We start from the raw sequence: 115026 nt of genomic DNA, 5'->3' as shown, positions 1-115026 counted from the left end.
GGCAGAAGCCAGCCTGACTGCGAGACTGACAAGTCGAGCAGAGTCGAAAGACGGCCATAGTGATCCGGTGGTCCCGAGTGGAAGGGCCATCGCTCAACGGATAAAAGGTACGCCGGGGATAACAGGCTGATACTGCCCAAGAGTCCATATCGACGGCAGTGTTTGGCACCTCGATGTCGGCTCATCTCATCCTGGGGCTGGAGCAGGTCCCAAGGGTACGGCTGTTCGCCGTTTAAAGAGGTACGTGAGCTGGGTTTAGAACGTCGTGAGACAGTTCGGTCCCTATCTGCCGTGGGTGTAGGATACTTGAGAGGAGTTGCCCCTAGTACGAGAGGACCGGGGTGAACGATCCACTGGTGTACCAGTTGTTCCGCCAGGAGCAGTGCTGGGTAGCTATGATCGGAAAGGATAACCGCTGAAGGCATCTAAGCGGGAAGCCCCCCTCAAAACAAGGTATCCCTGAGGACCGAGGTAGACCACCTCGTCGATAGGCCGGAGATGTAAGTGCAGCAATGCATTCAGTTGACCGGTACTAATTGTCCGATAGGCTTGATTTGATCCAGTAACAGCAAGGCTGACTGATCTGAAAGCATACACTTCATTGTGAAACTTGACTTGGTATATTGTGCTTCTTTCTCGGTTTGGTGGTCATAGCGCGAGCGAAACACCCGATCCCATCCCGAACTCGGCCGTTAAGCGCCGTCGCGCCGATGGTACTGCGTCTTAAGACGTGGGAGAGTAGGTCACCGCCAAACCTAGAAAGAAGCACAAAACGTATCTCTCAAATCGATGGCTTCACTCAAAAAAATGCGCGTGAAGCAAACAATTTGGCGCGGGATGGAGCAGCCCGGTAGCTCGTCAGGCTCATAACCTGAAGGTCGTAGGTTCAAATCCTACTCCCGCAACCAAAAATCAAAAATATAAGAACAAGAAATCAGCGCCCCTTGGGGCGATATACGCGTTTGCAGTATGGCGCGACAATCCCAAGCACAAAATCAATGAAAATCACGGCTCGGAAACAAACGCGTCGCCGGATCACGAGGAGGACGCCAACCGGATGATTAGCGTGGCGGGCGGGGCGCATCATCGGCCTGCGGGTGAGTGATCCCAACCGCGTGCTCAAACGGATGCCCGGGAGCGGAAAGCAGATACGAAACGTCTTCGATCACATCCGCAATCAGATGAAGCACAATCCCCGAACGATCCAAAAAATCCGGTGAAGGGCAGCACTAGCGAACTGGTGTTCACCGGCTAGCCCCAAAATAGGTGGTCCCCACCTGTCACCATGCGTTGTAAGCGAGATATTTGCCCGACATTTCAATCTTAACCCTATCGCCTTTTTCGTGCTGGACGCGGGTTACCTCCATGTTGAAATCGATTGCGGACATGATGCCGTCACCGAACTCTTCGTGGATGAGGGCTTTGATTGTCGGTCCATAGACGCCGACGATTTCATAAAGCCGATAAATGCACGGGTCGGTCGGCACGGTTTGGTCCCAGATTTTCGTGGGGCTCTCTTCCAAAACTGCTACGGCTTCTGCCGGAAGATCGAGCGTTGTGACTAGGGCTTGCGCCTTATCCGACGGCATCGCGTTCATGCCCATGCAGGCTGAATGTGTCCAGACGGGCGACATGTTGATCGCGGTGGCAATCGCTTCCCAACTTAGGCCTGATGTCTTCTTTGCGGCGATGATCAGCGCGGTTACATCTTCTTTGGTAAGGTAGTCTGGCGTCGAAAGGTCTTTCATCGTTCATTCTCCTGTTTAAAAAGTTAGGCTGATAATTGAACCGCTAGGATGAGACACAAAACGGCGAGGAAGAGAGAAACCCCCTGCCAAAATCGGACCGGGTCACGTTCTGCCAGCGGGACATGACGACTGGCATTCCACGTGCTTCCTGGGCGCTTTAGGTCACCGACCAGTTCGGACAATGCATCATAGCGCTGCAATGGATCAGGATTGACGGCCCGACGAAGTGCAACGTCCATCCAATCGGGTACGCCGCTTTCTTCGTCGCGGGCCGTTGCATATGTCAGCCGGGCCTGATCCCGACGGGATCGGATGCGGGCAACCTGAGCGCCATAGGGCAGTCGGCCTGTCAGCATCTCATAGGCGATAACCCCAAGGGCGTATTGATCCGATCGCCAACTGACCGGATCGCCCGACAGATACTCTGGGGCGGTGTACTGATAGGTTCCGGGCATGGCGCCAAGCGTGCCGGGCGCGGCTTCTTCGACCCCGGCGACTGAGGTAGAGCCGAGGTCGATGATCCTGACAGTGCCGTCGTTGTCGATGATCACATTTTCGGGCCGCAGGTCTTGGTGAATCATTTCTCGTCTGTGGAACGCACGTAGGCCGGTGGCGAGTTGCGCGATGATGTCACGCACTTGTTCCAGCTCAGGCTGGGGATGGTCCGTCATCCATTGCCTAAGGGTGCATCCCTCTACAAACTCAGTCACTACATAAAGGGCACTGCGTTGTTCGGGCACTTTTCCGGCCTTTAGGATATGCGCAGACGAAATCCGGCGGGCGATCCATTCTTCCAAAACGAACCGGCGCAGATAGTCCGCGTCTTGCGCCATTTCGGATGCGGGAATTTTTAGCGCCACCCGATTGCAATCTGGATCAACGGCAAGAAAGACGTGGCTGCGTGCGGTTGAGTGTAGCCCGCGGATGATGCGGAACCCGTCGATGATGTCCCCAGCCTTTGGGAGCGACGGGACCGGCAACTTTGCCCCATCAACGGCAAGCTCAACACCTGCGGCTGGAAGGGCGTCAATCCGGACGATCTGAACCGTTAGGTTGTCGTCGCTACCACGTTCTAATGCGTCGGTCGCTATTTCTTGCGCGGCGGCGTCAAGGTCGGGGGCGGCTAGGGCGGTGCGTACTGCGCGGGCGTCGGTGAAGTCGTGCACCCCGTCAGTGGTCAGCAAAAATACGTCGCCAACCGATAGTGGGACCTGACGATAGTCGACCTCTATCCGGGGTTCGGCCCCCAAGGCGCGGCCCAAATAATTTTCCTCGGACGAAAGTATCATGCGGTGATCATTGGTAAGCGGTTCAAGGCTGGACCCCGACAGGCGTTGCACGCGACTGTCGCCAACATGCAGGATGTGACCGTCGCGCCCTTTAAGGATCAACGCTGATAGGGTGCAAACCCGGCCCACGTTCATATCAGCAACGGCAGAGTTCTGTCCGTGCAGCCAAGCGTTGGTTGCGTCAATCACGCGGGTTGCTGCGGTCTTTACCGTCCAGGCGTCGGGTGTTGAGTAATAGTCGGTCAAAAGGCTTTTTACTGCTGTTTCCGAGGCTTCGGCGCTTACGGCGCTTGATGAAATCCCGTCCGCAATGGCAAGCGTAATGCCCTTAAGGGTCAGCGCGCGGCCCTCTGGGACCAGCGCGCCATGAAAATCTTGGTTTTCGGGTTTGCGACCAGCCGAAGAATATTGGCCGATCGAAACGCACGGGGCGTTTTGGATGGGCGCGTCTTTGGGCATGGTCGCTCCTCCCCGAGAAATGAAACTGGTGGCCCGATAAATGCTGGGCCACCAGAACAGTGTTTATTCAGCCGGCATGGTGGCGCTGTCGTCATTCCGGCCAACCGCTGCGTTCCGCTTTGGCGACTCTTTGAAGTGGGTGGCGTAGATCATACCGCCAACGAAGGTCAGACCGCCGACAAGGTTGCCCAGAACAACGGGGATCTCGTTATAGGCAAAGTAGTCGAACCAAGTGAATTCGCCGCCCAGCATGATGCCCGATGGGAACAGGAACATGTTCACGATCGAATGCTCGAAACCGAGGTAGAAGAAGACCAAGATCGGCATCCACATCGCCATGATCTTCCCCGAGGTAGAGCTGGACATCATCGCGCCAACCACACCGGTGGAAACCATCCAGTTACACATCACGGCGCGAATAAAGACTGTCAGCATCCCAGCGCTGCCAGCGGCCGCGTAACCCACTGTCCGGGATTCACCGATCTGTCCGATCCTTTGGCCAACCGCGTTGGGTTCCTCACTGAACCCCATGGTGAAAATAACCGCCATGAAGACGGCCGTCGTCATCGCACCAGCAAAGTTGCCGCAGAACACGAGGCCCCAGTTGCGAAAGACACCTTTCCAAGTACAGCCGGGACGTTTTGCAATGACGGCAAGCGGGGCAAGGGTGAACACCCCAGTCAGAAGGTCGAAACCCAAAAGGTAGAGCATGCAAAAGCCCACCGGGAACAGCAGAGAGGCGACAAGAAAGTTTCCGGTGTTAACCGCGATTGTCACCGCGAACGCAGCAGCAAGCGCCAAGATCGCGCCCGCCATATAAGAGCGGATCAACGTATCTTTGGTCGCCATAAATATCTTGGATTCGCCAGCATCGACCATCTTGGTCGCGAATTCTTTGGGCTGGATATACGACATGTTCGTATCCTTTGCAGAGAGTTTCTGGCCTGTAATCAGACGCCAGGTTGAAGGGAAAGGTCATGAGAATGGATGTGAAAAGAGGGTGAGCAGCCATCATTCGCGCCAAAAGCAAAGCTGTTTTTGCGCGATATAAGGCAGGTTAAATTGTGGGAAATCTGGTGTCGCTTGGGCATGGCCGCCTCCGGTTTCGTGATGAGTGCGAAACCGGTTTTCAGGTGTCGCCGCTACTTCAGTCAGGAAACACAAAGCTTGTTTGCAATCGCGTTTCCGCAGTCCGACAGCTGTCGGAATGAGGATGCAGCGCCATTGCTGCGCGCCCAATCTGGGCCCTTGACGAAAATTGCCACGCCGTTGCGGCTATCGGTGAAGTCAAACTCACCGTCCATAGTCAGATTGATGTTAGGAAGGGGCCGCCCAATCCAGCAAGAAACGCGGCACCTGGGTGGGGGCTGCCCGCAGGGTTTCAAGTGGCTAGTCCATAATAAAGGCTAGGGTGCATGGTTTTTGGGCGGCAAATGGATGTTTGCGCAGCCTGTGTTGCGCCAAACCTCTTTGTTGCGCGCGGTGCGCTAGGGGCGCGTAAAGGCCATGTTCATAGGTTCGCACGCGTAAACCCAAAGAACATGGAGGGATCACCAGATGCCAAACGACAGTTTCAAAGACTTCGCCACCAGCCTTTACAGCCCCGCAGAGCGTATCGAAGAAATCATTCCAGATGATTTGACCGATCTGGCGCATGTGACCCGCGCGCTTAACGTTTCGGTTGCCGGCACGGTGCGCGTGATCACCGCAGGCGGTGACGAAAGCGATGTGTTCATCGCCGCCGGGGTGCCGTTTCCCTTACGCGTGACACGCGTGCTTGCAACGGGTACGTCGGCAACCGGGATACGTGGACTTTACTGAATTGGTATGCCGCGAGCAGGAAAGGGGTTGGCCAACGTTCTTTCCTGCCACGACTTCCCATCGTGTAGGTCGAATTCTATCAAATAGGTCTTTTCGCGTTTGCCAAAACCGTTGTCGGTAATCAGGGTGATCGTGGCCTCGCCTTCATCATTTTCCCAAACGGCGATGCCTTCGGCGTTACCCAGCTTTCCTTCAAACAACGTGCGCTCGGTCATTTCTTCTGCATCCAAGGCAAAGCTTCGAATACGACTTGTGAAGCCTTTGGTGATGCTGAATTTGCGGTCCAAAATATAAAGCCGCCCATCCGGGCCCAGATCGGCACCGCTTATCGCGAAACCGTCTGAGGTTGGGAATTTGTAGGGGCCATCCCAGAAGATGTCGTCATAGGTATAGGCATCTGTTGTCTCGCCCTCGCCCGAACCTTCGACAAAGACGACAAGCCGACCGTCAGGTAAATAGCTGCCGGATTCGAATGACTCATTCCCGAACAGTTCTTTGAAGGCTTCCCAATGATGCAATGACCGCGCGCGCCTTCCTAGTTGGGTGTATTTTTTCACCCGGGTGTAGCTTTCGAATACGACGATAAGTTCGCCTTTTGGCGCGCGTGCCAATCCTTCGGCGTCGCGCTGGAACGGCGTGAACGGCTTGCCCGGGTCGTTCAGTGCGTGCGCCGTTGCTTCGCTGATACCGGTGATTTCCCGGCCACTACGTTCGATGACGCCTGTAAACAAAGTGCCGTGATCTGACAGCGCGGAAAGCGCGCGCCCGCCGTCTTCGACCAGAATTCCAGAAAAACCACCGAATTCATCGTGGTCGACGTGCCATTCAAAGAAGCGCGGCTTATCAACTGCATACCCACTTTCGGCGTATGCGGCGGGGGGGTGCCATGCCAAACCTGACAACAACGCAAGCGCCAGAACCGCACGCTTAACGTGCCTATGTAAACCTATCATCGCCAACCCCTCGCAGATGCGGATTTCCTACATTCCCTCATTTATAGCTTTTCAAAGCATCAAAGGGCAAAAGTTCTTGACCCTATTGCACAAAATCCCGATGGATTTGCCCATGTTCAGGTCCGCGTTGCTGCTGCTTTCGGGAAATGCCTTCAGTTCGTTGATGCTGTTGGTCCGCAATCTATTGGTCGCCCGCCTGATCAGCGTCGAAGACTATGGCATCGCTGCGACCTTCGCGTTGAGCATGGCAATCGTTGAAATGATTTCCCAGCTGGGCCTGCAACAACTGATCGTGCAGGCGAAGGATGGCGAAGACCCAAAATTACAGGCAGGGTTACAAGGCTTTCAGGCGTTGCGGGGGCTGTTGGCAGGTGGTTTCCTTCTGTTGATCGCATACCCGCTGGCCAATTTCCTTGGCGTGCCAGAGGTCGCTTGGGCCTATCAGTTGATGGCGTTGGTGCCGGTGTTGAATGGGTTTGTGCATTTCGATGTGTTTCGTCTGCAGCGGCAGATGATCTATTTGCCCCACATCCTGACAATCTCGGTGCCCGCGCTGGTATCTGTCGCGCTGGTCTGGCCACTGAATGGCATCTTCGGTGACTACCGCGTGATGTTGTATGCGGTTTTGGCGCAAGGTGTCCTGACGCTGGTAACGTCGCATCTGGTGGCCAAAACACGGTATCGGGCAACGCTTGACCGTTCGATTATGGCGCGTGGTCTGGGGTTTGGCTGGCCGCTGCTCATCAATGGCTTACTGCTTTTCGCCGTGTTCAATGGTGAAAAGCTGGTCATTGGGCGCGAACTGGGGATGGTGCCGTTGGCGATGTTCGCCATGGGCTTTACGCTTACCCTGACACCGACTTTGGTTCTGGCGCGCAGTCTGCAGTCTTTCTTTTTGCCACAGTTGTCGGCCGCGAACGATCCAGACCGTTTTGAGCGTATAGGCGCGGCAACAATACAGGCGAATATCCTAAACGGCCTTCTACAGATCGCGGCAATCATGTTGCTGGGCCCGCTTTTAGTTGAGTCGGTGCTTGGCGAAAAATACGCGCCGCTGGTGCCGCTGCTGTTGTGGCTTTCGATCCTTCAAGCCGTGCGGGTGTTCAAGTCCGGTCCGGCGGTCGTGGCATTGGCCAAGGCAAAGACGGACAACGCGATGTGGGCCAACCTGTGTCGCGTCGCCTCATTGCCGTTGTCATGGTATCTGGCGGCAAACGGCTATGATCTGATCAACATCATCTGGGTCGCAATCGGTGCAGAGCTGGTGGCAATGTGTGTGTCGCTGTTCTTGCTAGGGCGCCGCGTTGGTTACCCGTTGAGCAGGGTCTGGGGTTCCATCGCGGTGGCGCTGGGCTTCATGGTGGCGCTGGCGCTGCGTGATTGGTTCGCACAAGATGGCGCAGCCCCGATATGGACAAGCGCCGTTTGCATCGCGATGTTCGGCCTTAGTTTGGCGTCGATGACTGCGCTTAAGGGCTATGTTATGGCCCGGGTCGCACGCTGAGGCGGGAAAAGGAAATACAGATGGCTGCTCCTCTACTTATCCATGTTGGCTACCACAAAACCGCCACGACATGGATGCAGCAGTATCTGTTCCGGGCTGAAAACGGTTTCATTCCTGTGGCTGGCCACGCCGAGGTGCACGACTTTATCACCGACCCGCACGGCCTGCTTTTCGACCCCGAAAAGATGCGAAACGAAATCGCGGCAAAATCTGAAAACATCCCAAACGGTGCGGTGCGCGTCATCTCGTCCGAGATCCTATCGGGCAACCCGTTTTTCGGCGGTCATGAAAGCGATGTCTTCGCCGAGCGCCTTAAGCAAATCGCGCCAGACGCGAAAATCCTAGTGTCTATCCGTTCGCAGATGCGCATCCTGCCGTCGATTTACATGCAATATATATTGCGCGGCGGCACGATGCCTTTCGATCAGTTCTTCGCCGGCGAGCGGAGTTTTGGTTACCTTGCCTTTACGCCCGAACATTTTGAATATCACCGCTTGATCGCCCATCTTCAGGGATTGTTCGGCCGTGAAAATGTGTACGTCCTAACCCAAGAAAGCCTGACAGCAGATATGGAAGGTGCCGCGCGTGCACTTGCCGATGCTGTCGGCAACACTCAGTTTTCAGGGTTGTCAGAGGATGCCAAAACCGTCCGCGCGCCAAGTTACCCGGAATACGCCGTTCCGTTCCTTCGCCGGGCGAACCACTTCCAAAAAGGACCAATGCACCCGAACCCGGTCATCGGACTTGGGGCGGAAAACAGAACCCTTTATCGGGCTGTCGGTTTCGCGATGCGCCGTCCGCCGCTGTCTTCGATCCTTGGCGGAAGGCACCCGGTTAGCGACTATGTGCGCGAACAATTCGCGGGCAGGTACGACCAAAGCAATCAAAAGCTTGCTTCCCTTGTTTCCCACCCGCTTGATTTGTCCGGCTACGATGGTATCGCCTAGGCCGCTGGCGTGCCCACCATCCATGCATCGGCGTTTATCGTGTCTGCATCGCCAGAGATTTCCTTGACCGGAACCGTTGTCGGTGCGCTGCCGTCAGTGGTGGCCTCATACCAAATCTGCACGCGTTCAACATCCGCGATCAGCTGGTTTGAATCGCTGTTCTGATACAAAACCCGCGCCTTCCGCGAGGTGGTGAACAGGCCAGAGCCGGGCGTGAACGTAAACTCTGACACCTCTACCCCGTTCAGCCGCACCTTAAGCCAACCGTTCACCTGATCCGCAGCGATTTCGAAATCGACCCATTGATCGAATGGGAAAACCCCATCTGCGGTTGACTGTGCCTGCACCATCTTTGCGCCAGTGCTATCTTCAAGCGTCATCCGCACGGCACCAGAGCTAAGGATCTGTGCGTCGAATGTGGTTGAGGTAAAGGCAAACAAGTTGTCATTGCTGATGCTTGCCGCAGGAACGCGCACCCGCCCGGCGATGGTGATGGCTGTTGTGTTCGCCGGAATATTTGTTGGCGATTCAAAACGCGGCCCCGTCGCCGTAGTGGTGAAGAACGGTGTCGAGGCAGGCAGCGTATTTGCCAGAACCGCAGGATCGGGCAGGGCGCGAACCGGGATACCCTCCAAACCCGTCGCGCCGACGTCGACGATTGGCAGGTTTTCCCAAAGTGCAGCATAGAAATCGTCGGGGTGTGCCAACATCCCAGAGGCACCACCTTCGCCAAAGTTGATCACGTCGGCATAGGTGAACGTGCCGCTGTTCGGGTAAATCCGAACGCGCCCGGCAACAACCTCTGCCCTTTGCGCGGGGATGCCGTTGATCTGCCACCCGGCGATATCGGTCCAATGGGCAAAGCTATCGTCAAGCGCGGCTTCGCCACGTGCCAGCCGCGTTGTGGTGATCGGCCCAGAACTGGACCAAATTTCCACGTAAGCGCCGGAAGCTTCCCATTCGCAGTGGTCGAACTCAGGCACGTCCCAGCCGACCATTCCCGCCGATTGCATGATCGAATGTGCGAACAGCTTGGCGCGCTGCTGCAGGCCGTCGGTCGTGCCACCTGCGGGATGGGCCCAGTCTGTCCAACCCCCAAAACCGTCAGGCACACCGTTTTGATAGGTCAGCATCTCTACGCCATACGGCAGGAAGACTCCGCCGGCATTGGCATTCGTGATCATGGATCGCCAGCTTTCGCGCGATAGCTGCTTGTTCAGCAGGTTTGTTACCTCGGTCCCGCCGTTGGCGATATGCGTGGCGTCTTGCATCGTTTCGGGAATATCGAACCGGTGCGGACCAAGGGGCGCCCATCGGGTGTAGGCAGGGTCGTAAATCTCTAGGAACGTGTGGTCGTATTGGATAGAGCCTGAAAAACCATACGCATGCGCGGCCGGTGTTGTGAACGGCGCGCCATCCATCGTCAGGCCCGTAAACAGCGGAAACAGAGCCTCTTCGTAAAAGGCACCCAGTGATCCGGGGGCAGCAAACCACGACCATGTTGCCAGCCCGACCTGTTGACCATCCGCCGTGGCATAATCATGCAGCGCCTTGTCCGTAAACCAGTCGCGACCGGTGTCACTGTCATTGACCATTTGCATTGGGGAGGTGCCGCTGTGGGTTTGCGCGACAAGCGCGAACTTGTCGTCAGGGCGTTCAGACAACAGCGTATTGGCCAACGCAGCCACCGCAGCAGAAACCGGTGTGGCGTCGGTGACGTGTGTATGAACCAACCCGTCACTGCCAGCACGATCGAAGTACATGTACTGAACAGCATCTTCGTTCAACAGGGCGGGGGCCGTCGTCTGATCGTAATAGGTGCTATGGAATCGCTCGTCCTCGGACTGGCCCCAAAACGCAATGACATGTCCGACGCCAAAACGGTTTCCGCCAATCGCCGCGATTCCGGGAAGGGCTTTCAACCGTACATCGGGCCGATACCAAGACGCATTTCGCGGTGCAGAAAGCTCCCCCGACCAGTTTCCGAAGTCGTCGACTGTTGCAATATCAACCCAGTTGGTCGAACTGGCCCCAGAATCATCCGTCGAGTAGGCGCGCGCTTGCACCACGTGACCTGCCGTTCCTGTGCCAGAAAGCGGAATTTTCCCCGTGTTCAACCCGAGCGCGAAGCCACTATCAAACAGCGTGCGATCCCGGCTTAGCTCGGTCATTGCAAGTTCGGCCTCTGGCGGGGTTGAAACCTCGCTCGTCGAAGCAGCTGTAGCGATGGAAATTCCCATCATTATCATCATGGCCGTCACCTTCCTTGCGGGGCAACCGGCGGCCGTCTTGCACAACGTCCAAAGCAGGCTTCGACACGATCGTGCCGTCCTGATTCTTGGCTGTTCGTGGGGGCGCGGCGCGCGCGGTGTGAAAATCGAAACGATGCTTTTCACAAGGCGCACGAAGACAAAGAGCTGGATGCTATGGCCAGCAGTTGCCAGCCTGAAACACGATCTGATCACGGACGTAAACCTCATCAAAAGCCGCACAAGGATGAGGCCAGGATGAAAGGAAAACGCTAATCAATCGTTCTTGGGTCTAAGGTGTCGTTAACCAACGGGCGGCGCAGACTAGGTCTTTCCCTGCTCTGCCAACGCGCTTTCGGTTGCATCAGCATCGGTGAAGCGCCCAAAAGGCCCGACGTCGATGTTAGATTTCAGTATCCGCGCCGGATTTCCGGCCACGACGGACCTTGCAGGGACGGACTTGGTGACAATCGATCCCGCGCCAACAACGCAGTTGTCCCCAATTTCAACTCCGGGCAGAATCATGCTGCCCCCCCCGATGAAGCAATTTTCGCCGATTCGGGTGTGAAGATACAAACCACGGGTTCTGTCATGCGTCATAATGCGCGCATCAAACGCCACATAGCTGTTTTTGCCAACATGAACACCTTTTGGGAACGTACGGTCAAATTTGGCTGACAGTGAAAATTGTGCAGTGGGGTGTATGTCCATTCCCCACAGGTGGCGGTAAAACCACCTTTTGGACGTGACAAGAAAGTTACGCAGGCCAGACAGACGGTTAAGTCCGCGCTTTGTTGCCTTGACGTAGGTGCGAGCAGGGAGTTCGTTGTGCATGTAACAATCCGCAGGTCGTAACCATTCTGTTTTGTTCTAAGGTCTTATGCGGGACTGTGACGAAAAACGAAAGCTAGGAGAGGTCGAATGATAGCCTTCCGATTGAGAAACTTTGCGGCGGCGCTGTGCGTGCTGTTGTCTGCTTCCTATGGAATGGCCAATTGTTTGGACGATTCGAAAGATCAGACAATCGTTCGATCGGCTGAAGAATTACGCTCTGCTTTGCAATTCGCGCGGGGGGGTGAAACCTTCGCTTTGGCGCCGGGTGACTATGGTACGTTGCGTATTATGGGCTCTGCCCGCAAGGCGTCTGGCTGGAAAAGCACGGTAACTTTGTGTTCGTCCGATGCCGATGATCGCGCACGGTTTTCTGGCCTGTTTCTGCGCAAGGTCTCTGATCTGACCTTTGATGGAATTGAATTCAACTATCGCTTTGCGAAGGGCCAAGACCCGAACGCAACACGCCCCTACATGGTTCAAGAAGCCCGCCGCGTGGCGTTTCTGAACTCTCTATTTGTTGGGGATCGTGCCGCAGGAACCAACGGTTTCGAAGATGGGTTCCCTGCAGCACAGGCACTGTTTGTGCGCGATTCGTATAATGTGCGGATCGAAAACACGGAATTTCGTCTGTTCTATCGCGGTGTGATTCTGAACAACGTCGCCTCTGTCGTATTCCGGAACAACAATCTTCACTCCCTTCGGTCTGACGGGTTGAACTTGGTTTCCGTCGATAACGTGCTGATCGAGGATAACTACTTCCACGACTTTGAGCGGTCTGAGAAAATCGCAGACCACGCCGACATGATCCAGATGTGGTCGCGCGGCGCATCGCGTGCCAGCCAGAATATCGTCATTCGCGGCAATACCATGAATTCGGGTACGGGCCTTTTCAGCCAGTCCATCTTTTTGCGGAACGAGGTTGTCGACAAAGGCCAAGCTGGCCCCGAGATGTGGTACCGCGACATCACAATTGAAGACAACGTGATTATCAATGCCCAGTCCCACGGTATTTCAGTAGGCGAGACGATCGGCCTTGTGATTCGTAACAACAGTGTTCTGCGCACCAGACCATCGCGTGGTTCCGCCCGTATGGGTGCCGTCGCGATCCCGCGGATCAATGTTAAGCCTGAATCGCAGAATGTTGTGATCGAAAACAATGTCACCAGCGCGATCAAAGGCTTTGCAGGCCAAGATGGCTGGAAGGTAGAGGGCAACGTTCCGGTACAGGATGAATCACCGTTCGCGCCCGGTTACTACGCAGATATGTTCGTCGCGCCGCCATTCGACACTGTGCCGACACTCGCCCACTTTCAGAGCCTTCCCGGTGGCCCGCTTGATGTAGAAAAGGCAGGCGCAACACGGCTGGCGTTTGAAAATGAACCGGCCGAGGTAACGCCGCTTATTCGCGTGACGCGCGCCAGTGGCCGATATGGTTACAACTTCGACGCCAGCTTCAGCGCCGGCCCCGAGGGTTTCCTGACCCAACAAGAGGGCGTGACATTCCGCTGGAAGTTCGAAGGTGGGAAAGAGGCCGACGGCCCCGAAGCCAGCTATGCGTTTGAAGGTGGTGGAAAGAAGAAGGTCGAATTGTTCGTGACAATGCCCAGCGGCGAAAAGTATTCGACGAAGATGCTTCTTTCGCTGGACGAATAAGCGCACGACCAGCCCCCTTTAGGTCCGGCTTGGTAAATAGCCCGGTTCAATTGATCTGCTATTTCGAGGCATCGTATGACCAACCCCACCGTCGGCGTCATAATCGTCAGCTTCAATTCGGGCGACGTTGTTCTTGATTGCCTGGAAAGCCTTTTGGCGGCGCAAGACCCGGACCTTCGGATTGTCGTCGTCGACAATAATTCCCCCGATGATACGGTGCAGGTGATGCGCAACTGGGCCGATGGCACCACGCAATACACCGCACCAACAGACAGCCCATTCCCGCTTTCCCCGGCGCCCAAGCCCATCAACCTTGTCGAAGGCCGGCCTGACCTAGCGCCCGATCGTGCGGCGGATGTGGTGTTGCTGCACGCGGGTGAAAACGGCGGCTATGCGGGCGGTGTTAACGTGGGCCAAGCGTATTTGGCCGCTTTCCCCGAGATTGACCATTTCTGGATTCTGAACCCCGACAGCATGGTGCCGCCAGCATCGGTTGCGGCCTTGAAGGCGCAGCTTGCCAGCGGAGCGACCTACGGCATGCTAAGCGGGCGGGTGAACTATTTCCACCAGCCGGATATGATTCAGGTCGATGGCGGTAGCATCAATTTCCGCACCGGCGTGACAGACTGCATCAACCTTGGCCAACCCCACCCCAAGACACCGCTTCCTGCGCCGGGTGAACTTCATTTCGTGACCGGTGCCAACATGGTTGCCTCGCGTGCGTTCTGCGAAAAGGCAGGGCCAATGGCCGAAGATTACTTCCTTTACTATGAAGAGGTCGACTGGGCTTTGCGCCGGGGCGACCTGCCGCTTGTGTGCTGCGATGGCTTCTTGGTCTATCACCGCGCTGGAACGGCAATCGGGTCCCCAACCCTTTCGCGCATCGCATCGCCGTTTTCGCACTATTTCAAATACCGCAGCCGCATGCTGTTCCTTCGCCGATTCCGCCCGCTTTCCCTGCCCATCGCATATGCCTATGCATTGGCGAAGGCGTTACAGATAACGCTGAAAGGGTATTACGCAGAGGCGTGGGCTTTGATCCGGGCCATCAACGGGATGGGCCCGCCGAAAAGCGTGAAGGCAATACTAAAGCAATCCGCGCCGGAAAGTTGAGCAGGGGCAACAAGGGCCGTAAAAACAGCAATCAAACGCAACTTGTGCCAAATTACTGCCACAGGTTCAGGATTTACAAACCAGCGGGTGCATGTTTTCGGTTGCCGTGCCAGACCACGGCAGCATTAGCGCCCTGAAAATTGAGACAGTCGAGCAGGAACAACAATCACCTATGGCTACCTTTCGACCCTCCAACCGTTCGGCGCTGCTGGATTGTATTCGCGCCGGGGCCATCATCATGGTCCTCGTGTTTCACGTTGCCACCCGGTATGACACGGCAGAGCTTGATGCCGTTGCCAAATGGTTCATGAAATATGGCTTTCTGGGCGTCGATGTCTTCTATCCGCTCAGTGGCTTTTTGATTACGCGGTTTCTTGTCGAACGCTCTGGTCCCGGGCACATACGCACGTTCTTTTTGCGCAGGGTGTTCCGCATTATCCCGCTCTATTTCGTTGCTGTGACGGTCTATCTGATCGCGTCGAAAGTACTGGGGTATGAGGAAGAGCTGGCCGACAAAATTTGGATAAACTACCTGTTCCTGACGGGTTGGTTCATCTTTTTCGAAGGCGTTGACCAAATCCCGTTTCGCATCACGTGGTCTTTGTCGGTTGAAGAGTTTGCATATATCGCCTTCGGCCTGTTTGCTTGGTTCAGCAAGAAGCGTTTCAATGCGTTCCTGATCGCTTTGGCGGTTCTGCCCATTGGGCTTCGCATCTATCTGAACTTCCGCGGTTTTGATGACATCTATTACCTGCCGCTTGCGCGTTTGGACTCAATCGCGCTGGGCGGTTTGACGGCTGTGATGATCCGCAAGAAGCTTCCGGTTTTGCCGATCTTGATTGCAGCGTTGATCTTTGTCGTGCTTGTCGGGCAATCCGGTGAAATCCTGCGCAAGTCGCATTTCTTTACGCTGGTTACGCTGGCGACATGCATCTTCATTGCCCTGTTCGAAACCCGCTTTAAGGGGTTCAAAAGCCTGCCAACGGATATGTTGGGTAAGCTCGGCTTTTATTCTTACTTCATCTACCTCTTTCACTTCTTCAATCTATACGCGCTTACGATCTTGGCAGAGCGCTTGGTGCCGGGCGGCATACAATTCTGGGCAATGACATTGCTGTGCCTTGCCGTGACGCTGATCCAAGCCATCATATCGTTCCGCATTTTCGAAGGCCCACTTCTGGCCTATGGCCGCACGTTAGAGACACAGCGCCCGGCCGCAGTCGTTGAAAAGTGATGTTGGCGATCGGGGTTAGAACGGTATGGTTGCGCAAAGGGCGAAACTTAGGATGAGGCCGGTTTGACCTATCTGGACGCGCGTAAAGAAAAGGCCAAAGGCGAACGTGTTCGCCTTGCCTTGCTGGCAAAGCTGACACTGATCAGCCTGCTGACGCCTGCGTTCTTTTCGGTCGGATCACTTGTGTTTACCCCGTCCCGCGCGCTGTTTATCGTGGTTGTCCCGTTTTTGTTTATCAACCTACTGCGCGGCAAATATGGCCGGTTTCATCTGGTGGATGGGCTGATCATTTTCCACGTGTTCTGGCGGTCTTTGGCCATGGCGGTAAATAGCCCAAGTGTTGCTGTGCAATACGCCGGGTCAAACGCCATCATCCTGCTGGGGGGCTATCTTGTCGCCCGCGCCACCATTCGCACGCCGCGTGATTTCGAAGCCGCGATAAGGTTTCTGGGCTGGGCTGTTCTGCTTAGTTTTCCGCTGGCTCTGTACGAAACTAAGACCAGTGATTTCATCATCCCGCTGCTGATCGACAAAATTCCAAGCGTCTGGAGCGTGGTTGACGTTAACTATGACCCCCGCCTTGGCCTTGATCGCGTGCAGGTCGTGTTTTCCCACCCTATCCACTATGGGCTTTTCTGCTCGCTCAGCTTCTCACTGGTTTTCGTTGGGTTGCGGAACGTAACGGGGCTTTTCAAGCGGATCGTTTGGGCAGGCATCATCTTCATCTGCTGCTTCCTGTCTGTGTCCAGCGGGCCGGTGCTGTCGCTGGGGATTCAGATCGTCATCATCATTTGGGGAATGGCCACGCGGCCGGTTCCAAACCAATGGGGTATGACGATGGGCGTTGCGACCATCTTCTACATCTTCCTCGAGATGGCGACGAAGGGCTCTGGCATCTATGCGCTTGTGTCAAAACTAACCTTCGCGTCCCACACCACCCGCCTGCGCCTGACGCTGCTTGAATACGGGATGGCGCAAATTCACCGGACGCCGATCCTTGGGGTTGGTTATAACCGGTTCCCGCTGCCGACGTGGATGAGCGGCAGCTTGGACAACTACTGGCTGATGGTGGCGGTCATGTTTGGCACGCCTGCGTTCTTTTCCCTGTTCGCCGCGTTCCTTACGATTCTGATCGGCATCGGCCGCCGCCCGTTTAAGGCGGATGGGTATGTTGCGACCCTGCGGCTGGGCTGGTCGTTCACAATGGTCAGCTTGATGCTGACACTGGCCACAGTGGCCGTGTGGGGCGAAATGGCATCCATCATGTGCTTCGTTTTGGGAAGCGGCGTGTGGATGCTGTTCTACGATGAAAAGGACACTAACGAAGGGCTGGCACCAGAGCCTCAGAAACGCCCTACCAACGCGTATACCCGCTTTCCACCACGCGAGGTGCGCGCGCGTGACGTACGGCGCCCTGTGGGCCAATTGGCCGGGCGTACCGCACTGCGCCGTTAGGTGTCAGACCAGAAGAAGCTCGTTCAGGTATTCTTCTTCAACCTCGTCTATGAACACAAAGTTATCGACATTACCTTCGATGCTTTCACCCCACGCACTGCCGATGGTCAGACCCCAGTTCGACGCATCCGCCGTTGTTCCGGTTGTGCCATTCAGCAAGGTGATCTGGTCATCAATCTCTAATGACAGGATTTCCTGTTCGCTGTCATAGGCGATTGTTGCAGTGTGCCAGTCTTGGTCGTCAAAGTCGGTGGTTTCGCTGATCAGGTGATAGGTGCCTTCATCCGTCGTGAGTTCGACATGCATAAAGCCATTGTCGTCGATGTAGGTATCCATGACCTCGTGCAGGTGCATCACGCGGCCGCTTTCGCCCGCGGTATCAAGCTGGAAGTCGAACGACACTGTAAAACTGTCGCTGTCGTTCAGGGCGACCTCGCCCCGCTCAAACCCGATACTGTTTGTCCCGTTCAGGTGATAGGCCTGCCCGCTGGTCCCCGTCACATATTCAGCCTGCCCCGGCATATCGCGAAAGACCGTGGTGTTTTGTATTTCGTCGTGAACGGCACCTTCAAACGACATACGGTGATCAGCAGGGTCATTTGATGGCGCAAGCTGAAGCACATTCATCGTGGCATCGCCGTAGAATTCGAAATCAACGAATGTTCCGTCCAGACCGTCGCTCCATTTATTGCCGACGGTTAGGCCCCAATGGGTTTCATCGGATGTCGTGCCTGTGGCTTCTGTCTGGGCCTGCACCAGGCCATCAACCTCTATCTGAAGGTAGCCAAGCTGAGCGTCATAGATGATCGCGATGTCATGTTTGCCCGGCTCTTCGAAGACGGCTTGCGAACTGCGCAGCTCAAACTCGCCATCAGAGGTGGTTAGCGTGAACCGAATGTGCCCTTGCGGATCGACCTCTGCGACCATGGATTTCGGCATATAAAGGAAGACACCTTCGACACCTGCGGCCTGCGTTTCCAAGGTCAGTTCAATGCGAAAGTCATCGCGCCCGAATAAGAAGTCATTGTCACGCCCAACGGTGAAGGGATCGGTTGAATTGACCTCAATCACCAGCCCGTCTTGGCTTTCATAAAGAAGTTCGGCGTTCAGACCTGCCGGGGGTGCCGATTGTTGAACGCTTCCGGATGAAATTGTTGTGCTGGGCGTCGTGCCGCCGGTGGTCCAGCCTTCTACCGGTTCAGTGGACATGGTGAAGTTGTCGATGACAGCGTGCACGCTTTCAGCCCAAGGATCACCGATGTTCAGCCCGTGATACCCAGCCGACGCCGTGGTCCCACTTGCCGTCATGCTATCGACCACCTGATCATCAACGATCAGGTTCAGCACCTGTGTGTTCGAGTCGTATGAAATGGCGATTGTGTGCCATTGCGTGTCATCCAGCACGGCGGCCGGGGTAACCATTTCGAACGCACCTTCGTCGGTGAACAGCCGGAAGAAAAGCGACCCGTCATCGTTGAGGAACAGATCCATCGTGCCCGACATGCGGATCAATGCGCCGTCTTGGGCGACCGTATCCAGCTTCAGATCAAATTCGATCGCAAAGCTATCAAGTTCGAACAGTTGAAGGTTGTCGCGGTCGATGGTCAGCAAGCTGTCCCCATCAAGGTGAAAACCGGTTCCGTCCGTCCCGGTGGCCGTCAGCGCGGTGCCGTTTGGATCTTCAACAGTGATGATCGAGTCCCACTGAGAGGTGTCTTGCGCCGTGCCCCCGAAGTTCAGCTCAAAGATTTCGTTGCTGCGAACCTCAATCACGCGGGTCAGCGTTTCGGTTTGCCCGTCATTGGTGATGACCGTCAGGGTCACACTGTGTTCCCCGGCGGTTTCAAAGGTTGGTGTTATGCTGACGCCCGACATCGTGGTGCCGTCGTCAAAGGTCCAGATGAATTGCGCGGTAGAAGGGTCAATCGGGGTGCCATCGGTAAGGCTGTATTCAGCGGTCAGTTCCACTGTCTGGCGGTCGCTGCCAACCTCGCTGATGGATATCGACGCCTCCAACGGGGCGGTCGAGGCGCTGAACCAGCTGGCATCAGCGCCGTATTTGCCATTGGCGGGGCTGTCGTTGGTAATCCGAAGGTCACGCAGATCAAGGTCGCCTGCGCCGGACAAGTTCACCACATGGTTATGCACGAACATTGCCGATGTGTAGTCCGTGTAAGAGACCACAAAATTGTCGCCCACATATTCGGTTTCATCCACGGAAATGCGGCCAACAAAGTTATGGTGGATGTCGCTGTCCAAGGTATTGCGCAGACGGATTTCGGGCACGCGGCTTACCGGGGCGGACCCTGGGCTGGAAACCATCACGCTTAGTTCATTCCACAGCACCGTGTTTTCATAGATTTCCAGCCCCTGAGTGTCAGAAACCGAAATCCCATGCGCAGAGCTGTTGTGGACCACGTTGTTGTGAATGACGATGTTTTGGTAATAACCGCCAGTTTCGCCACTCTCTCCGAAGTTTTCATTGCGGATAAAGATCGACTGCGTGCCAGAGCCGTTGGCGGAATCCAGAATGTTGCCGCTGATTTCGATGTTGGCCGAAATCGTTTCAGCGCCGCCGCCCCAGATCTGGATCATGTCCGAGTGGTTCAGCGTCTGCACCGTGCCATAAAAGTCGTGCATATAGTTGTTAGAGATCACGGCGTTCTGGATGCCGCCCCCGCGCAAGCCATCACCTTGAATGCCAGAAAGCTCATTGCCAGAGAAGATCAGCCCATCAACCTCTGTCACGGTCACGCCAAAGTAATAGTCGGTTAGCGTGTTGTGCGAAAAGGTGATGTTTTCACTGTCTCGGATCAGCGCGCAGCTTTCGCCCTGTATCGCCGAGCCCGTGCCATCCAGATAGCCATCGGCGACGCTGGACATGTCGTTGTTCACGATTTCAATGTTGTTTGAGGCCGCTACATTGATGTCCCGCAGGTAATCGGCGCGTATTCCGTAAACTTCAGAGCTATCGATGCGCATCTCTGTCAGCGTCAAATACGATGACGCTTCGATGCTAACGGTGTGAAACGTTGGCGGGTTGGTGGCATCGACTGCTTTGATAAGGATCGGGGCATCTAAGCCACCCGCGTTTTCGGCCCACAACTCATAGGGGCCACCATCTCCATCGACCAAAATCGTGCCACCGCCCTGTGCGGTTAAGGCTTCGACGGCCGCGTTCAGCTCATCAGACGTGCTCACGATGATTGTTGCATCATCGTGTTGCGCGTAAGCCGTGTACAGTTGGCTCATTCACTCTTCCCAGGTTTCAACCTCTGATGGTGTGAGCCAAAGAGGAGTCAAATTACGGTTCCTGAATGTGAGCTGTCGTTCCTATTTCAAGACACTGACGTGAACTGGCTAAGCAGATCTGGAAACAACATGCCCATATTCGCTAGATCGTCCTTATTTTGCGCCTAGAATTCTGTTCTTCGTGTGGCGCTTATTGGGCCGACGCTTGTTCCCAAGATGGCAGAAGATTTTGAGTTAAATCCTTTGCTAACTGGCAGGGACACTACTGAGTGAGGGTTTTGAATACTACCAAAAGTTGAGTGACCTCGCGTTCCGGGCGTGGTCGATTCTCATCAACCTCTCATTGGCAAGGATGCGCCGAAGCCCTTTTTTAGAAGGCTCGTCCTGATTTTTTGAACGTTGTCCAAGAGTTGTGAGAGATTAGAATTTGAAGGCGCGCGCGCAGCTGCGCAGAACAAGCCGGTTGGTTCGGTTCGTTTGGCGTTAGCGGAAGTTTGCCGACCAGTAATGCGTGCCACAATTCAGCGGGCAACTTTTGCATTGAAGGTCGCATTTTAACTTTTGCGCCGAATCATTTCCCATCAATTTGGGCTGATTTGTTAATATTTCGGTGCGATTCGCCTAAGGGTTGAAGACAAAATTGCAACTCGCCGCTATTTCGTTTCCGTTTTGGTGCCAATTCCGCATTCCTGCCACAATTGGGGTCGACCTAGCCTTTATTCCTTAATTTTTCATGGACATAGCTAAAACACTAAGTAACAACGATCTAATAGACTTGGGTGGGGACCTAAGACTTGGCTTGCAATGTATTTTTTCGGGGGTGACCTGTGAAACTTGGTACTACTATCGCCGCTGCTGTTCTTGCGACTGTTCCATTCTTCGCGAATGCGGCAACTGTTGAAAACACTGGCGTTTCTAATTTGGCTAATGGCGGCAGCTATGTTCTGGAAGATGAGGCTGCTTGGTTCTGGCAGGCGACCTCGCTCGTCGGTTCTGGCACGACTGCTTACGACGCGTCGTTTGAGTTTACTTCGGCTGTTGGCAAGGCAACGACTGCGATCGCCGCGGTTGAGCTTTCCGGCAGCTTCGTAGGCCTGGAAGCAGACTGGACCGACGAAAATGGCGCCGTTCTGTATACTTACACATTCGTTGACAATGGCGTCGTCAGCGTAGGTTCGTCGGATGTTGTGATTGGCAATGGCCCATCGACGCTGAACATCAGCTGGGATGGCATCGAAGGCAGCGCAGCACAAATCAACGTTCAGCTTTCGGCAGTTCCACTGCCTGCTGGTCTTGTGCTGCTAGGCTCTGCACTTGGTGGTCTGGGTCTGTCCCGCCGCCGTCGCAAAGCAGCCTAAGCTTCGTTAAGATAAAATTCGGAAGGGGCGTCCAAACGGGCGCCCTTTTCTATTTCAGGGTTGGCTTTCAAGTGTTCGTTGCCCAACAACCCGCGCTGGTACGCCCACAGCAATGGAATAGGGCGGGATTTCACCCCGAACCAGCGCACCGGCGCCGATGATCGACCCGTCACCGATTTTCGCACCCGGCAGAACAATTGCGCGCGTGCCTAGCCACACATCATTGCCGATAAACACGTCGGCTTCGTCCATTGGCTGTTGTGTTACAGGGCTGCCGTCGTTGAACCGATAACCGGCTGCGGTGACCATCACCTCTGGCCCGAACAAGACATCATCGCCGATCACAATCCGCCCATGCGCTGGGCCAGCCCAAAGATGGCAACGCGCCCCAAGGCGCAGTCCGCGCCCGATCTCTATCCGCTCTGCGTTAGAAAATACGGCGTTGGGGCTGATCGCGGCATCAGGGCCGGGCGACAGTTTTCGCATCGGGACGACGTGCGAATAGTTGTAATAGTTGATCAGCTTCAGCGCATGCAGATACGCCCGCGGGTCCAAAACACCGCCAATAAGCCGCAATAGACGTTGGCCTTTTGACAGGCGCTTTTTGTGGGCCTTCTGATCGTCCATGGGCTGTTCCTATTCCTTAGCCACGTATGGCCTGCGCTAACATCCAACCTGCCCGCAGCAGGCGTAGCCGCGCAAGGGTCGCAATGGCGCGGTATCGCTCTTGCGGGGTGCTGAGGCTGCGATGGGTCAGTATCTTGGGTATATGGGCAATGATGCTGACCGGCATCGCCAAGGCCCGCGCGGCCCATTTGATGCGGCCAAGTTTCTGACCTTTGATCAGGCCGAAGGATTCATCGGTTAGCCGGCGCCACTTCTTCCTAAGACCAGCCCAGTCGGTACGCGTTGGATGGCTTACGGCAAGTGCATCGGCGTATGTTAATGCGTACCCCTTTGCCGTCGCGCGCTGGCACCAGTCGAAATCTTCGGACACGCCGACCACAAAGGGGCCCACGTCACTGAACACATCACGGGTCGTCAAAAGATTAGCGGTGACAGAGAAACCCTTTTCTTCGACATAGGCCTTTTGGGCGAATGCAAAGACCGTTTCAAAAGCTTGCGCACCTGTGCGCGGCCCCGACCCTTCGTCGAAGACATCCACACGACCGCCGATAACTGCGTTAGGTCGGACAACTTGTTTTGCTGTCGCAAGCCAGTCGGGGGCAGGGACGCAATCCGCATCTAGGAAGAACAGGTTTTGTGCCGTGCTTTCCTGAACACCACGGTTTCGTGCGGCGGCGGCGCCTTTTGTGGGTTCGGTCACAAAACGGACGGTCGGAAAACGCGCTGATAGCGTATCGATCGGCGGAGTTGATCCGTTGTCGACCACCAAAACCTCGACCGATGAAAGGCCGCCCTTAAGCAGCGCATCCAAGCACCGCTTTAGCCGGGTGTGGTCATTGAAATGTGGGATGATAACGGCGGATTGGGGGGCGGCGGCCGCAAGCGGTTTCATCATGTCGCCTGTCCCAAGGTCATTGATAGGCGTAGCCGTAGTTTTCATCCGGGAAGCGGCACTTGTTCAGCACGACGCCAAGAACATTGGTTTGGGCTGCAAGCTCTCGTTCACACATGTCGATCTGCGCGGCGGTGGTGTTTTCGGCTTCGGCGACGATCATCGCACAGTCCACATTGCGCAAGAAGGCTGCGGTGTCGTCATTTGCCATCAACGGCGGCATATCGAACAGCATGACGCCGGGGCGGTATGTCGCTTCGATTTGGTCGATTATCGTTTCGGTGGTGTGGCGCAGAAACAGCCCCGCCGGGTCGCCGTAGTGTTTGAAGTTAAAAGACACGGCGACGTTGTCGCCCAACCGGCGCGCCTGCTGAGCGAAATCAACGCGACCTTCCAGAATGTCAGGGACGCTGTGTGCGCCGGTCTGATCAAACACGTTCTTCAGGGACGGGCGGCGCATGTCCATGTCCATCAGGATGGTCCGCATGTCGACCTGCCGCCCAAGGCTGATGGCAAGGTTGGCAGCCGTCGTTGTTTTACCGCATCCCGCCGTGGGCGACGTGATGGCGATACGCCGCCAGTTATTTTCGTGCAGCACCTGCAAGACTTTGGTGCGCAGCATGTCATAGGGCATCGCGTCGGCACCGCCTTCAAGCGAGACAAGCCGGGCGCGTTTGCCTTTGGGGGGCTTAACTTCAAGCGGGCTAAGCGCGGCCCATGCATCTTGCGTCGGCAGGGATGCTGATTGAAACCCGCCTTGGGCCGCGCGCACACGTCGACCAGCGGTTCCCTCGCGCATTTCGCGGGCTTGTTTGATTGCTGCCTGTAGTCGTTCCATTGGGTTCCTCGCGGTGCGCGGTCAGAGGCCGACACGCTCCATCAAGCGGGTCAGAATTAGGTCAATTGGCAGATAGAAACTATGCACCAAATAGAGTGCCACAGGAATACCTGCCGCAAGCAACATCAGCGCGACCAAGATAAAAGAGCGGCGGCGCAGGCGTTCGCCCTTGGTGCGGATATAGGGGATCGTTGCCAGCGGTGTGATATTCAACGCCTTGCTTAGATCTGCAGGGCGGCGCACCGATTTGTTCAGCATCTCAAGCAGCAAGATCAAACCAAGCGCCACAGTTAGGCCGCCGAATGTACCACCTGCGGCAATCAGCGGGCGGTTCGGGCTGGTCGGCACGGTTGGCGCTGTCGCCTGTTCAATAATCGCAATCCGCTGACCCTTGGACAAAAGCTCGATCCGTTCGCCGGTGGCGGCTTTGGACAGGCGCTCAACAGCGGCGTTGTACTGAAGCTGGACGTTGTCATAGTCACGTTTCAACCCGTCCAGCACGATAGAGTTCGAAGGTGTGCGGCGAATGGAATCGTCCAGCTTTTCCAGCTCTCCTTCAAGCAACGTTGCTTGTTCTTCCAGCGCGGCCTTACGAGAGTCGATTTCGGCCAGCTGTAGGTCAAGCAGGGATACTTCGGCTTCGGCGGTGTTTCCAATGACGGTCTGGGCACGAACGACCTCTTCCATTTGGTTAACCCGCGCGCGCAGAACTTTTACGTTCGGGTTTTCCTCGGAATAGATGGCCAGCGCGGCAGCCAACTGATCACGCAGTTCGTTCAGTTGCTTTTGCTCTGGGGTAAGCTGCGTCTGCGACTCTGACTGTAATTGGCCAGTTGCTTCGAACACTTGGATCAAGCGGCGGCGCTGATCGTCCAAGGTGATAACATCGCGGCCGATTTGGGCGATGCGTTCCTGAACAAGGGTTTGCCGACTTAACCGATAATCAAGGCTGTCGGGCAGGGCGTCCGCATTTGCGTTTTGAAATTCAAGAATCCGGCTGCTTTGCAGATCAAGTTCTGAACCGAGGCGTTCCACCTCTTGTTCAAAGAAGTCGAGCGTGTCTTCGGCTTTGCTGGTGCGCAAGCGGACGTTTTCATCAAGCACGCGGGTCACATATTCATTCACCACCCCGGCGGAAATTTGCGGCGTGCGCCCATCAAATGCCAGTTCCAACAGAGTCGCCCGATCACGGCCGCTGGTCGATTTGATGTGGGTTTTGATCCGCATCTGCTCAACGATCTGATCTGGGTTCATCTGCCCCAGTTCTTCGAACACGTTAAGATCACGCGCGATTTCGATCAGCGTGGTGCGTGTCATCAGACGCTGTTGAATGATCTCAAGCTGCTCTGATGCGTTCACTTGCACGGTAGAGGAGGCAAGTTCATCAGGGATCTGCGCGGATTCGACCAGCAGCTTGGCGCGCGAGGTGTAAACCGTCGGCAGCATGATCGCGAGTGTCATCGCCACCGCTGAGATGCTAAGGAAAACGGCAAGGAACAGCGGCATACGGCGCCAAAATACCGTTAGGTAGTACTTAATGTCGGAATTCATTCGGCTGCCTTGTGAGAGTGCTCGCGCCCAGTTGTGAAGACTTCTTCGTTACGGGTCTCGATAAAGATCGAGTCATCGATGACCCCTAGCACGGTCTTTTCGCTTACGACCTTTTCCCCTGAAGAGGCCGCATAGACCATGGAAAAGTCGCACAGTTTGTTCACCAAGCGCGGGATGCCATCGGAATAGGAGTAAATCCGATCCAGCGCTTCTTCTGAAAACTCGGCACCAGTACCGCCTGCATGGACCAAGCGATGCTTAACATAGGCATCAAAGCTTTCGCGGGTCATCGCCGGGATGTGATAACTGGCCACGACGCGCTGGGCGAATTGGCGAAGCTCGGGCTTGGTGATCAGTTCCAGAAGTTCGGGTTGGCCGACAAGGATCAGCTGAAGCAGCTCATCTTTGTTCGCGTTGATGTTGGTCAGCATGCGCAACTCTTCCAACGCTTCGGTCGAAAGGTTTTGGGCTTCGTCGATCACCAGAACGCATCGACGACCAGAGGCATATTCGGTAAGAATGAAATCCTGCAGAGCCTGAAACAAGGAAACGTAGTCGAGCCCCTGCTCGGGCATTTCGCCGAATGCGTTCAGCGCCCACCGCAACAGTTCACCGCGCCCGCCATGCGCGTTAGAGACCAGGCCGATTGTGATGTCTTCATCTACAGACGCAAGCAGCGCCTGAACCAACGTCGTTTTGCCGACGCCAACTTCACCGGTTACGACAGAAATCGGAGCGTTCGTCAGAACAGCGTATTCCAGAACCGTGAAGGCACGTTTGTGAGGACCCGTCCAATAAATGAAGTCGGGATCAGGCAAGAGCGTAAATGGCCGCTCTTTCAGGTTATAAAATTCAGTGTACAACCCTTGACGGGACACAGTCTTTACTCACTCTAAATTGCATCCGGAAACGTATCGTCCGCATGTTGCCTCACAACCGGGCGATACCGTTCTAACTGCTCTGACCCTCTCAACAAGCCTTATCGTATATTCAGATTATTATACCGCCACGTGATGCATGTCTGTAGACCTGTGCAATTTGTTATCTTCAAGGAATTTGCGCGCAGATTCCGAGGCCATTGGTTTTATTAGCAAATATACAGTTACCTGATGATATGGGCTGAAAATCGCGCAAAAACAGAGCTGCTCGAAGGAATACACGCTTGACGTGTATTTTTTCGCGTTAACCATATTCCTGAGTGATTCGTTTTGAGTGTGCTAATATCGGCGTAAATGCGCTCGTTTGCATAATATTGTTCACATATTGCTGCCGATTTCACGGCTTTGCCACAAATTCCGAGCATTGATAAAAAAGTTTCACTAAATTGCCTCAATTGGTTGCCGCCTAAAGTGTATAGAAAACATAGACTTGAAGAAGACGTGTACTTTTGGACGTGGGCTTTAAAATTGAAAACGGTTTTACCAGATGGTAACCATTCAGTGTCGGGAGTGTTTTATCTCGATGTGCCCACGTCGCCCCGATGAACCGCGACGCAGAGCCACAGAAACTTATAGAGGGTGTCGGCATTTGCCCGATGTGCAAAGTTTATGACGATTAACTTTCCTAATAACGTGGAAGAGGCAGAGTTGCTGTCCAACTCTAAACCGGTCACCCTTCAGCACCGTGAGGGAAGTATTTATCGCGATGTTGTGAAGCCGTTGTTCGATGCTGGGTTTGTGTTGGCGACCGCGCTGTTTGTTGCTCCTGTGATCCTGATCATGGCGCTTCTTGTCTCTCTGGATGGCAATACGCCGTTCTATCATCAGAAACGCGTCGGAAAGAACGGCCGCATCTTCAAGATGTGGAAGTTGCGGACCATGGTTCCTGATGCTGATGAACTTCTTGAAAAATATCTCGCGTCCAACCCCGAAGCCCGGGCAGAATGGAACGCATCGCAAAAGCTGAAGAAAGACCCGCGCATCACGCGAATGGGCGCCATTCTTCGCAAGACCTCTTTGGATGAGCTTCCTCAGGTTTGGAATGTTCTGCGTGGCGAGATGTCGTTGGTTGGCCCACGCCCCATGATGTGTTCCCAGCAAGAGCTTTATCCAGGTTCGGCCTACTACAAGCTGCGCCCCGGTATCACGGGCAACTGGCAGGTGTCTGATCGCAACGATAGCGAGTTTAAAAGCCGCGCCGAATATGACGCCGTTTATGACCGCGATGTTTCGTTCCGTCTTGATCTGTGGATCATTGCGTGCACGGTTGCAGTTGTGATGCGCGGAACTGGCTATTAAGCGGTCATTTCACGATCAGAAATAATTGAAAGGCGCGCGATTTTTCTTTCGCGCGCTTTCTGTTAGATAGCCAGAACTACAACATTTAACCGGTGCACTTGGGATTACAGGATGATTTTTCGTAAGGCTCTTCAATCAGTTCTGATGGCGTCTGTCTTATTCACGCTGGCAGCGTGTGATTCTGCTGACGAACGCGCCGAGAAGCACTTTCAAAAGGGCATCTCGTATCTGGCATCAGGTGATACTGATCGCGCACTGATCGAATTTCGAAATGTGTTCAAGCTGAACGGAAGCCACCTTGAGGCGCGCCAAACCTACGCCAAGCTTTTGCGCGACTCGGGCGATTTCAACACCTCGTTCAGCCAGTACTTGCGATTGGTAGAGCAATATCCCGACGATGCGACCGCGCGCCTTGCCTTGTCCGAAATGGCGATGCAAAGCCAAAACTGGGAAGAGGCCGAACGCCATGGTTCCAAGCTGTTGGCGCTTACGCCCGATGATCCGAATGCCCAGGTGGTTGGCATTGCGCTGGCCTATCGGGCTGCGGTTGTCGAAGAAGACACCGAAGCCCGAAATGCGGCGTTCAACAACGCGCTTGCGCTTAAAAAGACGCTGCCGGAAAACCCATTCCTGCGCAGCCTTCTGATCGACGGCCTGCTGCGCCAAGGTGATGAAACCGGCGCATTGGCCGAGATTGACGAGGCGTTGGAGCTGACGCCCGACAACATGATCCTGTACCGCCAGCGACTGCAGATCTTGAACCGCCGTGGTGACGAAGACGCGGTCGAGGCACAGTTGCGCGATATGGTCGTGCGTTTCCCTCAGGATGAAAGTGCGAAGTCGCTTCTGATCCGTTTCTATATGGCACGCAAAGACCTGGACAGCGCCGAGGCGTTCCTGCGCAGCCAGATCACCGACAACGAAAAAGATGACGCCGCGCGCACGACATTCGTGCGTTTCTTGGTTCAGACCCGCGGTAACCCAGAAGGCCGTGCCGCCTTGGATGGCTTTATCGCCGAGGGCACCAATACGGATCTCTTCCGGTCGCTTCGTGCGTCGCTGGATTTCGATGACGGAAAGCGCGAAGAGGCGTTGGCCGAACTTGAAGACATCGTCGAAAAGGCAGAGCCCTCGGAACAAACGCGCGAAATTAAGGTGACCCTTGCCCGCCTGCTTGTTGCCATGGGCAACGACGTTGGCGCGCGTGCCTTGGTGGACAACGTTCTGGAAGAAGACCCCGGTATGGTCGAGGCGCTGAAAATGCGTGCCATCTGGTTGATCGATTCTGATCAGGCCGATGAAGCGATTACCGTGCTTAGGGCCGCGTTGGACAAAAACCCGAATGACGCTGCGGTTATGACCATCATGTCGTCGGCGCATTTGCGGAACGGTAACCGCGAGCTGGCAGGCGAGCTTTTGGCGCTGGCTGTTGATGCATCAAACAATGCGCCCGCTGAAAGCCTTCGGTATGCGCAGTTCTTGGTCGCGACAGACAAAGTGTTGCCTGCTGAGGGTGTCTTGTTGGATTCCTTGCGTCTGACGCCAACCAACCCGACGATCTTGGTAGAGCTTGGTAAAATCTATATCCGGCTAGAGGATTGGCCCCGCGCCGGGCAGGTCGAACGTTCGCTTCGCGCGCTGGGGCAGGAAGAAACCACTGCTGCGGCTGACCAGTTCAAGGTGGCCATTCTGAACGGGCAACAGCGCAACGAAGACGCATTGTCGTTCCTTGAAAATCTGGCGCGTCGCGAAGACGGCAATACCCTTAGCGCGCAAATTGCGATTGTGCGTGCACATGTCGCGCGTGACGACGTTGCCGCCGCGCGGGTTTATCTGGACACCCTGCTTGAGGAAGATGGCGATAACCGCATCTTGCGTTTCTTGGACGCGGCTGTTCACGGCCGTGCCGGAGAGTTGGAGGCCGCTGAGGTTGGTTACCGCGCGCTGCTGGAAGAGGATGACACAACTGAACGCGTTTGGTTGGAACTTGTCCGCACCCTGACACGGGCTGGCAAGCTGGACGCCGCAAAAGAAGCATTGGCGGAGGGGCTGGCCGTACTGCCCGCAGCGCGTGACTTGCTGTGGGCGAAGGCCACTCAGTTCGAGCGTGAGGGCGATTATGAAGCCGCAATCGGCATCTACGAACGTCTTTATGACGAAAACTCTTCGACCAGCGTGATCGCCAACAACTTGGCGAGCCTGCTGTCGACCGTTCGCGAAGACGAAGAAAGCCATCAACGCGCCTATGCTGTTGCGCGTCGTTTGCGCGGCAGTGATTTCCCGCCCTATCAGGATACCTATGGCTGGATCGCGTATCAGCGCGGCGACTATGACGATGCTTTGCGCCATATGGAGCCCGCGGCTGCCGCACTTAGCGAAGACCCGCTCGTACTTTATCATTTAGGCATGACCTATGCGGGGCTGAAGCGCTATGATGAAGCGGTTAAGACACTGCAAAAAGCGCTTGATGTGGCGGGGGATGACCCGCGCCCGGCCTTCGAAGATGCACGTGCCGAGATAGAGCGTTTGCGCAAGATTGAAGCTGACTAATTTGACGTGGTTGCAACCGAAAGTGTTGCTGCTACGTGACGAATGGCTTGGAAGACGCTGTAATTCCGGGCAAATATTGTGAAATCGCTTCTCCCAAACGGGTTTCCGTAGCATAGACGGAATCAAAAGTTTGGGCGCAGGGCTTAAACGTGTGGAGCCGTATGATGAAACGCATTGCACTTGTTCTTCTATCGCTGCTGTTCGCGACTGCTGCGGTGGCTCAGGGTAACTACGCTATCCGCGCGGGCGATACGCTGCGCGTTGAAGTGCTTGAAGACCCTAACCTTAACCGGAATGTTCTTGTGCTTCCGGATGGAAACATCAGCTTCCCATTTGCGGGCACACTGCGTGCTGGCGGGCAAACCGTTAACCAGGTACGCCGTTCTATCACGGCTGGTATCGCGGCAAACTTTGCTTCTGAGCCAAACGTTTATGTTTCCGTAATCAATATTCCAGTTCGCACATCGGCGGCGAAAGTCGAAGCTGCGGCACCGGTTATTGATGTGTATGTTATGGGCGAGGTGAATGGCCCCGGCCTGAAAGAAGTTGCGCCAGGAACGACGCTGCTTCAATTCCTTGCTCAAAGTGGTGGTTTTACAAAATTTGCAGCAACAAAACGTCTGCAACTTCGCCGTCGTGATCCGCAAACCGGACGCGAGGCTATCTATCAAATCAACTATAAGGCCCTGTCCAGAGGGGCGAGCATGGCGAACGACATAATCCTCGCAGAAGGGGATGTCATCATCGTGCCAGAGCGGAGGCTATTCGAGTAGTTGGATGTCGTGGCGGCATAGATTTCTTATTGGCGCTGGTGGGCTTGCCCTCAGCGCCACACCGATTCTTTGGGCAAGCGCTCAGACATCGGAAACCGGGTTCGAGGCCTTCCTTGACCTATCCCAAACACTGCGTGTCAGTGACAATTCCGAAAATGTAAGCTACCCTTCGGGAACTTCCACGTTCGCGCAAACCGATCTGACATTCGGGATCAGCAGCCAAACCCGCGCCGAAAAGTTTGATTTGCGCATCGGCGGTGCCGCGCAGTTCGGATATTTCGCTGATGACGGTGGCACCGGCACTGACTTCGAAAACCCCTTCGCCAGCCTGAGCTATGAGCGAGAGGCCAGTAATTCGCGGCTCTCTTTCAGTGCGAATGTGATCCAAAAAGACGCCAGCTCTGTCATTTTGGATTCGGATTTTGACAGTTCCGATCTGACCGTCGATTCCGGTAAGCGAAACTATATCTCCGCCAAAGCTGGGTTTGAGACAGGCATCGACGGCCCTCTGGGTTTTTCGGTTGATGCAGGGCTTCGCAAACGCACCTATTCGGATACGACAGATCCAAGCCTGACCGATAACAAACGCGAAACGATTGATGCGGCGATGCGTTTTCAGGTTTCGCCAGTGTTAGAGCTTAAGGCCCTTACGGGATACGACCTTTACACTGCGGAAGACGCGGCCGACACTGAACGCAAACGTGTCTATTTCGGCGCGGGTTTTGCGTATGACGCCACGCCTTCGCTTAGCTTTTCCGGCCGTTTGACCCAAGATATGATCGACCGGTCTGAAACGGTGAACGGTACGCGCACGACAAATTCCGTGGATGAGGCTTCGCTGCGTCTTGGTGCCCAGCAAGAGCTGGCAAATGGCAACCTAAGTGCCGATTTGACCAGCCGCGCGGAAAGCACCGGGCGGCGCAACACGTTTACCCTTGGTCGCGAAATGGAACTGCGCAGCGGCGCGCTGGGCTTTCATCTGGGCGTCACCGATAGCGAAGATACCGATGCGCGTGCCATTGCCGGCCTGTCGTACGAACAGGAACTGCCTGCTGGCCGCTTTATCGCGGACCTGACGCAGACGGCACTGACCGACACGAATGATTCCGAAATTCTGCGCACGCAGCTTTCGATGAATTATCAGCACGAAATCAATGCCAGTTCCAGTTTGGGCGCGCGGTTCACCTATGCTGATGTCAACTCTTTGACGGCCGGTACTGCCGACACGGAACGTGCCTCGCTTAGCGTGTCCTATAACTACGCGCTGACGCAGGATTGGAACATGCAGACCGGTTTTGAGCATTCCTATGCAAATGAATCGGGCAGCGACGCCACGCGCGCGAACACCGTGTTCCTTGGGCTAGAGCGGCGCTTTTCGCTTCGCAACTAAGTAAACGGGCACACCTGCCCCCTGTCTGCGGCCATATTCAGGTCGCGGACAGAATGCTGTGATCCACAGTGTGTTAGGCTGGAAAAACGCCTGAAATTGCGATAGCCAACACAGGCTCGTTTCGGGCAAATTGATCAACTTGGACTAGTTTTTAGGGTGACGCGTGCATTCAACTCAACAGCCGGATCTTCATGCCGACGGTGTTAGAGGCCTGAACCTTCAAGGGCTCTTTTGGTTCGGGCTGTTGCTGGCGGTATCTGTGCCGGTGTTTTGGATCGGCTTTGTATCCTTGGTCAAAGCATGGGGCACGGCAGAGTACAGCCACGGCCCGTTGATTCCACTGATCTCGCTCTATCTGTTCTTGCGTGAACTGCGCCGATCCCCGCCTTCCGACGCCCCGGTGACGGATCGATGGCCCGGCGTCCTTGTTATTGGGGTTGCGCTTGCGATTGCAGTGTTCGGCAACTTGGTCCGCATCCCTGATATCGTGACCTACGGCTTTATCCTGTGGGTTGGCGGCGTCGTTCTGACGGTCTTTGGATGGAAGCGCGGGATCACGCATTGGGCGCCGGTGTTGCATCTGGTCTTTATGCTGCCGCTGCCGCAGTTCCTGTATTGGCAATTATCGATATTCCTTCAGCAGATATCGTCGGTTCTGGGGGTCTGGTTCGTTTCGCTGGCAGGTGTTTCTGTCTATCTGGAAGGGAACATCATCGATCTGGGGGTCTACAAACTTCAGGTCGCAGAGGCTTGTTCGGGCCTGCGTTATCTTTTCCCGATCTTGTCCTTTTCGTACCTGTTCGCGATCCTTTATCGCGGCCCGATGTGGCACAAGGCTGTGCTGTTGTTGTCTGCCGCACCGCTGACGGTGTTCATGAATTCGTTCCGTATCGGGGTCATCGGCGTCTTGGTGAACAGCTATGGCATCGAACAGGCCGAAGGTTTTCTGCACTTCTTCGAGGGGTGGGTCATCTTCCTTGCCTGCGTCGGCATCCTGTTCTTGATGGCGATTGCGCTGCAACGCCTGACGCCAAACCCGCTTTCGCTGGCTGATGCGATTGATATGGATTTTCAGGGGCTGGGCGGCGTTGCGGCACGCATCCTCAGTATCCGCTCTTCGGCGGCAATGATCGGCGCGGCGGGTTTGACTGCTGCGGTGACGGCGATGTGGGTTTCCATCAGCCCGCCGGAGGCCCCACCGCTGGACCGTGATCCCTTTGCGTTGTTCCCAAATACGGTTGGTGACTGGTCGGGCACGCGCGCGCGCCTAGACGCGGATGTAGAGGCCGTTCTGGCCGCCGACGACTATTTCCACGCTAACTTTGCATCTGCGGGTGGCGATGGGTTCGTGAACTTCTTCGTGGCCTTTTACGACAAGCAGACAGAAGGGTCGGGCATTCATTCGCCCGAGGTTTGTCTGCCGGTCGGTGGCTGGGAAGTATACGCCATCGAACCATACAGCGTATCTGTGCCGGGCACCGTTTACGGTACTTTTGAAGTGAACCGCGCGGTCATCGAAAAAGGGGTGTCGCGCCAGTTGGTCTATTACTGGTTCGAACAGCGCGGAAAGCGCATGACAAGCGATTACCTTGCCAAGGCTTCGGTCCTTTACGACAGCTTGCGAAGTGGGCGTTCGGACGGCGCGTTGGTGCGTTTCGTCACACCGATCGCCCCCGGAGAGCCAGAGGAAAACGCCGACGCCCGCCTGCAAAGCTTTATGCAAGAAAGCCTTCAGCGCCTACCGCGGTTCGTTCCTGAATAGGCTGGCTGAACAGTGGGCCTAATGGATGACTTGAAAACGTGAAAAGGATCGTGACCGATATGCCGGAAAAAGGACAATCATCGGGGCTGTCCTTGCGGGTGCGCGGCGATGATATTCCGGCCGCGTTGTTGTTTCTGATCCTGATTTGCGTTGTCATCGAAGGGGTCCTAACAGCCGGAGATTTCAATGTCTTCGGCACCGCACGGTTGCGGCATCTGGCATATGAAATGGGCGGCTTCTGGCCGGGCCTGTTGCAGGACTGGAAGTCGAACTATCCCTCTCAACCGGTCCTGATGTTTTTCACATACGGGTTTCTTCACGGCGGTTTGCTGCACCTCGCAGTGAATATGTTTACGCTCTATTCGCTTGGCCGGGCTGTGATCGACCGGGTCGGGCAACTGCGGTTCTTGGTTTTGTATCTGGGCACGGTTCTTGGCGGTGCGTGGGGCTTTGGGATGCTGGCCGATACGTTGCAGCCGATGGTGGGCGCGTCAGGAGCGTTGTTCGGATTGGCGGGCGCGTTGATATCGTGGAACTACGTTGATCGGTTTATATTCCACCGTCGGCTGTGGCCGATTGTGCGGGTCGTTATTTACCTGATCTTGCTGAATATTGTGCTGTGGTACGTCATGGGTGGCCAACTGGCTTGGCAGACCCACTTGGGTGGCTTTGTTGCCGGGTGGGTTTTGGCAATGATCATCGATCCACGCGGGCGAAAGGCCGACGCTTAGCCTAAGATCCGATCCGCCCGGTCAAGACCCGCCGCACCATCCCAAGGAAGTTGCGCATGTTCTCTTTCAACGGGTTTTGCCGTGCTGCGGCGACCAAAGTCAGGCCTCGATAGTTCGGGATCGGTTTTAGGCACAGCTTAAGGCCAGCCAGCCGCGCGAAAAGAGCCCGCCGCCGCCCGCGTTGACCGGGTTGTATGGCGGCAAGCGTCGCAACATCGAATGGTTCACTTTCAATACTTCCGGCCGCTTCGGCGGCATTCAGTAACGCTTGCCCCGCATCGGTGCGCGCGACAATCAGGCTGGTGCCATCGCGTTCTTCGAAAACGGGGTACCCTGCTTCGTCACTTTCCCAGGCATCGGCAAAGACCAGATCGGCCAGCTTGCCCGTTCCGTCGGCGCAGACTTTACACCTGTGCTGCACATGGCGTGACAGCACCTTTCCCCAACTGTCGTGATAGGTCATCGACCGTTCTGTCCCGGCGCGATCCGTGGCTGTGGCGTGGCCGGGCCAGCCTTGCCCGCGAAACCGAAAGGCGGCTGTATCGTCCAGCGTGGTACCAAGTGCGCCCAGCACCTCTTCGACCCCTTTGAGGGACGGCACACCGGCGCAAAAGAACGACAGAAGATAGGGAACCGCAGCCTTCAGTTCGGCATCATCCTTCATCAAGCCGCGCATGGCGACGATGTCACAGGGTTTGCCGACAAAGGCGTAACGTTTTCCCGGAACAATGGTTTGATAAATCGCAGTCACCGGGTCCGACGGGGCATAGCGCGAACCGGCGGCGTTAAACACATCCTCGGGGGTTTGGCTAAGCACGGTGCAGTTGCCGATCGGCAGATCGGGCGCTGCTGCGGTTTGAACTACGCCGTCAACCTTGCCGCTTTCCAGCAGGTGAACCAGCACGGCCGAAAGCCCGCCACCGGATGAGGCCTGAAACCGCAACGCAGGATTCAGCGCGTTGCCCTGCCGCATCGCCACATACGGCCCCCAAAGCGTATCAGTCTTGCGGCCATCAACCGTGACTGTCTCTCCCAGTCCGGGGCAGGCCTGGCCGACCCGCGCCTCTTCTTGGGGGGAAAGATCGGCAGATTGATCAGGGCGCAAATAGCCGCTTTTCGCGATCCGCATCGACACTTTGCCCGGTGCAATCGCTGCACAGGCGCCGCAGCCGGCACACAAGTCTCCGCGCTGAACCTTTGACAGGTTGGCCGATGAAAAATCTGACATGTGTGTCTAACCACTCAAAACCGTTTCAGGGCGACTAAAGCGCGAACATCTGCCTTAATTCAAACGCTTTTTTCGGGTTTTCCCTGTTCGGCGGGGTTTGTGCCAAAAACTGTGTGCAATCCGCTTCCACGGCCGCAGAACAATATGCTAGGCCACATTTGCGTAATTTTGTCATTGGGAAAGCCCATGGTTAATATTTGCCTGATCCTCCACTCGACCAAGTCTGACAATTTGGGGGTTGGTGCATTAACCGTTTCCGATGTGGCTATCCTGCGAGAGGTCGCACAGAAAAACGGTCTGAAACCGCATTTCACGATCATTGATTGGAAAGACCCGCGCGAACCCTATGTCGTCGGCGACGATGTCGAGGTGGTGCCGCTTTCCGCTGCTGATCTGCTGAACCCCACCAAGTTCTTTCGCCTGATCCGCCGCGCCGACATGGTTGTGGATATCGGTGTCGGGGACAGCTTTGCCGACATTTACGGGAACAAACGCTTGATGCTGATGTTCCTGATGAAGTTTCAAACTCATCTTGCGCGCCGCCCTCTGGTGATCGCGCCGCAAACGATCGGGCCCTTCACAAAGGGGCGGTCAAAACTGATGGCGCGGGTAAACCTGAAGCTAAGCAAGCTGGTCTGCACCCGCGATAAGCTTTCCACCGCCTGCCTGTCAGAGATCGGATATACCGGCGACGCGATAGAGGCGTGCGACGTCGCGCTGAAGCTGCCGTTTACCCGCCAACCCAGTCACGGTGGAACGCCGCGCATTGGTCTGAACGTTTCGGGCCTGTTGATGAACGGCGGCTATTCGCAAAACAACATGTTCGGCCTGTCGGTGGATTATCCTCATCTGATCCGTGAAACGATCCGCCAGTTTCAGGCGCATCCTGACAATCCAGAAATCATTCTGGTGCCCCACGTGATTTCCGACAAGCAGCCCGTGGAAGACGACTATCGCGCAAGCGAAGGGTTGGTGGCCGAATTCCCGGGTGTGAAGATCGCGCCGAAATTTGCTGATCCGTCCGAAGCCAAAAGCCTTATCTCGGGTTTGGATTTCTTTGCTGGCGCGCGGATGCACAGCTGCATCGCCGCGTTTTCCAGCGGGGTCGCCGTTGTGCCCATGGCCTATAGCCGTAAATTCGAAGGTCTGTTCGGAAGCCTTGGATATTCGCACACCGTAGATTGCAAAGCAGATGACGAAGCGGCAATTTTGTCTACGTTGCTGAAAGGTTACGAAAACCGTGCGGAACTGGCCAAAGATGCCGAAGCTGCGCTGGCCGTGGGGTTGGAAAGATTGGCACTTTACGAAGCCGCGCTTGGCGAATTGATGCTAAAACTGCCTGTAAACACAGCATAAATTGGTTAAGGGGCTGAAACGCAAAGAAATGAACTGTTCCAGCCTAAATTCCGCTGCTTTCCTATTTCACAATCACCACAGCTTCGTGACATTCTGTCCTTGGCGACACCAACCGAAGACACCAATCACTGCTAGTCAGAGAACAGTCGAACGATCGGGCTCCGAAACTTGTTTTCGGGGTTTTTAGGGTAACGAGGAATGACGCAGAAACGAATTCTGGCGATAGCTTCGGGCGGCGGGCATTGGCAGCAGCTGATGTTGATGCGCGAAGCGTTTGAACATCAGGATGTCTTGTATCTGACCACGCTTTCCGGATTGCCCGAACAATACGATGCCACCCCTGCAAAGCTTGTGCCCGACTGCAACCGGAATCAAAAAATCGCTACGATCAAATGCGCGTTCATCATGTTGTGGCGCGTGCTTGTTTTTCGCCCGCAGATGGTCATCTCGACTGGGGCGTTGCCCGGGGTCTTGGCGCTTGCCTTTGGGAAAATGGTTGGTGCGAAAACGGTCTGGGTCGACTCTGTCGCAAATGCCGAAGAAATGTCGATGTCTGGGATGCTGGCTCGCCGTTTCGCGGATTTGTGGATGTCCCAGTGGGAAGACGTGGCAAAAGATGCAGGCGCTGAATTCGCGGGGGCGGTTCTTTGATCTTTGTGACGGTCGGCACCCAGCTTCCTTTTCCGCGGCTTATTGATGCGATGGATGAACTTGCGCCCCAGCTTGGCGAAAAGGTGATTGCGCAGTGTGGGCCCGAAGGGAACGGCTGGCAGAATATCGAAGTGCATGACAACAATACCCCTGAAGAGTTTCGTGCCTATATGCGCGAGGCGCGGGTCGTCGTTGCGCATGCGGGTATCGGCACGATTTTAACGGCCAAGCAGCTTGGCATTCCGCTGATCATCGTGCCGCGTCGTATCGCGTTTGATGAACATCGAAACGACCACCAACTTGCAACGGCGCGTTATGCTGAAAAGCTGCCCGGTATTCACGTGGCGTGGACGGTGGATGACCTTGGCCCACTATTGCGTCAGCCCAACCTTGAGCCTGCCCAAGATACGCCCGGCCCGTCGCACCCGGCCCTAGTGAGCCGACTGCGCCGTTTTGTCGATGAGGATTAGTGGCTCAGCAGGCCCTTCAGGTAGGCACCATAGGCGTTCTTACTGAACAGTTCCGCGCGTTTGGCCAATTGATCGCGGCTGATCCAACCTGCATCGTAAGCAATTTCTTCAGGGCAGCCAGTTTGCATACCTTGGCGGTCTTGCAGCGTCCGCACGAAGTTGCCCGCATCCAACAGGCTGGCATGCGTGCCGGTATCAAGCCATGCGTAGCCGCGACCCATCTGTTTTACGCTTAGATCCCCATCGTTCAGATAGGTTTCCAACAGGGTCGTAATTTCCAACTCACCGCGCTCGGATGGCTGCACGTTTTTAGCGCGCTCCGGAGCAGACCCGTCGAGGAAATAAAGCCCTGTTACGGCGAAGTTTGACGGCGGAACCGGTGGCTTTTCGATGATTGCGCGGGCTTTACCCTCGGCATCGAACTCGACCACGCCATATCGTTCAGGGTCAGCCACGCGATAGCCAAAGACCGTACCACCGGCAGGCTGCGCGTCAGCCTCGGCCAGCAGTTCGGGCAAGCCATGGCCGAAGAAGATATTGTCGCCCAGAACCATCGCAGACGGCGCACCGTCCAAGAACCCTTCGGCCAGAAGATAGGCCTGTGCCAGCCCATCGGGTGAGGGCTGTTCGATATAGGTCAGCGAAAGGCCCCATTGCGTGCCGTCGCCCAAAAGCCGTTGGAATTGGCCCTGATCTTCGGGTGTCGTGATGATCGCGATTTCACGAATGCCGGCCAGCATCAGCACCGAAAGCGGGTAAAAGACCATCGGCTTATCGTGAACCGGCAACAGCTGTTTTGAGACACCCATGGTGATCGGGTACAGCCGCGTGCCAGAGCCACCAGCCAGAATAATACCTTTACGATTAGTCATTTTTACGCGCTCCGAGCTCTGTCAAAATATCTGCCAGCCCGGTGCGCCAATCTGGTTGGGCAATTCCGAAAGTGGCCTTGGTGGCGCTGCAATCCAGCCGCGAATTCAGTGGGCGTGTCGCGGGCGTGGGATACGCGCTTGTGGGAATGTCAGTTACGTCACAGCTAAGATCGGCTTGGCGAAAGATTTCGCGCGCAAAGTCCGCCCAGCTTACATCAGGCGCACCTGAGAAGTGGTAGGTGCCGCTGCGAGCCGGATCGTCGATCAGCTGCTTGGCGATATCGATGCAGGCATCAGCGATTGCTGCGGCTGTGGTTGGGCCGCCGATCTGATCTGCCACAATCGTCAACGCATCGCGTTCCGCGCCAAGGCGCAGCATCGTTTTGACGAAATTGTTGCCGTGCGCAGACACCACCCACGACGTGCGCAGGACTGCAAATGTCCCACCAGCGGCGCGAATGCCGTCTTCACCGATCAGTTTGGATCGGCCATAGGCGTTCGGCGGGGCGGTCGGTTCATCCGTTCCACGTGGCGCATCGCCGGCCCCGTCAAACACGTAATCGGTCGAGATGTGGACCAACGGGATGCCGCGCGCTGCCGCGACTTCGGCCAACACGGTGACCGAACTGCCGTTGATCGCGTTGGCGGCGTCCTGTTCCTCTTCCGCCTTATCGACTGCGGTATAGGCGGCGGCGTTGATAAACGCGTCAGCTTGCGCGGATTCGGCAAAGGCGCGGACCGCGTCGGGGTTGGCAAAGTCCACTGTGTCACGCCCAACGGCTGTAACACCGGCGTGGCGCTGAAGCTCTGTCGCGACTTGGCCGGATTTTCCGAAAACGACGATCTTCATTTCGATTTTCCCAATCGTTCGCCCACGCCATCACGGTTTTGAAGTGCACGCCACCAGTCTTCGTTGTCCAGATACCACTGAACGGTCTTTTCCAAACCTTGTTCAAGCGTAACCGAGGGGCGCCAACCCAGCTCTGTCCGAATGCGGGTGGGGTCAATCGCATAGCGCAGATCATGGCCGGGGCGGTCGGTGACAAAGGTGATTTGTTCGGCGTAGGCTGCATCGCCGGGCCGCTTTTCGTCAAGAATGGCACAGATCATCTGAACGATATCGATGTTCTTCGCCTCGTTCTCTCCGCCGATGTTATAGCTGCGGCCAATTTCGCCTTCGGCCAGAACCTTCAAAAGGGCGTCGGCGTGGTCTTCGACATACAGCCAATCGCGAATATTTTCGCCCTTGCCGTAAACAGGGATCGGCGCACCAGCCAAGGCTTTCAAAATAACCACCGGGATCAGTTTTTCGGGGAAATGGAACGGGCCATAGTTGTTAGAGCAGTTGGTCATGACGACCGGCAAGCCATAGGTTTCGTTCCATGCCCGCACCAGATGATCGGACGCCGCTTTTGATGCGGAATAAGGGGAGTTCGGCGCATATGGCGTTTCTTCGGTAAACTGCCCTTCGTCGCCCAACGTGCCGTAAACTTCGTCAGTCGAAATGTGGTGGAAGCGGAAATTTTCCGGCTGTCCTTCGGCCATCCAATACGCGCGCGCGGCTTCCAGCATGTGATAGGTGCCGTTCACGTTGGTTTCGATGAACGTACCGGGGGAATCGATCGAACGGTCCACATGGCTTTCCGCCGCCAGATGCATCACCGCATCGGGTTTGTGCTGAGCAAAGATACGATCCAGCGCATCGCGGTCTCTGATATCGGCATGCTCAAACGCATAGTTTGGGCTTTTTGCGGCCTCGGCAACGTTTTCAAGGCACGCGGCATATGTCAGCGCATCAAGGTTGACCACCTCATGACCACGCGAAATCGCCAACCGCACGACCGCAGAGCCGATAAAGCCTGCGCCACCTGTAACCAAAATCTTCATTGTGCTGCTCAATATTTAAAGGGTGTGTCGAAATCGCGAAGGAAGGGCGCGGCCTCATCCTTTTCGGACAGAACCGGGGCCGTGTCGCCCATGCCCCAATCGATTCCGATGTCGGGGTCATCAAACCGCACGGCACCGTCGCATTCGGGCGAATAGTAATCCGTGCATTTATAAACGATTTCGGTGTCAGGTTCACGCGTTACGAAGCCATGCAAAAAGCCAGCTGGGATCAGAAGCTGTTTGCCATTCTCAAAGGAAAGTTCTTCGCCGACCCATTGCCCATACGTGGGCGAGCCTTTGCGAATATCGACAGCGACGTCGAACAACCGGCCACGCCCGCACCGTACCAGCTTGGCTTGGGCATGTGGTTCAGACTGAAAGTGCAGCCCGCGCACTGTGCCAACTTCGCTGGAAACCGAATGGTTGTCCTGCACGAATTCATACCGAAGACCGGCGTCTTCCATAGTGCGCTTGTTCCAGCTTTCGGAAAAAAAGCCGCGATGATCGCCAAACCGCTTGGGCGTCAGAAGCTTGACCCCTTCAAGTTTCGTATCCTGAACTTGCAAACTGTTAGTCTCCGTCACTGATCAACCATAAGTTGGGAATCAGATAACAAGTGGCAAACTAGAAGTCACGGGGACAACCGCTGTGTTTGCAGCATCGCGCCGAGCCAAAGCGGACAGCGATGCGCCAAAGTTTTAAGTCTTTAGGCGATTGTCGAAACCAAACCCTTCGATCAGTTGGGCGTTCTGCTTGTGAAAAAGGGCCTCTATCCAATTGATCCGGTCCGCAGTGCGCCCGGCGTCTGGCGCTGCGCAATTCTGCATCGCGCGGTGTAGCATCGCGCGCACGTCTTGGTCTGGGGCGCCCGCGTTGATTGCTTGGACGATATTGTCACAATCGTTCATCGTTAGGGATGGGTTTGATTGCGCGCGCGGAACGGTCCAATCCATATCATGAATGTTAAGCGCCGCGGTCCAGTCCGCGCGGATTTGTTTGTGGCTACTTAGCTGGAATGCCTCATCCGCAAACAAAGTGGCCCAGCCTTTCAGAAAGCCAGCGGCGGCCATCGCACGGCTTCGGTCCACCGCAAAAAGTTCAAACGAGCGCCCATCAAACGCGCAGCTTTCGGAAATGAAGGTTTCAAGGTGCTGTTTGATAAACTGGGAATAGTCTCCGAAAATGAATTCGCTGAACGGTCGAAGATATGCGTAAACGCGCACCTCCACCCCGGCTTCGGCGGCTTGGGCCGGCAATAATTGGGCTTTCCCAGCGGCCGCAAACAGATCTTCGTGGGATAGGACGACGGTGTGGTGATGTTTGAACAGGTCCGACAAATCAGGTGACCTGAGCCCCAGTGCGATTAAGCCATTTCCCGGATGCCCCTGGCCCGAATGGGGATAGTTGATGCCGCGATCTGACAGCCATGATTGGTTTTTCAAAAGCGCCTGCTGCAAAAAGGTTGATCCGCATTTTGGTGCGCCAACGTGAAGGAACAGTCGTTTGTTCATGCGCAACGCCTTTTGTAATTCCAGCCTTCGTGAAGGTGGGACGCCAGTTGTTCAACGGTTGCGTCCAGCGTCCATCCCATTGGAGAAAGATCAATTTGACGCGACGATGCATCCGGCGCGGGGGCGGCCCAGGCCTGCTTTAACGCGGCGGTCAACGCGGGGGCGGTGGGCGCCCCGGATATGATGGCCGGGCTGAGTTGCGAAAGGTCTTTGGGCCCAAAGCTGTTCGTCACGACGTTTGCGCCAGCGGCGGCCATTTCTATCGGAAGGTGGCTGGGGTGGGGTGAATACATCAGCGAAAGCCCCAGATCGACGGTGCTTAAGAAGGACGGATAGTCCGACCATGGCAGTTTGCCCAAGCTTCGCAGGCGAATATTCCCGGGAAGTTCAATGTCGCCATGTTTCAACCCGACGCTAACAACCGAAACATCGTCACGCTTTAGTCCACTGTCCCGCAGAAAACGCGACAGCGCGTCGACGGCGACGGGGAACATGTTGCGGGCAACTTCCGGGCGGCCGTAAAGGGCGATAAGCTTGTGATCCGGTCGTCGCTTTGATGGCAAATCGGCGTAACGCGAGATGTCGATAGACGGGCGAAAGACTTGGGTCGAAGGACCCGCAAAAGTGAATCCGTGTTCTGCAAAATAGTCACGCAGCAAGCTCGTATTGAAAATCGGGTGAAAGTCGAACGCATAGCTTTCCATCGCCCCGGCATATTCTGCGCCCCACGGGTAAAAATTCGGCTCAAAGTCTTGGATCAGGTAATGGAACCGCGTTTGTGAAAAGCGGCCCGATTGCAAGATGTGATTAGCCTGATGGGCGGTCCACCACGCGGTGGCGAAAAAGCGATCTTGTGGGTGGCAGACCAGACGGCGATCATTGCACCCACACTGAATTGAAATGCGCCCCGATGTGCGCATGCGATCAGCACTGCCTTGGACGCGCTGTAATATAAACTCTAACGAGGCTGACGGTGCCGCAATTGGTAGGTCGGTTGCGATGAACCGAACCGGAACGCCTCTTTCGGCCAATCCGGTGCCGAAATCCAAGGCTGTGACGATGCCGGCAAATATCTCTGCCGGGTTAAGCGTGGGGACCAGGATGTTCATCACTGGCGCGTCGGCCGTCATGACGGGCGTGAATTTGGGCTTCGTGCGTTGATCGATCTTTTCCGCCCAGTTCGCTGCGGGTTCCGGGGTTGCGATTTCGGGGCTGGCAGCTTGGGGAAGGGGGCCGGGTGAAAGCGCGTAAACCCGCGCATCAAACTCTTTCAACGCGCCCTCGACGCCGCCGCTCATCGCGTTTTTCAATGCCCAGACAGAGCGGCCAGTTGCAATCAGCGCAAAGTGCAGCGCAGTCCGCGCCAAAGACGCGTGCCCGCGCAGCGCCAACAGAGCCGAATCCGCCACGAAACGCGGCCCGATGGTTATGGGCGAAAGAAAGGGTTTTAGCTTTTTCAACGCTGTCTGTTCTTCTGCGCCATGGCCCAGCCGCAGAACCAAACTGCGCGCAAGGTACATTGCCAATGCGTAAGAGGCTGCCCGGCGGCGCAGCCAAACCCGCCCGAACTTTTGGTTTTCGGCGGCATGTGTGATCGCGCCGACGGCGTTGGCGGCATGTTGGCGGTAATCGACAAGCTGCGCGTCAACAAAGGCTACCTTCGACAAAACGGTCGCAACAAGCGCCAGCCACAGGTCATGGTAAAAATGCACTCCGTCCTGTGGCGGGAAGGGAAGGGCGGCTTCGACCACGCGTCGCGTCATCAGGACCGTCATGCCAGTTACGTTATTGCGATAGAGCAGACCGCGCAGTCCGGGCAATTTATCGCGCCGCTCCATCCGGAACAGGGATTGATGAAGCAGATCGCCGTTTTCATCCACCACCCTTGCATCGCTGTGTACAAGATCTGCGTTCTTCGCGCGCATTTCACTAAGGCTGGTTGCCAGTTTGTCTGGGTGCCAAATATCATCTTGGTCACACAGTGCGAAAAGGTTGGTTCCCGGCATTTGCGCGGCCCCGGTCGCCAGCCCAAATTCAAAGGCCCGCACGGCATCCAGCCGGTCCGCCGGGGTGGCGATGTCGTAGGCCAGCCCAGCCTCTTTCGCGGCTTCATCGATCAACGTGTTTGATACAGTGTCGGCGACCACAAACAGAACAGAATGGGCCTGATGGGTTTGCCGCGCAATTGACGCAAGTTGGGCGCGAAAATGAATCTCATTTGGCTGGAAAACGGGAAGAATTATCAAAATATGGTCTGTCATAAGCGGGTATGCGCCTTGCCCATTGGGGAGCCTTTGATCCCAGAAAAAACCACTGGCGTTTGAGGGGCTTTCGACCCAACGCGCCACGCGAAGGGGGATATTCGTGCTGCCGCATAGCCCCCGTTGATGACGACGCTAAGTTTCAATCGTTGAAAAACCGTTTCTGAAAGCATCGAAAATGCCCTATACCGGCCTTCGTGTGGGGCAGCACAAATTTAAGAGAGCAAGTAATGGGCAAATATTTTTCGGGACTAAGCGGCGCCTCGGCGCTTGCTGAAACGTCCACGATCCGGGCCGCCGCATCCGGCAAACCCGTCTATACGGTTGACCAAATCGCGGACTATCTGATCGATGGCCTTTGGCCGCGCAGTTCTTTCAATGTTACGACAGGCGGTACACTTACGGTGCGCCTAAGTGGCCTCACAGCCGAAGGTCAGCAGTTGGCGCGCTGGGCGCTTGATGCATGGTCGGATGTTCTGGGTATCACGTTTGAAGAGGTCGCTTCGGGACCGGCTGACATCATCTTCGACGATGTCGATCCGTCGGGGGCGTACTCCACCTCAAACACGACGGGCGAGACGATCAATTTCTCGTACGTGAATGTTCCGGTGAATTGGCTGAATGCTTACGGCACGTCGATCGACAGCTATTCGTTCCAGACATACATCCACGAAATCGGGCACGCGCTGGGGCTGGGCCATGCGGGCGACTATAACGGCACCGCGAACTTTTGGACGGACGCTGTGTACGAAAATGACAGCAACCAGATGTCTGTCATGTCCTATTTTAGCCAGACAGATAACCCCTTCGTCGACGCGTCATTCGCGAGCATTGTGACGCCGATGATTGCTGACATGGTTGCCGTAGCAGAGCTGTACGGCACCACGACGACGGCAAACTTGGGGGATACGGTTTACGGCGCGAATTCCAATGTCGGCGGCTACATGGGAGAGCTTTTCGGCATTCTCTATGACGGTAATTCATCAGAGTCCGACTTTTACGACGGTGGCCCCGTGGCCTTCACGATTCTGGACAGCGGTGGGATTGATACGTTGGATTTCTCGACCGTTTCTGCGGGCCAGAACCTTAACCTGAACGCCGAGGCGATTTCCGACGTTGGCGGCCTTGTCGGCAACTTGGTGATCGGTCGCGGGACGGTCATCGAAAACGGTTATACCGGTGCAGGCAACGATGTGCTGACCGGTAATGATGTCGACAACATCCTAAGCAGCGGCGCGGGCAAAGACAGGGTTATCGGCGCGGGTGGTGACGATGACTTGGACGGCGGTAACGGCAACGACCTTCTGGGCGGCGGTGCCGGTGAAGATACCGTGGCCGGCGGAAACGGCACTGACTTCCTGTTTGGTGGCGACGATGCCGATGGCCTTAACGGCGGCGCTGGGCTTGATTTCCTAATCGGCGGCGAGGGTGCCGATCGTCTGGATGGGGGCGGCGGCAACGACATGATGATCGGCGGCGCGGGCGCGGACATCTTTGTGTTCACTAGCTTTGTTAGTGGCGAGGCAGACTCGATCCGTGATTTCGAAGACGGTCTTGATCTGATCGAACTTGCTGGCGTTGCCGGGTTCAGCGCGCTGACCATCAGCGATGCATCCACGGCGCAGATCACTGCGACAGTGGTCGAAGTGAACGGCCTGTCGATCACCCTGCAAGGCGTCGAGGTTGCCGATCTTTCGGCTGATGATTTCGTGTTCGTCTAATCCGTCAGCCCCGGCTTTTGTCGGGGCTGCACAACCGCCTGATGATGGCGGATCGCGTCGTTGACGTTGGTGTAATAGGTCAGTTTCCCTTCGTCCAAAACGGCGCCGTGCTGACATAGTCTTTGCACCATACCCAACGCATGCGTTACGATAATTGCACCGCTGGTTTTCAGGCGTTCAGCGAAGACGGCTTCGCTTTTTTGCTTAAAAGTCGCGTCACCGACTGATGTGACTTCGTCCACCAAATAGGTATCAAAGGGCACGCCCATCGAAATCCCAAATGCCAGACGCGACCGCATGCCAGACGAATAGGTCCGGACGGGCAGGTTGAAGTGATCGCCCAGCTCGGCGAAGTCGGCGACCCATTCGCACAGGGCATCCGTATCGGTGCCATAAACCCGGGCGATGAACCGCGTGTTTTGTGCGCCCGTCAGTTCGTTGTGAAAACTGCCCGAAAACCCAACTGGCCAGGAAACACTTCCCGTTGATGTAACGCGCCCCTTGTCGGGTTTCATCGTGCCCGCGATCATCCGCAGCAGGCTGGACTTTCCCGCGCCATTCCGCCCCAACAGCGCGACCGACGCGCCTGTTGGGAAGGTGGCCGAAATACCGTCGGCGACCACCTTACGCTTTCCACGCAGGGCATAGGTTTTGCGAACGCCGCAAAGCTGGATCATGGCGTTACTGCCTGTCCCGTAAGCTGAAATAGGTCAGCGTTAGAATCGACCACCCCATCAGGCAAAGCCCGCTGAACACGCCTAGCCATACAAGCCGATGCGGATGTTCGGCCGTTTGTGCGAGGGTGGGGCCGATATGTGCGGCCAAATAACGGGATTGACGACGCGCCTCTGCGCCGGCGGCTTCGACAGCTGCAAGAGTTGCCAGATAGCTTTTTTCGGCAAACTCCAAGTCAACGGTAAGCGCTTCGTATTCGCTTAGCAGCCCAGCCAAAGCCACATCTTTATCGACGCGGCTAAACCGGTCTCTTTCCGCGTCTATGCGGGTTTCGATAACACCGACGCGGCGTTCCAGCTGTGCCAGCCTTGGGTCGTTTGGGCGGGTGGTTTGGCGCAGTAGGTCAAGTTCTATCAGGGCGTTGGCCTGTTGGGCTTGAAGGTTGGAGAGAAGGCCAAGCTGCCCCTGCGCGTCTTCGCGCGGGTCAAAGATTTGCGTGCGCTTGCGAAAGTCGGTGACCGCACGGCGCGCTGATTTCAGCCGCGATTCGGCACGCATCATGTCGTCCCGCGCCAAGCGCATCGTGTCATTCCGCGCGGCCGTGGACAGCGCGTTGATCATCGCCGAACTTTCATCGAAAACCGCCTGTGCGATGGTCTGTGCGTCGTGGGGCGCAAAGGCAAGCACCCGCAGGTTAATCAGGCCACTGCCGGGGTCATGGTAAACCTTCACTGCACGCCGCCAATGTCGAACCAATTCTTCCATTGATGGATCAGGGCCGACACTGAACACAGGATCGCCGGTCTGCGAAAACATCTGAGGAAGATCCAGCCGACTTTGCAGCCGTTGCACCATGTCCTGACTTTGCATGAAATCAAACAGGATGTCGGCATCCGAAGTGCCGACGTTTGCGAAATCGGTGAAGCCGCCCAACAACTCGACCGCTGATCCCCCTTCCTCTTTCTGAACGGAGAACCCGATGTAAGAGGCATATTGGTCCTTCGCGTATCCAAACAGATATCCCCCCGCAGCCAAGGCTGGCAGTAGCACCAGCAAAGCAAAGCTGGCCACCACGGCGATATGGCGCGTGCGGACACGCGCGGGTTCAGCAGGCTCCGCAATAACCACAGAAGGATCGGCGGCCGGAATTTTCAGCGCTGTGACCTGCAAATTTCTGCCTCCGGTAACGTCTGATTCAGTGGCGCCTGTTAGGCCGGGACCACACACCTTTTCCAATTGCTACCCGTCGCGAAGTTTAAAAACGGTTCACAGAATGCAACATTCCCGCAGTGTCGCGGCCCCGCGCACGGTCTTTGCCCTGATCTTACGAGAGGTCGCTTCGACGCACGGCCGATCAAAAGGCGGGTATCTTTGGGCAGTGATCGAACCTGTGGGCGGGATCGCATTGCTGACGCTGGTGTTTTCGTTTGCGTTTAGAACGCCGCCGCTGGGCGACAGTTTTCCACTTTTCTATGCGACGGGTTTCTTGCCCTTCTTGATGTATCAAGACGTCGCTCAAAAACTGACCACGACTTTGCGTTTTTCCAAACCGCTTTTGTTCTATCCGCGGGTTACGTTTGCCGACGCTCTGATCGCGCGGTTTTTGCTGGGCTCTTTGATGCAGTTGGCCGTCAGCGGAGTGATCATTCTGGGTATATTGGCAACCTTCAGAATTGGCACCTTCGTTGATCTGCCCGAAATCGCGCTTGCCTATGCAATGGCGGCATCGCTGGGATTGGGGGTTGGCACGCTGAACTGCTGCCTGACGTCACTGTTCCCCTTGTGGGAGCGTGTTTGGGCCATCGCGAACCGGCCGCTGTTCCTTGTTTCCACCATCTTTTTCCTGTTCGAAACAGTGCCACCCGCTTATCGCGCGTGGCTTTGGTTCAACCCGTTGGCGCATGTGATCGGGCAGATGCGCAAAGGCTTTTATCCGATGTATGCAGGGGCGTTTGTTAGCCCGCTTTATGTGTTTGGAATGGCAAGCGTCATGCTTGCAGCCGGGTTGATGTTGCTGCGCCGTCATCACAGCGCGATCTTGAATGACTAATCAGACAAAGATGAAGTCTGACACGTCAATATCGTGTGCTGACACCCCTTCGATCAGGATCACATGGTCATTGTAAGAAAGCTCTACGAAGGTTGAATAGCCGCTGATGCTTAGGCTGTTGAACCCACCGGGAATGCCTTTCATGCGGATCGCATCTATGCCGTCTTCAAAGTCGGTAATCACATCGACCTCTCCGTCGGTGAAGTCGTTGAAGACGAATATGTCGGCCCCTTCGCCGCCCGTTAGGACGTCAAAGCCAACGCCGCCGTTCAACGTGTCGTTGCCGCTTTCGCCGTACAATTCATCATCGCCATCGCCGCCACCGATAAAGTCGTTTCCGGTACCGCCCCAAGCTTTGTCATCAAAGCTGCCCGCGCCGATTTGGTCATCGCCGTCACCGCCATACAGTTCATCTTTGCCGGTGCCACCGCCCAAGCTGTCGTTGCCTGCGCCGCCATAGACAATGTCGTTGCCATAGCTGCCCGCCATCGTGTCATCGCCGTTGCCGCCGTATTCCAGATCGGCGCCATAGCCGCCGCTTGTCACATCGTTCCCGTCCCCTGCGTCGATGAAATCATCGCCGTTGCCAGACCCGATGGTGTCGTTACCCGTGCCACCATAGATGGTGTCGTTTCCGTTGCCGCCGCCGATTTCATCATGGCCCGCGTCGCCATAAACAGTGTCGTCGCCATCCGACGACGAAATGTTGTCGTTGCCATTGCCGCCATGCAGCGTGTCATTGCCGGCGTGGCCGAGCACCTCGTCGTTGCCGTCACCGCCCAGCAATATGTCATCGCCACCGCGCCCCTCTAGCCGGTCACGGCCATCCCCACCGCGAAGTTCGTTGGCGTTGTCATCGCCGGATAAGCGGTCGTCGAAGTCAGAGCCGATAATTCCCTCAACCTCGACAAAGACATCCCCTTCGGCGTCGCCCGTGTTCGCGCTGGGTGTTTCCAGATCAGCGATGACTCCCACAGTGGCCAGTGCGTAATCTGCGAAATCAAACCCGTCCCCGCCGTGCAGCCGGTCACCGCCGCCGCCGCCGGTAAGCAAGTCGTCCCCACTGCGCCCATAAAGCCCCTGCGCGCCATCGCCAGCAATTAGTTGGTCATTGGCAGAGCTGCCTTCGACAGATGACAGTTCGTCCAAGGGATCGTAGGCCAGCGAAACACGGGTGACGTTCACCACATCGGCGGTCGTGAAATCCGCTGCCTCCAGCGGTTGGCCATCGGCGCTGTGCAGCACGATCTGTTCCGTCCCCAGCTGAAGGATCGCGCCATCCGCCGTTGGGGTGATGGTTAGCGATGAAACGCTGTGAATCATGCCAAGCGCGGACAAATCCAACCGGTCGATGCCAAGCTGGAAATCCATGATTTCGTCTGCCTGCCCGTCGGGGGTGAAAATGAATAGGTCCGCGCCGCTGCCGCCCGTCAACTGGTCTTGCCCATCGCCATCAATCAATATGTCGGCACCTGCCCCCCCAGACAGTGTGCCGGTGCTAACCAGCACCTCATCCTGCACGGCAGAGGGAACGAACCTGAACTGTGACATCCCCCCTTCGGCGGCCGATATGACGAACAACTGCACCTCGTCCCCGACGGTCTGAACGGCTATTTCGCTGACATTGCGCAGGCTGTTCTGCGCGCTATCCACCAGCGTTTGAACGTGCAGCAATCGCCCATCGGGCAGCAGCGTGAACAGCGAAAGCCCATCATCGCTTCCAGCGGCCAGAACGTAGACTTGGCCATTCAGGGTAAAGCTATCCAACACCGCGGCGTTGGCGAAACGCGTCGTTTGGTCATCCATGATTTGATCGACAGGCATTAGCGTCCCGTCCTCCTCTATTCGCAAGACTGTCAGGCTTGATGTTGTGGCCGAGGCAAGGATGGCGAAGGTTGCGCCGCCCAGTTCGACCACCTCAATGTTTTGGGGGGCACCAATGGGCAGGTATTCGGTTGCCCCGATGGCGTCGGTGACTGCCAAGTTGCCGTCCGGCATAATGCGATAACAGGTCACGCCATCTTCGGTGGACGAAGCAGCGATCAGGTAATCAACGCCCGCCACCTTGGCATGGGCCATTGACGTGATGTTGGCGGCATAATGGCTGGCATCGTCTGTGGCATAAGAAACCGCATCGATCGTGCCATTACCACCCACCGTGAAAGTCGCGACCCCCGCGCCATCCGTCGCGGATAGAAACATAAAGGTCTGCCCCCCGCTTTCGACGGCAAGTGCTTCGATCCGGTCAGCCTGTTCGCCGGATTGGTTGTCAAAAAGGGTCACGCTTTCTGTTTCAGCCATTGCCGTTACCGCGGCCAGATCGGCATGGGCCAAAGTCACAACGGCGTTGTCCAGAATAAGGGTGACATCTTGGCCGGGAAGGGGGTGTTGATATGCAGTGGACGCGACACCGGCCAGCGACCCTTCGGACAGGGTGAATGTAACCACCTGTCCGCCTCCGCTATCGGCAAGCACAAGCTGCCCTGACGCACCGTCCAGCCTGGCCACGCCAAACGGCGTTGTCAGAACATCATCAACAACGGTTCCCTGATAGGCGAAATAAGCCAACCGAACCCAACCCTTTCCACACACCCCTGTGTGGGATCAGCATCGGACAACGGGCTTAACCACTGCTTGCCGGATTGTGGCAAGGCAGGGGCGATTAGTGAAAATTCAACATATCTTAAACAGAGGTTACGGCGCGGCCCAGCAATCGCCGGGGACAAGGTACAGCCGTTTGGTCTTGCCGCCATAGGTGCCCGACGTTGGGCTGATCGTGGTGACAGGCTGTGCGTCGGGTTGGCACACTGGGGGGCGGCGGCTGTCGGCGATGTACAGCACTGGGCCAGCTGTTTCGTCAGGCAGCGGATATTTCAGAGCATAGTGATGCGCCGCCCGGCCCGTCGTTGGCAAAGCATAAAACGAAAGCCCGCTGTCGCGCCCAGTATAGAACAGATCGGCCAAGATATCGCGGTTCTGGGCAACAACATCTGTGGTGCCTGTACGCAGAGCGGTTTCGATGATTTGCAGGCTCATCTCGTCGCGACCGGTGTATCGTTTCAGGGCGGCACTATCCTGCGTTGCTGGTGTTTCGGCGAACACCCCAATGATGGGCAGCGCAAGCGACAAAGCCCCGTTCACCACAAACGATGCAACAAGCCAGCGGGGCGTCATCCACGGAATAACAGTCACTGTTCCAGCCAAATACGCGGCCGCGGCCCAGTTTGCATAGGCGCCTGACAACAGCGCCTGAACGCAGACAACAGCAAGGATGGGCAAGGTGAATATCAGCAGAAATTGGCGCGCATCGCTTTGTTTGCGGGCGCGCAAGGATTGCCAAATCAGCGCGCCAAACAGCACAGGGCCAAACACGGCGAATTGGCTGATCAGGAACTCAGATAGTTTGGCAAGGCTCAGCCCGGCCTTTTGACTGGGGTCGCGAACCCAATCGGCGTTGTCCAACGTGTGTTCGACCGTCGTAAACCCGTTCAGAACGTTCCAGATGATGTTTGGCGAAATGACCACCAGAAATGCGACAAGTGCGATCAAAATATCCCGCAGTCTTGGGCGTGCTTGGGGTATCAGCGCTGCAGCGATAGGCGCGCAAATCAGGTAATAGATTGCCGCGTATTTTGACAAAAACGCCAACCCAACTGCCGCGCCTGTCAGCACCGCCCACCAAGGCGCGCTTTTTTCCAACAGCCGCAGATAACCCGCCAGCGCCAGCGCCAGAAAGGGAAACATGATCGTGTCGGTCGAAATCAGGATTGATGACAGCGCGACCATCGGCAGGGTGGCAAACCCGGCGGCGACCAAGATGCCAGCGCGCCGCCCAAACACGTGGGCCGCGATGCTGCCAAGGATCAGCGCCGTCGCGCCATGAAACAGCGGTGCAGGCAGGCGTACCCAAAACGGCGCGTCACTGCCCGCAAGGTCTGTGAAAAACCGGATGACCCAGCCGATCATCGGGGGTTTGGAATAGTATCCGAACGCCAGCTCTTGGCCCCAAAGCCAGTACTGGGCTTCGTCTACGAACAGGTCCATCCGGTTGAATGCCAAAAGGCACACGCGAAAAGCGGTTATCGCAAGAACGATCGCAACGGCGGGCGCGGCCCAGCCAGCGCGTTCAGGCTGTGTTACGCTTTTCAGCATAGATCAGCCAAAGATTGCGAAGATAGATGAACAGCCCCATCGATTGGCCCAGAATGAACACCGGATCCTGACGGTAAATCGCATAGGCAAACAGAATTATCCCGCCGCCGATCGAAAAGTACCAGAATGCAATCGGCACGACCGATTTGCCAACGCGTTCCGATGCGATCCATTGCACAAGAAAGCGCGCGGTAAACAGCAGCTGCCCCCCAAGGCCGATCATGACCCACCAGAACTCTCCCCATGACTGAACGTTCAGCCATGTGAACACGGACTCAGCCATCGGTGCGTTCCACCGGTTGTGCCTTTTTGCGGCGGCGGATCAGCCACGCAACGCCGATTAGGTCATAGACACCGACCAGCGCCCGCTGGATGTTGCTGTAGTTGGAGCTGCCAGCGTGACGTTCGCGGTGGGACACATCGACCAGCGCAATTTCCCAGCCGTCACGTTTGAACAACGCGGGCAAATAGCGGTGCATGTGGTCGAAATACGGAAGCGCCAGAAACGCGTCGCGGCGAAACCCCTTTAGGCCGCAGCCTGTGTCGCGCGTGCCGTCTTTAAGGATCCGCGCGCGCAGGGCGTTCGCGAACTTAGAGGCCCATTTCTTTGACGCTGTATCCTGCCGTCCAACACGCTGACCGGCGACAAGGCCCAGCCGCCCGGTTGTGTCTTCAAGCAGTGGTGTGAACAGTTTCGGTAGTTCAGAAGGCGGGTTTTGCCCGTCGCCATCAAGCGTACAAACGACGCCGCCCTTGGCTGCCAGAACACCGCTGTGAACGCCCGCACTTTGCCCACCTGAATTGGCGTGCTGCAAAAGGCGCAGGGTTGGATGCGTGGCACGCAGCGCCAGCACCTTTGCGGCAGTATCGTCGGTTGAACCGTCATCAATGATGATGATTTCGTATTCGGCCTTCCCGTCGCACGCGGCGGCGATATCGGCCAGAACCGTCTCTACATTCTCGGACTCGTTTTTCATTGGAATAACGATGGAGACAGCGGTCATTTGGGCCTCGCAGGGGGCAGAATTGCAGGGGCGTTAAACATCAAAGGGTTTGCCTTGTCCACTCACCACTACGCAGAGTCATCAACGTTTTAGTGTGTCACCAACATCAAGACGCGGCGAAAGTTCGATGCGCTGCCCAGAATGGTCTGCCCCGTCTTCGGTGCATTTGGCGATAATTTCGGCCGCTTTGTTCCCGATTTCCCGGCGGCATGCATCCATCGTCGCCAGTCGTGGGTTCAAACCGTCAAGCAGTTCAATGCCGTTGAAGCCGGCAAGGCCAACCTGACCGGGGACATCGATGCCATTGTCCAGACAATACAACAGCCCGCCAGCGGCGATCATGTCGTTGGAATAGTAAAGGAAGTCCACATCGGGGCTGCGTTTCAGCACCATCTCTGTCAACTCGCGCCCCTTCAGAAGCCCGGACCCGCCCGAATAAAACTCGTGATCCGCGATCTCGATGCCTTCTTTGGCCAGCGCGTCGGTCAAGCCTTCGAAACGTTTGCGCGCGCGGTGGTCCAGCGGCATTTTGGTGCCAAGAAACGCAATGCGTTTGTACCCGGCCTTTGCAATCTCTTTCGCCATCTCGATCCCCGCGCGGCGGTGAGAGATGCCAACCATGGAATCGATAGGTTCCCCATCGGTATCCATAATCTCGACAATCGGGATGCCTGCGTTTTCCAGCATCGCGCGCGACGCTTCGCTATGTTCCAACCCGGCGATAATCACACCGGACGGGCGCCACGAAAGCATTTCGTAAAGCACGCGCTCTTCTTGTTCTGGGCGGTAATGGGTGATGCCGACGACGGGTTGAAGCGGGCTGTTTTCCAAGACTTCGGAAATACCGGTCATCACCTCGGGGAACACCATGTTCGACATCGACGGAATGATGACGGCGACAAGGTTCACACGCTGAGATGCAAGGGCCCCTGCGATCTTGTTGGGCACATATCCCAGCTTTTTGGACGCCTCTAAGACCCTTTCCCGTGTGGCTTGGCTAACATCGCCGCGATTTCGCAGAACGCGGCTGACTGTCATTTCGCTGACACCTGAGGCTTCGGAAACATCCCGAAGGGTCAGCGGACGGCGCGAGCGGGTGGGGGGAGTGTCTGTCAATGGCGTGGCCCTGTAACTTTTAACTCTTCCACCTAGTTAAAGACAAAGCGGGTGATTGTCCAAGCCTCATGGGAGTTTACATTTTCGCGCCGCATGTAGGGTTGAAACCAGCGAACCTTTCCTGCAACAAATGCCCCGATGGCCCCGTGGCTCAACTGGATAGAGCAGCCCCCTCCTAAGGGGCAGGTTACAGGTTCGAATCCTGTCGGGGTCACCACTTGTCAGATCATCCGAATGACGTCTTTGTCGATCGACAGCATATAGCCTTTGCGGGCGATGTTCTTGATCAGCAATTCACTGACCATCTGATTACCCAATGTATCGCGCAGACGTTTGATGCGGGTCGCACCTGCGGCCTCGTCGCAGTCAACGGCAAGTCGGCCTGAAATCATCGCCTCAATTTCGGCCCCCGAAAGCACGTCGTCGTCCATCCGTGCCTCTGCCAGAACCGCAAGGGTTTCGATGGCGGCGGCGGTCAGTTTGAATTCCATGTTGTTCAGCAGAACCGTGTTTTCATCTCGGCTGATCAGAAGGGAAGAGACCTGAATTCCGTTACGCTCGACCTCTCCCATGCGGCGGTTTAGGCCGATGATGGTGACAAGGAAGACCAACGCGGCAAGCAACAGGGCGGTCGCAAAAATCAGCAAAACGAAGATGATCATCCGGTACGAGGAAAGGACATCGGAAAACGCTGTGCCGGACTCGGCCAGAATTTCCAACAGCTTGATTTCCGCGCCCGAGCGCAGATCGTCATTTTCGATGAATATCTGTTCGACCCGCGCGTTGAAGGCGTTGGCATCCGGCAAGTTCAGGAACAACAACACAGCCGTCGCCAAAAGGATCAGCACAATCGCGGCGATCCCCAGCGGCACCACGGGAAGGTTATCGCGCCATCCCTTAGTAGCGGAGGAAGAATTTTCCGGCACTCTCTTTCCTTTCGGCAAGCCCATCCTGACCAAAGATGGACATGACGTTCAACAGCTTCCAGCCATCGCTTGCGATGCGCCGTTCGATCACGCCAGCGGCGTCACTGCGTGCGCCGCAGGCTTTGTCGGGAAGCTCAATAACCCCGTAGTGCAGGCGCAACGGGTCATTTTGCTTGGCCTTATAGTCTGCATAACACGCGGCTGAGGCAGGCGCGGCCAACAGGGCAAAGGCAAGCCCGACGGGAAGGAGAATACGAGTGTTCATAGGTTGGCAATCTGGCGAATAGCGGGAGGTTATTCAATAACAAGCGGCGTTTTCGGGGCTGCTATCGCATAACAACGTCTGGTTATTGCCTGTCAGGCCACTGTGAGGCGACGGTTGGGGCATCGTTGATAGGCGGGGTCACCCGCACCATCCACAAAAGGATACGCCCGATGAAAAGAACAATCACCGCATCATTGTTGGCAGCCACTCTTGCGCTGGGCAGCATTACCGCCGTGCCCGCATATGCAAGTTCATCAAGTGACAAGGCGCTAAAGACAGCAGTTGGCGCGCTTTTATTGTTCGGTATTGCGAATGAGCTTTCGCGGGGTGGGTCGTCAAGTTCGCCAAAGCCGGTTCATTCCACACCATATAATAAGCCGCAGGATTGGCCCCAGCATCCCGGATACGCGAAGAAAAAGCGAAAACCGTCGGTTATTCCTCTGCAATGTCTGCATTCTGTGTCTGCACCCAAAAGCAAACGTCGCGACACGCGCCATATCGTGACTGAGCGCTGTCTGCGCCGCGAGGGTTTTCGCGGATCGTTACCGGGGCAGTGCCATACCACCTATCCCACGTCCAAAGGTTACTATTCCGGGTATTCCGCGAATTGTTTGACCAAGAAGGGCTATGTCATCGGCAGAACCCGCAACTAACGCGAGGCCGAGCAGCGCGCGGATTTCCCCTGAGCAGTCCAATCCGCGCCAGACTGGCGGGAGGAGCGATCCTCCCGCCCTTTTTTGTTTCCGAATTTTTCAGAGAAACTCGCGTGCCGTGCCTTCAGGCCGTCCACGGTCGCTTGCAAAGCCACAGCTTCCCCGGCGCATGCAGCTGCCACAAATTGATCGACGGAGGTTTTCATCGCCTGCGCCAGATGTGTGTATTCTGGGTTTCCGTTTGCCCGCGCTGGCGGGGACTGAACAAAATCATTTGCAAGGTAAGACAAAACGGCGGCGCGTTCTAACAGCGCTTGTTTGGTCGTGTCATCGATCATGGTGGTATCTGTATTCAACACATGCTCCATTTCTTCATGATACGCGGCTACCGCGTCTGGCTCGATTTTGGTTCGGGAAATTTGCATCTTGTGTGGTTGCTTTGTTTGTCAGGTATGGTTGCTGTGTGATGGCGGCTCCATGACAAATATCAAATCGTGCGGTTCGTTTTTGTGTCTGGGTTTCCCCTTGTCGCCCATCAATAACCGCGCGATGTCAGGGGGCATGACAGTATTGATCCCTGATTTCAGCTTCGAAGAGGCCGCATTCGCCCGCGGCGCGCAATATGTTGTGGGCGTGGACGAGGTTGGGCGCGGCCCGTTGGCTGGGCCGGTTACCGCCGCCGCCGTGCGCCTGAACCCATCGCGGATTCCGGCGGGCCTGAACGATTCAAAGAAGCTGACCGCCAAGCGGCGCGAAGCACTTTACGAGGAACTGTTGGAGGTTGCCGAAATCTCTGTCGCGCATGCCAGCGTGGAAGAGATTGACGAGATCAACATCCTCGCCGCATCGCATCTTGCCATGTGTCGCGCCATCGCCGGGCTGCCTCAATTGCCGGACTATGCGCTGATTGATGGCAACCTGATGCCCAAAGATCTGCCGTGCGCGGGCGAACCACTGATTAAGGGGGATGCCCGTTCGGTTTCGATTTCGGCCGCTTCGATTGCCGCGAAAGTTACGCGCGATCGGATCATGGTGGATTTAGCGCAACAGCATCCCGGCTATGGCTGGGAGACGAACGCCGGATATGGATCAAAAGGACACATGCTTGGGCTCCAAAATCTTGGCGTGACCCCACACCATAGACGTTCGTTCAAGCCGGTACACAATATCTTGTATCAAGAGTAAACTGTAAGTAACTGATTCAAAAAAGAAATTGACGGCGAATCGCCTTTGACTCATCTTTGTCCTTAACAAAACGACGCCCAAAGAGGCGCGAACTGTGAGGCAGACATGAAGACAATGACCAAGGTGAAGGGGGCGTCCGCGCTCCCTCTCAATCAGATTATGGGTGGCGACTGCGTGGAGGTTATGAACAGCCTTCCGGAGAATTCGGTCGACCTCGTTTTTGCTGATCCGCCCTATAACCTTCAGTTGAAGGGTGATCTTCATCGCCCCGACAATTCCAAGGTGGATGCGGTTGATGACGCGTGGGATCAGTTTTCCTCGTTCGCGGCATATGACCGGTTCACGCGCGATTGGCTGAAAGCGGCCCGCCGCATTCTTAAGCCAAACGGCGCGATCTGGGTGATCGGTTCGTACCACAACGTATTCCGTATGGGTGCCGAACTTCAAAACCAGGGCTTCTGGATTTTGAATGACGTCGTATGGCGCAAGTCGAACCCAATGCCGAACTTCCGCGGTAAGCGCCTGACCAATGCGCATGAGACGCTGATCTGGGCGTCCAAGCAGGAAGCCAGCAAATACACCTTTAACTACGAAGCGCTGAAATCGCTGAACGAAGGTGTTCAAATGCGCAGTGACTGGGTGCTGCCGATCTGCACCGGGCACGAGCGTCTGAAAGACGAAAACGGCGACAAAGCGCACCCGACGCAAAAACCCGAAAGCTTGTTGCATCGCATCATGGTCGCCACCACGAACCCCGGCGACGTCGTGCTTGACCCGTTCTTCGGTACCGGCACCACCGGTGCGGTGGCCAAGAAACTGGGCCGCGAATTCATCGGGATCGAGCGCGAAGAAGCGTATCGCCAAGTTGCCACTAAACGTATCGAGAAGGTCCGCAAGTTCGACAAAGAGTCGCTTGTCGTGTCCGCCTCCAAACGGTCGGAACCGCGTGTGCCGTTCGGCCAGCTTGTCGAACGTGGCATGCTGCGCCCGGGCGAGGTTCTGACCTCTCTCAACCAACGTTATTCGGCTAAAGTTCGTGCAGATGGCACGCTGGTGGCGAATGACGTTAAGGGCTCCATCCATCAGGTTGGCGCGGCACTGGAAGGTGCGCCATCGTGCAACGGTTGGACCTATTGGTGCTTTAAGCGCGAAGGGAAAACCGTGCCGATTGATCTGCTGCGTCAGCAGATCCGCGCGGAAATGACCGAACGCCCAAACTAATCTGACATCACAAGATACCGCCGGTGCCTGTGGCCTGACACCACGGCATCAACTGTGCCCCGCCTTCTGGCGGGGCTTTTTTGGTTATGCGCCGCGCGGGTAAGGTGTTTCGCCCTTGTTATAGGGCGTCCAGTCTTCAATCTCGGGGTAGAAATGCTTGCGCCAGGCCCGCACGCGCGGGTTCATCCGGCGGCGCCACAACGGTGGCATCATCGCCAGCGTTGTCATCGCTGGATAGCCAAACGGCAATTGCGGTGCCTCGTCCGGTTCATAGTTCTGAAGCAGGGGAAAGCGCCGGTCGGGCTTATAGTGGTGATCAGAATGGCGTTGCAGGTTGATTAGCAACCAATTCGACGCCTTGTGCGCGGCATTCCAGCTGTGGCGCGGTTTGACGTGTTCGTATTTCCCGTCGCCCAGATGTTTCCGCGTAAGGCCGTAATGTTCGATGTAGTTTACCAGCTCTAGCTGCCAAATGGCGACGACGGCCTGAAACGCGAACAGCCCCAGCCCGGCCAAGCCACCCAACAGATACGCCAGCATCAGCATACCCGCCTGCAATGCCCAATAGCGCCAGAATGGGTTGCTTTGATGTGTCCACTTCAACCCTTTACGCGCCAGCAACGCTTTTTCGGCCTTGAAGGATGAGGTCAGGCTTTGCCGCAGAACCCGTGGGAAAAACCTGTGGAACCCTTCGTTATAGCGCGCGGTTACCGGGTCCCGTGGGGTGCCGACATAAAGGTGGTGCACACGCAGATGTTCGGACCGAAAGTGGCTGTATAGGACCGAGGCCAAAAGAAGATCGCCCAGCCAGCGTTCGAACCGGTTCTTTTGATGCATCAGCTCGTGCGAATAGTTGATCCCGACAGAGCCGGAAATCACCCCAACACCAAAGAAAATCGCAACCTGTTCCCACGTCGAAAGATGGCTGGTGTGGGTGACATACCAGATCGTGCCAAAGGTCACGCCGAACTGGATGGGAAACCAGATAAGCGTGATCAGCCGATACCAGAACAGTTGGTCATCCGTCGTTTCCAGATCAGCGTTGGCCTTGTTCAGCCCCGTCAGCAGGTCAAGGATGCTGAAAAGGCCCCAGCCGAAAAACGGCAGCGCCAGAACCCACCAGCCGCCGTTCATCGCACCCAATATCGCAAGCGGGATCATGCAAAGCGACAGCCAGAACGGCAGCGCGTTGCGCAGTTTTGCGACTTGCGAAGGTGATGTCATGCTTGTGCTTTCTACTTTGTCTGTCCGCAATATAGGCTTGCCTTATGCCGCGTTCAAAGTTGATTGCGCCAAGTCGAATGCTTTGCGCATGACCGTGGGCAGGTCAGAGGGCCGGAAATCAGACGGCGGAATGAACGTTCCCGTGCGTGGGTTTGTTCCGTCCGGCGCTGCGGCCACCCGCACGGCAAGGCGCAGGTGGAAATGGGTGAAGGTGTGGCGCACCTCTGCCCCTATGTCGTGCCAGTTGGCGTCAAACGGCGGGGTCTCTTGCGGTGCGTCGCTCCATTCGGAACCGGGCCAGCCCAACATGCCGCCCAGCAACCCTTTGTCTGGCCGCCGCTCTAACAGCCATGCGCCATCGCTGCGTTGCGCAAGGTAGGCAAAGCCGTATCGCGTAGGTTTTGCTGCTTTGGGCAGTTTGCGCGGCAGTTCGGCCTGAATGCCCTTTTTGCGCGCGGCGCAGGGGGATTGGACCGGGCAAATTCCGCAGGCGGGCGATTTCGGGCTGCATATCGTTGCGCCCAGATCCATCACAGCTTGGGCATGGCAACCGGGGCGCTGCAGCGGGGTCAGCCGTTCGGCAAGGGCGGTCAGTTCGGGCTTGGATGTCGGCAACGGCGTTTCAACGGCAAACAAGCGCGCCATGACCCGTTCCACATTGCCATCCACCACAGTCGCAGCTTCGTCAAACGCGATAGAGGCGATGGCCGCAGCCGTATAAGGGCCGATGCCGGGCAGTGTAAGCAATTCGTCGCGCGTATTGGGGAATACGCCGCCATAATCGTTCGCAACCACGCGCGCGCATTTCAACAGGTTGCGAGCGCGGGCGTAATAGCCAAGCCCGGCCCATTCACCCATCACATCGCCATCGTCCGCAGCGGCAAGGGCGGTGACATTGGGCCAGCGGGCCGTGAACCTTTGAAAATACTCTTTTACTGCGGCGACGGTGGTTTGTTGTAGCATCACCTCTGACATCCAAACGGCGTATGGGTCTGGCAGCACACCAGCCTTGCGCGCGGTTGGCCCAACCCGCCACGGCATGTCGCGGGCGTGGGTGTCGTACCATTCCAACAGGGCGTCGCTCACCGCTTCGTCACGCAATCTTTATATCCTTCGCCATTGGTTTAGGCTGGTTGCCTGCAATTCAGGACACTAGGATAGGGTGCAGAACAGGAAATGACAGGCAAGATGCGCAGTTCACCTTCCAAACCTCGCCAATTCCGCCGTAAGCGCGGTTTCGAAAGGACATCGAGCCTTTTGGGTGAACGGATTCGGACGGTCGGTGAAAAGCGCGGTTTTGCAACCACGCGCCTGTTGACCCATTGGGCCGAGATTGTCGGCGAACAAACCGCCCGAACAGCACGCCCCGTCAAAGTCAGTTATGGGCGCGAAGGATTCGGCGCCACGCTGACCGTTCTGACCACTGGCGCAAACGCCCCCATGCTGGAAATGCAAAAAGAGCAGATCCGCGAAAAGGTGAACGCCTGCTATGGCTATGCGGCGATTGCCCGTATTCGGCTAACGCAGACCGCGCCGACCGGCTTTGCCGAAGGTCAGGCGCAATTTGCTCCGGCCCCCAAGGCAAAGGCCGAACCTGATCAGGCCACGATTGATCAGGTGGCGGGGCTTTCAGAAAATGTTGCGGATGACGGCCTGCGCGCTGCGCTGGAAATGCTGGGCCGCAACGTACTAACAAGATCCAAACGGTAAGGAGACCGTATTGATGAACCGCAGAACCTTTCTGACCCTCGGTGCCACGACGCTTGGCCTTTTGGTAGGCTCGAACTTCAGCACGGCGTTGTCGCCTGTTGGCATGGCGTCGGCGGAAACGGCAGACATTCAGGATATGGTGCTGGGTGATGCTGATGCGCCAGTTACGGTCATCGAATATGCGTCGTTCACCTGCCCACACTGCGCCACGTTCCATGACAATGTGATGCCCAAGCTGAAAAGCGAATACATCGACACCGGCAAGGTCAAATTCGTCTACCGCGAGGTCTATTTTGACCGCCCCGGCCTTTGGGCCGCAATGGTCGCGCGCTGTGGTGGCGATGTGCGTTATTTCGGCATTTCGGACATGCTGTTTGACAAGCAACGTGAATGGATTGGCGACGGAGAGCCGGGCGGGATCGCGCAGAACCTTCGCAAAATCGGCAAATCCGCTGGCCTGACCGATGCCGATCTGGATGCCTGTTTCGCAGATGGCGATAAGGCTCAGGCGATGATTTCACACTACGAAGACGTGATGAAAGAGTACGACATTACCGGCACCCCGTCGATTGTCGTCAACGGCACGCTTCATGGCAACATGAGCTATGAAGACCTGAGCGAAATCATTGATGCTGCTTTGACCAACTGACGCTTATGACAACGCCTTTGGCTGGCCTGAAGGTCATCGAACTTGCGCGCATTCTGGCCGGTCCTTGGGCCGGTCAGGTGCTGGCTGATCTAGGGGCAGATGTCATAAAAGTCGAAAGCCCCGATGGCGACGATACGCGCCGTTGGGGGCCGCCATTCATTGACCGCGGCGATGATCATTCGGCGGCATATTTCCACGGCTGCAATCGTGGAAAACGCTCTATCGCGGTGGATTTTCGAACGGATGAGGGCCAGGCGCTGGTGCGCGACCTGATCGCCGACGCGGATATCCTGATCGAGAATTTCAAGGTCGGTGGTCTTGCCAAATATGGGCTCGACTATGCCAGCCTTGCCGCGCTGAACCCGCGCTTGATCTATTGTTCGGTCACCGGGTTTGGCCAAGACGGGCCATATGCCAACCGCGCGGGGTATGACTTCATCATTCAGGGCATGTCTGGCCTGATGTCGATCACGGGCGAACCGGGCGGCCAGCCGCAAAAGGCAGGCGTTGCCATCACGGATATTTTCACTGGGATGTATTCGGCCACTGCCATTCTGGCCGCTGTCACTCTGCGCAGCCAGACCGGCAAGGGCCAGCACATCGATATGGCGCTGCTTGATGTCGCCACCGCGATCACCGCAAATCAGGCCATGAACTATCTGACCACCGGAACGCCGCCGGGGCTTATGGGGAACGCGCATCAAAACCTTGCGCCCTATCAGGTGTTTGATTGCGCCGATGGGCATCTAATCATCGCCACGGGGAATGATGGTCAGTACAGCCGCTTGTGCATATTGCTGGGCATTCCCGATATGGCCACCGCGCCGGAATTCCTGACCAACGCCGACCGCATCGCCAACCGCGAAGCGTTGATTGCGAACCTGACGGCGCAAACCCTCCAGCGCACAAAGGCGGACCTTTTGGCCGCGTGCGAGGCCGTGGGTGTACCTGCCGGGCCGATCAACAACATGGCAGAGGTGTTTGCCGACCCACAGGTTAAGCATCGTCAGATGGCGCAAAAGCTGGATGGCGTGCCAACCGTGCGCGCACCTATCGTGTTTTCGGATGCCGAACTTGCGATGGAACGTGCCTCGCCCAAGTTGGATGAGCATGGCGATGAAATCCGTGCAGAGCTTAAGCGCCGGTAAGACCAAGCCGATCAAGTGCGGCATCCATCGGTGCCCAGTCGATCAATTCCAAACGCACCGGAACCGTCAGCACCTTGCGGCGGAAACTGGCGGGCAGGCGCACAGCGTCTTTTTCCGTGGTGACCAGTTGCGCGCCCAGCGTCGCGGCCTCTAACTCCAGCCGCTTCATCAGGGCTTCGGTCAGGGGTTGATGATCGCTTAGTGCCTCGGCCCTTATCAAGTGCGCGCCAAGGGCCTGAACTGTGGCAAAGAACTTTTCCGGGTGCCCGATCCCGGCGAAGGCCAGCACCGAAAGCCCATCCCAATCCATGCCGGTGAAAAGCGGTGCAAGCACCCCAGACAGATGCGGGATGGTAAGTGTTTCGCCCCACATCTGCGCGAACTGGCGCTGGGCCGCGTCTGGCCCGATGGACAGAACGACATCGCCGCGCGCAAGGCCCGCCGGTACGGGTTCGCGCAAGGGGCCCGCAGGAATGACCCGCCCGTTCCCGAACCCCTTTGCCGCATCCACAACGATGATGGACAAGTCTTTGGCAACCGCCGGGTTCTGGAAGCCATCGTCCAAGACGATCACATCGGCCCCCGCAGCTTCGGCGGCCTTAACACCTGCGGCGCGGTCTTTGGACACCCATGTCGGGGCAAAGGCGGCCAGAAGAAGCGGTTCGTCCCCGACATCATCGGCGCTGTGTTGGCGTTCAACCACCTGCACCGGCCCTTCAAGCCGCCCGCCATAGCCGCGCGAAACTACATGTGGTGAAAGCCCACGAGCCATCAGGCGGGTCAAAAGGGCGATCGCGGTGGGCGTTTTGCCTGTGCCGCCTGCGTTGATGTTCCCGATGCAGATGACCGGAACAGACGCTTTGTATGGCGCACCCTTGCGCAGCCGCCGCGCCGTTCCCGCCGCATAAAGCGCGCCAAGCGGTGCCAGCAGGCGTGGCATGATGCCCGGCGCATTCGGTGGGGTGAACCAGAAACTCGGAGCGCGCATTATTGCCCCCGTCCGCTGTCTAGCGCGGGCGCAAGTTGGCTGACGATCCGTTCGGTGGTTTCCGCGCCAGAACTTGAAACCTCCCAAGCGGCATGGGCCAGTTTTGCGGCTTGATCGGGGGCGATCAGTGTCTCTAACGCGCGGGCCAAACTGGGCGCATCACGTACCGTACGCGCCGCGCCTGCTGTATCCAGTTTGGTGTAATAATCTTCGTGGTCAGAGGTTTTGGGGCCATGCATGATGGCCACGCCCAGGCCCGCTGGCCCGGCGGGGTCAGCGCCCGTGCCATGCCCATCAGGGCTCAGTGTGCCCCCCAGAAACGCAACGGGCGCAAGGCGGTGCCACAGCCCCATTTCACCCGAGGTGTCGGCCACGAAAATCTGGGTTTCTTCGTCGGGTTCCTCATCGGTAGAGCGCAGGGCAACGCGCCACCCTTCTTGGCGCAGGTTATCGGCAAGCGAAGGCCCGCGATCGGGGTCGCCCGGAACCAGAATAAGTAACAGCCGATGCGCATGACGGGCCACGCTGGCGTGCGCCTCGATCACAATGATGTCTTCGGCGGCGCTGGTGCATGCGGCAAGCCAAGACTGACGACCGGCCATCAAACGGGATAGGTTTTCACGTTCTGACTCATTGCAAGGCAGCGCGGCTGGCCCTTCGCACAGTGGCCCCGTGATTTCGATCCGCGCGTCGGGAATGCCAGCCTTTCGAAGCCGCTCTGCCTGGGCGTTGTCGGTTACGAACAAGCGGGTTGCCCGGCGCAGGATCGTGCGTGGCAAACGGGCGGGCAGGGCGTCGCAGATCATAAAGATCGCAGCCTTGCCACGGTCGGCCGCCAAAACCAGATGCGCCGACAAGTCCGACGTGAAAAACAAGGCAGCATCCGGCTGCCATTGGTCCACAAAGCTGCGGGCCGACGTTGCGCTATCTGCAGGGCGGGGTTGGTCAGTTATTTCGGGCGCGGTTGGGCCGGGGCTTGGGATCGTAACGCCCGTTGAAAAGACGCGCAGGTCTTCGCAGTGTTCACCAGCCGAGCGGACAAGCGCCGCCAGCGCATCGGTGTTGCGAAGGTCTGTATTGTCGATCCACAGCAGCGGCTTGGCGCCCGCTTGTCCCTGCGCGTTAGGCTTGCGCCCGCGTTCAGGACGGTCAGCTTGCGCCGGCCGTCGAAACGCCGATTTAAACCAAGTTGGCAGGGAAAAGTTCATGGACCAAAGGCTCAGCCGTCAAGTTCCTCGGTAGAGCTTGCAGCGGCTTCTTCGTCACGCAGGCGGTGAAGGTGCGCAATGAAATAGCGCATGTGCGCGTTATCGACGGTGCGCTGAGCCTCGGCCTTCCAGGCATTATATGCGGCTTCATAGTTGGGGAAGATGCCCACGATATGAATGTCATCAACGTCTTTGAAGGTGCTTTTGGTTGGGTCCACCAGTTCGCCACCGAATACAAGGTGCAGGCGCTGCGTCATTGTTACTCTCCACTGCTGAGTGCGTGTTTGACGTCAAACTAAACCAAGCGTGACGCAGGCGAAAGGACGGACTCAAGCCAAGCGATGAATGATGTCGTGGTGAACCGTTTTGCATCCGGCCACTGTGCCGTGTGATGCTGGATGTTCCGTGTTGTACTTAATTTCCTTGCCGAATGTGTCGGTAAAGGTACCACCCGCTTCGGCCAAAATAAGTGCGCCAGCGGCAATATCCCATTGCCATGTGCTGTGCGTTGTCAGCATCGCGTCATAGCGGCCTTCGGCAACCAGACACAGCCGATAGGCAAGCGATGGCCGCAAGTGCGCCTTGGCTTTTGGCACTTCGCCGCGCCAATAATCGGGGGTCATGACCCGCCGCGGGGTCAGAAGGGTTGCGCCGTCAATACCACCGCATTGCGCGACCTTGATGGGGGTGCCGTTGAAAAAGGCTCCACCGCCCAGCGTTGCGGTGTAAAGCTTTTCGCGCAGCGGCAGCATCACAACACCGGTGACCACCTTGCCGTCTTCGACAACGGCCAGTGAATGGGCAAAGGTACGTTCCCCATTCAGGTAAGCGCGGGTGCCGTCCAGCGGATCAACGATAAACAGCCGGCGCGCGCTTAGGCGGGCTGGGGAGTCTTCGGTCTCTTCCGACAGCCAGCCATAATCTGGCCGCGCGCCGCAAAGGGTGCTGCGCAGCATGTCATCGATTTCATAGTCGGCTTCGCTGACTGGGCCTAATCCGGGCTTTTCCCACGTCTTCGGCGATTTTCGCCAAAAGCGGGTCGCGATACGTGCTGCCTCTTCTGCGGCGTTGATCAGCAGGGAAAGGTCACTCTCCGGCAAGGGTTAACCCTTCGACCAAAAGGCTGGGAATGCGACGCGCAAGGTGTTGGCGCGCGTCATTCGCTGGGACAATGGTTTTCAGCATGTCGCGCAGATTTCCCGCAATCGTGCATTCGTTGACCGGATAGGTGATTTCGCCATTTTCCACCCAAAAACCTGAGGCCCCGCGCGAATAGTCGCCGGTGGTCGGGTTGATCGAACTGCCGATCATCGAGGTCACAAGAAGCCCCGTGCCCATATCCGCCAACAGTTCTGCCCGCGTTTTGTCGCCCGGTGTCAGGGTCACGTTCGAAACCGAAGGCGACGGCGGCGAAGATGTCCCGCGTGCGGCGTTGCCAGTACTTTGCAGGCCAAGTTTGCGCGCAGTCGCAAGATCAAGGATCCAACGTTCAAGCGTGCCGTCCAAAACGATCGCCGATTTGGCCGTTGGCAAGCCTTCGGCGTCAAACGGGCGCGACCCACCGATACGTACGCGATGCGGGTCTTCGATCAGCGATAGCCCGCTTGGCAACACCTGTTCCCCCATCGCATCCAGAAGCCAAGACGCGCCCCGCGTGACCGACGTGCCGTTAATCGCGGACAGCAGATGCCCGATCAGCGACGATGCGATGCGTTCGTCATAAAGAACGGGGAACGCGCCGGTTTTGGGTTTGCGTGCGCCTGCGCGTTCGACAGTTCGTTCTGCCGCGATACGGCCAATTTCGGCCGCGTCGGGCAGGTCGTTCTGAAAGATGCGGACTTCGCCGTTATAGTCACGCTCCATGTCGGTGCCGGTGCCGGTAATCGCAACGCAGGAAACAGCCCGGTCCGTGCGCGCATAGCCGCCCGCGAAACCGTTGCTGCCAGCAAGGTGCACTTGGCGGCGGCCATATCCGGCAGATGCGGATTGAACCTGCGAAATCCCGGCAACGGCCATTGCGGCGGCTTCGGCGCGACGGGCGTCTTCCTCTAGCGTGGCGGGGGCAGGTTCCGGCGAAGGGTCGGACAGCTCTAGCGCGTCAACGTCCCAGCCTGTGGCAAGCTGCGCAGGGTCGGCCAGCCCGATATAGGGGTCTTCCGGGGCCTCGCGTGCCATGGCGACAGCACGCGCTGCCATTTCGCTGATCGTCGCCGCGCGCGTGTCAGAGGCCGAAACGCAGGCCTGTCGTTGTCCGACGAACACGCGAAGGCCGATGTCGGTCCCTTCAGAGCGTTCGGCCTGTTCCAGCTTGCCGTCGCGCACATCAATCGAAAGCGATGTCCCCTCTACCGCGATGGCATCGGCGGCGTCGGCACCGGCACGTTTCGCGGCGTCCAACAGCTGGGCGGTAAGCGGGGCAAGCGTTTCAGGCATCAAAAAGCGTTCCGATATTACATATGATCCGTTGGACCTAATGTGCAAAAAGGCCCCGCGCAAGCAAGCACGGGGCCTTTTCGTGTTTGTTGGCTGGGCAAATGCTCAGCGCAGACGCTGCCCGTTGGCCAGAACCTGGCCGTCTTCGGTCATCGTGATTTCGGAAACCAGCGCATCGTCGCCTTCACCCGGACGGGCAAACAGGCCCAGCATCATGCGAAAGCCCATGACTTGTTCCTGTGGCAACAGACCCATTTCCACAAGCTTGTCCATCAGGCCGTTCCCGCCATTCAGTTGCAGGTTCAAAGTACCCGCTGGTTTCGGCATGCCGCCCATTTCGCCAGTGCCGGAATTGTCGAAGGTGAACGCGCCATCGCCCGTCAGGGAAGCGCCAGCGACGGACAGTTCGATGCCGTTGATATCAAGGCTCTCGATTTCGCCGGGTGCTGTCGTGATGTCGGCCATTGCTTCTGGGTTTGTAATTTCGAACAACCAACGCGCTTTGCCCGACAGGTCAACCAACAGCGTGGCGGGATCGCGTGGCAGAATTGCGGTTGGGTCGAACAGGGCCCAAACATCTTCGTTCAGGGCAAGGCCGTTGATCTGTGTAACCAGCCCAATGTCCGTAGGTGCGTCCGTCTTGGCAACCGGCATTTTCAAATTGAACGCCGAGCTTTCCATGGTGGCCGCCAGGGCCGGAATCGGCAACTGAGTGCTTGTGAGGGTTAGATGAGAGCCGAATGATTTGATGCCATAGTCGAATGACGCATCGGCTAGCGTGACAGAGAAGCTGCCGTTTTCCGCCCCGCCTTTGACCGTTCCTTTGCCGTCTGGGGCGTCGAAATCAAACGAATAGTTGGACGCGCCATAGGTCAGTAGCGCGTCTACTGCCATGCCGCCTGCTAAGTCTTCTGCCAGATTTCCCTGCGGGTTCGCTTCAAGTGGCATCATGCCCGACGATTTGGACACCATATCTTCGATTTCAAATTTCGCGGCGAACGATCCATTTTCTTCCGGGAATTCAGCGCCGACATCCAAAAGCAATTTATCGACTTTGCCAGATGACTTCAGCGCGCGCATCTCTCCGTTCGACACCTCGTAATTGCCAGACACGGCCATCATTGCGAAGTTTGCGTTGACAGGAATTTCTTCGCCCTCGACCGTCATTCCGATGATGGCAAAGCCCAGCTGATCCGCAGAATAGTCATAGACAGAGTCGTCTGCCGTGCCGCTTACGATGGCTTTCAACCCAGATTGGTTGACGACCATCGGCACATCGATTTTTTCACCGGTTTCCGGTGTCATCGCCATGGTGAATGGGAATTCGGTCGGCAACGTGATTTCGACGGTGCCGTTTGGCAGCTCTGTCAAAATGATCTGGCCAAACGACCCGGTCGCCGTCGCATCGGGTGTTTCATGGGTCAGGGTCGCGTCGCTGATCGTCAGAACATCGCCCGACTGGCTGACGGTTCCGGTGATCTGTTCGCCATAGCTTTTGCCAAGGGCCTGAATGTTTTCCCAGACTTCCATCGCGGTAATATCCGCAGAAGCGCCGGATGCAAAAAAACCGCTTGCCAGCAAGGCGATGGCCGAAGCGGAATTAGAGTGTCTCATAACTGTGCCTTCCAAAATAAATTAGTTGGCGGAACAATCTGCTTTCGCGGCAAAAGGGTCAAGGGCATGAAGTGGCTAGAAACGGTCAAGTTTGCAGGGTACCAATTGTGTAAGTGATAGGGGGCTGCGATGGCTGACATGACTGGAAAGACGGTACTGATCACCGGGGCAAGCCGGGGCATTGGGGCCTCTGCCGCGCACCATTTCGCCAAGGCGGGCGCCAAGGTCGCGCTTGTCGCACGCAGCGGCGAAGCGCTTGAAAAGCTTAGCGCAGAGATTGGCGATGCGGCCCTCGCGCTGCCCTGCGATGTCAGCAACTACGCGGATGTCGAGGCGGCGGTAAGCGCCACGGTCAAGGCCTTTGGCGGGCTGGACGTGTTGATCAACAACGCGGGCGTTATCGAACCGATTTCCCGGATGGAAAAAGCCGACCCTGCGGCGTGGGATCACGTTATCGACATCAACCTGAAAGGCGTCTTTTACGGAATGCGCGCCGCGTTGCCGGTGATGCACCGCGCGGGCGGCGGTTCTGTGCTGACCATCAGTTCCGGTGCGGCTCATAACGCGCTGGAGGGTTGGAGCCATTATTGCACCTCCAAGGCCGCTGCTGCGATGCTGACCATGTGTCTGGACAAGGAAGAGCGCGCAAAGGGCATCCGCGCGATGGGCCTTTCGCCCGGCACCGTCGCCACCCAGATGCAGCGCGAAATCAAGGCCAGCGGTGTAAACCCGGTCAGCGAGCTTGCGTGGGAAGATCATATTCCCCCCGAATGGCCCGCCAAGGCGCTGATGTGGATGTGCACAAGCGATGCGGATGAATTCATTGGACAGGAAATTTCGCTTCGTGATCCTGAGATCCGCCGTCGCATCGGAGTTGGCCAATGATTGCACTGGAAAAGGGCGATGCCCGCTGGACCGTCACGATCAACCGCCCCGACAAGGCGAACTCCCTTACCAAAGAGATGTTGCGCGAGCTTGAGGTGATCTTTGCCGAAGCCGGGCGCGCCGATGTCGCGGCCTTGGTTCTGACGGGCGAAGGCAAAGTGTTTAGCGCGGGTGCCGATCTGGACGAGGCGAAGGCAGGCTTGGCCACCGATGGCGTCTGGGAGCGCCTTTCGACGCGGCTGGCCAATTTGAATTGCCTGACCCTGTGCGCCTTGAATGGCACGCTGGCGGGTGGCGCGTTTGGTATGGCCTTGGCCTGCGACATGCGCATCGCTGTGCCTTCGGCCAAGTTCTTTTACCCCGTGATGAAGCTTGGCTTTCTTCCGCAACCCTCTGATCCGGGCCGGTTGGTGGCGTTGGTCGGCCCTGCGCGGGCCAAGATGATCCTAATGGGCGGTGCGAAACTGACAGCGGAAGAGGCGTATGCCTTTGGCCTGATCGAGCGCATTGTCGCGAAAGACGAACTGCCGGGGGCGATCGACGCCTTATGTGCCGACGCCGAAGCGGCCGCGCCGAAAATTCGTGTTTCGATCAAGGATATGTGCAACGGCAAACCCGTATAGGGTTTCGGCGGGGGCAAATGCGCAACGAATTCCTGCGTGCCTGTGACCTTGCACCTTGAGATTACAGCAATTCATTGTATCAGCTTGTCTTCATACTTTGGTGTGGCGAAAGGCGTGATAGATGGAAAACCAACCTGAAATCGTTCAAAAAGCGCTTGGCTTTGCCCAGCAAGGTTGGGAAATCGCATTAAAGTGGCTAACCAGCCCCGCCGCGTGGTCGCAATTCGCCATCCTTGTCGTGGCGTTCTTGATCGCACTGGTGGCGACGCGAAAGATTACCCCAATTGTCACACGCATCCTGACGCCGGCTGAGGATCAGGAAAATATCATCGCCCGCGCACGGCGCTTTGCTTTGATGTTCTTGCCGCTGTTACTGCCTTTGCTGGCCTATGCCCTGACGGGGCTGGGGGAACAAATTACGCGATCTGTCTTCGGATCGGGCGCGGTGATTGCGTTCGGCAAACGGGTCTTCATGTTTCTTGCGGCACGCATTCTGGTGCGTGACATCATTAAAGACGGCTTCTTGCGCCTGCTTGGCCGTTACATCCTTATCCCGATTGCCGCGCTTTATGCGCTGGGCCTGCTGGATCTGGCTTCGCTTCACCTGACCGAAACACGGGTGGGTGTTGGCAATATCTCGTTCTCTGTCATGTCGCTGATCCGCGGTCTCATCGCCGGAAGCCTGCTGTTCTGGCTGGGGCGTTGGTCGAATGACCAATCCGCCGCCTATATCGGCAAGCAAGAGGAGTTGCGCCCCGCCACACGGGAACTGGCAATGAAAGCGGCCGAGATTTCGATCTTTGGCGTCGCGTTCCTGTTGTTGATGAACATCCTGGGGATCAACCTGTCCACCCTTGCGGTTCTGGGTGGTGCGATTGGTGTTGGCCTTGGTTTTGGCCTGCAAAAAATTGCATCGAACTTTATCTCGGGCGTGATCCTGTTGCTGGAAGGGCAGGCAACCGTTGGCGACTACGTCGAACTGGACGGGGGAGAGGCGGGCACGATCGTCAAAATGACCGCCCGCGCGGCCATTTTGGAAAGCTTCGATGGCCGTTGGATCGTGGTGCCGAACGAAGATTTCATCACCACCCGCGTGGTCAACTATTCTGATTCAGGCAGCGCCAACCGATACGAAGCACCGTTTTCCGTTAGCTACAACACCGACATCAACGCCGTGCCTGCGATCATCGAAGCAGCCGTGGCCAAGCACCCCGATGTGCTGGACGAGCCATACCCGCCAGATTGCGAGCTGCGCGGCTTTGGCGATAGCGGCATAGATTTTGCCGTCGAATTCTGGGTGAATGGCATTGATGACGGTGCGAACAAATACACCTCGGATGTGCTGTTCTTGGTCTGGAACGCGCTGCGCGACAATGGCATCGAAATTCCGTACCCACACCGGGTTGTGGAGTTCAAAGGAACGCCGCCGCAAGTATGACAGACGCATTGATCATTGGCGCAGGCCCCGCCGGTCTGATGGCGGCCGAGGCGTTGGCCGATGCCGGGCGGCAAGTGTTGGTGGTGGACGCAAAACCATCCGTAGGGCGCAAGTTCCTGATGGCCGGTAAGTCCGGGTTGAACCTGACCAAGGACGAACCCGACGCCAAGTTCATGCATGCCTATGGAAAAGACGCAGGCCCACTTGGCCCGATGATTAAGGCATTCGGCCCCGCCGCCGTTCAGGCATGGGCGCAGCAGCTGGGGCAAGAGGTGTTCACCGGCTCATCCGGCCGGGTCTTTCCAACGGCGATGAAAGCTTCGCCCCTGTTACGGGCATGGTTGGCGCGGTTGTCGGACAAAGGGGTGACCTTTCGCACGCGATACCGATTGTGTGACCTGACCAGCGGCAAAGCGGTTTTCGAAACACCGGACGGAACCAGCGAACTGTCGGCGCCGGTGATCGTTCTGGCGCTGGGTGGGGCAAGCTGGGCCCGGTTGGGATCGGATGGCGCGTGGGCTGACATCCTGTCGGCGAAGGGTGTTCCGCTGGCCCCGTTCAAGCCCGCGAATGTGGGGCTGAAGGTTGCGTGGTCGCCCCAGATGGCGCGCCATTTTGGTGCGCCGGTCAAAGGGGCAGCCCTGCAGGCCGACGGGCAAGTTGTGCGCGGCGAGTTCGTGATTTCGCAGCGTGGGCTGGAAGGCGGCGGGATATACGCCATTTCCAGCGCGGTCCGTGACGGGGCAGACCTTAGCATCGACCTGATGCCGGATTGGACCGTGGAAAAGATCGCCGAACGCCTGAACCGTCCGCGTGGGAAAAGCAGCGTTTCAAACCACATCCGCAAGGCGCTGAAACTTGATCCGGCGCGTCAGGCGCTTTTGATGGAATTCGCGCGCCCGCTGCCCGAAGGTATGGCGCTGGCGCATTTGGTAAAATCACTTCCCATCCGCCACGATGGCCCGCGCCCGATGGACGAGGCGATTTCGACGGCCGGTGGCGTGCAATGGAATGGGCTGGATGACACCCTGATGCTGCGTGATCTGCCCGGCGTTTTCTGCGCCGGAGAGATGCTGGATTGGGAAGCGCCGACAGGCGGCTATCTGATCACCGCCTGCCTTGCCACCGGGCTGTGGGCCGGGCGTGCAGCTGCGGCTTATTCCTGACGGGCCATCGCACGCTTATAGGCGGGGCGTTGGCGCATCGATTTGCCGTAATCGAGCAAGGGTTGCTCGGTCACTGGGAATTTGGCGACATAGGCCCAATTCAGGCAGTGGGTCAGCATGATGTCGGCAATGGTCATCTGCTCTCCCATCAAGAACGGTCCGTGGGACATGCGCGAAACCAGCGTCCTTTGACTGTTCTCGAATTCCCATTTCAGGCTTTCCTTGATCTCGGGAACGCGCCGTTCTTTGGGCAAGATGAACGTGTGGCGCGCGGCGGTCCAAAGCGCGGCGTCAAACTCATCAAGGATGAAGTGGGTCAGGCTGTCTTGGCGTGCGCGTTCAATCGTTCCGGGCGGGAAGCTTAGCGCGCCGTGCTTGTCGGCCAGATAGGTCAGGATGGCGGCGGAATCTGTGATTGCCTCTGCCTCGTCCAGTAAAACCGGAACCTTGCCGGAAGGGTTGGCGGCCATCACATCGTCCGAACGGGGGCCAGCCATCACATGTTCAAAGGGCTGTTCCAGTTCCTCTAACATCCACAAAACCCGCAAAGCGCGGCTGTTGACGGTTCCGATGACGGTGTACATGGCGTCCCTCCCTTGGCCTTTTGCATATCTGGCCCGGCAAAACCCCACTGGGCAAGTTATTTGCGACGGATCAAGGACAATACCCGGTTCCCACGGCAGGTTTACGCTAAGCAATGTGGAGGGCGGCCGTGAAACGCCAACTGACCAGACGAATGATTCTTGGCGGCGCTGTGCTGGGGGCAGGCGGGGTTGGCGCGGCCGTTCTGAACGCGCGGCGCACCGCAGGATATGACGCCGCGTTGGCGCGAATGCATCAACCTTTGGGCGCGGATCATGCTGCGCTGGTTCGTTATGCTACGCTTGCGGCAAACGGGCATAACACACAGCCGTGGCGCTTTGTTTCACAGGACGGCGCCATCGATGTATTGCCCGATTTCACCCGCAGCACACCAGTTGTCGACCCCGACGACCATCACCTTTTTGCAAGCTTGGGATGCGCCGTGGAAAACCTTGTTATTGCGGCGCGTGCGCAAGGGATGGCTGGCGATGTGGCGTTTGACGGGGGGCGGATGGTTGTGGATTTGACACCAGGCACTGTCGAGCGTCAGCGGTTGATTGCAGCGATACCCGAACGCCAAAGCACGCGGGGTATGTATGATGGCACGGCCCTTACGACGCAGGAGGCGGCGCGCCTGATCATAGCCGCCCAACAGCATGAGACACAGGCAATCTTCATTTCTGAACCGGGGCCGGTGGCCAAACTGACCGATCTGGTGGTCGCCGGAAACTCTGACCAAATCGCGGACCCGGCGTTTGTGCGCGAGCTGCGCGATTGGTTGCGGTTTAACCCGGTTGAGGCGGCGGACAAGGGCGACGGGCTTTTTTCGGGCTCAACCGGCAACCCCAGTTTGCCAAGCTGGGCGGGGCGGGCGGCTTTTCCGTTCGTGTTCACCGCTAAGGCCGAAAACCAGAAGATTGTTGAACAGGTCGCGTCTTCGGCCGGGTTCATCATATTGGTCGGGCCCAGCGATAATCCCGCCGGTTGGGTTGCGGCAGGGCGTGCGTGCCAGCGTGTGATGCTTCAGGCGACCATCGATGGTTTGAAATGCGCCTTTCTGAACCAACCGGTTGAGGTCCCCAGCCTGCGCGAGCAGGTTCAGGCAGAGTTCGGCCTTGGCGCCGCACGTCCGGATCTGATCTTGCGCGTTGGGCGTGGCCCGGCGACGCCCCGTTCGTTGCGTCGCCCTGTCAGTGCCGTCTTAACTTAGGTCACCCAGAACTTCGGCAGCGATGCGGAAAGAATTCAACCGCGCCGCGTGATCGTGAATTTGGCCGGTTACGATCACTTCGTCCGGTTTGAAGGTGTCGATTAGCGCCGATAGCTGTTGGCGCACCGTATCTGGGGAACCTGTCGCGGAAACGGAAAGCGCTTGATCGACTGACGACATAACGCCGGGGGCAAGCGTGGCCGTGATGTCGTCAACCGGGCGGGGCAGTGGCCCCGGATGGCCAAGGCGCAGGTTCGCGAATGCCTGCTGCATAGAGGTGCGCAGCCGCACCCCTTCATCATCAGTGTCGGCGGCGAACACGTTAATCGCCATCATCGCATGCGGCGCGGCAAGCTGAGGCGAGGGGCGGAAGCTGCGCCGGTAAACCTCAAACGCTTGTTCCAGCGCGGCGGGCGCAAAGTGAGAGGCAAACGCATAAGGCAGGCCAAAGTGCGCAGCCAATTGCGCGCCATAGAGGCTGGAGCCCAATATCCACAAAGGCACATGTGTGCCCGTTCCGGGGACGGCGCGAATGCTGGCTTTGGGGTTTGGATCACCGAACAAGCCCATCAGTTCCTGCACATCTTGGGGAAAGGTGTCGCCCTGTTGCATACCACGGCGCAGGGCGTGTGCGGTGGCCCCGTCGGTGCCCGGCGCGCGGCCAAGTCCAAGGTCGATCCGATCAGGGTACAGGGTTGCAAGCGTGCCGAACTGTTCAGCCACCACAAGCGGCGCGTGGTTGGGCAGCATAATACCGCCAGCACCGACGCGAATGGTCTTGGTCGCGCCTGCCACGTGCCCGATCAACACCGCCGTTGCCGCGCTGGCGATGCCGGGCATGTTGTGGTGTTCGGCCAGCCAATACCGGGCATAACCCCAGCCTTCGGCGTGTTGGGCAAGGTCAGTGGTGTTTTTCAACGCGTCTGCTGCGGTGAAACCTTCGGGGATTGGCGCAAGATCAAGCAGGGAAAATGGGGGCATCATGTGTGGCCTTCTGTTTGCCACCTACATTTGGGGAATTGGGGGTAAATGAAAAGGTGCGCAGGTGCAGAAGCCTTGCGCGCAAAAAACTTACGCCCCTCAACGTGAGGCACGTGAGGGGCGTAGCGAAACATTTGCACACTTAACAGAGGAACTTCGTCTAACCCCCTCATCTTGCAGGAAGTTTTGGCTGCTGCAACATGTCCAAAAGGTTAGCGGGCTACTCTATCGAGACCCCAACATAGCCAAACGTATAAGTGCACGTTCCATGAGGGCCATAGTCGGTGCTTTTTGGGTGGAGCGAAGCTGTAAATCCGTATCGGTCAGAATGGTCAGCGCTTGTTCAAGCCGGTACACCCCCCACTTAGAGGCTTGTCGCACCATTCTGTCCCGTCGTGGGCCAAATACAGGCGGGCGCATGCGGCTGATTCCCGAACTGGGACCGCCCGGATCGCAGGCTGCTGTGTGCAACGTGCGGAAATGACGGGTTGCACCAATGCACAAGCCGACAGGCTGAACGCCCTGGCTTTCCAGTTTGCGCATGATCGGGCCGATTTCTGTCGTGCGGGCTTCGGCCACGATGTTCAAGACATCATCCAGCGCCGCCTCGGTCGAGGTGGGCGCGCAGGCCAGAATATCCTCGCCGGTCACGGGCGACGGGTCCGAGAATTTGTACAGAGAGAGTTTTTCGATGGTCTGGCGAAAATCGCCGGGGTCCAACATGCGCGACAGGTTGGTCAGGTCCGTCATCGCGTCATTGTCAGCCGTCAGGCGGTGTTTCTGAAGCTCTGCCTCAATATCCTCCCGCGAGGGGGGATCGTCGTAGATGCCGATGGCATAGGCGTTCGGGTGGGCCTCAAACAACTTGCGCAGGGCTGAACGTGCGTTCAGCTGTTTCGCTGTGACAACCAGTTGGGCGTCACCTTCTTGCCATTCGGACAGGGCGGTCTTGATTGTCGGGGCCAGCCCATCGCCTGCCTCTTCGACAAAGGCAACGCGGGGCCCGGGAAAAAACCCTTGTGACTTTAGCGCGTCCAGCAATTGCGCCGGGTCAGACCGAAGGTCAGATGCAGGAATGCGGGTCAGGCGCATTTCTTCTTCGCCTTGGGGGCCAACGAGGGCGGCGATCACCTCTTGCCGTTTCAGGGCTACGCGCATGGCATCTTGACCATAGATCAACAGGCCAGTGCGCCGGGGGTCCGGTTTGGCAAAGTAACGGTTCGCGTCGCGCCCGGAAAGTTTCATTCGGCCCAACTTTCAGCGGTGGCAAGCAGCCGGGCGACGATTTGATCCGCAAGGATAATCATCAGCCGGTTATATGCGTCTGTTTCGGCAGCGCTGGTGGCAACGGTCGTGCCAGCAGCGGAATAGCCGGTAAAGCTGTTCACAGCGCCAGATGTCAGCAGCGCGCCGGTTGCTTGATCGACAAGCGTATAACTGACGTCGCCCGATAGGTTATAGCGCGTCGTCGATTGGCTGGACGTGATGGTCACACCCTGCGCGCTGGTCTTGATCGCATAGCTTAGCTTGAAATCGGGCGTCTGGGTGCGGCCCAGACGTTCTTCCAGACGCCCGGCCAGTTCATACCCGACACGGTTCTTTGGCGCGGCAACCAATATGCGGCCAGTCAGCCCGTCGGCTGCGCCGCCGGTGCCGTAAACTGGTGTAAACCCGCAGCCCGCCAATGGCAGGGCCGCGAGCATAAACAGCATTGTTCGGCGGTCAGATGACGACATTGATGATGCGGCCCGGTACGACGATAAGCTTTTTCGGGGCGCCGCCATTCAGCGCCTTAACCACAGCATCATCGGCCAGCGCCAGCTTTTCAACCTCTTCCTTCGGCATGTCCTTTGGAATGCTGACTTCGGACTTACGCTTGCCGTTGATCTGAATCGGCATGGTTACGGTGTCTTCGACCAGCATCGCCTCGTCCGCGATGGGCCATGGGGCGTTGGCGATCAGGCCTTCGCCGCCCAGCAGCGCCCAGATTTCTTCGGACAGGTGCGGGGTCATTGGCGACATCAGTTGTGCCATTACCATCATCGCCTGACGCTTGGTCGCGGCACCGGCCTTGGATTTCTGAAGCGCGTTGGCATAGCCGTAAAGCTTGGCGACCGAAGTATTAAAGCCAAAGCTTTCGATCCCCATCGTTACATCGTGAATCGCCTTGTGCATCGCGCGCAGCAGGTCATCGTCGCCCGTGCCTTCGCCTTCGGCGGTGGCAATATCGTTGGCGACCCGCCAAACGCGCGACAGGTGCTTATACGATGCTTCGGCACCGGCAGCGGTCCATTCAACGTCACGTTCCGGGGGGCTGTCGGACAGAACGAACCAGCGGGCCGTATCGGCGCCATAGGTCGAAACGATGCTGACCGGGTCCACCACGTTTTTCTTGGACTTCGACATTTTGGCGGAAGGAATGATCTCTACCGCTTCGCCCGTCGCCTTCAGCTTGCCGTCTTCGACATCGGTGGGCAGGTGATACACCGGGCGATTGTTTTCATCGCGGGTCTGGTAAATCTCGTGCGTGACCATGCCTTGGGTGAACAACGCGTCGAACGGTTCAACCGCCTTGGGGGGCAGGTGGCCGCAGATCTGCATCGCACGGGCAAAGAAGCGGGAATAGAGCAGGTGAAGGATCGCATGCTCGACGCCGCCGATATATTGATCGACGTTCATCCAGTATTCCGCCTCGGTCGCGTCGGTCGGGGTTGCGCAGCCGGGCGAGGTGAAGCGCGCAAAATACCACGAACTGTCGACGAACGTATCCATCGTGTCCGTTTCACGCAGCGCAGGCTTGCCGCACTTTGGGCATTCGCAGTTACGCCATGTTGGGTGGCGGTCCAGCGGGTTGCCGGGTTTGTCGAAATTCACATCGTCGGGCAGTTTGACCGGCAGGTTCTCTTTCTTTTCGGCCACGACACCGCAGTCGTCGCAGTGGATCACCGGGATCGGGCAGCCCCAATACCGCTGACGGGAAAGTCCCCAGTCGCGCAGGCGGAACTTTGTCACGCCTTGGCCAATGCCGTTGGATTCACAGAAGTCCACCGCCGCGTCGATCGCTTGTTCGCCGGTTTGAACGTCTTCACCCGCAAAGCCGCGCACAAATTTAACGGCTTCGGTTTTCGCCGGAACGAAGGCTTCGGCAAGCGGCGCGTCTTCGGCGTCCGTTTCGGTGAAGACTGCATTGATCGGCAGATCATACTTGGTGGCGAATTCGAAATCGCGTTGATCATGGGCCGGGCAACCGAAGATCGCGCCCGTGCCGTAATCCATCAGGATGAAGTTGGCGACATAGATCGGCAGCTCCCACGCGGTATCAAACGGGTGGCGCACGCGCAGGCCGGTATCAAAGCCCTTCTTCTCGGCCTTTTCCATTTCCTCTTCGCTGGTGCCCATCTTGCGGCACTCGGCACAGAAGGCGGCCAGTTCGGGGTTGTCCTTTTCCAGCGCCTTGGCAAGCGGATGGTCGGGCGAGATGCCAACAAAGGACGCGCCGTTCAACGTATCGGGACGAGTCGTGTAGACTTCGATCCGGTCAAACCCTTCGGGTGCGTCGATGGTCGAGAACGCGAATTGCAGCCCGCGTGACTTGCCGATCCAGTTGCGTTGCATCAGCTTTACTTTGTCGGGCCAGTTGTCCAACCCGTCCAGCGCCTCCAGCAGTTCTTCGGAAAAATCACTGATCTTAAAGAACCACTGTGTCAGCTCGCGCCGTTCGACCGGCGCGCCTGAACGCCAGCCTTTGCCGTCTTCGACCTGTTCGTTGGCCAGAACGGTCATATCCACCGGGTCCCAGTTGACGACCGCGTTCTTGCGGTAAACCAGCCCCTTTTCCATGAAGTCGATGAACATCGACTGCTGCTGGCCGTAATATTCCGGATCACAGGTCGCGAATTCGCGGCTCCAGTCCAGCGACAGCCCAAGGGCCGCGAACTGAGACTTCATGCTTTCGATATTCTGATAGGTCCACGCGCCCGGGTGGATATTTTTATCCATCGCGGCATTTTCCGCGGGCAGGCCGAACGCATCCCAGCCCATCGGGTGCAGAACGCTGAAACCTTTGCTGGCCTTATACCGGGCCACAACGTCGCCCATAGTATAGTTGCGCACATGCCCCATGTGCAGGTTCCCCGACGGATAGGGGAACATCTCTAGCACATAGTATTTCGGCTTCGCTTCATCGCGCACGGCGGTGAAGGTGCCGGCTTCCTCCCAGGCGGATTGCCATTTTGGCTCGATCTCGCGGGGTTCAAAACGGGACATGTTCGCGGTCCTTGTAAGTAAAACGCCGGGCGCATTGGCCCGGCGTGTTGATAATATCGGCGCGGCGGGGCGTCTAGTTTGCTTTCGTTTAAAGCTGTCCGTCGCGAATTCTAAGCTGACGCGCGCGCGTCAGAATGGCGTCTTCGACCGCACGAACGGTTGATGCGCTCGCCGGGCCTGACCGTGTGGCCAGCGCAACTTTCAACGAACGCGCATCAAGTGCGGGGTCTTGTACGTATATAGTGGCGCGATAAGCCGAACCGCCGCCGGGCGGTGTGCCAAAGCCGGTAATAATTACGCCCGAGAACGGATCGACGGATTGAACCGGCAAGAAGTTCAAGACCTCTAGCGACGCGTTCCAAAGATATTTGTTCACTTCGATCGTGACGTTCGGGTCGTCTTTGTTTTCGAACAAGCCCCAGATGGTTGACCGCTCATCATCGGCAAGCGGCGTGTTCTGGCGCTGACGTTCGATGTTTTCGGTCGGCGCAGGAGACGTGCGTTTGAACAGCCCGCTGTCACCGCTGGCAAGGCCACCGCTGCAACCACTAAGGGCCAAGGCTGCAAGCGCGATCGTCGCCGCGCGGAAATTCGTGTGGAAGGTCATGTAGTCCTGCCCTCTTTTAACCTCCCCGATCTCTATCCGAGCAGCTAAGGGTGAACAAGGATTTTCCCCGACTTCTGCAATGTCGTGCGATTGTCAGGACTGTGGCAGCGGTGTGGCAAAGCTGCATCAATCGAATTCGCAATGGTTTCGGGGTTTTCCTGTTTCTTGCAATCGCGACCCCAAAGAGCGACACAGCAGCATACTCAATTCGCTCCTTGGATTGAGGTGCACCTTTAATGAATGAGGGAAAACCATGAAAAAGGTTCTCTTTGCTACCACAGCACTTGTTGCTACGGCAGGCATCGCATCCGCAGAAGTATCGCTCTCCGGCTCCGCAGAAATCGGTCTGGTCGGCGGCGACAACATCGAAACTCAATTCCACAACGACATCGACGTTAAGTTCGATCTGTCCGGCGAAACAGACAACGGTCTGACTTTCGGTGCGACTATCGACCTGGACGAAGTTGGCGACGATTGTGGCACAACTGTTTTCGGCGCAGCCGAGGTTTGCACAAGCGGTGACTCCATTGCTGCTTCCGGTGCGAAGGACGAAGAGCACTCCGTGTTCATCTCCGGTGGTTTCGGCACAGTAACCATGGGTGACACTGACGGCGCTCTGGACTGGGCAATGCAGGAAGTTAACCTGGTTGGCGGTTCGATCGCTGATGACGAAACTGCACACGACGGTTTCAACGGCAACGGTGGTCTTGACGCTGCTTACGACGGTCAAGTTCTGCGTTACGACTACTCCTTCGGTTCCTTCGGCGTTGCTGCGTCCTTGGAAACTGACGACTCCGGCGCAGGCGACCCAATCTTCGGCCTGGGTGTAAAGTATGACGCTGACCTCGGCGGCATCGGCATCGGCTTTGGTCTTGGTTACCAAGCTGCTGAAGACGTGGACGTAATCGGCGTTTCTGTAGACGCTGACTTCGGCAACGGCTTCGTAGCTGGCATCAACTACTCCGAGCTGAACTCCGACGTTGCAGGTGCTGACGACTCGCACATGGGTATCGGCTTCGGTTACGAATCCGGCGCATACGGCGTAGGCATCAACTACGGTGAGTACGACTCCGGCGCAGACGGCTTCGGTATCGCAGCTACTTACGACCTGGGCGGCGCTGTTGTTCAGTTCGGTTACGGTTCCGACACCGACGACACATACTCGCTCGGCGTTGCAATGTCCTTCTAAGTTAGAAGACATTTATAATATGGAAGAGCGGGCCTTGGCCCGCTCTTTTCTGTTTGGGGGATCGGTTCGACAAGGTTGAATTGCCATGCTAGCCAACGAAGGCCGCATTTATTCAATGGACTGATTGCCATGATCCCGCTTAGCGCCGCACAGATTAAACAGCAGTTCCAAGAAGCGATGAAGCTTCTGAGTGCTGGCAAGCTTGACGCGGCAGAGGCTAAGTTTCTTACCGTTCTGGGAAGTGCGCCCAACTTGGCCGAAGCCCATTTCCAACTTGGCCGGATCGCGATGGCGCGCCGCGAAGCAGAACACGCGCTGACGCATTTTTCCCAAGCCCGCAAATTGAAGCCATCTGAGCCCGCGATTTGGCAGCAAATGGCGGAAACGCTTGCCGCGCTGGATGACAAAACCCGCACGCGCGCCTTTTTGGCAGAAGCGAAAGCCGCCCGGCTGAACCCCACCGTTTTGATAGCGCTTCAAAACAGGTTCTCTAAGTCAGGGGCGCGAAGCAAAACATCTATCGGGTCCGCCCGGGCAGAAGATGTTCAACGCCTTGTCGGGCTTGTGAAGGCCAACAAGCTGAAAGAGGCTGAAGCCTTGGGCCGTTCCCTGCGTCAGCAACACCCTAAGGTCGCGATGATCGCGCATGTCTTGGCGAATTCTTTGTTAGCTCAAGGTAAGGTGCCCGAAGGCGCAAAGCTGTTGGCCGAGGCCGTAAAGCTTGATCCGAATTATGCAGAGGCCCGCAATGATTTGGGTGGGTTTCTGATGAAAACGGGCAAGGTCGCGCAGGGCCTATCCGAAGTGCAGGCCGCCTTGAAGATTGCACCGAAGATGCCGCAGGCCCTTGGAAACCTAGGCTTTGGCCTTTCGTTGCAGGGTGATTTGGCGGGTTCGATCGCGGCGTTGATGAAGGCGACGGCGGATGGTGGCGGCTCCACCGAAACGCATCTTTTGTTGGGTCGCCAGTTGATGAACGCACGCAACTATGAGGGCGCGGCCAAGGCGTTGAAGCGTGCAGTGCAGCAGGGGCTTAGCAGCGCAACGGTATTGGCGCGCCTTGCGCAAGCCTATGAACGGGTTGACGGCGAAGAGGCCGCGCTGGCGACTTATGCGAAGGCGGAAAAGAAAGACCCCTCGCTTGCGCTTGTGTTTGGGTTGCGGGGCTTGTTCCTTCAAAAACTGGGTCAGTTTGAAGAAGCCGAGCGTGACTTTCGCCGAGCCATTGAGTTGGAGCCCGATAACGGCGAACACTATCGAACGCTTGTCGCGTCTTACAAGCTAACCGCGGACGACCCCCTGATCGCCGAGATGGAAGTGCGATTTGCCGACCAAAAGCAAAGCGATCACAGTCGGATGCATCTTGGCTTTGCCCTGTCACGCGTGATGGAGCAGATCGGCGCGCATGATCGGGTTTTCGGTTATCTTGACCCGGCAAACGCGTTGATGCGCAAACTGTACCCTTACGATATCGCGACGCGCCGCGCCGAGGTTGACGGTGTGAAAGCCGCCTTTGCGCCCGTGGATTTCAGCACCGTAAAGGGCGCGTCCGGCGCAACCGATTACGCACCCATCTTTGTCACGGGGATGCCGCGGTCTGGCACCACATTGGTTGAACAGATTCTGGCCAGCCATTCCGAGGTCGGCGGCGGCGGCGAGCTTGGATATTTCGCCGGTGAAGTTCTGCGTCACATGAAAGCCGAAGACGGGTTTCGCGCGTTTAACGAGGTGCCGGAGGCCATCTTCAAAGAGATTGGCGAGGGCGAAGAAGAGCGGCTGAAAGCGCTGTGCCCCGACACGAAACGCGCGACGGATAAGGCAATTCAGACCTATATGGTGATGGGCGCGATCAAAAAGGCGCTGCCCAATGCCAAGATCGTTTTGGTGCGCCGCGACCCACGCGATACGCTGTTGTCGATCTATAAGAATATGTTCGCTGAAGGGACGCATCGATATTCCAACAATCAGCGCGACCTTGGCCTCTATTATCGTATGTTTGAAGAGATGGTCGAATTCTGGCGTGAAAAGCTGCCCGGCGGTTTTTATGAAATCCAGTACGAAGACCTTATCGCCAACCCCGAGGATGAGGCGCGCAAATTGTTGGCGGCATGTGATCTGACTTGGGAAGATCAGTGTTTGGATTTTCACAAAAATACGCGCCGTGTTTCAACGCTTTCGGTGGCGCAGGTGCGTCAGCCCATTTATGCGTCATCCGTCGCCGCATGGAAGCGGCACGAAGATGAACTGGCAGAGATGATCGAAGCCTTAGGCGACGCGATCTAGGCGGAGGGTAATATGGCACTTTCAGATATCAAAGAACGCATTGCCAAGGCCGAAGAATTGGCCGGGCGCGCAAAGGGGTCTGTGACTTTAATCGCGGTGTCCAAGGTGCAGCCCCTAGAACGGGTCGAGGCGGTGTTGGAAGAAGGTCACCGCGTCTTTGGCGAAAACCGTGTGCAGGAAGCCGCCGGAAAATGGCCGGATTTCAAGGCGCGTTTTGACGGCTTAGAACTGCATCTGATCGGCCCGTTGCAAAGCAACAAAGCCCGCCAAGCCATGGAGCTGTTTGACGCCATCCATTCCGTTGATCGCCTGAAACTTGCAAAACGTTTGGCCGACATGGCGCAAGAGATGGGGTCGTGCCCGGATATCTTTTTGCAGGTGAACACTGGCGAAGAAGACCAAAAAGCCGGTGTTCTGCCGTCAGAGGCGGATGCGTTTGTCGCCGACTGCCAGGCGTTGGACCTGCCCGTAAAGGGGCTGATGTGCATCCCGCCCGTTGACGAAGAACCCAGCCTGCATTTCGCGCTTTTGGCCAAGATCGCCGCGCGCAACGGGCTTGAGGGGCTTTCGATGGGCATGAGCGGTGATTTTGAACGGGCGATTGCGCTGGGTGCTACCCATATCCGCGTCGGTTCGGCGATATTCGGTGAACGGACCTACGCCTGAACGATCAGCTTTGTCTGATCGCTGATCCGTGCGGCAATCCAACGTAGATGATCGCGGCGAAAAGCGATGCAGCCTTCGGTTGGGTGATGCGGCTTGCGCCATTGGTGCAGGAAAATCGCTGACCCGCGCCCTTTTTCGGACACCGGCCAGTTCCAGTCGGTCAGGATGATCAGGTCATACAACGGGTCCGCCCGGCGCAGCTTTTCGTGGCCGAAGGGGTGGGGCGCGCGGACCATGTGGTTGTAATCGGGGTCATTCACATCATCAGACCATAAATCGCCCGGACCAATGGGCGTGGCCCAATCGGATGGGGGTGTGATCCTGTCCGGCCGATAGAGCAGGCCAACGATTTGGTGGGTTCCGATGGGCGTTGCACCGTCGCCTTCGCGCTTGTTATGGCTTAGCCCGCCGCGCCCGATGGAGCATGGAATAACGCGCCCGCAAAACCGAACGCCGTAGGGGGTTAAGACCAGATCATCCGCCCTCAAAGAAGGTGCCCTGATTTTTTCGCTTTGGTGGCAAGATAGTCGGTGTTGTGGCGGGTTTCGCCCACCTTCAGTGGCACACGTTCGGCCACGTCAATCCCGTGGGCCTGCATCATGTTCACCTTGGCCGGGTTGTTCGTCAGCAGGCGGACGGCGGAAAAACCCATTTCCTTTAGAATGGCCGCGCCGATGCGGAAATCACGTTCGTCGTCTTCAAAGCCAAGCCGGTGGTTGGCCTCGACGGTATCGAACCCCTGATCCTGCAAGGAATAGGCGCGCATTTTGTTGGCAAGGCCAATCCCGCGCCCTTCTTGGTTCAGGTACAGCAGTACACCCGCGCCTTCGGTTCCCATTTGTTGCAACGCGGCGCGAAGCTGTGGGCCGCAATCGCATTTCAGGGATCCCAGAAGATCGCCGGTAAAGCATGCCGAATGCAGGCGTGCCAGAACGGGCTTGTCCCGTGCGGGTTGACCGATTTCGATGGCGTAATGCTCTTCCCCGCCGTCTTCGGGGCGGAACACATGCAGGCGGCCTGCTTCAGACACTTCCAACGGAACGCGCGCGCTGACGATGGGGTGAAGCGGGCTGGACTGGGCCATTTCGCTTTGCACCTCGTCCAGTCTTAGCTGGGTCAGCGCATTGTCGGCGGCGAAAGTGGCCGCATCGGTGATGTCCATCGCGACAACTGCGGGCAACAGCCGCGCGGATTTCGAAATGGCAATGGCAGACCGGTGAAGCGCCGCGTCTCCGCCACGCAGGCTTTTGAAGGGGCCTTTCATAGGCGAATTCAGATCATCCGCCGGGTCCGCAACCGAATGAACCCATGCGGGTGTGGCATCGGTCGGAATTGACAGGCGCGCGATATCGCCGTCATAGGCACGGGCCTTAAGCGTTTCGGCGCGGCGTGCGGTAATCACCAACGCCAATTCTGTCCCCATTGCAGACAACCGGGCCAGTCGCGCCGGTTCCAGTGTTTCGGCGGCAAGAAAGACGACGCCAGATTTGCCATTGGATAACACAACAGGCACGCCCAAGCGCAGATCGGCGCGGGCGCGGGCAAGCTGTTCAACCGGGGTTGGGCCAAGGCGCATTTGGCTTCCTCATTCCTAATTCGTGCGACAGGATGTAACTGCTTTGGACAAAATATGAAACAAAGGCCGGGTTTGCGACACGGTTCCGTGAGAATGTTGCAGTAAATCTTGCCCAAACGCACATGGCCCAACATTTGTGGTCCAATAGAACCGAGGAGGGCCACCATGGGCAACCTTAAGAAAATACTGCTTGTTGACGACGAAGAAGACCTTCGCGAAGCGTTAAGCGAACAGCTGGTCATGACCGAAGACTTCGACGTGTTCGAAGCCGGGACCGGCGCCGAGGCGATGGAGAAGGCAAAAGAGGCGATCTATGATCTGGTGATCTTGGACGTTGGTTTGCCAGATACCGATGGCCGCGAACTGTGCCGCCTGATGCGCAAACAGGGCGTGAAATGCCCTATCCTGATGCTGACTGGCCATGATAGCGACGCCGATACCATTCTGGGCCTTGATGCGGGTGCGAATGATTACGTGACCAAACCGTTCAAATTCCCTGTGTTGCTTGCCCGAATTCGTGCCCAATTGCGGCAGCACGAACAATCGGAAGATGCCGTATTTCAGTTAGGCCCATATACGTTCAAACCATCAATGAAGATGCTGGTGGATGAAGATGAACGTAAAATTCGCCTGACTGAAAAAGAGACTAACATCTTGAAATTCCTGTACCGCGCGTCCGAAGGCGTGGTCGCGCGCGAGGTGCTGTTGCACGAAGTCTGGGGCTATAACGCCGGTGTTACGACCCATACTTTGGAGACACACATCTATCGTTTGCGTCAAAAAATAGAACCAGATCCGTCAAACGCCCGCCTTCTTGTGACCGAATCGGGTGGTTATAGATTGGTGGCATAGGATCCCTTCCATGCCGGGGTTATGGCATGACCTCCCTGTTGGACTGACCCGGCTTCGCGCCGGGTCTTTTTTTGGCATCAGGCCTTGGTGTCAAAGCGCAGGAACATCAGCCCGTAGATCAGCGTTCCAATCATCGAGAGGGACGCAAGCGCATAAGGAAGGCGCAGCGCGGCTTCGCGGCCAAGAGAGGGTTCGGCCAACGTAACCAATGCGCCTCCTAGCATCGCGCCGATGGGCATGACGCCCCAGCCGAAGAAACGATAGACGCTGTTCACCCGACCCAGCAGGGCATCGGGGATCATCCGCTGGCGCAAGGACACGGTGACGACATTCCACGTCATACCCGCAAAGGTTTCCACAAACAGCGCCACGGCGACCAGCGCCGGGTTCGGTGCCAGAAAGATCAGCGCATAGGGCAGCGGGAACAGCAGCAGTGACAGGCGAACGGTCGTCTGCCCGCCAAGACGCGCGGCGATCAGCGGGCCGATCATCCCGCCCGCAACGCCGCCCGCAGCACCTGCCGTCAAAAGCAACCCATGGCCCGCAGCCGAAAGGCCCAGCACCTCTTGCGAGAAAAGCACAAGCACGGTCAGGCACATCACCGCCGTCATGTTTAACGCCCCCAACATCACGGCCAGCTTGAGGATCAGTGGGGTGTTGAACAGCCAGATGATCCCCTCGTGCATTTGGGCGAAGATACCGTCGGGCAGTTTCGCGGTGGGGCGGGGCAACAGGGTTACGGTCCACAAGCAGGCCGCGGCCAATGCGAAACACAGGGCGTTGAACGTGAAGGGGATCGGGGCGGCCAATGCGATCAGGATGCCGGCCAACGGTGGCCCGATGAACTGGCCCATGATTTGCTCAATGCTCCATAGTTGGCCGTTGGCGCGTTCCAGATCATCCGCGTGGACGACAGAGGGCAACACCGTCTGCGCGGCGTTGTCGCGAATAACCTCGGCCGTGCCCAAAAGAAACGCGGCGAGGGACAGTAAGCTGATCAGCCAGATGGCCGTTGTGGGGGCAGCGTTCAGCGGCAAGGGCGGCGCGGCAAGGACCAAGGCAACAACGCCACACGTCAGCGCGGTGCGCGCGATATCGGCCTGAAGCATCAGGCGCCGACGGTCGGTCCGATCGGTCAAGACACCCGCGGGAATTGCGAATAACAGCCACGGCAAACGCGTTGCTGCGGCGACCATTGCGATCAATAGCGGGTCATGAGTGATCAGCGTTGCAAGCCATGGGAATGCCAAAGCAGAGATGCCGTCGCCAAGGTTGGAGACTGCGCTGGCCGAAAACAGCAGGCGGAAATTCCGGTTTCGGGCAAGAAGCTGCATCGCAAGAACCTTAAATCAATGGGGCAACGCTAGCAGGTGAACAAGCATGCGCAAGCATCGGGTTGAGGCGCGCGCGTCAACCGCATAGGTTTGCGCCAACCTTTGCCAATCGGACGCGCGACATGCCCTTTACCCTTGCCACTTGGAACATCAACTCGGTCCGTTTGCGGGAACCGATCGTGCTGAAGCTGCTAGAGGATGAGGCACCGGATGTTCTGTGCCTGCAGGAATGCAAAAGCCCGGTGGAAAAGATCCCGCTCGATGGGTTCCGCGCGCTTGGCTACAACTACATCGTGGCGCGTGGGCAAAAGGGATACAACGGCGTTGCGATCCTGTCCAAGATCCCAATGGTGGACGCGGGTGAACAGGATTTCGCTGCATTGGGCCATGCCCGCCACGTTGCTGGCAAGCTGGAAAACGGCGTGACGATTCAGAACTTTTATGTGCCTGCCGGTGGCGATGTCCCCAACCGCGAGGTGAACGAGAAGTTCGGCCAAAAGCTGGATTACCTGACCGACATGCGCGATTGGTTCAACGCTGATAAACCGGAAAAGTCGATCCTTGTGGGCGACCTGAACATCGCCCCACGCGAAGACGACGTTTGGAACCACAAACAGCTTTTGAAGATCGTCAGCCACACACCGATCGAGGTGGAGCATTTGGCCGAAACGCAGGACGCGGGCAATTGGGTTGATATCACGCGCCAAGATATCCCCGAGGGGCAGCTTTACAGTTGGTGGTCATACCGGGCCAAAGATTGGGCTGCGGCTGACAAGGGGCGTCGGTTGGACCACGTCTGGGCCACGTCTGATATTTCGAACGCGGGCCATGGTTCGCGTGTGCTGCGCGATGCGCGCGGTTGGGAAAAGCCAAGCGACCACGCTCCAGTTTTCGCGACATTTGATCTGTAACAGGGCGGACTGCGGCAAATCTTGCTGCAACACTTGGCAGGTAGCATGGCGCGCGCCATATAGGGGCAAACGCGCCAGATTTATTTGAGGGATGACATGCTGGAACTTGGCGGAACGGATACTGCGGCACCTGCGGGTGACCTGATCAAAGACATCACCGAAGCGACCTTTATGGAAGACGTGGTCGAGGTCAGTAAAGAAATTCCGGTGATCGTGGATTTCTGGGCACCTTGGTGTGGTCCGTGCAAAACGCTTGGGCCCGCGCTTGAAAAAGCCGTCACCGAAGCGGGCGGTAAGGTGCGTATGGTCAAGGTGAACGTTGACGAAAGCCAACAGATCGCCGCGCAGCTTCGCATTCAATCGATCCCAACGGTTTACGCCTTCTTCAACGGCCAGCCGGTTGACGGGTTTCAGGGCGCGTTGCCGCCATCTGAAATCAAGGCATTCGTGGACAAGGCCGCCGCCCTTGCGGGCGAAGACGAAGGTCTTTCCGCTGCTGTCGAAGCGGCAGAGCAGATGCTGACCGAGGGCGAAGCCGAAGATGCCGCGCAAACCTTTGAGGCCGTGTTGGGCGAGGAGCCTTCGAACGCTGCCGCTTATGGCGGGCTTGTTCGCGCGCAGTTGGCGCTGGGCGCAGTGGATCAGGCCGAAGCGCTTATTCAAAACGCACCTGCTGATGTCGCGGCCACGCCGGAACTTGATGCTGCGAAAGCCCAGTTGGAACTGGCGCGTCAGGCAGAAAACGCGGGCCCAGAGGCAGAGCTGCGTGCCGCTGTTGATGCAGATCCCGACAACCTTCAGGCGCGGTTGGACCTTGCGCAGGCGCTTCATGCGTCGGGCGATGTCGAAGGCGCCGTAAGCGAGCTGTTGGAGCTGTTCCGCCGGGATCGTGAATGGAATGATGGCGCGGCGAAGACACAGCTGTTCACGATCTTTGACGCGCTTAAGCCCGATGATCCGATTGCATTGGCTGGGCGGCGCAAGCTTTCATCAATGATATTTGCTTAGCGCGGATTAAGGGCTACCTTGTTGGGTATGTTCTCATCGGCTGACCTTCCGGAAACCATTCCGGTGTTCCCGCTGCCAGGCGCGTTGCTGTTGCCCCGCGCGCGCTTGCCGCTGCATATCTTCGAGCCGCGCTATCTGGCGATGTTAGAGGACGTTCTAAAAACATCGCATCGCCTGATTGGAATGGTCCAGCCCATCCAATCGTCGGGCGAGGAACAGCAAAAACTGCACGACATCGGGTGTGCCGGGCGGGTAAGCGCGTTTTCGGAAACCGAAGACGGGCGATACATGATCACCCTTAGCGGCGTGTCCCGGTATCGCATCACACGAGAGCTGACATGTTTCAGCCCCTATGTTCGTGCCGATGTTTGCTGGGACGGTTTCGAACGCGATCTGGGGACAAGTGAACACGACGATGCGTTCGACCGCGACACGTTCATGGATACTTTGGGCCGTTATTTTCACGAACTGAAGCTTGCGACCGATTGGGAAAACCTGAAAGAAGCGGATGACGAACTGCTGATAAATTCGCTTTCCATGCTGTGCCCGTTTCAGCCAGAAGATAAGCAAGCCTTGTTAGAGGCACCGACGCTAAGTGACCGGCGTAAAACGCTTGTCACGCTGATAGAATTTGCCCTGCGCGGGGGCGCAAACGAAGAGGTGATGCAATGACCGATGAAATCAAAGTGGATCGCCGCATGTTAGAGGCGCTGGTTTGTCCGGTGACCCACGCCGTTTTGACCTATGACGCCGAAAACCAAGAACTGGTGTCTAAGGCCGCGCATCTGGCGTTTCCGATCCGCAATGGCATTCCGATCATGCTGGTCGATGAAGCGCGCCAGTTGGACTGACGCTTAGATCGGCCGCCCTTTCATCAGGCGCGGCAATTCCCCATTCAGGCCCGCGGCTTCGCGGATAAAGCGGCGGCGCAGGCCCGGCATGGCGTTCACCACGCCCATGCCGATATCGCGCACCCCCCGCAGCAGCGGGTTATCGTTGGAAAACAGCCGATTGAACCCGTCCGTCGCGGCGGCAAGCGTAGCCGTATCCCACCGACGCCATGTCTGATACCGTTCCAGAACATCGATCGCGCCGATCTCTTCTCCGCGGCGGTGGGCATCGACCATGACTTCGGCCAAGGCGGCGACGTCGCGCAGGCCAAGGTTCAAGCCCTGTCCGGCAATCGGATGCACACCGTGTGCCGCGTCGCCAACCAGCGCCAGCCGATCACTGACAAACGCATTCGCCAGCGACAGGCTAAGCGGATAGGTAAAGCGCGCGCCGGCCAATTTAATTTCACCCAAAAAGTCGCCGAAACGCGGGCGCAAGGCGGCAAGGTAGCTGTCGTCATCCATCGCCTGAATGGCTGCGGCTTGGTCGGTGGTTTCGCTCCAGACAATCGATGAACGGTTGCCGGGCAGGGGCAGAATGGCCAGCGGACCTGCGGGCATAAAGAATTGATGCGCAGTGCCTTCGTGTGGCTTTTCATGCTCAATCGCGCAGACCAGCGCGGTTTGACCATATTCCCATCCGGTGCGCGAAATACCAGCGCGTTCGGCCGTGCCGCTTCGTTTGCCATCGCAGCCGATCAGCACCCGTGCAGACACGGTTTTACCCGATTGAAGCGTCACGGTGACGCCGCCGGGCTGAACATCTTGCGCCACGACGGTTTCGCCCGAAAGGTGGGCGACCCGATCCTCGGCCATGACCGCATCCAGAAACGCGCGGCGCAGGTAGCGGTCTTCGATCATAAAGCCCATGGGGCCTTCTTCGATTTCGGCGTGGTCAAATTCCAAGAAGAAGGGGGCGGGCCCTTCACCAGCGTGCCCATCGGACGCGGCGACCTTCAGGATCGGTTGGGCGTGGTCGGCAATTTCGTTCCAGATGCCAAGCGCCGAAAGCAGCTTTTGCGACGCGAGGGCAAGCGCATAGCTGCGCCCATCGAACGTGTCATCCTTACGCGTGTCCAGCGGCAGCGCGTCCACAATCGTTACACTTAGCCCGCCTTGCGCCAGCGCCAAGGCAAGGGCAGGGCCGTTCAGGCCGCCGCCAACGATAACCACATCTGAATCATGTTTCATGAAATGCAATATGCGCGGCGTGGCGGGATTGTCCATGCGCTGCCCTGCCGCTACCGTTCATCTGGCATCACAGGAGGCTTCGATGGGCAAAGAGTGGCTTGGTATGGGCGCGGCGGAATTGGGCCGTGGGATCGCAGGCGGAAAGATTGATCCGGTCGCGTTGACCCGCACCTTTCTGGATGCAATCGAAAGCAGCCCGTATGCCGCGCGCATCTATTCCTGCGTCACCCCCGACCGCGCCATGGCCGAAGCAACGGCGGCTGCGGCCCGTGCAAAGTCGGGGCACCGGCTTGGCCCGTTGGATGGCGTGCCAGTTTCGTGGAAAGACCTGTTCGATACCGCAGGCGTGGCAACCGAAGCAGGATCACAGTTGTTGAAGGGCAGGGTGCCGCCCGTCGATGCAGAGGTGGTGAAAAACGCCACCGCTGCTGGCACCGTGTGCTTGGGCAAAACGCATATGTCCGAATTGGCGTTTTCGGGGCTGGGGCTGAACCCGATGACGCAAACGCCCCCCTGTATCAACGATGCCGACGCTGTGCCCGGTGGGTCGTCGTCGGGTGCGGCGGCGTCGGTGGCGTTTGGGTTGGCGGCCTGCGGAATAGGCTCTGACACAGGGGGATCAGTGCGCATTCCGTCGGCGTGGAACGATCTGGTGGGGCTGAAAACCACGGCTGGGCGGGTCTCGCTTAAGGGGGTGGTGCCGTTGGCGGAAAGCTTTGACACGGTCGGCCCGCTTTGCCGAAACGTCGAAGATGTGGCGCTGATGCTGGCCGCGTTGGAGGGGGGCAGGCCTGCTGACCTGCGGGGTGTTTCGCTTAAGGGGCGCCGGTTGATGGTGCTGGAAACGATCGCGCTGGACGATGTGCGCGGCGCGCCCGCCGCGGGGTTCAAAGGTGCAGTCGAACGCCTGCAATCTGCCGGGGCAATCATTGAACGGCGCGAAGTGCCCGAACTTGAGGCCGCAATGGCCCTGTCACCCGTTCTGTATACGGTCGAAGCTTACGCAACGTGGAAAGACATCATCGAAGCAGCGCCGGATAAAATGTTCCCCGAAATCCTAGAACGGTTCCGCGCAGGCGGGAATTTCTCGGGCGTGGAATATGTTTCGGCGTGGCAGAAGCTTCGCCAGTTCCGCCAAATCTGGGCGGAAAAGACTGCGGGGTTTGATGCGGTTATCATGCCAAGCGCGGCGAATATGCCGCCGAACGCGCAGAAACTGATCGACGATCATGATTATTATGTCACCGAAAACCTTCTGACGCTTCGTAATACGCGGATTGGGAACCTGACCGGGGGCGCGGCGCTAAGCGTTCCAACCGGTCTTCCGTCCACTGGAATTATGTTCGTGACGCCGCCAAACAGCGAAGAGAGGCTTTTGCGGTTAGGGGCTGCGGCCGAAACGGCGTTGGCTTAAAAGCCACAGCTTTGTTCGGCAAGGCCCGAAATATGCGGGCTTTTTCTGGACCAAGCGGCAAACTGTCGGTATCCTTGGGATCAAACGGGGCGAAATGATCCCGATCCTTTGAGGCAGCATAAGTGGTCCTATGACCTTTCCCGAGCGGTTTTCGAACCTGCCAGAATACGCGTTTCCGCGTCTGCGGAGCCTTCTCGACGTGCATGCGCCGGGCGGAGAGCCCGTGCATATGACGATTGGGGAACCGAAACACGCATTCCCTGCGTGGGTCACCGATATCATTGCGGAAAATGCTGCGGGTTTCGGAAAATACCCGCCAAACGACGGATCGCCAGAACTTTGCGGTGAAATCGCCAACTGGATCAAACGCCGCTTTGGCGCGACGGTGGATGGCGCAACGCAAGTGATGGCACTGAACGGCACGCGCGAGGGGCTGTTTAACGCCGCAATGGCGCTGTGCCCGGAAAAGGTGCGTGGCAAGCAGCCGGTTATCCTGACGCCGAACCCATTCTATCAAGTTTATGCCGTTGCGGCGCTTGCCGTTGGCGCGGAACCCGTTTTTGTGTCCGCCGGGCCTGACACCGGATACTTGCCGGACTATGCTTCATTGTCGGCGGATGTGCTGGACCGTGTGGCGATTGCCTATCTGTGTTCGCCATCGAACCCACAGGGCGCAATTGCCAGCCGCGCGTATTGGCAAAATCTGATCGCGCTGGCCGAAAAGCACGATTTCCGCATCTTCGCAGATGAATGCTATTCCGAGATTTACCGCGGAGAGGCCCCCGTTGGTGCCCTTCAGGTGGCGCAGGAAATGGGTGCAGACCCCGAACGGGTTCTGATTTTCCATTCGCTGTCAAAACGTTCGAACCTGCCGGGTTTACGGTCTGGTTTCGTGGCCGGTGGGCCGCAGTGCATCACGCGGATCAAACGGCTTCGCGCCTATGCGGGCGCGCCGCTGCCGCTGCCGTTGCAGATGGCAGCGCAAAAGGTTTGGGCGGACGAAGCGCACGTGGAAGAAAACCGCGCGCTTTACCGCGAGAAATATGATGCTGCCGACGAAATCTTTGCCGAGCTGCCCGGATACATGCCCCCAGAGGCGGGTTTTTTCCTGTGGCTTCCGGTGGAAGATGGCGAACAAGCAGCATTGAAATTGTGGAAGGAAACCGGCGTTCGGGTCCTTCCAGGTGCGTATCTGGCCCGTGACGTGGGCGGCTACAATCCAGGTAACGAGTACATCCGGGTCGCGATGGTGGCCCCAACCAAAGAAATGCAGCACGGGCTAATTCAGCTTCGTGACTGTCTCTATAGTTAAGGACGAGGGCATGGCGTCGTATCAGATGAAACATCGTGATCCACTTTTTGACACCAACATGCAGGCCGCGATCGAACGACGCGGGAAAGAATTGTTGGGGGTCGCGCTGATTGCGATCGGCATAATGGTGGGGCTGCTTTTGGCGTCCTATGTGCCCGAAGATCCAAGCTGGTTGTCCGCGACGGATGAGCCTACGGCGAATTATCTGGGCCGGTTCGGTGCGTCCATTGCATCGCCGTTGAATGTAATCGTCGGGCTGGGTGCCTGGGGCCTGTCGCTGGTGTTCATCGGCTGGGGCGTGCGTTTCGTACTGCACCGCGGGGAAGAGCGCGCCTTGGGTCGGGTGATCTTTGCGCCAATCGCCATTGCGGTTGCTTCGGTCTATGCCACGACGCTGACGCCTTCGGCCGGTTGGACGCATGAATTTGGCATGGGTGGGCTGTTCGGCGAAACCGTGCTTGGCGCCATCCTGAATTTCCTTCCGATTGCCCCCGTCTTTGGCCTTAAGTTGATGGCATTCGTGTCGTTTTTCGCGGTGTTTGCCATTGGGTCGTTCGTGCTTGGCTTTGATCGGCAAGAGCTGAAGACCATTGGCCGTTTCTTGTTGGTTGGCTTGATCATGGCCTATGCGACGTTGATGACCCTGCTGGGCCGTGGCGCAAGCGAAGCCGTGCGCGGTGTGCACGCTTTGAAAAACCGTAAGCAAGCGCAAAAGAAAGGCGCGTTTGACTTTTCTTCGATGCGTCCGGCCGAAAGCGAACGCATGATCCATCGTTCCAGCCTTCTTGAGGATGATGACGAAGGCGACGACCTGTTCGATATTGAAGAAGAAGAAATCGAAAAGCCCAGCCTGCTGGGGCGTATGCCTTCGCTGATCAAGCGCGTGCCTGACCCCGCACCAGAGTTGGTTGAACCTGAATTGCCACCCTTGGCTTCGCATAACGAGCCCGTGTCCGAAGAGCGTATCAAGGCGCGTATCGCGGATGTCATGCGTAATCGTATGCGCAAGGGTTCCGGCCTGCACGCTGGCCGCGCCGAGCCTCCGCTTCAGGGTGGTCGGGTGGAACCCGCGATTAGCGCCAGCAATGTCGCGACTGCGGCTGTTGCGCGTCGGCGCGGTGGCCCACAGCCACTGATCGCAGACAAAGCCCCGCGTATGGCACCGCCCCCTCAACCGCTTGCGGTCGAACCAGACTTGTCTGATGCCGCGTATCTTGATGATCCGTATGTGGCCGCACCCGTCGAGGCAACGTATGAAGCCCCGCTTGAAGCACCCATTCAAGTCGAAGAAACCAATTATGCGCCCGAACAGGTGTATTCGCCCCCCGCGTACGAACCCCCGCCCGTCGAAGCGCGCCGGGTTGTACAGCCATCGGCAAACAAGACGGTTCAGCCGTCGCGCCGCGCAAAAGAAGAAGCACAGCCCGCCCTGCAATTCGAAGAGCAGACCAGCGATTACGAACATCCTCCGCTTTCGCTGTTGGCCAGCCCGACCACGATCGAACGCCATCAGCTTTCCGATGAAGCGTTGGAAGAAAACGCGCGGATGCTGGAAAACGTGCTGGATGACTACGGCGTAAAGGGGGAAATCGTTTCGGTTCGTCCCGGCCCCGTTGTCACGATGTACGAACTTGAACCCGCGCCGGGTTTGAAAGCCAGCCGTGTGATTGGTCTGGCCGATGACATCGCGCGTTCGATGTCGGCCTTGTCGGCACGTGTATCGACCGTGCCGGGCCGCAGCGTCATCGGTATCGAACTTCCCAACGTGAACCGTGAAAAAGTGGTTCTGCGGGAAATTCTGTCTGCCCGTGACTTTGGTGATGGCAATCAGAAGCTGCCATTGGCGCTGGGTAAGGATATCGGTGGTGACCCAATCGTGGCGAACCTTGCCAAGATGCCTCACCTGCTGATCGCGGGTACGACGGGTTCTGGTAAATCGGTCGCGATCAACACCATGATCTTGTCGCTGCTTTACAAGCTGACGCCGGATGAATGCCGCCTGATCATGATCGACCCCAAGATGCTGGAACTTTCCGTTTATGACGGCATTCCGCACCTGCTGAGCCCCGTTGTGACCGACCCCAAAAAGGCCGTTGTCGCCCTGAAGTGGGTCGTGGGAGAGATGGAAGAACGGTATCGCAAAATGTCCAAGATGGGCGTGCGGAATATCGATGGGTATAACGGCCGCGTAAAAGACGCGCTGGCCAAGGGCGAAATGTTCAGCCGTACCGTTCAAACCGGGTTTGACGATGATACCGGCGAACCCGTGTTCGAAACCGAAGAATTCGCGCCTAAGGCCATTCCCTACATCGTCGTCATCGTGGACGAGATGGCCGACCTTATGATGGTCGCCGGCAAGGAAATCGAAGCCTGTATCCAGCGCCTCGCACAGATGGCGCGTGCATCGGGTATTCACCTGATCATGGCCACGCAGCGCCCATCGGTTGATGTTATCACCGGTACGATCAAGGCCAACTTCCCCACGCGTATCTCGTTCCAGGTGACCGGCAAGATCGACAGCCGGACCATTCTGGGCGAACAGGGCGCTGAACAGCTGTTGGGCATGGGTGACATGCTTTACATGGCCGGTGGGTCCAAGATTACCCGCGTTCACGGCCCCTTCTGTTCGGATGAAGAGGTCGAAGAGATCGTGAACTACCTTAAGGCCTTCGGTCCGCCGGAATACATGAGCGGCGTTGTCGATGGCCCGGATGAAAGCAAGGAAAGCGATATCGACGCGGTGCTTGGTCTGTCCAGCGGTGGCAACACTGATATGGAAGATGCGCTTTATGACACTGCGGTGGCGATTGTGCTGAAAGATCGTAAATGCTCCACCTCGTACATCCAGCGCAAGCTTTCGGTTGGCTATAACAAGGCCGCCAAGCTGGTTGAGCAGATGGAAGAGCAGGGCGTTGTCAGCGCGGCAAACCATGTCGGCAAGCGCGAGATTCTGGTGCCAGAGCAGCAGTAAATTGCCTTTCGCGATTTCGTGAGCGGATGAAGGGTGCAAACCTTTGGGCGAGCACCTAAATTGAGGGTATGAAAAAGTTTCGCTTTGCACTTGTCGCCGCCACGGCGGCGCTGTTCGCCCTTCCTGCGATGGCTGGGAAAATCCCGCTGTCGCAGATTTCGTCCTATTTCAACAGCTTCACCACGGCTGAGGGGGAGTTCACGCAGGTGAACGCCGATGGAACCATCTCCACCGGCACAATGTTCATGAAGCGCCCCGGCCGCGTGCGGTTTGAATATGCCCCACCCGACGATGCGTTGGTGATGGCAGGTGGCGGCCAAGTGGCCGTGTTTGACCCAAAATCAAACCAGCCGCCCGAGCAATACCCGCTTAAGCGCACACCGCTGAACCTGATCCTTGAACGCAATGTGGACCTTAGCCGCGCCAAGATGGTTGTCGGCCATACCAGCGATGGCAACACGACAACGGTCATGGCTCAGGATCCTGAGCACCCCGAGTATGGGAATATTCAGTTGGTGTTTTCCGACAGCCCCGTACAGCTTCGCCAGTGGATCATCACGGACGACAGCGGCTCTGCGACCACTGTCATTCTGGGTGATCTGGAAACGGGCGTTCAGCTTTCCGCGCGGATGTTCAACATCGTGCAGGAAACCGAAGCCCGTACCGGAAATTAACGGCAGCGTCTAAGCTGGTTGCGATAGGTTTCAGAGCGTCGGCCGATATCGTCGGCCACGCGCACCAGCCAGCTTTTGCTGTTATAGGTGCCGCGCGAATACCCAGTGTGCCCTTCATGATAGGCAAGGTATTGGTTGCGGGCATCGGTCAGTGGAATGCCGTTACGCTGACGCGTTAGGTTCATGTACCAACCCATAAAGTCGGTCGCGTCATCGATGCGATCACGGCGCGCGCCACGATTGCCCGTCGCCTGTTTGTATTCATCCCATGTACCATCCAGCGCCTGCGCATATCCAAACGCAGAGCTTTGCCGCCCCATCGGAATGACGCCCAGCACATATTTGACCGGCGTGCGTGCATCGCCGTCAAATTTGCTTTCCTGATAGATGGTCGCCATCTGAACATGCGTCGGCACGTTCCAGCGGCGCTCCGTCTTTTTCATGGCCCGAAGATACGCCGGACGCTGACTGACAATGCTGCACGCATCATCAAGATTTCGGGGTGACGACTTGTCACCACCGCCGCCGCAACCGGCAAGCAAGACCAATAGGCCTACGCGAAGGAGTCTGCTCATCTGCCTCTCGCATTCTTTGTTTTTTTCTAGAATACGCAAAAAAACCGCGCGTTGGAACGGGGAACATTTGCGATCAGATCAAAAATGCGAGGGTTAGGGGGATTGTTGCCACCGAAAGCAGGGTTGAAACGACGACAAGACCAGCAACTGCTTCAGAGTCGGCCTCGTATTTTTCCGCCAGAAGATAGGACGTGACTGCCACCGGCGTCGAAACTTGTAGGACAAGAACCGCAAACGGTTCGGGCGCAAGGCCGAACCAGCGGCCCACGCCCCATGCCGCGCCCACGCAGACGGCGACTTTGGCCAGCGAAAGCCACAGCGAAAGCGAAAGGTGGCTGGCCTTAAGGCGCGCCACGGCAACGCCAAGTGTGATCAGCATGACGGGAATCGCCATCTGCCCGATCAGTTCCAGAGTGTTGGTTAGGAAGGTCGGTGTTTGCCAGCCCTGCCACAGAAAGATGCCACCAAGCGCCGTTGCGGCGACAAGCGGCTCTTTCACCACCTTCAGGGGTGACCCGCCGCCTGACACAAGCCAAACGCCGATGGTGAACGAAAGGATGGCCATGACCGCAAACACGACAACCGCATAACCAAGCCCGATTTCGCCAAAAGCGAACAGCGCAAGCGGAAGCCCCATGTTGCCAGTATTGCCAAAGATCAGTGGGGCCAGATAGGTGCGCCGGTCGACGCCGGCCAGTGCCACCAAGGTCAAAGTCAGTGCTGCAACGGCCGCATAAGCCGCGAACGCGGCGAGTGACAAAGTGGTCAACGCCTGCGGATCGATCTGTGTTTTCATCAGCGCGGTGAAGATCAGGCAGGGCACCGAAAGCGTCATCGCAAGGCGCGTGACGAACTCCACGCGGTACTCAAAACCCAGTTTCACCCAAGTAAAGCCGACCGCCGCCAACAGGAAGACTGGCGCAACGATTTCTAGAACTGTAAGGACGAGGTTCACAAACTGTTTCCCTTAAATTCGGCCCGCCCGCATGGACATTGCACTGGACGAGGGATAACTAAAGAAGTGTAGGGGTTGCAACGTCATGCTGAAGTCGAACGCCAAATATCACCTAGGTCAGGTGCTCCGTCATCGGAAGCATCCGTTCCGTGGTGTCGTGTTCGATGTCGATGCGATGTTTTCAAATACCGAAGAATGGTACGATGCGATCCCCGAAGATAGCCGCCCGTCGAAGGATCAGCCGTTTTATCACCTGCTGGCCGAAAACGACCAAAGCTATTACGTGGCTTACGTTTCCGAACAAAACCTGTTGCCCGATGAAACGGGCGAACCGGTGGACCACCCCGATCTGCCCGACCTGTTCGGGGATTTCGAAGATGGCCTTTATCCGCTTCAGTTCCAACTGAACTAAACGCCGGGGTTAATACCCCAGCGCGCAGCCATCCTTGCGCGGGTCCGACCCGCCTTGCAAAACACCCGTTTCCGGATCGATCAGAATTGCCTGAGCCCCGCCGATTGCCGTCTTGGGGATCGAAACCGAATGGCCCATTTCGGCCAATTCGGCACGAACGGCGTCGGAATATCCGCGTTCGACCTGCATGTTGCCCGCGTCTGAAAAGCTGCGCGGGGCGTCAATCGCGGCTTGGGGGTGCATGCCGTAATCCACCACATTGGTCAGGAAGCGCGCATGTCCGTTGGGTTGATAGGCGCCGCCCATGACACCGAAGGGCATGATGACCTTTCCGTCTTTTTTCACCATGCCGGGGATGATCGTGTGCATCGGGCGTTTGCCGCCGATGGCTTCGTTCGGGTGCCCGTCTTCCAAGGTGAAGCCCGCACCGCGGTTTTGGAAGTTGATCCCGAATTTGTCAGACGCAAGGCCCGAGCCAAAGCTGTGGAACACCGAATAAATCAGCGAAACCGCCATCCGGTCTTTATCGACAACCGTTAGATAGATGGTTTCCTTATGCACGGCCTCGCTTATCACAGACGGGTTTTCCATTGCCCGCTTCGGATCGATCAGCGCGGCCAGTTTGGTGGCCGTTTCAGGGGCCAGCATGTGATCCAGCCGGGTGATGTGGTCTGCGTCTGCGATAAACCGGTTGCGGGCATCATAGGCCAGCTTGGCAACCTCAGCCTCAATATGGGCGCGTTGGGCACCGAACGGGTCCATGCTGGGCAGGTCAAACTGCGCCAGCATGTTCGCCATCAGAATTGCGGTTGCACCTTGGCCGTTGGGTGGATGTTCGACCAACTCCACCTCTTTATAGGTGCCGCTGATTGGCTGCGTGTAATCGCAGGCGGTGTTGGCGAAATCGTCCAGCGTATGCACCCCGCCAAGCGCGTTAAGCGAATTGACCATGTCTTCGGCAACTTCGCCTTCGTAAAACCCCTCGCGCCCGTCCATGGCGATGCGGCGCAGGACCTCTGCCTGACCGGGGGCGCGGAAAGTTTGGCCGGGGGTGGGCACCTTGCCGTTCAAAAGAAAGTAGTCGCGCGCCGCGCCCTTAAGGCTGCCTTTCGCTTCGGCCCAGTCAAACGCGGTGCGCGGGGCGACGGGAACGCCCGCTTGGGCATAATGGATCGCAGGCGCAAGCGAGGCTTTCAGCCCGATCTTGCCCCAGTCTTTGGACAAGCGGCAGAACGCATCAATCGCGCCGGGAATCGTCACGGCCTCTGGCCCGCCAAGGGGAATGGTGGTCAGCCCGCGTTCGCGCATTTCGGCGGCGGATAGGGCGGCAGGGGCGCGGCCCGATCCGTTCAGCGCAACGATATCTTCGCTTCCGGCGGGTTTCAGCAGAACAAAGCAGTCGCCCCCAATGCCAGTCATCTGCGGTTCGCAAATACCCAGAAGGACAGCCCCTGCAATCGCGGCGTCAACGGCGTTACCGCCAGCTTCCAGCATTTGGATAGCAACCTTCGCGGCCAAGGGGTGTGACGTTGCACACATGCCATTTCCCGCAAATACGGGCGAGCGCCCCGGAAGGTGAAAATCCCGCATCTAACCATCCCCTGTCAATTGTCAGACAATAACAGTAGGTCGCGGCGACGCGGATGCCAATGATGATTTTTCGGGGGGGAATTATACCTCGGCGTCACGAACTGGGTGGGGGCTGTTGACGTGACGCCGAGGGAAGCCTAAAGCAGCTACAACCCTAATATTACTTGGTAATCGGGCGGCGATAAGGAGTCATTGTGGCGGATTTGCGGCCCCGCGCACGGTGTCGGCGGGCATATCCAGCGCCATCTTGAAGCTTAGGCAGTTTCGCCCGGCCTCGCGGCAATATCGCAGGTCATGGGTCAGCGTATTTATCAGAAACCACCCAAACCCGCCTTCCGGCAAATCCTGCGTCTGTTTGTTGACGTCCGGTGCTGCGCCTGATGGCAGGCTGCCCTCGGGCATTTCGTGCCCTTGATCGCGCAGGCAAAGACAGACGGCGGATGGACAGCACGTCAAAGACAGTTCTACCGGGCCCGGCTGATCTCCGCGGTAGGCATGCTCTGAGATGTTGTTCAACACCTCAGCAAGGACCAGTTCGACCGAGCCTCTGGTTTCTTCACAAACGTCGCGATCTTTCAGCCAGTTTGTCACCTGACCCAAAGCGTCACGAACCGAAAAGGGCTCTCCTGCGAAACACAGTTTGAACCCGCACCCGCCATTCGCCGTGGTCATGCGGCGTCTGCATCGCCGGAAAAGGCGCTTTCGATGGTGTCGTGTAAGGTGAACACGGTGTCCATTCGGGTCAGGCGAAACACCTTGGCGACGGTTGGCGTTAGCCCGGCCAGTTCAAGTTTACGCCCGGGCGCGAGGAACTTCATCACGGCAACCACGGCGCCAAGCCCGCTACTGTCCAGAAAATCGACCAGAGACAGGTCCATCACCACACGTTCATGCGGGGTGGCGGTGACCTCTCGCATTTTGTCTTTGAACTGAATTGCCACCGCTGCGTCCACGCGGTTTTCCTGAACGGCGACGACAAGCGCCTGATCGCGCACTTCCGCTTGAAGGTCCATCACTGACTCCTGCATATCTTTTGACAAACGCTAGACGCCATTCGTTACCATTCGGTATCCATGGTGGGTGAGTCTTGGGAGGACACAGAATGAATGACGTGGTGATCTGCGGCGCGGCGCGTACACCGATGGCGGGGTTTCAAGGTGCGTTTGATGGGGTCGATGCCCCCACGCTGGGCGGGGCCGCAATAAAGGGCGCGCTTGATGGCGCAGGTGTCACCACCGTCGAAGAGGTGTTGATGGGCTGCGTTTTGCCCGCTGGCATTGGTCAGGCTCCCGCACGCCAAGCCGGTTTCAAAGCTGGCCTGGGGGAAGAGGTCCCCGCGACCACGTTGAACAAGATGTGCGGTTCCGGCATGAAAACCGTGATGATGGCGCATGACCAACTGGCGCTGGGGCAGACGGGCCTTATGGTCGCTGGTGGCATGGAAAGCATGACAAACGCGCCCTATCTGCTGCCCAAAATGCGCGGCGGCGCGCGGATCGGGCACGGGCAGGTGATTGATCACATGTTCCTTGATGGTCTGGAAGACGCCTACGACAAGGGCCGCCTTATGGGTACCTTCGCCGAAGACTGCGCCGAGGCGTTTCAGTTCACCCGCGAGGCGCAGGATGAATACGCGCTTAAGTCTTTGTCCAACGCACTGGAGGCACAGAAAACCGGTGCGTTTGACGGCGAAATCACCGCCGTGACGGTTAGCACCCGCAAAGGCGACACCGTTGTCGCCGAGGATGAGCAGCCGGGCAACGCGCGCCCCGAAAAGATTCCGCATCTGAAACCGGCTTTCCGCAAGGATGGCACGGTCACACCTGCCAACTCGTCGTCCATTTCGGATGGCGCGGCGGCACTGGTTTTGGCAACAGGGGCGGTGGCCGCTGAACGTGACCTGCCGGTCCGTGCGCGCATTGTTGGCCACGCCTCGCACGCGCAGGCGCCGGGGCTTTTCACCACTGCCCCCGTACCCGCCGCGAAAAAGCTGCTGGATCGGATCGGTTGGAGTGTCAGCGACGTTGATCTGTGGGAGGTGAACGAGGCATTTGCCGTCGTCCCCATGGCCTTCATGCACGAAATGGGCCTGCCGCGCGACATCGTGAACGTGAACGGCGGTGCCTGTGCGTTGGGTCATCCCATCGGGGCATCGGGCGCGCGCATCATCGTGACCCTGCTGAACGCCCTTGAAAAGCGCGGCCTGAAACGAGGCGTTGCGGCCATTTGCATCGGCGGCGGTGAAGGCACAGCGATCGCGATTGAGCGCCCATGAGGGTCGATTACGCAACCTTGGCGAAAACCATCGCCTCCCTGACTGAAGGGGAGGCTGATGCCGTTTCCCTTATGGCAACCATCGCGTGCGAGGTTCACCATGCGGATGACCGGTTCGACTGGACAGGGTTTTACCGCAATGTGGGTGATGAAACGCTAAAGATCGGGCCTTATCAGGGTGGGCATGGCTGCCTTGTCATCCCGTTTTCGCGCGGCGTTTGCGGCGCGGCCGCCCGCACGGGCGAGGTGCAGTTGGTCGCCGATGTTGATGCGTTCCCTGGCCACATTGCTTGCGCCAGCTCTACGCGTTCTGAAATCGTTCTGCCGGTGCGCAATGAACAGGGGGCGTTGCTGGCGGTTCTGGACATCGACAGCGACCAGCCAAGCGCCTTCACGACCCAGGACGCCGCGCAGCTGCAATCCATCCTTGATCGCACCTTTGCGAAGGTCGAGGTGTCGCTATGACCCTTCAGGGCTGGACGGTGTTCGCGTTGTTCTGGGTGGTATTTGTGACCACGCCGGGGCCGAACGCGGTGAACTGCATCACCAACGGCATGAGCTTTGGTTTCCGCCGCGCGTTATGGGGGGTGCTGGGTATTCTGACCCAAGCCTGCTTGTTCTTAACGCTGTCCGCTGCCGGGATAACGGCCATTATCGCGGCATCGCCCACGCTGTTTTTCTGGATGAAACTGGCTGGGGCGGCGTTTCTGATTTGGCTTGGAATACGGGGCTGGCTTAACGCGTCCATCGCGGTCCAGCCGCGGGTCGCAACTGGTGGTTCGATCTATCGCAAGGCGTTCATGATTGCCACGATCAATGCCAAAAGCGTGGCGGGCTATCTGGCGGCGTTTTCGCAATTCGTGCAGACAGACACGCCCATCTGGGATCAGATGAGCCTGATCGTGCCAACAGCGCTGACGATCACCGCCCTTTCCTATACCGGCTACACGGCCCTTGGCGCGGGGCTTGGCCGGTTGGCGCTGGGTGCGGTGCTGAACAAATGGTTCCGGCGCGTTATGGCGCTTTGTTTTGTGGTCTATGGCGTTTTGTTGGGGGCCAGCACCACGCCGACGAAGGGATAAGCGAATGCTAAAGGGGTCTTGCCTGTGCGGCGGCATTTCTTTCACCGTTTCTGGCGATGTGCCCGGGCCGTCGATCTGTCATTGCGGGCAGTGTCGCAAACAGTCGGGGCATGTGTGGTCTTCATCCTATGCACCCGTCGAACAGATCAAAATCGCGGGGCAGGGGCTAAAGTGGTTCAGAGCCAGCGACACCGCAAAGCGAGGGTTTTGCGGAACCTGCGGGTCGTTCCTGTTCTGGAAACAGGATGACGAAGACACGATGTCATTCGCGATGGGCGCGCTTGACGGAGACACGGGCCTGCGCCTGTCAAAACATATCTATACCCGCGACAAAGGCGATTATTACGAGATCGCGGATGACGCACCAAAGGCCAGCTGATGTTTGAACTTATCGCCTCCATTCCGATCGCGACCTATCTGGCGTTTTGGGCTGCTGGGATCGTGTTGAACCTTGCCCCCGGTGCCGATGTGATTTTCACAACCGCCAGCGGGCTGCGTGGCGGGCCACGGGCCGGTGGTTTGGCGGGGCTGGGCGTGGGCCTTGGCAGTTTGGTTCATATCGCACTGGCTGCTGCTGGTGTTTCTGCCCTGCTGGCGGCTTATCCTGCGGCGTTTACCGTACTGCGATGGGCGGGGGCAGCGTATCTGGCATGGCTGGCGGTAAAGGCATGGCGGGCCGAGGGTGGTCTGGCCGAAGGGCAAGGGGCACAAACCCCGCTTTCAGCCATGCGACGGGGGTTTCTGACCAACGTGCTAAACCCAAAGGTGGCGCTGTTCGTCTTGGCCTTTTTACCGCAATTCGCGGACCCGGCACTTGGCCCGGTTTGGCAGCAGATCCTGCTGTTCGGGGCGATCTTTTCTGTAACGGGCACGATCATCACCTGTGGCTATGGCATCCTTGCTGGCGCGCTTGGGCGGCGCATCACGACAAAGGGCCGTCTGTTGAACCGGATTTCATCGGTGATGTTTGGGGGGCTGGCCGTTCGGCTGGTGCTGGACTAAACCGTGGCCGCATGAGCCAAACCTACACCCCACCGAACACGCCGCTTGATGTCCTGCACCAGGACCATGAGCTTTTGATCGTGAACAAGCCCGCCGGGCTGCTGTCCGTGCCCGGTAAGGGAGAGCATCTGGCCGACTGCCTGATCGCCCGCATCCAAGCGGCCTTCCCCGAGGCGCTTTTGGTTCATCGGCTTGATCGTGACACATCGGGTGTCATGGTGTTTGCGATGACGCCAAGCGCGCAGCGCCACCTTGGTCTGCAATTTGAAAAGCGCCAGACCAAGAAAACCTATGTGGCCCATGTTTGGGGAAGGTTAGAGCCGAAAAGCGGCACGGTTGACCTGCCACTGATCGTGGATTGGCCGAACCGGCCCAAGCAGATGGTGGATCATGAAAACGGCAAGGCCGCGGTCACCGATTGGCGCGTCGTGCGCTATGGCGATGGGTTCACCCGTGTGCGCCTTTACCCGAAAACCGGGCGCAGCCATCAGTTGCGGGTTCATATGCTGGCAAAGGGGCACCCCATCTTGGGGGACCCGTTCTATGCCGAGGGGGAGGCGCAGAACGCCCCCCGCCTGATGCTTCATGCCGAAAACCTGCGGCTGCGTCACCCCGATGGCGGCAAAGGGATGAGCTTTAGCGCGAAGTGCCCGTTTTAGGGCCGCTTATTCCGCGTCCCAGCCCGAAACGGCCTTCACCTCTAGGAAGTCTTCAAGCCCCCAGACGCCGCCTTCGCGCCCGTTGCCGGAATGTTTGACGCCACCAAACGGGCTGCCCGCAGCGCGGCCTTTGCCGTTCATTTCGACCATGCCAGAATGCAGTTGACGAGCAACCCGGTTACGCTTTGCGCCGTCTTGGGACTGAACATAGTTGGTCAGCCCGTATTCGGTGTCATTGGCAATGGCGATGGCCTGTTCTTCGGTGTCGAACGGGATGATGGACAGGACAGGCCCAAAGATTTCTTCGCGCGCGATTGTCATGTCGTTGTTCACATCGGCAAAAACCGTTGGGCGCACGAAATAGCCGCGGTTGAACCCTTCGGGGCGCCCCAAGCCACCGGCGACCAGCCGCGCACCTTCGGCGATGCCTTTTTCAATCAGCCCTTGGATTTTGTCGTACTGCGCGGCGCTGACGACGGGGCCGATGTGGCGCCCGCTGTCGTGGCTTGACCCGACTGACGTGCTTTCAGCGACTTGGGCGGCGGTTTCGACGGCGGCGTCATAGACCTCGCGCTGAACCAGCATCCGGGTTGGCGCGTTGCACGATTGACCGGTGTTGTTAAAGCAATGCAGCGCACCGCGTTTCACGGCTTTTTCATCGGCATCGGCAAAGACGATGTTCGCGCCCTTACCACCCAATTCCAGATGCACGCGTTTTAACGTTTCGGCGGCGTTCTTGGAAATGGCGATGCCCGCACGGGTGGAGCCGGTGAAGGACAGCATGGCCACATCCGGGTGGCCCGACAGCTGTGTGCCCACGCCGACGCCATCGCCATTCACCAGATTGAACACACCGGCTGGCACGCCCGCTTCGTCCATGATCTCGGCAAAAACGATAGAGGAAAGCGGCGCAACCTCGGACGGTTTCAGAACCATCGTACAGCCTGTGGCGATGGCTGGAATGACCTTAAGGGTCACTTGGTTCATCGGCCAGTTCCACGGCGTGATCATCCCGACAACGCCGACCGGATCCAGAAGAATGCGGTCATTCGGGGCGTGATCGCCAAGCGGACGTTCGAATTCGAACCCTTTCAGGGCGGTGATGAAATTTTGGATGTGCCAGCTGCCTGCGCCAACTTGGTTGGCCCGCGCAAAATCAATCGGGGCACCCATTTCAAGGCTGATCGCGGCGGCCATGTCATCGGCGCGGCTTTCATAGACCTCTAGAATCTTTTCGATCAGGGCAAGGCGGGTGGCCTTGTCTGTCGCCGACCAGCTTGGGAATGCGGCCTTGGCAGCGGCAACAGCGGCATCCGTATCCGCCTGTGCGCCCAAGGAAATAACGGCGCAGGCATCTTCGGTAGAGGGGTCGATAACCTCTAGGTCGTTGGCCGCGCTTGGGTTCACCCATTGCCCGTTGATGTAAAACTGACGCTTCTCGATCATGGTAGCCTCCGATGATGGATTTCGCGACACTCTGTCACCAGCGCAAATTCTCTGCAAGCGGGGGATGCAGCGGGTGGGTTTAGTCTCTATCTTGAGGGCGAACAGGATCACGTAACTTTTAAGAAGGACATGCTTATGGCACTCCGCATCAACGACACGGTCCCCAATTTCACAGCACAAACCAGCCAGGGCGATATTACGTTCCACGACTGGATTGGCGACAGCTGGGCGATCCTTTTCAGCCACCCGAAGGATTTTACGCCTGTCTGCACCACCGAATTCGGCGCGGTTGCACAGCTGGCCGATGAATGGGCCAAGCGCGGCACCAAGGTCATCGGCGTTTCGGTTGATGGTGTTGATGAGCACATGAAATGGATCGGCGACATCGAAAGCTTTGCGGGTGCTGATGTGACTTTCCCGATTATCGCGGACGAAGGTCTGGCCGTTTCCAAAGCGTTCGACATGCTTCCGGCAGAGGCTTACATGCCCGATGGCCGCACACCCGCCGACAGCGCGACCGTGCGCAGCGTGTTCATCATCAGCCCAGACAAGAAGCTTCAGCTTTCGATGACTTACCCCATGTCCGTCGGTCGTAACTTCGCCGAGGTGCTGCGCGCCCTTGATGCGCTTCAGGCCACCTATGGCACGCCGATTGCGACGCCAGCGAACTGGACCGCAGGGCAAGATGTGATTGTTGCGCTGTCCCTTGATGACGCCGCCGCGAAAGAGAAGTTCGGCGAACTGGACATCAAGCTGCCATACCTGCGCACCGCCAAGGCGCCCAGCTAAGAATAGTTGCGCCGACGCAATGCGTTGCGGCGGCCTATTCCGCGATGAGCACCCTTAAAATACAGAAGGCCCCGGACGCTATGCCGGGGCCTTTTTTCGTAGAAAAAGTGGATCAGGCTGCGCGTTTGCGTCGCGTCAGGCCCAACAAGCCGATCGCGCCGCCAAGCAATGGCAGTGCTGGCGTTACTGGAACCGAAGCCAAGCCGAACGAAAAGTCGTCGATACCTTCGAAGTTGCCTGTGGCGTCAAAGGTGACAGATACGATTTCGTCGCCGTGCACGGTGAACCCCAAAAAGCTGATCGGGTTTCCGACGCCAAATTCTTCGGTCGTCAGTGTCTCTGTGGCCAGAATACCGGACAGACCCATGATGGTAACTGTCGCTTCAAGCGCGTCGTTCAGCAAAGAGCCGAACGTGCCCGCAACGGCGGTATACCCACTGCCTGCGGTGGTCAGATCAGCCGTCAGCGCGTAGCCGTTGTTGGAAAACAGAACGTCAGATGGGTAAGGCGTACCCAGAACAGAGTGGGTCGCGCTGATGACGCCAAGGGTGCCGCCATCTGCTGTGAAGGTGACCCCGTCAACAACGCTGGCCGTATTGACGGTGTAAGCACCGCCTTCCGGCGTTCCATAACCGTTTGCCGGGGCGATCCCTTCGAAGTCCACCAGAGTATAGCTCTCTAGGGCGTTATAATAGGATGTCTCGTCGGTAAACACAGTGACAGAGGCTGCGGTTACAGCCTGCGATGTAACAAGAAGGAGGGCCGCTGCACTTGCGGCCAGAATTGCCTTGGTCATAGCGCCTCACAGATTAACTTCTTATTTACCAAACAGTAAGAATTGGGCGCGAATGGGGCAGAGTTTCGGCAAATTGACGTCTGCGAAGCCGCTTGGCGCCGTTCGAGTTCTTCAGTTTGCTAGCCGAGGCCTAAACGAAAAAGGCCCCGGCGTTTCCACCGGGGCCAATCATTTAGGAAGTAAGCAGAGGAATTATTCCTCGTCGCCAGCTTCTTCTTTTACAGCTTCTTCGCCGGTTTCCTGATCGACAACTTTCATCGACAGGCGAACCTTGCCGCGGTCGTCAAAGCCCAGCAGCTTAACCCAAACTTCCTGACCTTCTTTCAGAACGTCGGAAGGGTGGTTCAGGCGGCGGTTTTCGATCTGGCTGACGTGCACAAGGCCGTCGCGCTTACCGAAGAAGTTAACGAAGGCGCCAAAGTCGACGATCTTCACAACTTTGCCTTTGTAGACTTTGCCTTCTTCTGGCTCTGCCACGATCGAATAGATCATGTCGTATGCCTTCTGAATGGCTTCGGCGTTTGGCGATGCGATCTTGATCACGCCGTCATCGTTGATGTCCACTTTCGCGCCGGAAACTTCCACGATTTCGCGGATAACCTTACCACCGGACCCGATAACTTCGCGGATCTTGTCGGTTGGAACGGTCATGGTTTCGATGCGTGGTGCGTGAACCGAGAAGTCAGACGCTTCGGTCAACGATTTCGCCATCTCGCCCAGGATGTGCATCCGGCCGTCTTTGGCCTGTGCCAGCGCTTTTTCCATGATCTCTGGCGTGATGCCAGCAACCTTGATGTCCATCTGCAACGAGGTGATGCCGTTTTCAGTACCGGCAACCTTGAAGTCCATGTCGCCCAGGTGATCTTCGTCACCCAGAATGTCGGTCAGAACAGCGTATTTGCCGTCATCTTCAAGGATCAGACCCATAGCAACACCAGCAACCGGTGCTTTCAGCGGAACACCCGCGTCCATCATTGCCAAAGAGCCACCGCAAACGGACGCCATAGAGGACGAGCCGTTGGATTCAGTGATCTCGGACACGATGCGGATCGTGTATGGGAAATCGGTCGCAGCAGGCAGAACCGCCTGAAGCGCACGCCATGCCAGTTTACCGTGGCCAATTTCACGACGGCCAGGGCCGGAAACGCGGCCAACTTCGCCAACCGAATAGGGTGGGAAGTTATAGTGCAGCATGAAGTTCGATTTGAAGTTGCCGTGCAGCGCGTCGATGAACTGTTCGTCGTCGCCTGTACCCAGGGTGGTCACAACCAAGCCTTGGGTTTCGCCACGGGTGAACAGGGCCGAACCGTGTGTACGTGGCAGCAGGCCGGTTTCACATACGATTGGGCGAACAGTGTCCAGTGCGCGGCCATCGATACGCTTGCCGTTTGCAACAACGTCACCACGCAGAACTGCGCTTTCCAGCTTTTTCAGTGCGGAACCAAGGTTCGCATCTTCCAGCTCTTCTTCGGAAAGGTCTGCCTTGGCGGCTTCTTTCGCGGCAGCAACAGCGGCTGTGCGCTCTTGCTTGTCGGTGATTGCATAGGCAGCGCGCATTGCGTCTTCGCCGGATGCTTTCACTTTCGCGTACAGCTCGGAATAATCCGGTGCTTGGAAATCGAACGGCTCTTTTGCGGTTTCTTCTGCAAGAGAGATGATCAGGTCGATAACCGGCTGGATCTGTTGGTGTGCGAAGTTCACCGCACCCAGCATTTCAGCTTCGGACAGTTCGTAAGCTTCGGATTCAACCATCATGACGGCGTCTTTAGTACCAGCCACAACCAGATCGAGGCGCTGCTCGGGGTTGTTGCGCAGGTCCTGCATGTCGTCGACTTCTGGGTTCAGAACGTATTCGCCATCAACGAAGCCAACGCGTGCACCAGCAATCGGGCCCATGAACGGCGCGCCAGAGATGGTCAGCGCAGCAGAGGCCGCGATCATTGCAACAACGTCAGGGTCGTTAACAAGGTCGTGCGACAGAACTGTACACATAACCAGAACTTCGTGCTTGAAGCCGGG

At 57.4% G+C, this 115026-nt stretch carries 105 protein-coding genes, 2 tRNA genes and 2 rRNA genes (2 of these 109 only partly in view); 54 read left to right on the top strand and 55 right to left on the bottom strand.

What is annotated here, in order from left to right:
• The 3 genes from COL8621_RS15520 to COL8621_RS15510 form a co-directional block, all read left to right on the top strand.
• Window positions 1-557: ribosomal RNA gene (locus tag COL8621_RS15520) — 23S ribosomal RNA — on the top strand (it extends 2269 nt beyond the left edge of the window).
• Window positions 558-640: 83 nt separating this feature from the next.
• A 5S ribosomal RNA gene (rrf, locus tag COL8621_RS15515) occupies window positions 641-755 on the top strand.
• Between the two features lie 76 nt (window positions 756-831).
• A tRNA-Met gene (locus COL8621_RS15510) sits at window positions 832-908 on the top strand.
• Between the two features lie 372 nt (window positions 909-1280).
• Here the strand turns inward: COL8621_RS15510 and cynS are convergent.
• The 3 genes from cynS to COL8621_RS15495 all read right to left on the bottom strand — a co-directional run bounded on the left by cynS (window position 1281) and on the right by COL8621_RS15495 (window position 4411).
• Window positions 1281-1748 carry a cyanase gene (gene cynS, locus COL8621_RS15505; RefSeq protein ID WP_093968191.1) on the bottom strand — a complete coding sequence of 156 codons (468 nt, stop codon included), beginning with the start codon at window positions 1746-1748 and terminating at the stop codon, window positions 1281-1283.
• A 23-nt stretch (window positions 1749-1771) separates the two neighbouring features.
• Window positions 1772-3496 (bottom strand): bifunctional protein-serine/threonine kinase/phosphatase, encoded by a 1725-nt coding sequence (locus COL8621_RS15500; protein WP_093968190.1) that lies wholly within the window; start codon window positions 3494-3496, stop codon window positions 1772-1774.
• 63 nt (window positions 3497-3559) lie between these two features.
• Window positions 3560-4411, bottom strand: coding sequence for a formate/nitrite transporter family protein (locus COL8621_RS15495; protein WP_093968189.1), 852 nt, complete (start codon window positions 4409-4411; stop codon window positions 3560-3562).
• Window positions 4412-5053: 642 nt separating this feature from the next.
• Between COL8621_RS15495 and COL8621_RS15490 the strand changes: the two genes are divergently transcribed.
• Window positions 5054-5317 (top strand): spike base protein, RCAP_Rcc01079 family, encoded by a 264-nt coding sequence (locus tag COL8621_RS15490; protein WP_093968188.1) that lies wholly within the window; start codon window positions 5054-5056, stop codon window positions 5315-5317.
• Here the strand turns inward: COL8621_RS15490 and COL8621_RS15485 are convergent.
• Window positions 5311-6270 carry an esterase-like activity of phytase family protein gene (locus COL8621_RS15485; RefSeq protein ID WP_093968187.1) on the bottom strand — a complete coding sequence of 320 codons (960 nt, stop codon included), beginning with the start codon at window positions 6268-6270 and terminating at the stop codon, window positions 5311-5313. The genes COL8621_RS15490 and COL8621_RS15485 overlap by 7 nt on opposite strands.
• Window positions 6271-6382: 112 nt before the next feature.
• On the opposite strand from COL8621_RS15485, the gene COL8621_RS15480 reads away from it, so the two are divergent.
• Both COL8621_RS15480 and COL8621_RS15475 read left to right on the top strand, forming a co-directional pair.
• Window positions 6383-7774, top strand: a complete 1392-nt coding sequence (locus tag COL8621_RS15480; RefSeq protein ID WP_176438512.1) for an oligosaccharide flippase family protein — start codon at window positions 6383-6385, stop codon at window positions 7772-7774.
• 20 nt (window positions 7775-7794) lie between these two features.
• On the top strand, window positions 7795-8721 hold the full coding sequence (locus COL8621_RS15475; RefSeq protein ID WP_141137902.1) for a hypothetical protein: 927 nt from the start codon (window positions 7795-7797) through the stop codon (window positions 8719-8721).
• Here the strand turns inward: COL8621_RS15475 and COL8621_RS15470 are convergent.
• Window positions 8718-10973 (bottom strand): LamG domain-containing protein, encoded by a 2256-nt coding sequence (locus COL8621_RS15470; protein ID WP_141137901.1) that lies wholly within the window; start codon window positions 10971-10973, stop codon window positions 8718-8720. The two genes, COL8621_RS15475 and COL8621_RS15470, sit on opposite strands and share 4 nt — an antisense overlap.
• 321 nt (window positions 10974-11294) lie before the next feature.
• Window positions 11295-11804: an acyltransferase gene (locus COL8621_RS19410; protein ID WP_093968182.1), complete on the bottom strand. Its 510-nt coding sequence runs from the start codon at window positions 11802-11804 to the stop codon at window positions 11295-11297.
• Window positions 11805-11891: 87 nt separating this feature from the next.
• Between COL8621_RS19410 and COL8621_RS15455 the strand changes: the two genes are divergently transcribed.
• The 4 genes from COL8621_RS15455 (at window position 11892) to COL8621_RS15440 (ending at window position 17259) form a co-directional block, all read left to right on the top strand.
• On the top strand, window positions 11892-13457 hold the full coding sequence (locus COL8621_RS15455) for a right-handed parallel beta-helix repeat-containing protein (RefSeq protein WP_093968181.1): 1566 nt from the start codon (window positions 11892-11894) through the stop codon (window positions 13455-13457).
• 75 nt (window positions 13458-13532) lie between these two features.
• Complete coding sequence (locus COL8621_RS15450) at window positions 13533-14570, top strand: glycosyltransferase family 2 protein (protein ID WP_093968180.1); 1038 nt, start codon at window positions 13533-13535, stop codon at window positions 14568-14570.
• Between the two features lie 172 nt (window positions 14571-14742).
• A complete protein-coding gene (locus COL8621_RS15445) occupies window positions 14743-15804 on the top strand; it encodes an acyltransferase family protein (protein WP_176438511.1) in 1062 nt (353 codons plus the stop codon).
• A gap of 63 nt (window positions 15805-15867) precedes the next feature.
• Window positions 15868-17259 carry an O-antigen ligase family protein gene (locus tag COL8621_RS15440; protein WP_093968178.1) on the top strand — a complete coding sequence of 464 codons (1392 nt, stop codon included), beginning with the start codon at window positions 15868-15870 and terminating at the stop codon, window positions 17257-17259.
• 3 nt (window positions 17260-17262) lie between these two features.
• Here COL8621_RS15440 and COL8621_RS15435 read toward each other — a convergent pair whose 3' ends face one another.
• Window positions 17263-20511, bottom strand: a complete 3249-nt coding sequence (locus tag COL8621_RS15435; RefSeq protein WP_093968177.1) for a LamG domain-containing protein — start codon at window positions 20509-20511, stop codon at window positions 17263-17265.
• Window positions 20512-21338: 827 nt separating this feature from the next.
• On the opposite strand from COL8621_RS15435, the gene COL8621_RS15430 reads away from it, so the two are divergent.
• Window positions 21339-21869: a VPLPA-CTERM sorting domain-containing protein gene (locus COL8621_RS15430; RefSeq protein ID WP_093968176.1), complete on the top strand. Its 531-nt coding sequence runs from the start codon at window positions 21339-21341 to the stop codon at window positions 21867-21869.
• A 54-nt stretch (window positions 21870-21923) separates the two neighbouring features.
• Here the strand turns inward: COL8621_RS15430 and COL8621_RS15425 are convergent, their stop codons facing one another.
• The 5 genes from COL8621_RS15425 to COL8621_RS15405 are packed head-to-tail and all read right to left on the bottom strand — an operon-like array spanning window position 21924 to window position 26655.
• Window positions 21924-22496 (bottom strand): acyltransferase, encoded by a 573-nt coding sequence (locus COL8621_RS15425; protein ID WP_093968175.1) that lies wholly within the window; start codon window positions 22494-22496, stop codon window positions 21924-21926.
• Window positions 22497-22512: 16 nt separating this feature from the next.
• Window positions 22513-23391 carry a glycosyltransferase family 2 protein gene (locus COL8621_RS15420; RefSeq protein ID WP_235823903.1) on the bottom strand — a complete coding sequence of 293 codons (879 nt, stop codon included), beginning with the start codon at window positions 23389-23391 and terminating at the stop codon, window positions 22513-22515.
• 16 nt (window positions 23392-23407) lie between these two features.
• Window positions 23408-24226, bottom strand: coding sequence for a tyrosine-protein kinase family protein (locus COL8621_RS15415; RefSeq protein ID WP_093968174.1), 819 nt, complete (start codon window positions 24224-24226; stop codon window positions 23408-23410).
• A gap of 21 nt (window positions 24227-24247) precedes the next feature.
• On the bottom strand, window positions 24248-25777 hold the full coding sequence (locus COL8621_RS15410) for a GumC family protein (RefSeq protein ID WP_093968173.1): 1530 nt from the start codon (window positions 25775-25777) through the stop codon (window positions 24248-24250).
• Window positions 25774-26655 (bottom strand): ExeA family protein, encoded by an 882-nt coding sequence (locus COL8621_RS15405; protein ID WP_093968172.1) that lies wholly within the window; start codon window positions 26653-26655, stop codon window positions 25774-25776. Before COL8621_RS15405 ends, COL8621_RS15410 begins: the two co-directional genes overlap by 4 nt.
• Window positions 26656-27324: 669 nt before the next feature.
• Between COL8621_RS15405 and COL8621_RS15400 the strand changes: the two genes are divergently transcribed.
• The 6 genes from COL8621_RS15400 to COL8621_RS15375 all read left to right on the top strand — a co-directional run bounded on the left by COL8621_RS15400 (window position 27325) and on the right by COL8621_RS15375 (window position 35220).
• On the top strand, window positions 27325-28014 hold the full coding sequence (locus COL8621_RS15400; RefSeq protein WP_093968171.1) for a sugar transferase: 690 nt from the start codon (window positions 27325-27327) through the stop codon (window positions 28012-28014).
• Window positions 28015-28125: 111 nt separating this feature from the next.
• Window positions 28126-30564, top strand: coding sequence for a tetratricopeptide repeat protein (locus COL8621_RS15395; RefSeq protein WP_093968170.1), 2439 nt, complete (start codon window positions 28126-28128; stop codon window positions 30562-30564).
• A gap of 164 nt (window positions 30565-30728) precedes the next feature.
• Window positions 30729-31337, top strand: coding sequence for a polysaccharide biosynthesis/export family protein (locus COL8621_RS15390; protein ID WP_093968633.1), 609 nt, complete (start codon window positions 30729-30731; stop codon window positions 31335-31337).
• Between the two features lie 4 nt (window positions 31338-31341).
• Complete coding sequence (locus tag COL8621_RS15385) at window positions 31342-32727, top strand: hypothetical protein (RefSeq protein ID WP_093968169.1); 1386 nt, start codon at window positions 31342-31344, stop codon at window positions 32725-32727.
• Between the two features lie 163 nt (window positions 32728-32890).
• Window positions 32891-34489, top strand: a complete 1599-nt coding sequence (gene xrtD, locus COL8621_RS15380; protein WP_093968168.1) for a VPLPA-CTERM-specific exosortase XrtD — start codon at window positions 32891-32893, stop codon at window positions 34487-34489.
• A gap of 38 nt (window positions 34490-34527) precedes the next feature.
• Complete coding sequence (locus tag COL8621_RS15375; protein ID WP_235823902.1) at window positions 34528-35220, top strand: rhomboid family intramembrane serine protease; 693 nt, start codon at window positions 34528-34530, stop codon at window positions 35218-35220.
• Between the two features lies 1 nt (window position 35221).
• Here the strand turns inward: COL8621_RS15375 and COL8621_RS15370 are convergent, their stop codons facing one another.
• Entirely contained in the window at window positions 35222-36448 is a 1227-nt protein-coding gene (locus COL8621_RS15370) for a Coenzyme F420 hydrogenase/dehydrogenase, beta subunit C-terminal domain (protein WP_093968167.1), read from the bottom strand.
• A 186-nt stretch (window positions 36449-36634) separates the two neighbouring features.
• Here COL8621_RS15370 and COL8621_RS15365 point away from each other — a divergent pair, with 186 nt between their 5' ends.
• The 3 genes from COL8621_RS15365 to COL8621_RS15355 all read left to right on the top strand — a co-directional run bounded on the left by COL8621_RS15365 (window position 36635) and on the right by COL8621_RS15355 (window position 38925).
• Window positions 36635-37804, top strand: coding sequence for a polysaccharide pyruvyl transferase family protein (locus COL8621_RS15365; RefSeq protein WP_235823901.1), 1170 nt, complete (start codon window positions 36635-36637; stop codon window positions 37802-37804).
• Between the two features lie 198 nt (window positions 37805-38002).
• A complete protein-coding gene (locus COL8621_RS15360; protein ID WP_093968166.1) occupies window positions 38003-38455 on the top strand; it encodes a glycosyltransferase family protein in 453 nt (150 codons plus the stop codon).
• A gap of 5 nt (window positions 38456-38460) precedes the next feature.
• Entirely contained in the window at window positions 38461-38925 is a 465-nt protein-coding gene (locus tag COL8621_RS15355) for a glycosyltransferase (protein ID WP_235823929.1), read from the top strand.
• Here COL8621_RS15355 and rfbA read toward each other — a convergent pair.
• The 6 genes from rfbA to COL8621_RS15325 form a co-directional block, all read right to left on the bottom strand.
• Window positions 38922-39797: a glucose-1-phosphate thymidylyltransferase RfbA gene (gene rfbA, locus COL8621_RS15350; protein WP_093968164.1), complete on the bottom strand. Its 876-nt coding sequence runs from the start codon at window positions 39795-39797 to the stop codon at window positions 38922-38924. The genes COL8621_RS15355 and rfbA overlap by 4 nt on opposite strands.
• Window positions 39790-40647, bottom strand: a complete 858-nt coding sequence (gene rfbD, locus COL8621_RS15345) for a dTDP-4-dehydrorhamnose reductase (RefSeq protein ID WP_093968163.1) — start codon at window positions 40645-40647, stop codon at window positions 39790-39792. The genes rfbA and rfbD overlap by 8 nt, the downstream gene beginning before the upstream one ends.
• On the bottom strand, window positions 40644-41684 hold the full coding sequence (gene rfbB, locus COL8621_RS15340; RefSeq protein WP_093968162.1) for a dTDP-glucose 4,6-dehydratase: 1041 nt from the start codon (window positions 41682-41684) through the stop codon (window positions 40644-40646). The genes rfbD and rfbB overlap by 4 nt, the downstream gene beginning before the upstream one ends.
• A gap of 8 nt (window positions 41685-41692) precedes the next feature.
• Entirely contained in the window at window positions 41693-42250 is a 558-nt protein-coding gene (rfbC, locus tag COL8621_RS15335; RefSeq protein ID WP_093968161.1) for a dTDP-4-dehydrorhamnose 3,5-epimerase, read from the bottom strand.
• 132 nt (window positions 42251-42382) lie between these two features.
• A complete protein-coding gene (locus tag COL8621_RS15330) occupies window positions 42383-43195 on the bottom strand; it encodes a hypothetical protein (RefSeq protein ID WP_093968160.1) in 813 nt (270 codons plus the stop codon).
• Window positions 43192-45456, bottom strand: coding sequence for a rhamnosyltransferase WsaF family glycosyltransferase (locus COL8621_RS15325; protein WP_093968159.1), 2265 nt, complete (start codon window positions 45454-45456; stop codon window positions 43192-43194). The genes COL8621_RS15330 and COL8621_RS15325 overlap by 4 nt, the downstream gene beginning before the upstream one ends.
• Window positions 45457-45686: 230 nt before the next feature.
• Here COL8621_RS15325 and COL8621_RS15320 point away from each other — a divergent pair, with 230 nt between their 5' ends.
• Entirely contained in the window at window positions 45687-47177 is a 1491-nt protein-coding gene (locus tag COL8621_RS15320) for a M10 family metallopeptidase (RefSeq protein WP_093968158.1), read from the top strand.
• Here COL8621_RS15320 and COL8621_RS15315 read toward each other — a convergent pair.
• Both COL8621_RS15315 and COL8621_RS15310 read right to left on the bottom strand, forming a co-directional pair.
• A complete protein-coding gene (locus tag COL8621_RS15315; protein WP_093968157.1) occupies window positions 47174-47854 on the bottom strand; it encodes an ABC transporter ATP-binding protein in 681 nt (226 codons plus the stop codon). The two genes, COL8621_RS15320 and COL8621_RS15315, sit on opposite strands and share 4 nt — an antisense overlap.
• Window positions 47855-47858: 4 nt before the next feature.
• Window positions 47859-49022 carry a KpsE/RkpR family capsule polysaccharide export protein gene (locus tag COL8621_RS15310; RefSeq protein ID WP_235823898.1) on the bottom strand — a complete coding sequence of 388 codons (1164 nt, stop codon included), beginning with the start codon at window positions 49020-49022 and terminating at the stop codon, window positions 47859-47861.
• 103 nt (window positions 49023-49125) lie between these two features.
• Between COL8621_RS15310 and COL8621_RS15305 the strand changes: the two genes are divergently transcribed.
• On the top strand, window positions 49126-49902 hold the full coding sequence (locus tag COL8621_RS15305) for an ABC transporter permease (RefSeq protein ID WP_093968156.1): 777 nt from the start codon (window positions 49126-49128) through the stop codon (window positions 49900-49902).
• On the opposite strand, the gene COL8621_RS15300 is transcribed toward COL8621_RS15305, so the two are convergent.
• The 5 genes from COL8621_RS15300 to COL8621_RS15280 form a co-directional block, all read right to left on the bottom strand.
• Entirely contained in the window at window positions 49903-52470 is a 2568-nt protein-coding gene (locus COL8621_RS15300; RefSeq protein ID WP_093968155.1) for a calcium-binding protein, read from the bottom strand.
• A gap of 126 nt (window positions 52471-52596) precedes the next feature.
• On the bottom strand, window positions 52597-54054 hold the full coding sequence (locus COL8621_RS15295) for an ArnT family glycosyltransferase (RefSeq protein ID WP_093968154.1): 1458 nt from the start codon (window positions 54052-54054) through the stop codon (window positions 52597-52599).
• A complete protein-coding gene (locus COL8621_RS15290) occupies window positions 54029-54337 on the bottom strand; it encodes a lipid-A-disaccharide synthase N-terminal domain-containing protein (RefSeq protein ID WP_093968629.1) in 309 nt (102 codons plus the stop codon). The genes COL8621_RS15295 and COL8621_RS15290 overlap by 26 nt, the downstream gene beginning before the upstream one ends.
• Window positions 54330-55058: a glycosyltransferase family 2 protein gene (locus COL8621_RS15285; protein WP_093968153.1), complete on the bottom strand. Its 729-nt coding sequence runs from the start codon at window positions 55056-55058 to the stop codon at window positions 54330-54332. Before COL8621_RS15285 ends, COL8621_RS15290 begins: the two co-directional genes overlap by 8 nt.
• 81 nt (window positions 55059-55139) lie before the next feature.
• Window positions 55140-56174, bottom strand: coding sequence for a LacI family DNA-binding transcriptional regulator (locus COL8621_RS15280; protein ID WP_235823897.1), 1035 nt, complete (start codon window positions 56172-56174; stop codon window positions 55140-55142).
• A gap of 140 nt (window positions 56175-56314) precedes the next feature.
• On the opposite strand from COL8621_RS15280, the gene COL8621_RS15275 reads away from it, so the two are divergent.
• Window positions 56315-56391, top strand: a tRNA-Arg gene (locus COL8621_RS15275).
• A gap of 4 nt (window positions 56392-56395) precedes the next feature.
• Here COL8621_RS15275 and COL8621_RS15270 read toward each other — a convergent pair.
• Together COL8621_RS15270 and COL8621_RS15265 are read right to left on the bottom strand one after the other, a co-directional pair.
• On the bottom strand, window positions 56396-57100 hold the full coding sequence (locus COL8621_RS15270; protein ID WP_093968151.1) for a winged helix-turn-helix domain-containing protein: 705 nt from the start codon (window positions 57098-57100) through the stop codon (window positions 56396-56398).
• Complete coding sequence (locus COL8621_RS15265) at window positions 57072-57365, bottom strand: hypothetical protein (RefSeq protein WP_093968150.1); 294 nt, start codon at window positions 57363-57365, stop codon at window positions 57072-57074. The genes COL8621_RS15270 and COL8621_RS15265 overlap by 29 nt, the downstream gene beginning before the upstream one ends.
• A 170-nt stretch (window positions 57366-57535) precedes the next feature.
• On the opposite strand from COL8621_RS15265, the gene COL8621_RS15260 reads away from it, so the two are divergent.
• On the top strand, window positions 57536-58018 hold the full coding sequence (locus tag COL8621_RS15260; protein ID WP_093968149.1) for a hypothetical protein: 483 nt from the start codon (window positions 57536-57538) through the stop codon (window positions 58016-58018).
• Here COL8621_RS15260 and COL8621_RS15255 read toward each other — a convergent pair.
• Entirely contained in the window at window positions 58015-58374 is a 360-nt protein-coding gene (locus COL8621_RS15255) for a hypothetical protein (RefSeq protein ID WP_141137900.1), read from the bottom strand. The genes COL8621_RS15260 and COL8621_RS15255 overlap by 4 nt on opposite strands.
• A 205-nt stretch (window positions 58375-58579) precedes the next feature.
• Here COL8621_RS15255 and rnhB point away from each other — a divergent pair, with 205 nt between their 5' ends.
• Window positions 58580-59203 carry a ribonuclease HII gene (gene rnhB, locus COL8621_RS15250; RefSeq protein WP_093968628.1) on the top strand — a complete coding sequence of 208 codons (624 nt, stop codon included), beginning with the start codon at window positions 58580-58582 and terminating at the stop codon, window positions 59201-59203.
• 105 nt (window positions 59204-59308) lie between these two features.
• Window positions 59309-60424: a site-specific DNA-methyltransferase gene (locus tag COL8621_RS15245; RefSeq protein ID WP_093968147.1), complete on the top strand. Its 1116-nt coding sequence runs from the start codon at window positions 59309-59311 to the stop codon at window positions 60422-60424.
• Window positions 60425-60508: 84 nt separating this feature from the next.
• Here the strand turns inward: COL8621_RS15245 and COL8621_RS15240 are convergent, their stop codons facing one another.
• Together COL8621_RS15240 and mutY are read right to left on the bottom strand one after the other, a co-directional pair.
• Window positions 60509-61648: an alkane 1-monooxygenase gene (locus COL8621_RS15240; RefSeq protein ID WP_093968146.1), complete on the bottom strand. Its 1140-nt coding sequence runs from the start codon at window positions 61646-61648 to the stop codon at window positions 60509-60511.
• 42 nt (window positions 61649-61690) lie between these two features.
• A complete protein-coding gene (gene mutY / locus COL8621_RS15235) occupies window positions 61691-62749 on the bottom strand; it encodes an A/G-specific adenine glycosylase (RefSeq protein ID WP_093968145.1) in 1059 nt (352 codons plus the stop codon).
• 87 nt (window positions 62750-62836) lie between these two features.
• On the opposite strand from mutY, the gene COL8621_RS15230 reads away from it, so the two are divergent.
• From COL8621_RS15230 to COL8621_RS15220, 3 genes are read left to right on the top strand one after another with little or no spacing between them, the layout of a single operon-like run.
• Entirely contained in the window at window positions 62837-63358 is a 522-nt protein-coding gene (locus COL8621_RS15230; RefSeq protein ID WP_093968627.1) for a DUF721 domain-containing protein, read from the top strand.
• 13 nt (window positions 63359-63371) lie between these two features.
• Window positions 63372-64007 (top strand): DsbA family protein, encoded by a 636-nt coding sequence (locus COL8621_RS15225; protein WP_093968144.1) that lies wholly within the window; start codon window positions 63372-63374, stop codon window positions 64005-64007.
• Between the two features lie 5 nt (window positions 64008-64012).
• On the top strand, window positions 64013-65155 hold the full coding sequence (locus tag COL8621_RS15220; protein WP_093968143.1) for a CaiB/BaiF CoA transferase family protein: 1143 nt from the start codon (window positions 64013-64015) through the stop codon (window positions 65153-65155).
• Here COL8621_RS15220 and lpxK read toward each other — a convergent pair.
• From lpxK to COL8621_RS15190, 6 genes are all read right to left on the bottom strand, one after another.
• A complete protein-coding gene (lpxK, locus tag COL8621_RS15215; protein WP_093968142.1) occupies window positions 65142-66143 on the bottom strand; it encodes a tetraacyldisaccharide 4'-kinase in 1002 nt (333 codons plus the stop codon). The genes COL8621_RS15220 and lpxK overlap by 14 nt on opposite strands.
• A complete protein-coding gene (locus COL8621_RS15210; RefSeq protein WP_093968141.1) occupies window positions 66143-67351 on the bottom strand; it encodes a 3-deoxy-D-manno-octulosonic acid transferase in 1209 nt (402 codons plus the stop codon). Before COL8621_RS15210 ends, lpxK begins: the two co-directional genes overlap by 1 nt.
• 11 nt (window positions 67352-67362) lie before the next feature.
• Window positions 67363-67608: a DUF4170 domain-containing protein gene (locus tag COL8621_RS15205; RefSeq protein WP_093968140.1), complete on the bottom strand. Its 246-nt coding sequence runs from the start codon at window positions 67606-67608 to the stop codon at window positions 67363-67365.
• 72 nt (window positions 67609-67680) lie between these two features.
• Window positions 67681-68451, bottom strand: coding sequence for a 3'(2'),5'-bisphosphate nucleotidase CysQ (locus COL8621_RS15200; protein ID WP_093968139.1), 771 nt, complete (start codon window positions 68449-68451; stop codon window positions 67681-67683).
• Window positions 68438-69784, bottom strand: a complete 1347-nt coding sequence (locus COL8621_RS15195) for a TldD/PmbA family protein (protein WP_093968138.1) — start codon at window positions 69782-69784, stop codon at window positions 68438-68440. The genes COL8621_RS15200 and COL8621_RS15195 overlap by 14 nt, the downstream gene beginning before the upstream one ends.
• Window positions 69785-69889: 105 nt before the next feature.
• Window positions 69890-71398, bottom strand: a complete 1509-nt coding sequence (locus COL8621_RS15190) for a DUF2125 domain-containing protein (protein WP_093968137.1) — start codon at window positions 71396-71398, stop codon at window positions 69890-69892.
• Window positions 71399-71527: 129 nt separating this feature from the next.
• On the opposite strand from COL8621_RS15190, the gene COL8621_RS15185 reads away from it, so the two are divergent.
• From COL8621_RS15185 to COL8621_RS15170, 4 genes are all read left to right on the top strand, one after another.
• The gene (locus COL8621_RS15185) at window positions 71528-72283 is read left to right on the top strand and encodes an SDR family oxidoreductase (RefSeq protein ID WP_093968136.1); all 756 of its coding nucleotides are present in this window, start codon (window positions 71528-71530) and stop codon (window positions 72281-72283) included.
• Window positions 72280-72906, top strand: coding sequence for an enoyl-CoA hydratase/isomerase family protein (locus COL8621_RS15180; protein WP_093968135.1), 627 nt, complete (start codon window positions 72280-72282; stop codon window positions 72904-72906). The genes COL8621_RS15185 and COL8621_RS15180 overlap by 4 nt, the downstream gene beginning before the upstream one ends.
• A 121-nt stretch (window positions 72907-73027) precedes the next feature.
• Entirely contained in the window at window positions 73028-74344 is a 1317-nt protein-coding gene (locus COL8621_RS15175) for a mechanosensitive ion channel family protein (RefSeq protein ID WP_093968134.1), read from the top strand.
• On the top strand, window positions 74341-75510 hold the full coding sequence (locus COL8621_RS15170; RefSeq protein ID WP_093968133.1) for a TIGR03862 family flavoprotein: 1170 nt from the start codon (window positions 74341-74343) through the stop codon (window positions 75508-75510). The genes COL8621_RS15175 and COL8621_RS15170 overlap by 4 nt, the downstream gene beginning before the upstream one ends.
• Here COL8621_RS15170 and COL8621_RS15165 read toward each other — a convergent pair.
• Window positions 75501-76094, bottom strand: coding sequence for a glutathione S-transferase family protein (locus COL8621_RS15165; protein ID WP_093968132.1), 594 nt, complete (start codon window positions 76092-76094; stop codon window positions 75501-75503). The two genes, COL8621_RS15170 and COL8621_RS15165, sit on opposite strands and share 10 nt — an antisense overlap.
• Before the next feature lie 128 nt (window positions 76095-76222).
• Between COL8621_RS15165 and COL8621_RS15160 the strand changes: the two genes are divergently transcribed.
• Window positions 76223-77302, top strand: coding sequence for an Acg family FMN-binding oxidoreductase (locus tag COL8621_RS15160; protein ID WP_207652089.1), 1080 nt, complete (start codon window positions 76223-76225; stop codon window positions 77300-77302).
• Here COL8621_RS15160 and COL8621_RS15155 read toward each other — a convergent pair.
• The 5 genes from COL8621_RS15155 to COL8621_RS15135 form a co-directional block, all read right to left on the bottom strand.
• Window positions 77294-78283 carry an LLM class flavin-dependent oxidoreductase gene (locus COL8621_RS15155; RefSeq protein ID WP_093968625.1) on the bottom strand — a complete coding sequence of 330 codons (990 nt, stop codon included), beginning with the start codon at window positions 78281-78283 and terminating at the stop codon, window positions 77294-77296. The two genes, COL8621_RS15160 and COL8621_RS15155, sit on opposite strands and share 9 nt — an antisense overlap.
• Before the next feature lie 225 nt (window positions 78284-78508).
• Entirely contained in the window at window positions 78509-79528 is a 1020-nt protein-coding gene (gene holA / locus COL8621_RS15150; RefSeq protein WP_093968131.1) for a DNA polymerase III subunit delta, read from the bottom strand.
• Window positions 79525-79995, bottom strand: coding sequence for an LPS assembly lipoprotein LptE (gene lptE, locus COL8621_RS15145; protein ID WP_306345726.1), 471 nt, complete (start codon window positions 79993-79995; stop codon window positions 79525-79527). Before lptE ends, holA begins: the two co-directional genes overlap by 4 nt.
• A 10-nt stretch (window positions 79996-80005) precedes the next feature.
• Window positions 80006-82549: a leucine--tRNA ligase gene (gene leuS, locus COL8621_RS15140; RefSeq protein WP_093968129.1), complete on the bottom strand. Its 2544-nt coding sequence runs from the start codon at window positions 82547-82549 to the stop codon at window positions 80006-80008.
• Between the two features lie 88 nt (window positions 82550-82637).
• On the bottom strand, window positions 82638-83156 hold the full coding sequence (locus COL8621_RS15135) for a DUF3576 domain-containing protein (protein WP_093968128.1): 519 nt from the start codon (window positions 83154-83156) through the stop codon (window positions 82638-82640).
• A gap of 253 nt (window positions 83157-83409) precedes the next feature.
• On the opposite strand from COL8621_RS15135, the gene COL8621_RS15130 reads away from it, so the two are divergent.
• From COL8621_RS15130 to COL8621_RS15120, 3 genes are all read left to right on the top strand, one after another.
• Window positions 83410-84345 carry a porin gene (locus COL8621_RS15130; RefSeq protein ID WP_093968127.1) on the top strand — a complete coding sequence of 312 codons (936 nt, stop codon included), beginning with the start codon at window positions 83410-83412 and terminating at the stop codon, window positions 84343-84345.
• Between the two features lie 129 nt (window positions 84346-84474).
• Window positions 84475-86628 (top strand): tetratricopeptide repeat-containing sulfotransferase family protein, encoded by a 2154-nt coding sequence (locus tag COL8621_RS15125; protein ID WP_093968126.1) that lies wholly within the window; start codon window positions 84475-84477, stop codon window positions 86626-86628.
• A gap of 12 nt (window positions 86629-86640) precedes the next feature.
• The gene (locus COL8621_RS15120) at window positions 86641-87294 is read left to right on the top strand and encodes a YggS family pyridoxal phosphate-dependent enzyme (RefSeq protein ID WP_093968125.1); all 654 of its coding nucleotides are present in this window, start codon (window positions 86641-86643) and stop codon (window positions 87292-87294) included.
• Here the strand turns inward: COL8621_RS15120 and COL8621_RS15115 are convergent.
• Entirely contained in the window at window positions 87285-87782 is a 498-nt protein-coding gene (locus COL8621_RS15115; RefSeq protein WP_093968124.1) for a L,D-transpeptidase family protein, read from the bottom strand. The genes COL8621_RS15120 and COL8621_RS15115 overlap by 10 nt on opposite strands.
• Complete coding sequence (gene ribA / locus COL8621_RS15110; RefSeq protein ID WP_093968123.1) at window positions 87779-88870, bottom strand: GTP cyclohydrolase II; 1092 nt, start codon at window positions 88868-88870, stop codon at window positions 87779-87781. Before ribA ends, COL8621_RS15115 begins: the two co-directional genes overlap by 4 nt.
• 165 nt (window positions 88871-89035) lie before the next feature.
• Here ribA and COL8621_RS15105 point away from each other — a divergent pair, with 165 nt between their 5' ends.
• A complete protein-coding gene (locus COL8621_RS15105) occupies window positions 89036-89722 on the top strand; it encodes a response regulator transcription factor (protein WP_093968122.1) in 687 nt (228 codons plus the stop codon).
• Window positions 89723-89799: 77 nt separating this feature from the next.
• Here COL8621_RS15105 and COL8621_RS15100 read toward each other — a convergent pair whose 3' ends face one another.
• Entirely contained in the window at window positions 89800-91056 is a 1257-nt protein-coding gene (locus tag COL8621_RS15100; RefSeq protein WP_093968121.1) for an MFS transporter, read from the bottom strand.
• Between the two features lie 122 nt (window positions 91057-91178).
• Here COL8621_RS15100 and COL8621_RS15095 point away from each other — a divergent pair, with 122 nt between their 5' ends.
• From COL8621_RS15095 to COL8621_RS15080, 4 genes are all read left to right on the top strand, one after another.
• Complete coding sequence (locus COL8621_RS15095) at window positions 91179-91967, top strand: exodeoxyribonuclease III (RefSeq protein ID WP_093968120.1); 789 nt, start codon at window positions 91179-91181, stop codon at window positions 91965-91967.
• A gap of 96 nt (window positions 91968-92063) precedes the next feature.
• Entirely contained in the window at window positions 92064-92975 is a 912-nt protein-coding gene (gene trxA, locus COL8621_RS15090; protein ID WP_093968119.1) for a thioredoxin, read from the top strand.
• A gap of 27 nt (window positions 92976-93002) precedes the next feature.
• Window positions 93003-93647, top strand: coding sequence for an LON peptidase substrate-binding domain-containing protein (locus COL8621_RS15085; RefSeq protein ID WP_093968118.1), 645 nt, complete (start codon window positions 93003-93005; stop codon window positions 93645-93647).
• On the top strand, window positions 93644-93826 hold the full coding sequence (locus tag COL8621_RS15080) for a Trm112 family protein (protein ID WP_093968117.1): 183 nt from the start codon (window positions 93644-93646) through the stop codon (window positions 93824-93826). The genes COL8621_RS15085 and COL8621_RS15080 overlap by 4 nt, the downstream gene beginning before the upstream one ends.
• Window positions 93827-93829: 3 nt before the next feature.
• Here COL8621_RS15080 and COL8621_RS15075 read toward each other — a convergent pair whose 3' ends face one another.
• Window positions 93830-95092 carry an FAD-dependent monooxygenase gene (locus tag COL8621_RS15075; protein WP_235823895.1) on the bottom strand — a complete coding sequence of 421 codons (1263 nt, stop codon included), beginning with the start codon at window positions 95090-95092 and terminating at the stop codon, window positions 93830-93832.
• Between the two features lie 46 nt (window positions 95093-95138).
• Here COL8621_RS15075 and COL8621_RS15070 point away from each other — a divergent pair, with 46 nt between their 5' ends.
• From COL8621_RS15070 to COL8621_RS15055, 4 genes are all read left to right on the top strand, one after another.
• The gene (locus tag COL8621_RS15070; RefSeq protein WP_235823894.1) at window positions 95139-96470 is read left to right on the top strand and encodes an amidase; all 1332 of its coding nucleotides are present in this window, start codon (window positions 95139-95141) and stop codon (window positions 96468-96470) included.
• A 130-nt stretch (window positions 96471-96600) separates the two neighbouring features.
• Window positions 96601-97782, top strand: coding sequence for an aminotransferase class I/II-fold pyridoxal phosphate-dependent enzyme (locus COL8621_RS15065; RefSeq protein ID WP_093968115.1), 1182 nt, complete (start codon window positions 96601-96603; stop codon window positions 97780-97782).
• 10 nt (window positions 97783-97792) lie between these two features.
• Window positions 97793-100753: a DNA translocase FtsK gene (locus tag COL8621_RS15060; RefSeq protein ID WP_093968114.1), complete on the top strand. Its 2961-nt coding sequence runs from the start codon at window positions 97793-97795 to the stop codon at window positions 100751-100753.
• Window positions 100754-100821: 68 nt separating this feature from the next.
• A complete protein-coding gene (locus tag COL8621_RS15055; protein WP_093968113.1) occupies window positions 100822-101427 on the top strand; it encodes a LolA family protein in 606 nt (201 codons plus the stop codon).
• On the opposite strand, the gene COL8621_RS15050 is transcribed toward COL8621_RS15055, so the two are convergent.
• Window positions 101424-102002, bottom strand: coding sequence for a transglycosylase SLT domain-containing protein (locus COL8621_RS15050; protein WP_093968112.1), 579 nt, complete (start codon window positions 102000-102002; stop codon window positions 101424-101426). The two genes, COL8621_RS15055 and COL8621_RS15050, sit on opposite strands and share 4 nt — an antisense overlap.
• A 73-nt stretch (window positions 102003-102075) precedes the next feature.
• Entirely contained in the window at window positions 102076-102957 is an 882-nt protein-coding gene (locus COL8621_RS15045) for an AEC family transporter (RefSeq protein ID WP_093968111.1), read from the bottom strand.
• Window positions 102958-103042: 85 nt separating this feature from the next.
• On the opposite strand from COL8621_RS15045, the gene hspQ reads away from it, so the two are divergent.
• Window positions 103043-103369, top strand: coding sequence for a heat shock protein HspQ (gene hspQ / locus COL8621_RS15040; protein WP_093968110.1), 327 nt, complete (start codon window positions 103043-103045; stop codon window positions 103367-103369).
• Window positions 103370-103378: 9 nt separating this feature from the next.
• Here hspQ and COL8621_RS15035 read toward each other — a convergent pair whose 3' ends face one another.
• The 3 genes from COL8621_RS15035 to COL8621_RS15025 all read right to left on the bottom strand — a co-directional run bounded on the left by COL8621_RS15035 (window position 103379) and on the right by COL8621_RS15025 (window position 105972).
• Window positions 103379-104959, bottom strand: coding sequence for a gamma-glutamyltransferase family protein (locus COL8621_RS15035; protein ID WP_093968109.1), 1581 nt, complete (start codon window positions 104957-104959; stop codon window positions 103379-103381).
• A gap of 189 nt (window positions 104960-105148) precedes the next feature.
• Window positions 105149-105631: an ATP-binding protein gene (locus COL8621_RS15030; RefSeq protein ID WP_093968108.1), complete on the bottom strand. Its 483-nt coding sequence runs from the start codon at window positions 105629-105631 to the stop codon at window positions 105149-105151.
• A complete protein-coding gene (locus tag COL8621_RS15025; RefSeq protein WP_093968107.1) occupies window positions 105628-105972 on the bottom strand; it encodes an STAS domain-containing protein in 345 nt (114 codons plus the stop codon). Before COL8621_RS15025 ends, COL8621_RS15030 begins: the two co-directional genes overlap by 4 nt.
• A gap of 89 nt (window positions 105973-106061) precedes the next feature.
• Here COL8621_RS15025 and COL8621_RS15020 point away from each other — a divergent pair, with 89 nt between their 5' ends.
• Genes COL8621_RS15020 through COL8621_RS14995 form a run of 6 tightly spaced genes read left to right on the top strand, consistent with a single transcriptional unit; the run spans window position 106062 to window position 109976 of the window.
• Window positions 106062-107234 (top strand): thiolase family protein, encoded by a 1173-nt coding sequence (locus COL8621_RS15020; RefSeq protein WP_093968106.1) that lies wholly within the window; start codon window positions 106062-106064, stop codon window positions 107232-107234.
• A complete protein-coding gene (msrC, locus tag COL8621_RS15015; protein ID WP_093968105.1) occupies window positions 107231-107698 on the top strand; it encodes a free L-methionine (R)-S-oxide reductase MsrC in 468 nt (155 codons plus the stop codon). The genes COL8621_RS15020 and msrC overlap by 4 nt, the downstream gene beginning before the upstream one ends.
• Entirely contained in the window at window positions 107695-108315 is a 621-nt protein-coding gene (locus COL8621_RS15010) for a LysE family translocator (protein ID WP_093968104.1), read from the top strand. The genes msrC and COL8621_RS15010 overlap by 4 nt, the downstream gene beginning before the upstream one ends.
• 4 nt (window positions 108316-108319) lie before the next feature.
• Window positions 108320-108694, top strand: a complete 375-nt coding sequence (locus tag COL8621_RS15005; protein ID WP_093968103.1) for a GFA family protein — start codon at window positions 108320-108322, stop codon at window positions 108692-108694.
• Complete coding sequence (locus tag COL8621_RS15000) at window positions 108694-109317, top strand: LysE family translocator (protein ID WP_176438510.1); 624 nt, start codon at window positions 108694-108696, stop codon at window positions 109315-109317. The genes COL8621_RS15005 and COL8621_RS15000 overlap by 1 nt, the downstream gene beginning before the upstream one ends.
• An 11-nt stretch (window positions 109318-109328) precedes the next feature.
• Window positions 109329-109976, top strand: coding sequence for an RluA family pseudouridine synthase (locus tag COL8621_RS14995; protein WP_093968101.1), 648 nt, complete (start codon window positions 109329-109331; stop codon window positions 109974-109976).
• Window positions 109977-109982: 6 nt separating this feature from the next.
• Here the strand turns inward: COL8621_RS14995 and COL8621_RS14990 are convergent, their stop codons facing one another.
• The gene (locus COL8621_RS14990; protein WP_093968100.1) at window positions 109983-111422 is read right to left on the bottom strand and encodes an aldehyde dehydrogenase family protein; all 1440 of its coding nucleotides are present in this window, start codon (window positions 111420-111422) and stop codon (window positions 109983-109985) included.
• Between the two features lie 135 nt (window positions 111423-111557).
• Here COL8621_RS14990 and COL8621_RS14985 point away from each other — a divergent pair, with 135 nt between their 5' ends.
• Complete coding sequence (locus COL8621_RS14985) at window positions 111558-112211, top strand: peroxiredoxin (protein WP_093968623.1); 654 nt, start codon at window positions 111558-111560, stop codon at window positions 112209-112211.
• A gap of 112 nt (window positions 112212-112323) precedes the next feature.
• Here COL8621_RS14985 and COL8621_RS14980 read toward each other — a convergent pair whose 3' ends face one another.
• Window positions 112324-113007 carry a hypothetical protein gene (locus tag COL8621_RS14980; RefSeq protein ID WP_093968099.1) on the bottom strand — a complete coding sequence of 228 codons (684 nt, stop codon included), beginning with the start codon at window positions 113005-113007 and terminating at the stop codon, window positions 112324-112326.
• A gap of 192 nt (window positions 113008-113199) precedes the next feature.
• A protein-coding gene (pnp, locus tag COL8621_RS14975) for a polyribonucleotide nucleotidyltransferase (protein WP_093968098.1) crosses the window boundary here: on the bottom strand, window positions 113200-115026 show its 3' portion. 312 nt of this gene lie beyond the right edge of the window; 1827 of the gene's 2139 nt are visible here — the last part of the coding sequence; the start codon falls outside the window, past its right edge; the stop codon is at window positions 113200-113202.

This window comes from Actibacterium lipolyticum (genome assembly GCF_900184935.1).
In the GTDB taxonomy this organism is placed as follows: domain Bacteria; phylum Pseudomonadota; class Alphaproteobacteria; order Rhodobacterales; family Rhodobacteraceae; genus Actibacterium_A; species Actibacterium_A lipolyticum.
Note: the sequence above shows the minus strand (reverse complement) of the source record. Positions and strands in the feature narration are given on the sequence as shown.

Excerpts from the sequence above, each read along its gene's own strand:
- cynS (WP_093968191.1), bottom strand. The coding sequence starts at position 1,748 with ATGAAAGACCTTTCGACGCCAGACTACCTTACCAAAGAAGATGTAACC.
- COL8621_RS15500 (WP_093968190.1), bottom strand. The coding sequence starts at position 3,496 with ATGCCCAAAGACGCGCCCATCCAAAACGCCCCGTGCGTTTCGATCGGC.
- COL8621_RS15495 (WP_093968189.1), bottom strand. The coding sequence starts at position 4,411 with ATGTCGTATATCCAGCCCAAAGAATTCGCGACCAAGATGGTCGATGCT.
- COL8621_RS15490 (WP_093968188.1), top strand. The coding sequence starts at position 5,054 with ATGCCAAACGACAGTTTCAAAGACTTCGCCACCAGCCTTTACAGCCCC.
- COL8621_RS15485 (WP_093968187.1), bottom strand. The coding sequence starts at position 6,270 with ATGATAGGTTTACATAGGCACGTTAAGCGTGCGGTTCTGGCGCTTGCG.
- COL8621_RS15480 (WP_176438512.1), top strand. The coding sequence starts at position 6,383 with ATGTTCAGGTCCGCGTTGCTGCTGCTTTCGGGAAATGCCTTCAGTTCG.
- COL8621_RS15475 (WP_141137902.1), top strand. The coding sequence starts at position 7,795 with ATGGCTGCTCCTCTACTTATCCATGTTGGCTACCACAAAACCGCCACG.
- COL8621_RS15470 (WP_141137901.1), bottom strand. The coding sequence starts at position 10,973 with ATGATGATAATGATGGGAATTTCCATCGCTACAGCTGCTTCGACGAGC.
- COL8621_RS19410 (WP_093968182.1), bottom strand. The coding sequence starts at position 11,804 with ATGCACAACGAACTCCCTGCTCGCACCTACGTCAAGGCAACAAAGCGC.
- COL8621_RS15455 (WP_093968181.1), top strand. The coding sequence starts at position 11,892 with ATGATAGCCTTCCGATTGAGAAACTTTGCGGCGGCGCTGTGCGTGCTG.
- COL8621_RS15450 (WP_093968180.1), top strand. The coding sequence starts at position 13,533 with ATGACCAACCCCACCGTCGGCGTCATAATCGTCAGCTTCAATTCGGGC.
- COL8621_RS15445 (WP_176438511.1), top strand. The coding sequence starts at position 14,743 with ATGGCTACCTTTCGACCCTCCAACCGTTCGGCGCTGCTGGATTGTATT.
- COL8621_RS15435 (WP_093968177.1), bottom strand. The coding sequence starts at position 20,511 with ATGAGCCAACTGTACACGGCTTACGCGCAACACGATGATGCAACAATC.
- COL8621_RS15425 (WP_093968175.1), bottom strand. The coding sequence starts at position 22,496 with ATGGACGATCAGAAGGCCCACAAAAAGCGCCTGTCAAAAGGCCAACGT.
- COL8621_RS15420 (WP_235823903.1), bottom strand. The coding sequence starts at position 23,391 with ATGATGAAACCGCTTGCGGCCGCCGCCCCCCAATCCGCCGTTATCATC.
- COL8621_RS15415 (WP_093968174.1), bottom strand. The coding sequence starts at position 24,226 with ATGGAACGACTACAGGCAGCAATCAAACAAGCCCGCGAAATGCGCGAG.
- COL8621_RS15410 (WP_093968173.1), bottom strand. The coding sequence starts at position 25,777 with ATGAATTCCGACATTAAGTACTACCTAACGGTATTTTGGCGCCGTATG.
- COL8621_RS15400 (WP_093968171.1), top strand. The coding sequence starts at position 27,325 with ATGACGATTAACTTTCCTAATAACGTGGAAGAGGCAGAGTTGCTGTCC.
- COL8621_RS15395 (WP_093968170.1), top strand. The coding sequence starts at position 28,126 with ATGATTTTTCGTAAGGCTCTTCAATCAGTTCTGATGGCGTCTGTCTTA.
- COL8621_RS15390 (WP_093968633.1), top strand. The coding sequence starts at position 30,729 with ATGAAACGCATTGCACTTGTTCTTCTATCGCTGCTGTTCGCGACTGCT.
- COL8621_RS15385 (WP_093968169.1), top strand. The coding sequence starts at position 31,342 with ATGTCGTGGCGGCATAGATTTCTTATTGGCGCTGGTGGGCTTGCCCTC.
- COL8621_RS15370 (WP_093968167.1), bottom strand. The coding sequence starts at position 36,448 with ATGTCAGATTTTTCATCGGCCAACCTGTCAAAGGTTCAGCGCGGAGAC.
- COL8621_RS15365 (WP_235823901.1), top strand. The coding sequence starts at position 36,635 with ATGGTTAATATTTGCCTGATCCTCCACTCGACCAAGTCTGACAATTTG.
- COL8621_RS15360 (WP_093968166.1), top strand. The coding sequence starts at position 38,003 with ATGACGCAGAAACGAATTCTGGCGATAGCTTCGGGCGGCGGGCATTGG.
- rfbA (WP_093968164.1), bottom strand. The coding sequence starts at position 39,797 with ATGACTAATCGTAAAGGTATTATTCTGGCTGGTGGCTCTGGCACGCGG.
- rfbD (WP_093968163.1), bottom strand. The coding sequence starts at position 40,647 with ATGAAGATCGTCGTTTTCGGAAAATCCGGCCAAGTCGCGACAGAGCTT.
- rfbB (WP_093968162.1), bottom strand. The coding sequence starts at position 41,684 with ATGAAGATTTTGGTTACAGGTGGCGCAGGCTTTATCGGCTCTGCGGTC.
- COL8621_RS15330 (WP_093968160.1), bottom strand. The coding sequence starts at position 43,195 with ATGAACAAACGACTGTTCCTTCACGTTGGCGCACCAAAATGCGGATCA.
- COL8621_RS15325 (WP_093968159.1), bottom strand. The coding sequence starts at position 45,456 with ATGACAGACCATATTTTGATAATTCTTCCCGTTTTCCAGCCAAATGAG.
- COL8621_RS15320 (WP_093968158.1), top strand. The coding sequence starts at position 45,687 with ATGGGCAAATATTTTTCGGGACTAAGCGGCGCCTCGGCGCTTGCTGAA.
- COL8621_RS15315 (WP_093968157.1), bottom strand. The coding sequence starts at position 47,854 with ATGATCCAGCTTTGCGGCGTTCGCAAAACCTATGCCCTGCGTGGAAAG.
- COL8621_RS15305 (WP_093968156.1), top strand. The coding sequence starts at position 49,126 with ATGCAACATTCCCGCAGTGTCGCGGCCCCGCGCACGGTCTTTGCCCTG.
- COL8621_RS15295 (WP_093968154.1), bottom strand. The coding sequence starts at position 54,054 with ATGCTGAAAAGCGTAACACAGCCTGAACGCGCTGGCTGGGCCGCGCCC.
- COL8621_RS15290 (WP_093968629.1), bottom strand. The coding sequence starts at position 54,337 with ATGGCTGAGTCCGTGTTCACATGGCTGAACGTTCAGTCATGGGGAGAG.
- COL8621_RS15285 (WP_093968153.1), bottom strand. The coding sequence starts at position 55,058 with ATGACCGCTGTCTCCATCGTTATTCCAATGAAAAACGAGTCCGAGAAT.
- COL8621_RS15265 (WP_093968150.1), bottom strand. The coding sequence starts at position 57,365 with ATGAACACTCGTATTCTCCTTCCCGTCGGGCTTGCCTTTGCCCTGTTG.
- COL8621_RS15260 (WP_093968149.1), top strand. The coding sequence starts at position 57,536 with ATGAAAAGAACAATCACCGCATCATTGTTGGCAGCCACTCTTGCGCTG.
- rnhB (WP_093968628.1), top strand. The coding sequence starts at position 58,580 with ATGACAGTATTGATCCCTGATTTCAGCTTCGAAGAGGCCGCATTCGCC.
- COL8621_RS15245 (WP_093968147.1), top strand. The coding sequence starts at position 59,309 with ATGAAGACAATGACCAAGGTGAAGGGGGCGTCCGCGCTCCCTCTCAAT.
- COL8621_RS15240 (WP_093968146.1), bottom strand. The coding sequence starts at position 61,648 with ATGACATCACCTTCGCAAGTCGCAAAACTGCGCAACGCGCTGCCGTTC.
- COL8621_RS15230 (WP_093968627.1), top strand. The coding sequence starts at position 62,837 with ATGCGCAGTTCACCTTCCAAACCTCGCCAATTCCGCCGTAAGCGCGGT.
- COL8621_RS15225 (WP_093968144.1), top strand. The coding sequence starts at position 63,372 with ATGAACCGCAGAACCTTTCTGACCCTCGGTGCCACGACGCTTGGCCTT.
- COL8621_RS15220 (WP_093968143.1), top strand. The coding sequence starts at position 64,013 with ATGACAACGCCTTTGGCTGGCCTGAAGGTCATCGAACTTGCGCGCATT.
- lpxK (WP_093968142.1), bottom strand. The coding sequence starts at position 66,143 with ATGCGCGCTCCGAGTTTCTGGTTCACCCCACCGAATGCGCCGGGCATC.
- COL8621_RS15210 (WP_093968141.1), bottom strand. The coding sequence starts at position 67,351 with ATGAACTTTTCCCTGCCAACTTGGTTTAAATCGGCGTTTCGACGGCCG.
- COL8621_RS15205 (WP_093968140.1), bottom strand. The coding sequence starts at position 67,608 with ATGACGCAGCGCCTGCACCTTGTATTCGGTGGCGAACTGGTGGACCCA.
- COL8621_RS15195 (WP_093968138.1), bottom strand. The coding sequence starts at position 69,784 with ATGCCTGAAACGCTTGCCCCGCTTACCGCCCAGCTGTTGGACGCCGCG.
- COL8621_RS15190 (WP_093968137.1), bottom strand. The coding sequence starts at position 71,398 with ATGAGACACTCTAATTCCGCTTCGGCCATCGCCTTGCTGGCAAGCGGT.
- COL8621_RS15185 (WP_093968136.1), top strand. The coding sequence starts at position 71,528 with ATGGCTGACATGACTGGAAAGACGGTACTGATCACCGGGGCAAGCCGG.
- COL8621_RS15180 (WP_093968135.1), top strand. The coding sequence starts at position 72,280 with ATGATTGCACTGGAAAAGGGCGATGCCCGCTGGACCGTCACGATCAAC.
- COL8621_RS15175 (WP_093968134.1), top strand. The coding sequence starts at position 73,028 with ATGGAAAACCAACCTGAAATCGTTCAAAAAGCGCTTGGCTTTGCCCAG.
- COL8621_RS15170 (WP_093968133.1), top strand. The coding sequence starts at position 74,341 with ATGACAGACGCATTGATCATTGGCGCAGGCCCCGCCGGTCTGATGGCG.
- COL8621_RS15165 (WP_093968132.1), bottom strand. The coding sequence starts at position 76,094 with ATGTACACCGTCATCGGAACCGTCAACAGCCGCGCTTTGCGGGTTTTG.
- COL8621_RS15155 (WP_093968625.1), bottom strand. The coding sequence starts at position 78,283 with ATGCCCCCATTTTCCCTGCTTGATCTTGCGCCAATCCCCGAAGGTTTC.
- holA (WP_093968131.1), bottom strand. The coding sequence starts at position 79,528 with ATGAAACTTTCCGGGCGCGACGCGAACCGTTACTTTGCCAAACCGGAC.
- lptE (WP_306345726.1), bottom strand. The coding sequence starts at position 79,995 with ATGCTGTTTATGCTCGCGGCCCTGCCATTGGCGGGCTGCGGGTTTACA.
- leuS (WP_093968129.1), bottom strand. The coding sequence starts at position 82,549 with ATGTCCCGTTTTGAACCCCGCGAGATCGAGCCAAAATGGCAATCCGCC.
- COL8621_RS15135 (WP_093968128.1), bottom strand. The coding sequence starts at position 83,156 with ATGACCTTCCACACGAATTTCCGCGCGGCGACGATCGCGCTTGCAGCC.
- COL8621_RS15130 (WP_093968127.1), top strand. The coding sequence starts at position 83,410 with ATGAAAAAGGTTCTCTTTGCTACCACAGCACTTGTTGCTACGGCAGGC.
- COL8621_RS15125 (WP_093968126.1), top strand. The coding sequence starts at position 84,475 with ATGATCCCGCTTAGCGCCGCACAGATTAAACAGCAGTTCCAAGAAGCG.
- COL8621_RS15120 (WP_093968125.1), top strand. The coding sequence starts at position 86,641 with ATGGCACTTTCAGATATCAAAGAACGCATTGCCAAGGCCGAAGAATTG.
- ribA (WP_093968123.1), bottom strand. The coding sequence starts at position 88,870 with ATGCGCCTTGGCCCAACCCCGGTTGAACAGCTTGCCCGCGCCCGCGCC.
- COL8621_RS15105 (WP_093968122.1), top strand. The coding sequence starts at position 89,036 with ATGGGCAACCTTAAGAAAATACTGCTTGTTGACGACGAAGAAGACCTT.
- COL8621_RS15100 (WP_093968121.1), bottom strand. The coding sequence starts at position 91,056 with ATGCAGCTTCTTGCCCGAAACCGGAATTTCCGCCTGCTGTTTTCGGCC.
- COL8621_RS15095 (WP_093968120.1), top strand. The coding sequence starts at position 91,179 with ATGCCCTTTACCCTTGCCACTTGGAACATCAACTCGGTCCGTTTGCGG.
- trxA (WP_093968119.1), top strand. The coding sequence starts at position 92,064 with ATGCTGGAACTTGGCGGAACGGATACTGCGGCACCTGCGGGTGACCTG.
- COL8621_RS15085 (WP_093968118.1), top strand. The coding sequence starts at position 93,003 with ATGTTCTCATCGGCTGACCTTCCGGAAACCATTCCGGTGTTCCCGCTG.
- COL8621_RS15080 (WP_093968117.1), top strand. The coding sequence starts at position 93,644 with ATGACCGATGAAATCAAAGTGGATCGCCGCATGTTAGAGGCGCTGGTT.
- COL8621_RS15075 (WP_235823895.1), bottom strand. The coding sequence starts at position 95,092 with ATGGACAATCCCGCCACGCCGCGCATATTGCATTTCATGAAACATGAT.
- COL8621_RS15070 (WP_235823894.1), top strand. The coding sequence starts at position 95,139 with ATGGGCAAAGAGTGGCTTGGTATGGGCGCGGCGGAATTGGGCCGTGGG.
- COL8621_RS15065 (WP_093968115.1), top strand. The coding sequence starts at position 96,601 with ATGACCTTTCCCGAGCGGTTTTCGAACCTGCCAGAATACGCGTTTCCG.
- COL8621_RS15060 (WP_093968114.1), top strand. The coding sequence starts at position 97,793 with ATGGCGTCGTATCAGATGAAACATCGTGATCCACTTTTTGACACCAAC.
- COL8621_RS15055 (WP_093968113.1), top strand. The coding sequence starts at position 100,822 with ATGAAAAAGTTTCGCTTTGCACTTGTCGCCGCCACGGCGGCGCTGTTC.
- COL8621_RS15050 (WP_093968112.1), bottom strand. The coding sequence starts at position 102,002 with ATGAGCAGACTCCTTCGCGTAGGCCTATTGGTCTTGCTTGCCGGTTGC.
- hspQ (WP_093968110.1), top strand. The coding sequence starts at position 103,043 with ATGCTGAAGTCGAACGCCAAATATCACCTAGGTCAGGTGCTCCGTCAT.
- COL8621_RS15035 (WP_093968109.1), bottom strand. The coding sequence starts at position 104,959 with ATGCGGGATTTTCACCTTCCGGGGCGCTCGCCCGTATTTGCGGGAAAT.
- COL8621_RS15030 (WP_093968108.1), bottom strand. The coding sequence starts at position 105,631 with ATGACCACGGCGAATGGCGGGTGCGGGTTCAAACTGTGTTTCGCAGGA.
- COL8621_RS15025 (WP_093968107.1), bottom strand. The coding sequence starts at position 105,972 with ATGGACCTTCAAGCGGAAGTGCGCGATCAGGCGCTTGTCGTCGCCGTT.
- COL8621_RS15020 (WP_093968106.1), top strand. The coding sequence starts at position 106,062 with ATGAATGACGTGGTGATCTGCGGCGCGGCGCGTACACCGATGGCGGGG.
- msrC (WP_093968105.1), top strand. The coding sequence starts at position 107,231 with ATGAGGGTCGATTACGCAACCTTGGCGAAAACCATCGCCTCCCTGACT.
- COL8621_RS15010 (WP_093968104.1), top strand. The coding sequence starts at position 107,695 with ATGACCCTTCAGGGCTGGACGGTGTTCGCGTTGTTCTGGGTGGTATTT.
- COL8621_RS15005 (WP_093968103.1), top strand. The coding sequence starts at position 108,320 with ATGCTAAAGGGGTCTTGCCTGTGCGGCGGCATTTCTTTCACCGTTTCT.
- COL8621_RS15000 (WP_176438510.1), top strand. The coding sequence starts at position 108,694 with ATGTTTGAACTTATCGCCTCCATTCCGATCGCGACCTATCTGGCGTTT.
- COL8621_RS14995 (WP_093968101.1), top strand. The coding sequence starts at position 109,329 with ATGAGCCAAACCTACACCCCACCGAACACGCCGCTTGATGTCCTGCAC.
- COL8621_RS14990 (WP_093968100.1), bottom strand. The coding sequence starts at position 111,422 with ATGATCGAGAAGCGTCAGTTTTACATCAACGGGCAATGGGTGAACCCA.
- COL8621_RS14985 (WP_093968623.1), top strand. The coding sequence starts at position 111,558 with ATGGCACTCCGCATCAACGACACGGTCCCCAATTTCACAGCACAAACC.
- COL8621_RS14980 (WP_093968099.1), bottom strand. The coding sequence starts at position 113,007 with ATGACCAAGGCAATTCTGGCCGCAAGTGCAGCGGCCCTCCTTCTTGTT.